Genomic DNA, 115343 nt, shown 5'->3' on the forward strand with positions numbered 1-115343 from the left:
GGGTGTCTGAGGCGGTGCGGACCGACTCGGGGTCGGGCGGTGAGCTGCCTGCTGGGGTGTCTGATGCGGTAGGGACCGACTCGGGGTCGGGCGGTGAGCCGCCTGCTGGGGTGTCTGAGGCGGTATCGACCGACCCGCAGTCCGCTGCCGGACCGCCCGCCGCCGTCACGGCCCTCGAGCCCGAGACCGCCGCCCCGCGCCCCGCCGACCCGCCCTCGGACGTCGACGCCCTGGCCGCCCACATCGCCACCGCCGCCGGCCGGCACCTGCCCGGTGGACACCTCTCTGCCGACGCCGACTTCTTCGACGCCGGCGGCAGCTCCGTGAACGCCGTGGAACTCGTCGCGGAGTTGGAGGACCAGCTGGGCCTGGAGATCGACCTGGACGAGGTGTTCGCGGACGCCCGCCCGCGCAGCCTCGCCCAGCGCTGGCTCAGGGCGGCCCCCGCAGCGGGCCTCCGCATACCCACGACGCCAGAGCCCCTCCGTACACCCCCGGCAGCGCCCGCACCACCCACCACCGTCACCACGATCGGTACGGCACCGGTCCCGGCCTGCGCACCCGTCGAAGTAATGCCCCCCGCCGCCCACGCCCCCCACCCCACCGCCCGCCGCGAGGACCTCGACCAGATCCTTGCCGACCTCGCCCTCGCCGACCGCCTGCCCTTCACCGGTTCCCCCGAGCCGCTGCCGCCCCGCCGCATCCTCCTGACCGGCGCGACCGGCTTCCTCGGCAGCCACATGCTGCTCGATCTGCTGCGCCACAGCGACGCACACGTCTACTGCCTGGTCCGCGCGGCCGACGAGGACGCGGCAGTCACCCGGCTCGGCGAGGCGCTCAGGAGCTACCACCTGCCCTGGTCCTCGGAGGTGCGCCGCCGGATCACCGTGCTGCCAGGCGACATCCGCCGCCCGCACCTGGGCCTGTCCGACGACCTCTGGAACACCCTCGCCCACGAACTGGACAGCGTCGTGGGCGTTGCCGCCGCCGTAGACTTCCTGCGCGGCTACCAGTCACTGCGGCAGAGCAACGTCCTCGGCACCCTGACCCTGGCCGAACTCGCCACGACCGGCCGCCCCAAGCCGCTGCACCACATCTCCTCCATCGCCGTCTTCAACGAGGTCGGCATCACCGCAATGGGGGAGGACGACCCGCTCGCCCACGTCGACCGTCTGATCGCGGGCTACGACCAGACGAAGTGGGCCGCCGAGGTCGCCCTGCGCCGCGCCCGCGACCACGGTCTGGTCGTCACCGCCCTGCGCCCCGGCGGCATCGGCGGCCACACGAAGACCGGCGCCTACAACCCGCAGGACCTCAGCAGCGGCCTGTTCTCGGCCTTCGCCCGCTTCCGGACCGTACCGGCCTTCCGCCACCTGAACGCCGCCCCGGTGGACTGGGTGAGCCGCGCCGCGGTCGCGGCCGTCTGCGAACCCGACGCCTGGGGCTACGACTACAACCTGACCGGTGTCCCCAACACCCTCGACGACGTCGTGAGAGACATGGCCCTCGGCGGTATGCACGTACGCGTCCAGGACTGGGAGGAATGGCGCACGGACACCCTCGCCCACCTCCAGGCCGACCCCGTGCCCGAACTGACCTTCCTGACAAGGGTGTTGCAGAGCCCCACCGCTCTCAAACTGTGCGAGGCGACCCTCACGGGCCCGGCCGCCACCATGGACCGCACCGCCGACCTCGTCGAGGCACTCGGGCTCGCACCCGCCGCCCGCTACGACGCACGGGCCCAGCTGAAGACGTTCGAACGGCTCGCCGGCGACGGCCTGGCCCGGCTGCCGCACAAGGACGACCAGCCCTACCTGTGGTTCAAGGAGACGGCCGAGGGCGCCGTACGCCCCATCGGCACGTCGGCGCCCGCCACCCCCTGCTCGACGGCGCTCACCCTCTCCATCGCGAGCATGCACCAACTGGTCACCGAGCGCCGGGTGGACGTGCGAGGCGAGATCCGCTGCACCGCCATGCACCCCGAACCGCTCGTCGTGGAACGCGGCGACATCTGGATCCGCCCCGAGGAGGGCATCCCGCACCAGCACGGCATGCGCCACCAACTCCTGTGCTACCGGATGCGGTTGCGGGACACCGACGGCGTCCGCTGGTGGCTGGAGGGCCGCAAGTACGCCCGCGCCCGCCGCGACGTGTGGCGCCAGACCCGAGCCCTGAGCGTCGAGATCGGCCGGGAGGGCGAGGCGGCCCACCTGGCGGGCGAGATCGTCGTCCCCGCCGACAGCTACGTACGCGACCAGATCGACGGCATCAAGGTCGACCCGCGCCTGACCGGCCAGGAGAAGCGGGCCGCCAAGCTGACCTGGCTGGCCTGGTTCGGCCTGGAGATGGGCCGCGGCCTGCTCGGTCCCTTCGCCCGGGCCGCCGCCGACCTGCTCGACCTGCGCCGCACCCAGACCCCCACGGAGCACAACCGATGATGTTCAAGGCGACCAGCCCCAGGACCAGGCCCGCGCTCCGCAAGGTCCGCACCACCACGGCCCTGCGCCCGCTCCGCCACCGCCTCGAACCGGCGAGGGTCGAGGAGATCCCCTTCCGCGCGGCCGACGGCGTCCGCCTCGGCCTGACCCGCGTCGACAGCGGCGAGGCCGGCCGTCCCGCCGTGCTGCTCCTGCACGGCCACACCGCCTCCGCGGACATGTTCCTGCTGCCGGAGACGCGAAACCTCGTCGACGTCCTCCTCGACGACGGCTACGAGCCGTGGCTGCTGGACTGGCGCGGCAGCTGCCGGCTGCCGTACAACGAGACCGGCCAGAAGTACACCTACGACGACGTCGCCCTGTACGACATCCCCGAAGCGGTCGCCCACATCCGCGCCCGCATCGGCGACCGGCCCCTGTTCGTCGTCGCCCACTGCATCGGCTCGCTCACCCTCTCGCTGAGCATGACGGCCGGCCTGGTTCCGGGCCTGGCCGGTGTCGTGTCCCAGGGCGTGTTCCTCACGCCGAAGCTCGCCGGCCGCACCTCCCTGCGGATGAGCCTGGCGGGAGAGCTGCTGAAGTCCCGCATCGACCACATACCCGTCGACATCCGCAAGGTCGGCCTGTGGTCGAAGTACACCCCCCTGTTCGCGCTGGCCTCCCGCAAGGCGAGCTGCCCCGACCCGACCTGCCAGATCCTGCACAACTCGGCCTGGGGCACGGGCGCCTCGCTCTTCGTCCACGAACACCTCACCGCGACCACCCACGACCGCCTCGCCGAACTCCTCGGCCCCGCACCCCTGTGGATCCTGCCGCACCTGCGCCGCATCGAGCTGGCCCGCACGGTGGTCCGCTGGCACGACACCGACCTGCGCTACCGGTCCCTGCCCCAGAACGCCCTGGACGCGGCCGCCCGCATCGACACGCCCGTCCTGCTGCTGTCCGGCAGCGAGAACGGCCTGTGGCAGGACTCCCAGAAGCTCTGCCACGACGTCCTCGCCCACCGGCAGCCCCAACTGGACGTCACCTACACCGAGATCCCCGGCTACGGCCACCTCGACACGTTCCTCGGCCGGGGCGCCGCCCTCGACGTGTTCGGTCACATCCTGGATTTCCTCGGGCGGCGACGGTGACGGCGGCCCCCACGCCCATTACCGTACTCGGCAGTAACTCCATCGACACCGCAGGAGGCCAGGCCCCATGCCACAGCTCGCCCTCGACGCCGCCACACTGACGTACGACGACGAGGGCCCCCGTGACGGTGAGGCCACCCCGTTGGTGTTCATCCACGGCTGGACGGCCAACCGTCACCGCTGGGACCACCAGATGGCCCACTTCGCCCCGGGGCGCCGGGTGATCCGCCTCGACCTGCGCGGCCACGGCGAGAGCACCGGATCGGGCGCCCGCACCATCGACGACCTGGCCGGTGACGTCCTGGCCCTGCTCGACCACCTCAAGGTCGACCGGTTCATCCCCGTCGGCCACTCGATGGGCGGCATGATCGCCCAGACCCTCGCCCTCGCCCACCCCGACCGGGTCGAACGCATGGTGCTGGTGAACTCCATCAGCAAGATGGCCTACAGCAGAGGGAGAGGCCTGCTGATGGCGGCCTCCACCCTGGTCCCGTTCAAGCTCTTCGTCGCCGCCAACATCCAGCGCGCCTTCGCCCCCGGCTACCCGCGCGAGGAGATCCGCTCCTACATCGGCGCCTCGGCGGCCACCCCGCGCGAGGTGGTGATGACGCTCTACTCGGCGATGCGCGCCTTCGACGTCCTCGACCGCGTCGGCGAGATCGGCACCCCCACCCTGCTGGTGCACGGCTACTACGACGTCCAGCTGCCCGTCGCCCAGATGCTGCGCATGGCGAAGGCCTACCCGGACGCGGTCATCCGCATCCTGGACGCCGGGCACGAACTCCCGGTGGAGAAGCCCGCGGAACTCACCTCGGCACTCGACCGGTTCGTGGCCGACCGGGGCTGAGCGGCACGGCCGGCAAGCCACTGCATCCGCCACCGGCCCGCGGGGGTCCACCGCACGACGACAGGGAGTGCCACACCCAGGAGGATCACGTCCTGGTGACACCCACCGACACCGCCCAGACTCGATCCCGTACGACGAGACCGAGCGCTGAGAGGTTTGCCATGACCGCGGATTCGACGGAAACCGAGCCCATCGACGTCACCGGCATGTGGGTCACCGCCGATGGACACATCCGTCAGGAACTACGCGCGGACGGCCGCTACGACGAGGCCCGCGGCCGGCGCGCCCATGCGTACACCGGCCGGTACGCCGTCACGGGCAGCCACATCGACTACGTCGACGACACCGGCTTCACCGCCACGGGCGACGTCCGCGACGGCGTGCTCCACCACGAACACCTCGTGCTGTACCGCGAACGCCCCGGCGGCTGACCGCCGGCCCGTCCACGTCCGGGTTCCGCGACGGGTACCACCGGACCACAACGGGGGATCACATGAACATCATTCACCGCGCGCACGGGCGCGCGGGCGACACCGGACCCGAGGGAAGCCCCCGGGGGCCGCCCGGCCGCCGTTCCCTTGGGCCGTATGCAGCAGCACGAGGAGCAGGCGGTCTCCGCTCCCGGACAGGCTGGATCCGCACCAAAGCTCACCCTCAGGAGCCGCCATGTCTCTGCGCCCCGCGCTGCCGCGCCGCGCCACCGTCCGCCGCTCACGTCTGCGGGCGGTGTCCGTCATCGCCGTCTGTCTCGCCGGACTGGTTCCGGCCGCAGTCAGCACCGCCGCCGACGCCACCCCGCGTCCGCCGGACGACCGCACGCTGCAACATCAGCTCGACCAGTTCGTACGTACCCCGGGCGGCCCGCCCGGCATCATCGCAGTCCTCCGCCGCGGCCACGGGAAGCACATCCTCCGGGCCGGCGTCGCCGACCTCGCCACGGGCCGCCCGCCCCGCCCGCACGATCACATGCGCATCGCGAGCACGGCCAAGGCCTTCAGCGGGGCGGTGGCGCTCACCCTGGTCGACCGCCGCGCCCTGCGCCTGGACGACACCCTCCGCAAACGCCTGCCCCGGCTCCCCGGCGCCTGGGGCTCCGTGACGCTGCGGCAGCTCCTGAACCACACCAGCGGCCTGCCGGACTACACGGAGGACCCTGCCTTCCTCGAGGAGCTGCGCGCCGACCCGCGGCACCGCTTCGACTCCCGCCGCCTCCTCGACTACGTGGCGGACGAGCCTCTGCGGTTCCGGCCGGGCACCCGGTACCACTACTCCAACTCCGACAACATCGCCGTGGCCCTGATGGCGGAAGCCGTCACCGGTACGCCGTACGAACGACTGCTGCGCGAGCTGGTCTACGAGCCGCTGGGCCTGCGCGACACCAGCCTTCCGCAGGGCTACCGGTTCCCCGAGCCCTACCTGCACGGGTACGACGTGACGCCGCCCGGGCCCCCGGAGGACGTCAGCGAGATCCTCAGCGCCTCCGGCGTATGGGCGTCCGGAGGCATCGTGTCCACGCCCGCGGACATGACCCGCTTCATCCGCGGCTACGCCGGCGGCGCGCTCTACGGCAAGGGCGTCGTACGGGAGCAGCGGCGCTGGATCGCCGGCGCGTCCGAACCCGCGGGACCGGGACGGAACACCGCGGGCCTCGGAATCTTCCGCTACGCGACGCGCTGCGGTGTCGTGCTCGGGCACACCGGCAACTTCCCCGGCTACACACAGCTGATCGCCGCCACCCCGGACGGCAGCCGCTCGCTGACGTTCTCCGTCACCACCCAGATCAACCGCACCATGGCCCCCGACCGTTTGCGCCAAATGCGCGCCATCCAGGAGAACTTCGTCTGTGCGCTGCTGCGCCGTGACCACTGAGGCCGCACAAACTCCGGGACTCCCTCGATCTTCACGCCGTCCCTGAGGTACAGGTTGTCGACCCGGGCGATGTCACTTGGGGTCGGGTCGGGGGAGAACGGGCTCACGGTCCGCTCGCCGTGCTCGGGCAGCGCGCTGCCCGGGGCTCCGGGCCCCGGCCTGCCGGAACAGGCCGGTTCCCGGTCCTGCCAGGACCGGGAACCGAGCCGTAGCCTGAACCGTCCGGCACCGGGTAGGCGCAGCGACGAGGGAGCGAAACCCGCCGACCGGAGGAGAGACGACCATGCCGAGCGTCATCCAGCGCATCAAGCAGTACGCCAGGAGTCCTCAGGGGCGCCGCACCGTGGAGCAGGCGCGACGCGCCGCATCCGACCCGCGCCGCCGCGCCCAGGCGAAGCGGCTGCTGAGCAAGTGGCGCACCCGCCGGTGACCGGATGGCCGTGACGGTTCGTCAGCCGTGGAAGCTGATGTAACCGTTGCGGTCGGGGTCGGAGCCGCTCTTGGTGTACGAGTGCACGTCCGCCCGGCTTCCGGTCGGCTTGTACAGGTAGATCGTGTCCTTGTCGTTGTTCCAGATGAAGTTGCAGTTCTGGCGGTAGACGACGTTGTTCGCGTCCGAGTCGGTGCCCTTGCCGCCGCGCAGCTTCACATAGTCGCCGGGCTGCAGATAGTGGTTGGCGGTGAAGTCGAAGCGGTTGCCGGTGGCGTCCTTGACGACGTAACCCTTGAGGTTGACGGTCTTCGAGGCCGAGTAGTTCTTGATCGTCAGGTACTCGTTCTTGGTGTTGCCGGTGGAGCAGCTGTTGGAGTCCGAGCCGGGCGCGTCGTACTGAACACCCTTGAGCTTCAAGGCAGATGTGTACTCGGCGGCCTGTGCCGGCGTGGCCGACATGGCGGCTATCGACCCCGCGGCAGCGGTCATGGCGAGGACATGGCGTATACGCATGAGGAATCCCCCTGTGGTGCGAATGGAGCGCCAGGAGCTTATCCCGTCGATGAACGTGACGTGATGGGAATGTGGGGGAAATGTGAAGCACGCGGTGTCGAGGCGGCCCTGCCGTCGGCGATAGGGTCCCGGCATGGTTCATACCGACGTGGGGATCGTGCACCCGGGTGCGATGGGTGCGCAGGTGGCCGCACAGGCGAGGGCCGCGGGCAGCAGGGTCTGGTGGCTGCCGCAGGAGCGGTCCGCCGCAACCCGGGCGCGGGCTGCCGAGTTGGGGCTGCGGCCTGCCGCGAGCATGGCGGAGCTGAGCGCCGAGTGCACCCTGCTCCTCAGTGTGTGCCCTCCGGCCGCCGCCCTCGACGTCGCCCGCCAGGCGGCGACAGCCGGTTTCGACGGCGTCTACGTCGATGCCAACGCGGTCAGCCCCCAGCGCATGGCGCAGATCGCCGAGGCGCTGCAGGGCACCGGGGCGACACTGGTCGACGGAGGCATCACCGGACCGCCACCCCGTGCGTCGGGAACCACGCGGCTGTACCTGTCGGGTGACGACACGGCCGTGTCAGGGGTCCGGACCTTGTTCGACGACACCCTGTTGACCCCGCTCGTCCTGCCCGGCCCGGTCGGCCGGGCCTCGGCGCTCAAGCTGGCCTTCGCCGCCTACAACAAGATCTCGTACGCGCTCGCCGCCGAGGCCTGCGCCCTGGCCGAGGGGCACGGCGTCCTGGACGACCTCCTCGACGTCGCCGCGCACCTGCTGCCGGACACCCCACTGGCCCGTCCGGAACAACTGGCGAGCGCGGGCGCCAGAGCCTGGCGCTGGGAGCCGGAGATGAGGGAGATCGCCGAGGCGTGGCGGGGGAGCGGCCTGCCGGGCTCCTTCGCCGACGCCGCGGCGGACACCTTCGAGCGGTGGCACGCCCACAAGGACGACCCCACCGTGACCAGCGCCCAGTTGCTCGCCGACCTCATCGGGCGAGGCCCGGACGAGGTCGGGTGAAGCCCGGCGGATCGTCCGGTCGGGGCACCGTTCAGTTCCACAGCGAGTACGTCACCGTGCGCGCCATCCGCTCCGGCCTGTCGCCGGTGAAGGTGAGCGTCATCCGGGAGTAGTGCTGCTGCTGCGGATCCTTCTTCCAGGCCTTCGGCTTGTCGAGCCGGACGACGACGCGATACGAGTGGAAGGTCCCCGCCGCACAGTACGGATCGCAGTCGTTCACCGAGTTGACGCCCTTCGCCTTCGCCGACGCGGCGTCCCAGCGCACCCACCGGAGCGAGGTCAGGCGACTGTTGCCGTCACCGCAGGCCAGGATGAAGTCGGCCGGACGCACCTGCGGATGCGACAAGCAGTCGACGAGCACGGTGGCCCTGACCGGCCGCGCCACGTCCTGCGCCGTCGACGACGGCGCCGCCGCGGGAGAGGCGGAGGCCGGGCCCATGGCCGCCACGAACGCCACCGCGGCACAGAGCGCCGCCGCCTTGGTCACCGCGAGTCTGTGCATGTCCGCTCCCGGCCGTCCGCACCCGTACCTGTCTCGACGCTACGACCGTGGCCGGCGATGCACCACTCGAACGGCGCAACGTCGGCTCTCGCGGGCCACCAGGCGATCGTCCTGCCCGGCGCGGCTCAGCGTGGCCCGCAGCCGTGATCTTGCGTTCATGGTGTTCACCCGAACCGCTTATGGACCACTGGACCCCGCATGCTTTGGATCTGTCGGCCGGGCCATGACCGCGACAGGGTGAGACGACAACGAACCCTGCGGAGGCCCTCCTTGAGCATCGCGTTCCTACTGACCAGCCTCGTCGTGGTGGTCACCCCCGGCACCGGCGTGGTCTACACCCTCGCCGCCGGACTGTCCCACGGCCGCCGCGCGAGCCTCATCGCCGCATTCGGCTGCACCCTCGGCACCGTGCCGCACCTGATCGCGACGATCACCGGCCTCGCCGCACTGCTGCACACCAGCGCCGTCGCCTACGAGACGGTGAAGTATCTTGGCGTCGGATATCTCCTGTACATGGCGTGGGCGACGCTGCGCGACAAGGACGCGCTGACGGTCGAGACGGCATCCGAGCCACGACCGGCGTCCCGCGTGATCGTCTCCGCGGTGCTGCTCAACCTGCTCAACCCCAAGCTCACGATGTTCTTCGTCGCGTTCCTTCCGCAGTTCGTCCCCGCCGGAGAGTCCGGCTCCCTCGGCGCGATGCTCCGGCTCGGCACCGTCTTCATGGCCCTCACCTTCGTCGTCTTCGCCGCCTACGGCCTGTGCGCCGCGGCCGTACGCCACCATGTGCTGGCCCGGCCCCAGGTGATGACCGGCATCCGCCGGGTGTTCGCCGTCTGCTTCGTGGGCCTGAGTGCACGACTGGCGGTGGCGTGAGCATGCGCTTCCGGCACGCGGACACCCTCTGGTCCGACTATCCCGAACTCGCCGCCGGCGCCCTCTACGCCACCGGCATCGACACCACCGCCGACGTCGCCCCACGCGTCGCCGAGTACACCTCCCGCGCCACGACCCGGCTGGGCGGCGCCTCCGAGAGCACGTTCCCCGAAGTGCTGGCCTGGCGGCGGGCCTTCTCCCGGATGGGGCTCAAGCCGACGCAGTACCGGTGCGCCTCGGAATCGCTGCTGCGGCGGCTGCGCAAGGAGGGCGAACTGCCCCGCATCCACCCGGTGGTCGACCTGTGCAACGCACTCTCGGTCGCCTACGGCGTACCGGTCGCGGTCCTCGACGTCGACCGCATCTGCGGCCCCCTGCTCGAGGTGCGCCACGCCGTCGGCGACGAGCACTACACGACCTTCGGCGGCGGCACCGAGCACCCCGCACCCGGCGAGGTGACCTTCGCCGACTCCGCCGGCCGGGCACACGCCCGCCGTTGGACCAACCGCCAGAGCGGCCACTCCGCGGTCGGCGAGCACACCACCCGCATCCTCGTGGTCACGGAAGCCATGCACGAGGGCGGTGCGGAGGCCGTACCGGAGCTGCTGAAGACCGCCGCCGAGGAACTGGCCGCGCACTGGCCGACCACCACGGCGTCGGCCGTCCTCACCCGCTCCGCGCCGGAGTTCGTCTTCAGCGACCAGATTCCGGCCGAGGTGCGCAGGGGCGCATGACACCATGAGCCCGATGAACGAGGGGGACCGGACAGCGCACGGACGGAGCGCCGCCGAGCCCGCGCCGGCGGCCGGCGGCGCTCCTGCTCGGGGTTCCGGCCCGGCCGGGCCGGAGGACGGCGGCTCCCCGGCGTACGGGTCCGACTTCCTCCAGCTCGACGCCGATGACGCCTCCGGTTCCGGAAAGGCCGACTGGCTGGCCCGGCGGCTGCGCCAGGCCATAGCCGACGGCCGCCTCGCGGTGGGCAGCAGGCTGCCGCCCACCCGGGTCCTCGCCGGCGAGTTGCGTGTCTCCCGCGGAGTGGTCACCGAGGCATACCGACGGCTCACCGAGGACGGCCATGTCGAGGGACGCCGGCGCGGCGGGACGGTGGTGGTCGCGGCCCCCGCCGTGCCACCGCCCGCGTCCCCCACCGGCCGCGCCGGTGCGGTCGACGACGCCGTCACGGGCACGCTCTTCGTGGGCGAACCCGGCCCCGAGGTCTTCGACGCCCTGCGTGCCGTCCGCGCCCGCGTCGACTTCACCCCCGGCCAGCCCGACCTCGCCGCGTTCCCCCGTACCGCCTGGCTGCGCGCGGAACGGGCCGTGCTCACCGACCTGTCCGCCGAGCACCTCGGCTACGGCGACCCCCGCGGCGCCCCGCAGCTGCGCCACGCCGTCGCCCGGTGGCTGGCGCGCAGCCGGGGCATCCGCGTGGAACCGGACGAGGTGCTGATCGTCGCCGGCACCGCACAGGCGCTCACCCTGCTGCACCCCGTGCTGCGGGCGGCAGGCATCGACAGCGTCGCGGTGGAGGACCCGGGCTCGCTCGGCACCCGCCAGCACCTTTTGAACGGAGCCCTGGCCACCCCGCCGGTACCGGTCGACGACGACGGTGTCCGCGTGGACGCACTGCGCGCCACCGGCGCCCGCGCGGCGCTGCTCACCCCCGCCCACCAGTTCCCCACCGGCGTGGTCATGAGCGGCGAACGCCGCCGCGAACTCCTGCGCTGGGCCGAGGACGGCGGCCTGATCGTGGAGGACGACTACGACGCGGAACACCGCTACGACCGGCCGCCGGTACCGGCACTGCGTGCCCTGCTCGCCGACCACGTGTGCTACGCGGGCAGCGTCTCCAAACTCCTCGCACCCGCCCTGCGGATCGGCTGGCTGGTGCCACCGCCCCGCTATCGCGACGCGCTGACCGAAGCGAAACGCTTCACGGACCTGGGCAACGCCGTCCTGCCGCAGCTGGTGCTCGCCCGCCTCATGGACTCCGGCGACCTGGAACGCCACCTGCGCCTGCTGCGCGGCCGCCACCGACGCCGCCGCGACGCGATGATCGACGCCATCGCCCGTCATCTGCCGGGCGCGACCGTGCACGGCGCCGCGGCCGGCCTTCACCTGACCGTCACGTACGAGCCGCAGGTACCCGACACCGAACTGGCCGCCGCCGCGCTCGCCCGGGGCGTGAAGTGCCAGCCCCTGTCCTGGCACCGCCAGCTCCCCGGCCGCCCCGGCCTCGTCCTCGGCTACGCGGCCGCGCCGCCCGGTGCCACCGCCGAAGGGGTGGCGGCACTGGGCGAGGCACTGCGCACCCTGAGCCGAACCACACCGCGCACCCCGCGCCGGCCTTCGCGAGTGTGACGCAGCGATCTCTCGCGGCTTGCGTTACACGGCGTGATCCCGGGCGTGTATGGGGGCGTTTTGACGGTCCCCGCGAGGGGTGATGGACCGCGATCAGCACCCCCGCCACATCGCCCGCCCCGCCCCCACCGCCCCGGTGCCTGCCCGCTGATCGGCCACGCCCACCGGCTCGCCCGCGACCCGCCGCCACCGACAACGATGACCATGACGTACCACCGGAACCCCGCCACGGTGACCGAAACAGAGAGGTATTAGCATATGAGCGCCACCTAGCTCGAAAGAGAAAACTGTGACTGTCAACGAGGACTCGTTCACCAACTGGAAGAACCGCGAGGAGATCGCGGAGTCGATGATCCCGATCATCGGGAGGCTGCACCGGGAGCAGGACGTCACCGTGCTGCTGCACAGCCGTTCCCTGGTGAACAAGTCAGTGGTCAGCATTCTCAAGACCCACCGGTTCGCCCGGCAGATCGCCGGGGAGGAACTGTCGGTCACCGAGACTTGGCCGTTCCTCCAGGCCCTCACCACGCTCGACCTCGGCCCGTCCCAGATCGACATCGGCATGCTGGCCGCGACGTACCGGACCGACGACCGCGGCCTGTCGGTGGAGGCCTTCACGGCCGAGGCCGTCGCCGGTGCCACGGGCGCCAACAAGATCGAGCGCCGTGAGGGGCGCGACGTCGTCCTGTACGGCTTCGGCCGCATCGGCCGCCTCGTCGCCCGCCTGCTGATCGAGAAGTCCGGCTCCGGCAACGGCCTCAGGCTGCGCGCCATCGTCGTCCGCGGCGGTGGCCGGGCCGCCGAGGATCTCGTCAAGCGTGCCTCGCTGCTGCGCCGTGACTCCATCCACGGCCAGTTCCAGGGCACGATCACCGTCGACGAGGCGAACAGCGCGATCATCGCCAACGGCAACGAGATCAAGGTGATCTACGCCAACGACCCGTCGGAGGTCGACTACACGGCGTACGGCATCAAGGACGCCATCCTCATCGACAACACCGGCAAGTGGCGCGACCGCGAGGGTCTGTCGCAGCACCTGCGCCCCGGCGTCGACAAGGTCGTCCTGACCGCGCCGGGCAAGGGCGACGTCCCCAACATCGTGCACGGCGTCAACCACGACACCATCAAGCCGGACGAGCAGGTCATCTCCTGCGCCTCCTGCACCACCAACGCGATCGTTCCGCCGCTGAAGGCGATGGCGGACGAGTACGGAGTCCTGCGCGGCCACGTGGAGACCGTCCACTCGTTCACCAACGACCAGAACCTGCTGGACAACTACCACAAGGCCGACCGCCGAGGCCGCTCGGCGCCGCTCAACATGGTCATCACCGAGACCGGTGCCGCCTCCGCCGTCGCCAAGGCACTGCCCGACCTCAAGGCGCCGATCACCGGCAGCTCGATCCGCGTCCCCGTGCCGGACGTCTCGATCGCGATCCTCAACCTCCAGCTCGCTCGCGCAACGACCCGCGAAGAGGTACTCGACCACCTCCGCGACGTGTCCCTGACCTCGCCGCTCAAGCGCCAGATCGACTTCACCACCGCCCCCGACGCGGTCTCCAGCGACTTCATCGGCTCGCGCCACGCGTCGATCGTCGACGCCGGCGCCACCAAGGTCGAGGGCGACAACGCGATCCTCTACCTCTGGTACGACAACGAGTTCGGCTACTCCTGCCAGGTCATCCGAGTCGTCCAGTACGTCTCCGGAGTGGAGTACCCCACCTACCCGGCCCCGCAGGTCTGATCCCGGAGGCGGCGCGCTCCGACGAACGGATCCGCGCCGCCTCAAGGCCACGGCGGCGACTTGGGCGCCAGATGTCCTCCCAGCGGCATCGTTGATCACTACGAAGTGGTAACAGGACGCAACCATAAGGGGAGTTGGCATGGTCTAGTCCGCCATGAAGATCTCTTTCCTGCTCCACAACGCCTACGGAATCGGAGGCACGATCACCACCACCTTCAACCTGGCGCACGCACTGGCCGAGCGGCACGAGGTGGAGATCGTCTCCGTCCTGCGCCACCGGGAGCACCCGAACTTCACCCTGGACCCGAAGGTGTCGCTGCGGCCCCTGGTGGATCTCAGGCAGGAGAAGGAGCATCCCTTACACCTGAGACCGGCGAGGGTGTTCCCGCGGGCCGAGTACCGGTACGGGCAGTACAGCGAGTTGACCGACCAGCGGATCGGCGAGTGCCTCGCCACGATCGACGCCGACGTGGTGATAGGCACCAGACCGGGGCTCAACGTCCATCTCGCGCTCCAGACACCGAGCCACGTCGGACGCATCGGGCAGGAGCACCTCACCCTGGACAACCATCCGCCACGGCTTCGGAACACGCTGCGCCGGGCCTACCGCCGCCTCGACGTACTCACCACCGTGACCGAGGCGGACGCCGCCGCCTACCGACGCAAGATGAGGCTGCCCGGCGTACGGGTGGAGGCGCTCCCGAACAGCGTGCCGGATCCCACGCTCCCGGCCGCGGACAGCACCGCGAAGGTGGTCGTCGCGGCCGGCCGGCTGGTCCAGGTGAAACGATACGACCTGCTCATAGAGGCCTTCGCCGCGGTCGCCGCCGAGTACCCGGACTGGCAGCTGCGCATCTACGGCAAGGGTGAGGAGCACGATCGGCTGCGACAGCTCATCGTGGACCTGGGTCTGTGGAACAACGTCTTCCTGATGGGTGCCGCGGCGCCCATGGAGGCGGAGTGGGTGAAGGGTTCGATCGGCGCGGCCGCCTCCAACTTCGAGCCGTTCGGCATGACGATCGTCGAGGCGATGCGCTGCGGACTGCCGGTGGTGAGCACCGACTGCCCCTACGGACCCGGTGAAATCATCGACGACGGGGTCGACGGCAGGCTGGTACCCGTAGGGGACCGTGACGCGCTGGGCGCGGCCCTGCTGGAACTGGTCCGTGACGACGACCGCCGCCGCCGTATGGGCAGCGCGGCCCTCGAGAACGCGCGGCGGTTCGCTCCCGGCCCCGTGGTCGAGCAGGCCGAACAGCTCCTCGCAGAGGCGGTCGCGGCGCGACAGGCGGGCCGACCGGCCGCACAAGAACGCCTCGGCGCGGGTCGTGTCCTGGTCAGCCAGGGCTTCGCCGCCCGCGACGCCGCGTTCACCGCGGCCAGCGGTGCGCTGCGCATGGTACGGAAGGAACAGCGGTGAGCATGGAGCAGGACACTGCGCCCCCACGCGTTGCCTGCGTGGTGGATACGGACGGCCGGATCACCTTCGACGTGCCGCTGGACTCGGCCGAAGGGAAGCAGCAGTTGCTGCTGCGGCTGCGCCCGAAGAAGGGACAGCCCGAAGAGACTCTCCACGTCCTCGACCTGGAGCCCGTCGACGACAGGCGCCAACGCGTCGTCCTCGGCCCGCAACCGGCCCTCACGGAGGGCCGGTGGGACGTGTACCTCCTCCGGGAAGCGGGTTCCGGGCGACAGCGTCTGCGTCCGGGCCTGCGCGACCTGCGGGCGCTCGTCGACGGACACCAGAGCGACCGGCAGACCCCACTGGCCGTACGGATTCCCTACGCGACCAAGGACGGCTATCTCGCCGTACGGGCCTGGCTGCGCCCTGCTCACGCGGAGGTCGGCGCCATCGACCTCACCGACCGGTCGACGACCGTCGGAGCACGCCTGCACGGCGCCACGCTCCAGGAGGGGGCCGTAGTGCGCCTGCGCCGACGGGGCGGCAGTGGCACCGTCCTCACCCTGGAACCGCGGGCCGGAGAGGACGGCCGAAGCTTCTCCTTCACGGTCGACCACGGCGAGTTGGCCGTGGCGACGGGCGCCGGGAGCGGCGTCTGGGACGCCTTCGTCGGGCCCGGCGCGGGGGCGCCTGCCATCCGGATCGCCCGTCTTCTGGACGACGTGGCGGACCGCAAGGAGGTGTTCGTCTACCCGGCGGCCAGGGTCGATGGTGCCGTCCTGCGTCCCTACTACACAGTCGACAACGACCTCTCCGTGGAGGTGACGAAGGCCGCGGTGTGACGGGGCGGTGTGACGGGGCGGTGTGACGGGGCGGTGTGACGGCGCGGTGAGCCGTGCCGCAAAGGAGGCCGTCAGACGCGTGCTGGGGCACGGGACGCGAGGGACCGCGCAGACGCGCAGCCGCTCGACGCCCCGGCCCACGGGCCGGGAGCCCGCAAGCGCCCCCGGACTACGTGAGGATCCGCCTGGGTCCGCGTCTCATCTGTGTCTGACGGCGCGGTCGTGGAGGGACCCGGAAGCCGTGTCCCGCCGAAACGCCCACGCCATCTTCGGCTCCATCACGCATCGGAACACCCGACGGACGGGCGGCGTGCACAGCGCCGTCACGACCGCGCCGGCAACGAGGGTGACGGTGATCTCGCCGAGCGGCCGGTGGGTCCAGTCGAGACGGGACCAGTGCCAGTGATTGGCGGCCTGGACGACGAATCCGTGCAGCAGATAGCCGTACAGCGTGCCCGCGCCCAGTGCGGAGAACCACGTCCGTCGTCCTGGCACCCATGCGAGGAAACAGGCGACCAGGGTCAGGGAGCAGCCGAACAGGGCCAGTGTCATGACGGGCCCGTACCACGCGGGCACGCCGAGTTCCTCGGCGGCGCGGCGATGGAAGAACCAGGCGTAGTCCATCCGCGGCACCGCCCAGTACGCCACGGCGAGCGCACACGCGAAGACCGGCACGGCCAGGACGCGCGCCTCGCGGCGCCGCACCAGCCGGAAGTGCTCCGGCTTCAGGCACAGGCCGAGCACGAAGTAGGGCAGGAACTGCAGAGCGCGCTGCAGGTCGAGGTCGCTGCCGATGGACGGTGACAGCGTCGCCAGCGCCGCGATGCCGAGCGCGAGCGGCAGCGGATGGCGCACGCTCTTCCAGAGGGGAGTGGTCAGCCGCCAGATGAACAGCGCCGCCAGGAACCACGTCAGATAGAGCGGATCCAGCAGGCTGACCGGCCGGTCCGGAACGTTGTCGGTCCACCTGGTGAAGAGGGTGTACGCCGTCTCGAAGACGACGTAAGGGACGACCACACCGGTGATCAGTCGCTTGAGCTTCTGCGGGCTCGCGTCGAAGCCGCGCGAGAAGTACCCGGAGATGACGATGAACGCCGGCATGTGGAAGGCGTAGACGATCGTGTAAAGCGCGGTGACGGTACGGCTTTCGGAGCGCAGCGGCTCCCAGACGTGTCCCATGGCCACCAGCACGATCGCCAGGTACTTGGCGTTGTCGAAGAAGGCGTCGCGCTGCTTCGTCCGCTCGGGTGCGGTCCGGGCCGCGGACGTCGTCCCCCGCGCCACCCCGCCGTCGGCGGCCGTCCCTGCCGACCCCGGCGCCATCGCACGGTCGGGCAGGGCGTGCGTGGTTTCGCTCACCACACCCCCCGCGCGTCATATGGGGAACGCGCACGGGGGAATACGCGTCTTACTGAAGTGGCAACTGTGGGGGGAGAGCACGGCATCCCCCGCGCCTCACCACTTCTGCGGGATGTAAACCCACCTTCCGCGCCACCGAGTGGGACGCCCGGGTATGTGTGACTTCCGGAAGTCGTCCCTATACCTCATACCGCTGACCTCATACCTCTGACCTCATACCGCTGACCTCTGACCTCTGACCTCATACCTCTGACCTCATACCGCTGACCTCAGACCTCAGACCTCAGGAGTGAGGCGCACCAGCACAACGGCGGGCGTGCGCGGCAGCGACACCCGAAGCCCGTCGCCCTCCCAGACCGCCGCGCCGGCCACCGCGGCGGACGGGTGCAGGATGTCCGCACGGACCTCCCGGCCGGCCAAGTGCTCCAGAGGCAGGTGGAGTTCGCTCGCTCCGCCACGGCGCCACACCGAGACGTACGACGAACCGCCCGGCACCCGCATCCCCAGGGCCAGCCACTCGTCCGTCCACCCCGGCAGACCCAGCGGCCAGAACGGCAGGGCTCGGGCGAGATCCTCGCGGATCGTCCGGTACGCACCCACCGCGTCCCGCACGAGCTCGAGTTGGTGCGCCGACATGCGGTCCAGATGGCCGGACAGATGGATCCGCCCGAGCAGCGCACCGCCCAGGGTGAAGGTGATCAGGTCGTCGTCGAACCCGGGCTGCGGGTAGGCCCAGACAGCGCCCTGCTCGGGCGGGACCGCCGTCGGGGCCGCCGCGGCGATCGCCGGGTAGCGCAGCGGATCCTGCTGGTCGCTGGTGGACTGGAGCTGGGCGACCGCGAGCGTGGCGCCGTCCATGCGCATGCCGCCCGAGGCGCAGTTCTCGACGACCAGCCCGGGATGACGGTCCAGGACGTCGGACAGCCAGTCCAGGTAGGCCTGGGCATGCCCGAGCAGTCCGGCTCCCGGTGCGATGTCCCCGGCGGCGCACGTTCCCGGTTCGATCACGATGTTGTAGTCCAGCTTGAGGTAGCCCACGCCCCAGTCGCCGACGATCCGGTCCACCGTCTTGTCGAGGTGTGCGCGGGCGGCCGGGTGCCGCAGATCGAGCTGGTGGCGGCCCTGTTCGGCGAGGCGCACGCCGTCCCGCTGGAAGAAGGCCTCCGGAGGGAGCGCGGACGCGACGGGGCTGCGCACGCCGACGACCTCCGGCTCCAGCCACAGCCCGGGCACCATGCCCCGCTCCCGGATCCGGTCCAGGACCGCCACGATCCCGCCGCCGGGGAAACGGCGGGGCGAGGCCAGCCATTCGCCGACGCTGTCCCACCAGCCCCGGGTGTCGTCGTCGTACCAGCCGGAGTCGATGCAGAAGTACTCCGCGCCGGCCTCGGCCGCCGCGTCGATCAGGGGCAGCAGCTTCTCGGTCGTCGGGTCGCCCATCAGCGTGTTCATGTAGTCGTTGAAGACGACCGGGAGCGTGGTGTGGTCCGGGTGCGGGCGGCGGGCGGCACGGCGGTACGAGGTCAGCGCGCCCATCGCCTCGTCGAACCCGGCACCGAGGGCCAGCGCCCCCGGCACGGTGGTGAGTTCCGCACCCGGCGCGAGCCTGACCCGCCACTGGTGCTCCGCGTCGGTGGGACCGTTCAGCGCCAGATATGTGCCGTGCGCGTGTTCGCCCAGGTCCCAGCGCCAGCCGGCCGGGGACTCGGTCTGCCACAGCCAGGTCCGGCCGCCGTCCCGCTGCGTCAGTGCGCCCATCGGCAGATGGCCGTCCGTGGGCCAGCTGCCGCGTCCGGCGAGGACGAGGGCGGCCCGGCTGTCGTGCTGGTGGGCGTCGACGCTGATGTCCGCGACGGTGTCACGCAGCGGCTCGGCGTACCAACGGCACTCGGCGAGCCAGTCGTTGCGGGCCCGGTGCACGTCCAGGTCGTCCGGGGAGGGCAGGCCGCCGAGCAGCAGGCTGCTGACGGACTGGACGACCAGGGGCTGCGCACCCGCGTTGCGCAGCCGGACGCGGGAGCGGAGCACCGGAAGCCCGACGGGGGAGGTCAGCTCGACGAACGCCGTCAACCCGCTCCCGGGGTCGTGGAGTTCGACGGTGAGCCACTCCCAGTCGGCACGTCTGCCGCTGCGGTGGTCCCGGTACCGCAAGCGCGTACCGAAGGCCGTGCCGGTGAAGCGCGGCCCGGACCAGCCGCTGCCGTGGCCGAGGGCGGTCAACTCGACGAGGGGGAGGGCGGACTCGGGGTCCCCCGGCCCAAGGTCCCTGACGTCCCCGGGGAGGGTCAGCCGGACCAGCCGGAGGGTGCCGTCGGCCGTGGTCGCGAACTCGGCCTCCAGCGACGAGTGGCCCCAAGTGAACGCCACTCGCGGGGAGTCGGGGCCCTGCGTCGTCCCGTCCGCCGTACCGGTCAAGGTGCTTCCCCCTCCTGGGCCCGCCTGGTCCGAACGTCGTTCGTACGCCGAGGGCGGTCGCGTCAGTCGCGTGAATCCATCGTTACGGTCTCTTGACGACCATGTTGTGACCGGTCACAATCCTGGCATGAATGTGACCGGTCACACAAGGCGCCCGCCGAGCATCCGGGATGTCGCGACCGCCGCCGGGGTCTCCTACCAGACCGTCTCCCGGGTGATCAACGGCCATCCCAGCGTCAAACCGGCCACCCGGGAGCGGGTGCTCGCCGCCATCGACGAGCTCGGCTTCCGGCGCAACGCCACCGCGCTCGCCCTGGCCAGCGGCCGCACCAGGGCCGTGACCGTGCTCACCGCCAACACCACCCACTACGGCTACGCCTCCATCCTCCAGGGCATCGAGGAGGCCGCCCGCGCCGCGTCCTACGCGGTGGGGATCGGCGTGCTCGAATCGGCGGACGAACCCGCCGTCGCCGCCGAGGTGCAGCGGGCGGCGGACGCGGGCGGCGGACTGATCGTGATCGCCTACGATCCGGCCGGTGTACGGGCCCTGGCCGCCGTTCCCGCCGAACTGCCGGTCGTCGGCGTGGTCGAGACCCCCACGAGCCCGCCCTCGGGCGACCGCCCCTGGGTGTGGGCCGACGACCGCGAGGCCGCCTACGCGGCGACCCGCCACCTTCTCTCCCTCGGCCACGAGACCGTCCACTACGTCGCCATCCCGTCCAGCACCCGCCGCACCAGCGCCCGCACCACCGGATGGCGACAGGCGCTCAAGGAGGCCGGAGCGCCGGAACCCCGCCCTGTGCAGGGCAGTTGGGGCCCGGCGGGCGGTCACGCGGCCGGTCTGCGACTGGCGAAGGACCCGGCCGTCACCGCGATCCTCTGCGGCAACGACGACCTGGCCCTCGGGGTACTGCGCGCCCTGCACGAGTCCGGCCGGTCCGTCCCCGGCGAGGTCAGCGTGGCCGGGTTCGACGACGCTCCGCACTCCGCCTATCTGACCCCGTCACTGACGACCGTACGCCTGGACTTCACCGGCCTCGGACGGTCCGCGTTCGCCCTGCTGCACGGGGTGCTGGAGGAGTCCGCACACATCGCCCCGCACCCCGTCTCCGTACCGGAGCTGGTGGTGCGGGAGAGCTCGGGGGCGCCCGCCGGCGACTGAACACCTCGTACGAGCACCGCTGTTCTGAGTCCTGCTTCCTGAACCACCCGTTCTCGAAAGGCACGTGATGAAGACAAGAGCTCTCCCCGCCCTGGCCCTGATATGCGCCGTCGGCCTGGCCGGCACCGCGTGCAGCGACCCCACCGCAGGCGACTCCGACGACTCCGGTTCGGACGCGAAGCAGACGGCGGTCGACCCGACCGCCCGTCTGGACGGCGTGAAACTGACCATGTGGACCGCGCAGAACACGGTCAACGCACCCAAGCAGGTCATCGACGCCTTCGAGAAGGCCACCGGCGCCGAAGTGGAGACCCAGGCGATCCCGGACCTCTACGAGCAGAACGTGCCGACCAAACTCGCCTCCGGCGACCGGCCGGACCTGATGTTCTGGCAGCCGTCCATCTCCACGCTGCCCTTCATCCAGCCACAGCAGAACCTCCTCACCCTCGACGGCGAGGACTGGGTCTCCAAGCTGGGCGACACCGAGAGGTCGCTCGGCGTCATCGACGGCAAGCGGTACGCGGCGATCGTCACAAGCCCCGCCATGCTCGGCGTCTACTACAACAAGGACGTCTTCCGGCAGGCCGGCCTCGGCGAGAAGGACTTCCCGAAGTCGTACGACGAACTGCTGGCCCTCGGCCACACCGTCACCGACAAGACCGACGCGGCCGCCTTCTACGAGGCCGGCGGCGACCAGTGGCCCCTGCAGTGGCAGATGCAGGTCCAGCTCACCGACCTCGACAAGCAGTGGTGGGCGGATCTGAACCAGAACAAGAAGAAGTGGACCGACCCGGTCGTCGTCGGCGCGATCAAGAAGTACAAGGAGAAGCTGCTCGCCGCCGGGCTGGCCCAGAAGAACTACAAGACCGGCACCTTCACCGGACAGGCCGACGCGCTGTGGAAGGGCGAGGCCGGCATGGTCCTCAACGTCACCTCCTTCCAGAGCCAGTTGCAGGCCAAGTACTCGACCGCCGAGATCGACAAGAAGATCGGCTGGTTCCCGATCGCCAACTCCTCGGCCACCGGCATGTACTCGCCCGACCAGACCAACGGTGTGGTCGCCTTCAAGACCGGCGACGAGAAACGGCAGAACGCGGCCCGGCAGTTCCTGGCCTTCTGGCTCGGCCCCGACTACCCCGACTACATCAAGGCGATGAAGATCCCGTCGGTGCAGCCGTCCGTGCCCACCCCCGAGGGACTCCCGCAGGCCTCCAAGGACCAGGTCGCGGCCCTGCCCAAGGCCATGGGGGTCTTCCAGGCCAAGGCGATCGTCGCCCCGGACACGCACCTCTACCTCGCCGACATGATCTACGGCAAGAAGAGCCCGCAGCAGGTCGCCCAGGCGATCCAGGACCAGTTCGCGCAGGTGGCCAAGGCCCAGGGCGCGCCCGGCTTCTAGACCACACGGGGCTTTTGATGGCGGACACGGCCATACGTACGCGTAAGCAGGCATCCACGAAAGGCGAACCCCGGCAGGTGGGACGGCTGCCCCGCGCCGCCGTCCACCACCCCTGGTGGTTCGCGCTCCCCGCCGTCGTCGTCTTCGCGGGCTTCTTCCTGGTGCCGAACCTGCTCAACTTCTACTACCCGTTCACCAACTGGTCCTCGTACCACGCGGACATCGCCTTCACCGGGCTCGACAACTTCCGGACCATCGCCGACGACGGCTCCCTTCTGCGCGCGATCCGCACGACCCTGCTCTACGCCCTGCTGGCCGCACTGTTCCAGAACGGCTTCGGCCTCGTGCTCGCCCTCCTGCTGGAGGCCGACACCCGCTTCAACCGGTTCTTCCGCGCCGTCTTCTTCCTGCCGGTCCTCATCTCCGCGCTCGCCACGGGCTACGTCTTCCAGGCCCTGCTCGACCAGGACGGCGCAGTCAACTCCGTGCTCGGCACCGACATTCCGTGGCTGGGCTCGACGACCTGGACGCTGGTCCTGGTCACTCTCATCCACGGCTGGAAGTGGATGGGCCTGTCGATGCTGATCTACCTGGCCGGACTCAAGGGCATCCCCGGCGAGATGCTGGAAGCCGCGAAGTGCGACGGCGCCGGCCCCTGGCGGACCTTCTGGTCGGTGCGTTGGCCGATGCTCGCACCGGCCGTCACCTTCAACGTCACCACGGCGCTGATCGGCTCGATGAACACCTTCGACATCGTGCAGGCCACCACCGGCGGCGGGCCCGCGGCCTCCACGGAGGTCTTCAACATCTACATGTTCCGCGTATTCGGACAAGGGCTGTACGCCCAAGCCTCCACGATGAGTTTGGTGCTCTTCCTCATCGTGGTGGCCTTGGCGATTCCGCTTGTCTTCGGCTTGCGTCGAAGGGAGCAACTGCTTTGAACCCTCCTCCTCGCGGGCGAGCAGGATTCCTGGCTCACACTGCTCTGTCGCTCAACGAGCGACCGAGACTCACACGATCAGCACCAGCCGGGTTGGAGCCAGCCCGGTCCCTGAAAGAAGGGAGGTTGATGTGCTGGCTTGGTTCTCGCGCAACACGTCGATAAGCCTACCAACTGTCGGCCCACGTCTGTGGCGCATCGGTCGCCCCACTCTGATCGTGGCCATCGCTGCCCTGGCCGTCGGCGTACCGCTGTGGCTGGTCGCCGTCACCTCCGCCAAGCCGCAGGCGGAGGCCATCAAACCGAACCTGGACCTGCCGCGGCACTGGCAGCCCGGCAGCAACTACGCGGACGCCGTCAGCCAGGGCGAGATGCTGCGCGGCTTCTTCAACTCGCTGCTCGTCGTGGTGCCTTCCGTGGCCCTCGTCCTGATCCTCGGCGCGGGCGCCGCCTGGGTGTTCGCCCGCCGCAAGTCCAAGCTGGTCTCGGCCGCGTACGCGCTGTGCATCAGCGGACTGCTGCTGCCACCCGCCGTCATCACCATCGTGATGGAACTGCGGCAGCTCGGGCTGGCGGGCACCCGCCCCGGGATGATCGCCGTCTACACCGGGATGTACCTCTCCACATCGATCTTCTTCATGACGGGCTTCGTCCGCACCATCCCCGTGGAGTTGGAGGAGGCGGCGCGGATCGACGGAGCGAAGCCGTCACGGGTCTTCGTGCGGATCGTCCTGCCGCTGCTCCGGCCGGTGATCGCCACCGCGACGATCATGGTGATGCTCTACGCCTGGAGTGACATCTTCTACGCGTTCTTCGTCCTAGGCGGCGGAGAGCGGGCGACTCTCCCGCTGAACCTCTACCAGGTCGCCAGCGCCCAGCTCTACCTCAACAACTGGCATCTCGTCTTCGCGTACGTCGTGGTGATGAGCCTGCCCATGGTCGCCGTGTTCCTCGTCGGCCAGCGAAAGATCGTGTCCGGAATCACCAGTGGAGCCGTCAAATGACTGGAGGTCCAACCGCGTGATCACCCCCACCCGCACAAGGTCCCGTATGAGAACCGCCCTCTTCACCACCGCCCTCGGAGTCGCCGCCATGGCAGGCACCCTCCCCGCAGCAGGGCCCGCGGCAGCAGCCGCCGACCCACAGCGCCTCACCGTCGACCTCGCCGCCTCCGAGGGCCCGGTGACGCTCGGCGCCAACGGCGCACTGTACGGACTCAGCGACGACGGGGTGCCCAGCGACGCGGCCCTGGAACCCCTGAAGATCACCAGCATCTCGCAGAAGCCGGAGGGCGGCGCCCAGCACCCCAACGGCGACGCGCTCTCCGTCTCCAAGTCGTTCTTCCGCAACGGCGGCGGCGAGATCAACGTCATGATGCAGGACATCTACGCCAAGTGGCCGTACGAGGACCTCGGCATCGACGACTACCTCCCCAAGGTCGACAAGATCGTCAAGGAGGTCTCGGCCGACCCGAACAGCGACCGCTTCGTCTACATCCCGTTCAACGAACCCGACTGGATCTGGTACAACATCGGCGTCGCGGACCAGGCGCAGTACGAGGCAAACCGCGACCGGTTCTTCAAGGACTGGAAGACGGTGTACCAGCGCATCCGGGCGATCGACCCCGATGCGAGGATCGCCGGCCCCAACGAGACGGGGTACCACACCCGGCTGATGACCGACTTCCTCGCCTTCGCCAAGCGGGAGAACGTCCTGCCCCAGGTGCTGACCTGGCACGAGTTGAGCTCCGGCTCGCTGCGAGACTTCCAGGGACACTACGACAACTACCGTTCCATCGAGCGTGAGTTGGGCATCGCCCCGCTGAAGATCAGCATCGACGAGTACGCCAACCGCCGCGACCTGTCCGTACCGGGCCAACTCGTGCAGTGGGTCTCGATGTTCGAGCGGAACAAGGTGTACGCCAACCAGGCCTACTGGGACGCCGCAGGCAACCTGGACGGCAATGTCGTCCGGTCCAACATCCCCAACGGCGGCTGGTGGTTCTTCCGTTGGTACGCGGGCCTGACCGGCGACACCGTCAAGGTGACCCCGCCGCAGGCCAATGCCATCGACACCCTCCAGGGACTCGCCTCCCTCGACACCTCGCGCCGCCAGGCCCAGGTCCTGCTCGGCGGCTCCGCGGGTGACTCCGACGTCGTCGTCCAGAACGTCTCGCGGTCCGTCTTCGGCCGTACGGTCACCGCGACCGTCGCCGAGGCCGCCTGGTCGGGCTACGAAGGACAGCACGCGACGCCGCGCGTCCTCGCCCGGACGAAGGTGCAGGTGGCGGCCGACGGCTCGGTGACCGTCCCGCTGCGGGACATGCACAAGATGTCGGCGTACCGGGTCGTCCTCACCCCCGGCGGCTCCGGAGCCCCGACCGCCGCCTCCGTGCCGTGGACGGCTTCGTACGAGGCCGAGGACGCCGCCATCACCGGCGGCCAGGTCTACACCCAGGGCACGGTCAGCAACGCCAACGGCTACGCGGCTTCCGGCACGAAGGACGTCGGCTCCCTCAACACGGCTGCCAGCAAGGTCGACTTCACGGTGACGGTGCCGAAGGACGGTACGTACGACCTGGCGATTCTGTACGGCAACCAGTCCGGGGCGCCGGCCACCCAGAAGCTGTCGGTCGACGGAGCGGAGCCTGTCACGGTCACCTACCCCTCCACCGAGAACTGGACCTACCGCGCCAAGAAGGACGTCGGCGTGGAGCTGTCGGCCGGAACCCACGTGCTGACGCTGGCGAAGGGCGACGCCGAGGTGACCCTCGACCGCATCGACCTGACCGCGCGCACCGGCGTGCCCTCCGCCTCGTACGAGGCCACCCTGGCGGACATCAGCGGCAGGCCGTCGTACGACTACTCCTCGTCGGCCGGGGTGGGCACGGGCGCCCTCGTCCTGCGCAAGGGCGACAAGGCCGTCTTCGACGTGTACGCCCCGCGCGACGGCTACTACACGGTGGTGCCGCGGGCCTCGGCGGCGGTACGGCTCACCCTGCACGGTGAGACGGTGTCGGCGATGCCCGGCCGGCCCCTGCGGTTGTACCTGGTCGCGGGCAACAACCGCATCGCGACGGCGGCCGCGAACGCCTCGGTACGTTCCCTCGATGTCTCGGGAGAGGGGTCGACCACCGGCACCCTCTCCTACGAGGCCGCCTCGGCCACCCTCTCGGGCGGCGCGAAGGTCGTCGATTCCGCTCACGCATCCGCCGGTTCCTACATCGGTCTGCTCGGCAACAGCCCTGCCAGCACCGCCCAGTTCACGGTGAATGTCCCCCGGTCGGGCCGCTATCTGCTGGTCGTCCACTACGCGCACAACGACCGGCGCGACAACGGCCACGCCTACAACACGGACATCATGTCCCGTACGGCGGACATCACGGTGGGAAGCGGCGCACCCAGGAAGGTCACCTTCAAGAACACCTGGAGCTCGGACGACTACTGGACGGTGGGCGTCCCCGTCGACCTGAAGCAGGGCTCCAACAGCGTGACCTTCGGGAACGCGAGCGCCTGGGCCCCGAACATCGACCGCATCGAACTGGGCCGAGTCGTCGGCCGGTCGTAGTCCGGCCGTTCGTAGTCCGGCCGTTCCGCCCGTCCTGCCCGTCCGGGTGGGACGGGCGGAACCGCGCAGTGGCTCCGCTGTTGCCGTCTGTTCGCCAGGAACGGCGCCGGACCGAGGCCGTCCTACTCCTCCGGCTCCCACTCGCGGAGCAGGTCGAACAGATGCCCGTCTCCGTCGATCTGCAGGGAGTCCATCGGAATACGGTCGTACATGAAGAGGACCAGCTCACTGGCCGTGCCCCGGACAGAGGCGCCGACCGCGTCCGGGCCCCCGTCGACGTCGGTGGCGGGCATCGTGCCGGGCGTGGTGAGACGGGTGGATCGTGCGCCGTCGCCGTTGAGCGTGAGGCGCCAGGAGCGGCCCTCGGTGGCGTGGAAGTCGAGGGCAGCGGCCTTGTGCGGCCAAGCGCTCGGCGTTGCGCAGCAGGTGGACAGGAAGTCCTCGACACCGTCGAGGGCCGCCTCGTCCGGCAGCGGCTGCGGGGCACCGACGGTGATCTGGGCGTCGTAGGTGTGCACCGCGACCTCCTGGAGCTGGTGCCGGGCGACGGCACCGCAGGTCTGCGGCGACTGTGACGCACCCCACCACGTCCAGCAACCGCGATCCGGGCCGGCCTCCCGCAGTGCGTCCAGTAGCTCCTGCGTCGATGCGGCCAACCAGGCCAGCAGTGCCTCGCGCTCCCGAGGCCCTACCGGGGCGCCTTCCGCTGTGGACTTGGCCGGGGCGGCAGGCCCTGCGGCGATGGTGGCGGCCCAGGAGCGGCGCCCCTGGCCCAGGTGCTGCACCAGATCGAACAGCGTCCACTCGGGGCAGGTCGGCACCTGTACGTCGAGGCTGGGTGCGGAGGCGACCGCGGCGCGGAAGGCGGTCGACCGTTCGTCGATCATCCGCAGCAGGTCGGGGAACTCCAGAGTATTTTCCACTCCGGTTGTCTATCACCGGGGTTCGGCCACCGGACAGCGATTTTCGCAGGTGGCGCGGCGGGCGCGCGGCCCGGCCGCGCCACCTCGGATGACGCGGTGTCTCCTCGGAGGCCCTCGCCCACCCGCCCGGCACGGACGTCTCGGCCGAGCCCGGCGGTTCAGCCGTGCAGGAGTGCGCGTCCGAGCCAGTCGGACCGGTCGCGGACGCCGGGGAGGGCGAAGAAGTAGCCGCCGCCGGTGGGAGTGATGTAGTCGACCAGGGGCTCGTCGACGAGGCGTTCCTGAGTGGCCTCGAACTGGCGGACCACGTCCTGCTGGTAGCAGCAGAACGCCAGCCCCATGTCGAGGTCGCCGACCTGGTCGATGCCGCGGTCGTAGTTGTAGCCGCGGCGCAGGATGCGCGAGGAGTCCGTCTTGGCGGTGCGCGGGTTGGCCAGGCGGATGTGGGCGTCGAGCGGGATCGCCCGGCCGTGCGGGTCCTTGGCGTAATGGGGAGTGTCGGTTTCCCGGGCGCCGTCGAGCGGGGCGCCGCTGTCCCGTCGCCGGCCGATCATCTGCTCCTGCTCGGTGAGCGAGACCCGGTCCCAGAACTCGACGCGCATACGGATGATCCGGATCACCTGGTAGCTGCCGCCGACTGCCCAGGACGGCTCACCGTCGGCCTCGGTGACCCAGACCAGCTTGTTCATCTCGCGGGCGGAGGAGGTGTCGGGGTTGGCGATGCCGTCCTTGAAGCCGAGGAGGTTGCGCTGGGCGCCGGACGGGCGGGAGGGGTTCTGGAAGCCGTCGACACGCCACTTGACCTGCATGGCACCGCGGGTGTGCCGGGCCAGGTCGCGCAGGGCGTGCAGCACGGTGTCGGAGTGGCCTGCGCAGATCTGGAGGGACAGGTCGCCGTGGCACTCGGCCGCGTCGAGGTCGTCGTTCGGGAAGGTGCGCATCGGCGTGAGGTGCCGTGGCTTGGCGGAGGCGAGGCCGTACCGGTCGTCGAAGAGCGAGGAGCCCAGGCCCACGGTGACGGTCAGACCGTCGGCCGGGATGTCCGGGCCGAGGATGCCGCTGTCGGACGGCGGCGCGCCGACGCCCAGGTCTTCGGGGGCGCCGCCGGTGGTCAGGAAGAGGGCCCGGGCGGTGAGGGTGCGCAGCAGGTCGGTGAGTTCGGCAGGGCCGTCGGCGATGACGTCGAAGGAGACGAAGGTGGCGGAGGTCGGCTGAGGGGTGGTGATCCCGGCCTGGTGGAGGCCGTGGAACGGGACCTTTCCGCCGTCCGTGGTGGAGCCTTCCGCCGCGTCGGCGCGCCCGCCGGTGAGCTCCGCGCCGGCGAATCCGGCTCCGGCCAGCGCCGCTCCGGCCGCGCCGATACCGAGGGCGGTCCTGACGAACGTACGACGGCCCGCGGGGCGGACACCCTCGGGGCCTGCGTCGGGGCCCGGCGGCTGCTGGGGCGTCATCGGGATGGTCCTTTCCTGGCGGTGCGGTGCGGTGCTGCGGCGGCGCGGCGGCGCGGCGGTGGTGAGGCGCAAGGGTGTTCAGGCCGACTTGCGGACCTCCAACAGGTCCGGAATCGGGGCGAGTTCCTCCAGCAGTTGGCCCATGGCGCCGTCGAGCCGCTGACGGGTGGCGGCGGGGAGCTTGTCGGCCGGCGTCCAACTGCCGTTCTCGCGGCGGGCGGAGAGCACCAGTTGGTCGGTGCGCCGCAGCCAGCTGTCCACCGCTGCGGGAAGCTCGGGGGCGCGTCTGTGGATCAACGGGCGCAGGAGGCCGAGCAGTTCCCGAGTGCTCTTGATGTCGGACTCGGCGGTCGCCAGATCGGTGCCGCTCCCGTAGTCCGTGGCGCCGGTCAGCTCGTGCTGGAGGGTGCCCTCCGGGATCTCGTGGGTGCGCAGCGGCAGGTCGGCCGGATCGAAGTCCTGGTGGGGGAAGTCCTTCTGCAGGGCGGCGACTTCGGCGGTGAGCTGCCGGGCGGCGCGGGCGAGCGAGCCGGCCGACTCGCCGTGCCACAGCCCGTACTCGACACGGTGGAAACCGGTGAAGCCGGAGTCCTTCACCCCGTCGGGCAGTCCGGCCGTCGTTCCGTTGATCTTCGCGTCGAAGTCCCCGAACGTGCCGTAGGCGGCGCCGAGCGAGGCGTACTGCTCATGTGCGGGCAGCCAGTCCCTGCGCGCCTGGTCGAGCTGATCGGCCTCAACGTCGTGTTGCAGCGTCCGGGTTCTGGTCAGCAGGAGTGCCAGACCCTTTTGTACGTAGGCGCGGTAGGAGGCGAGCGGTGCGGCGAGGTCCCGCTCGGTGACGGGCAGCACGGCTCTCACCGTGCCGCCGCCGGTGACCCGGACCGCGACGGAGGTGACGGCCGCACCGCTGGTCGGCACGCAGCGCCAGGCGTAACTCCCGCCGCCGATCGTGGCGATCAGCGTGCGGGTCGTTCCGGGCGCGATGCCCTCGGCCTCGCCGTAGACGGCCGCCGTGGCCGGGTCGATCAGATACGCCTCGACGGTACGGCTGCCGCTGTTGCGCACCTGGAAGGACTGGCGCCCGGGCTTCGGCGCGGTGAATCCCCGGCCGCAGTGCGCGGGGGAGACGGCGATGGTGGCGGCGGAAGCGGGCTTGGAGCCGCCGACCGCTATCAGCACTCCCGCGAGCAGGGAAGGGGCGGCGAGCGCGGCCACCGGCAGGACCCACCGGGGCAGGAGCCGCCCGGGGGCGACGGCGGGGCGTGGGGCGGCCGCTTCGGTGATGGCCGGAGGCGGGGCCGGCGCTTCGGCGACGGGCGTGGAGCGGGGTGCTGCCGCTGCGGACGAGGCGGCGCCGGACGCGTCCGCGCCGCGCACTCCGCGTACGAACAGCGTCATCACGACGGCGAGATACACGCCGTAGGCCGCGATCTGAAGCCACGTCATCTGCGGCGTCAGGTTGAGCGTGCCGCTGAGCAGGGTGGCGTACCAGGAGCCGGAATCGACGCTCCCCGACAGGTCGAAGGCGTACGCCGCCGCCCCCGGCAGCACACCTCCCTCCTGCAGATCGCGCAACCCGTAGCCGAGCACTCCGGACGCGATCACGATCAGCGCGGCACCGGTGATGGTGAAGAACCGGGTCAGGTTGAGGTGCAGCACCCTCCGGTACAGCGCCCAGCAGACGGCGGCGGCCAGCAGCAGACCCGCCCCCGCACCGACGAGCGGCCCGGCGGACTCGCCGGCCGTCTGCCCCGTGGTCCACAGGAACAAGGCGGTCTCGAGCCCCTCACGCCCGACGGCGAGGAACGAGGTGATGATCAAGACGCCCGAGCCAATGTTCAGTGCCGCGGTGACCTTCTCCTTGATCTCACCGGAGAAACTCCGCGCCGACCGGCGCATCCAGAACACCATGGCGGTGACGAAGGCGACCGCGACCACGCTGAGCGCACCGCCGAACGCCTCCTGCGCCTGACCGGACAGGCCGGCCGAGGTGAACGTCAGCACCGCGCCGAACCCCATCGACACCCCCACCGCCGCGAGCACCCCGGTCCACACGTGCGGCAGCCGGGAGCGGTGTCCGGAGCGGACGAGTGTGGCCACCAGAACCGAAACGATCAGGCCGGCTTCCAGGCCCTCACGCAGGCCGATCAGGAAGCTCGGGAGCGCGTTGTCCCACACCGGGGAACTCCTCTCGGGCACGCCCGGCAGGGTCGCCTTCCTGCCAGGGCGGGCTGAGTGTAGGCAAACCTAAGTAGCCGTGACGATGGCCCCCGGAGGGATCTTGCGGCGCCCGGGTCTCGGTGGTCGGCCAAATCGGCTGCCCGGGAGGGGAGTTGGCGGAGGAGTAAGAGTCCGGTAGGAAGCCGTGCTGTGCCACGCACAACGGGATATTTCGGCACGCGGGTCGGCTCCGCCGTCCGACTTGTTCAGCGGCGTCACGCAGCCCTTGGGCTCGGTCGCCACGTGCCAGTACTGGGTGTCCGGGTTCGGGAGCGGCCCTGCATCGATGGGGCGACGGGGGCGTCCGGAGGGGGCGGGGGCGTGACCGGTCGAGCGGCTCGTCCTGGGGTCACGCACCGGCCGTGAGCTCTTGCTGTCCGGGCTTACCGGTGTTGTTCAGTCGTGGGTGGACGGGCCTCCGTTCCGGAGCGGCGGACTGTGCGTGGCTCCTCGGGGACGGGAGGCGGTACGCCGCCCGCGGGCCGGGGTCGTCCGGCTCGGCGGGGGCGCGGTCGAGGCGCGGATGACGAGGTCGACCGGTGGGCCGCTCGTCGGCAGGGGGTCTGCGTCCGGGTTCTCGATGGCGTGCACCAGGCGCTTGAGCCCTTCCTGCGCCACGGCGTCGAACGGCTGCCGCACCGTGGTGAGGGGAGGAGTCACATAGGCGGCGACGGGAACGTCGTCGAAGCCGACGACGCTCACGTCCTCCGGGACCCGCCGGCCGGCCTCCGTCAGCGCGCGGATCAGGCCGATCGCCATGTCGTCGTTGGCGGCGAAGACCGCGGTGACGTCATCGTCCTCGGCCAGTGCGCGTCCCGCCCGGTACCCGGACGCGGCCGACCAGTCGCCCTCGACGACCGGAGGCACGTCCCTGCCCCGCGCGGTCAGTGCCGACCGCCATCCTTCGAGGCGGTCCCGGGCGGCGAACCACCGCTGCGGACCGGCCAGGTGATGGACCGTCGTATGGCCGAGGTCCAACAGGTGCTCGGTGGCGGTGCGTGCCATCAGGTCGGCACCGTCCCCCGCGGTCAGGACCGTGGGCGCGGTGGCAGATGGTGGCGCACCGAGAACGAGGACCGGCACGTCGATGCGGAGGGACACGTCATTGTCGTCTTCCTCCTCGTCGATCGGCTCGGAGATGACGATGCCGTCCACGCCCTGGTCGAGGAGCGAGTCCACGGCGCCGGCGATGCCCGCCGGGTCGCCTTCCATCGTGTTGACCACGCGGAGCGCGTAGCCCGTGTCCCGGACGACTCGCTCGACACCCATGAGCAGTGAGGCGGGGCCGTACAGGGCGGTGCCCAGCGTGACCACGCCGATGGACCGGGTCCGCCCGGAAGCCAGTGCCCGGGCGGCGTTGTTGCGTCGGTAGCCGAGCTGTTCGGCGGCTTCGAGAACGCGTCGGCGCACCTCGGCGGAGACATACGGCTCGTCGTTGAAGACCCTCGACACCGTCTTCTGCGAGACCCCGGCCTGACGGGCCACGTCCACGCTGCGCGGCGCGGCGGAGCTGCCGCCCCGTCCCGTTCCTCGCGTCATGGTGTCTCCCGGTGACCGCACGATCGAAGCCAATGATGCCAGACGTCGTCCGACTGACTATGTAGTCATGTCTGCGCTGTCATGTCTGCGCAGACATGACGCGGCCGTCGTCCGGAGTTCGGAGCGCATCCGTAACAGCGAGCCGGGCGTCACGCGGCCGATGGGGGAGTGGAGGCGTGCGAGTGTCCATGGCGAGCGCGGTGCCGGATGGCGGGGACGAGGATCCGTGGCACAACGGCATCGGAGCCACGGTTCGGCTCGACGCCTACCGGATCCGCTCCTCAGCCGTCATACCCGGGCACGGCCCTGCCGCGACCCGCTCGACGCCTGCCGTGAGGGGCCCTGTCGCACCCCGGAACACCGCTCCCCTGCACAGCATGGCCTGCCATGCGACCGGCCCGTCCAGCAGGCTGGGGTGCACTGAAGATCCCTTTGCCTTCGCGTCGGACGCATACGCCGTCCTCGCCCCGCGAGCCGGCCGCGGAGCGGAACCATGAAACACATCAAGCTGTGCGAGTTGGACGTCTCGCGCATCGGTCTGGGCGCGATGTCGATGTCCCACGCCTACACCGGGGCGGGCACCGACGACGCCGACCCTCCCAAGGGCGACAGGAGCCACCCGTGCAGCCATCATCCGACCAGAGAGCCCGCGAGGAGATCACCGCGGCTCACCGTGCCTTTCTGGAGGCCATGAACGAGGGCGACACCGAGGCGCTCGACGCCATGCTCGACGACGGCTTCACCCTCACCCACATGACCGGCTACGTGCAGCCGAAGACCGAGTGGCTGTCGCAGATGCGAGACGGCCGGTTCGTCTACCACGCGATCGACGAGAAGAACACGGCCCTCGACATCGAGGGCGACACGGTCCGCCTCGTCACCCGGACCGTCACCGATGCGACGGTGTACGGCACCCGCGCGAACTGGCGACTGCAACTGACCACCGACTACGCCCGCACAGGCAACACCTGGGCCATGATCCGTACTGTGGCGACGACTTGGTGATGCCATACCTGTGACCGCCCATGAGGACCAGACCGGCCGGCAGGCAGGGGAAGGGCAGGACGGGGGCGCTGTGGGGATGAGATGGACAGCTGGACGCCGTCGGCCCCGACGTTGTCCTCCAGGTGGGCCACGCACGGGGTGCCGAGTACCGGGGCGATGTCGTCGCCCATGTGATCTCCGGCTTCTTTCAGAGTGAGGGTCCCGAGCGTCCGGTGGCAGGCCGCACTGTGCCGGGGAGCGGCGTTCCGGGGCATGGCAGGGCCCCCACGCGCCTCCCGCACAGGTCACGGGCCACACAGGCTGGACGGTATGAAGAGAGCAGAACAGCGGCATCGGCCTCCGGACCGATGTCCCCGAGCGTCACCCGGGCCCCGTGGGCACGGTACGGCGTGCGCCCGGGCTGCGCCGCGAGGAGCCGGCCACCACGGAGGCGGCCTCGTACCCGTCAGAGGGTTTCTCGGCCCGATCCTGGAGGCAGTGGAGTCGGTCGGCCCTCAAAGCCCCGGCCGGCCTGCGTTGTCAGCCCCGCAGCGGGTTGGTACGTGCCGCTGCCAGCAGGTACCAGGCGGTGGCACCCGTGTGCCGGTACGGGTAGTAGCCGAACCCGAAACCGGTGTCGAGCGGGCTGCTCGCCGAGACGATTCCGGAGCCCTCGGCAACCGCCTTGCTCCCGATGGTCTGGCCGCTGCCCAATAGGTCCTGCGCCCGCTCGATGGAGGCGATCAGCCGTCGGGCGCGTGCCTCGTCCCCGCGTGCATGCCGGTTCCGCAGGGCGAGTGCGAGGTGGGCCGTTCCCTCGAACCACACACCGTTGCGGTTCGGCTTGGGCTGGCCCTCGGCGATCGGGGCGTCCTCGTTCGCCAGCAGGCCGGCGGAGCTGAAAGTGACCCCTTCGTAGGACTGGCCCGCGGGTACGGAGCTGTTGGTTCGGTCGGCCGTGTCCAGGACCGCCAGTTCGGTCGTGGCCCAGTCCAGCGAGACCCAGTGGGCGGGGGAGGAGAGGGCGAGCTGGGTCCAGGTCTGGGTGTCTTCGGGGATCGGTGACTTGTTGATCGTCACGCCGTCGTTGGTGCCGGTGTAGAAGAAGCCCCCGGACGGCTCCCACATCTTCTTGACGAAAGCCTCGGCACGCGTACGCCGCTCCAGCCACACCCGGTCCCCCGTGAGCCGGGCGAGCCGGCCGAAGAGGCCGATGAGGTCGGTGTTGTGCTCCGTCGAGGTGAAGGGCAGTTTCTCGTCGGCCCCGTCGACCCCGAACTTGTAGCCGCCGAGGGGTTCGTCGGTGTGCCCGACGCGCACGATCCACTCTCCGATCCGCACGGCACCCGTGAGGAAGCGGCGCTTTCCGGTCCGGCCCGCAAGTGCGCTCAGCGCGATGCCGGCCCAGGCCATGTCTCCCACGGCCGTGCCGGTGAAGCCGAACTGCGTTCCGACGTTTGCCGTGCCGTCCGCTCGCACGAAGCCGTCCGGCTGCGGCGCACCGTCGTAGAACGTGTACGGCCCGACGTTGTAGGCCTGGCGCAGCCTGCCGTCGTCGTACACGGGGTCATGGGCCTGGGCGTAGAGGAGCGCGTCTGCGAGGACCACGGCTCTGGAACGGCCCTCAGCCGTACGGGAGGCGAGGTTGGCCAGGATCGCGAGGGCGTTGTCGTAGGTGAACGCCGTGCTGAACAGGCCGGCCTGGTCGGTGTAGCTCTGCGCGAGCCGGATGGTTCCGTGGTCCGGATAGGCGTCCATGGCGGCGGCGAGGAAGGCGTACGCCCGGCGCTGCGCGGAGCCCCTGCCGTCGGACGAGCGTTCCGCGGCCTGGGCCGCGCCGGAGCCGGCCGTGGTGAAGGCCGCGGCGCCGACACCGAGTCCGGCCCCGACGAGGGCACGGCGGCTGAGTCCAGGGCCTGGGCTGCCGGTCATTGGTCTCCTCGGAGGTGTGGGGCGAGGCACGGAACATGGCGGAACGGCACGACTGAGAGCGCTCTCAAGCGTGCGCGCTCATTGTGCTGTTGCGCAGGAGTCCGGTCAACGCCTGTGACACACGCGCAAATTGGGGACGGAGGAGGGAGGGAGTCTCACTCGAAGCGGCCCGGTGCGGTGGCGCGGCTTCGCATACTGAGAGACATGGCCATCTACGACACCCTCGGTGCCACGTACGGCCGGACCCGTCGGCCGGATCCGAGGATCGCCGCGCAGATTCACACCGCGCTCGGGAACGCCGCCGACGTGGTCAACGTCGGAGCGGGCACGGGCTCCTACGAACCACCGCGGACGCTCCTCGCGATCGAGCCCAGCGACGTCATGCTCGCCCAGCGTCCACCCCGTTCCGCACCCGCCGTACGCGCTGTCGCCGAACACCTGCCGCTGCGCGACAACGCCGCCGACGCCGTCATGGCGCTGCTGACCATCCACCACTGGACCGACCTGGCGTCGGGAATCGCCGAACTCCGCCGGGTCGCCCGCCGCCGCATCGTCATCCTGACCTGGAACCAGCGGATATTCAGCGAGCAGTTCTGGCTCGTACGCGACTACCTTCCGCAGGCCGCCGCCTTCGACGACACCCGCGCCGTCCCGATCGAACAGCTGGTCGCCCTGCTCGGCGGGGCGCGCCAGGAACCCGTCCCCATCCCGTACGACTGCACGGACGGGTTCGGTGCAGCGTACTGGCGACGCCCCCACGCCTATCTCGACCCACAGGTCCGCGCCGGCATCTCCATGCTCGCCCAGACCCCGGCGGACGCTCTCGCTCCCGGGCTGGCAGCACTCACCGACGACCTGGCCACGGGCCGCTGGCACCACCACCACGCCGACCTGCTCGCCCTCGACTCCATCGACGTCGGCTACCGGCTCCTCGTGACCGACCTCTGACCCGTGTCACCGGCCCGGAAGCGGTGACCAAGGTCGAGGCGACTCGGTGCACGGGTCAGGCGGTCTGCCGGGCGCGTCGGGCTTCCAGCGGCGTGCCGGCGGACGCACGCAGATTCCGGCCACGCCGTGTCAGGCCCCACGGCTTGAGGATCGAGATCACCGTCATGAACAGGTAGGCGGACAGCGAGACGATCGGCCCGAACAGGACGTCGCCGGCATCGGGCAGCGGTCCGCCCGCGGCGACGGCGGAGACCGCAGAGTCCACCCCCGGGCGCAGAGCGAAGACCGTGGCGGTGGTCGTGGCCAGGGTGAGCCAGAACTTCGTGTAGACCCACCGGTGCCTTGCCAGCCCCCACGGGGTGCCCAGGGAGAGCGTCAGGCCGCTGAGGAGTGTGAGGAAGGCGAGAGGGAGCACGAGCCAGTCGGCGAAGAGCTTCATGGCCCTGACGGAGGCTTCCACGGTCACCGCGGAGCCGGTGGTGGTCGCGGTGATCCCGAGTGCGAGCAGCCCGAGCGTGAGCCCGAGCCAGCCTGCGGAGGCGGCGACATGGACGACGAGGGAGGCCCGGCGTGCGGGGCGGCTGAGTTTCACCTGAAACACAGTGCCGGGCGGGAGCTGCGAGGACGTCCGGCAGCGGGAGTAACCCCGCGTACTCGCCTCGGCGTACCGGGCGAGAGACCATCTCCGCAATCGGCGCCTCCCGGTCCGCGAGTAGTCGTCAGGAGTCGGGATCGGGCGGGCCACGCCCGACGGTGCCGGGCGTGGCCGTCCCACTGAATCGAGGCTCGCCGGCGGTCCGCGGGTCCCGCGTCCGCGAGCCCGAGTTCCACATCCGCGGGCGGGTGAAAGCGGTCGCAGCGAGGCTCGGGGCGCTGCTAGCTTGCGGCCGTGGATCTCTTCTCGCGCTCTTGGACAGCGTTGCGCACAGCGGTCGCCGAACTCCCGGACGAGGACTTCGAGCGGCCGTCCGGCTGCACCGGCTGGCTTGTGCGGGACCTGGTGTGCCACCTGATCATCGACGCTCAGGACGTCCTGATCACCCTCGTCACCCCAGCCGAATCACAGCCGACCCGGGACGCGGTGACCTACTGGGACATCGTCGAACCTCCGGCCGGCGACGACCCGCTCGACGCGCTGATCGTCCGTCTGGCCGCCGCGTACGAAGAGCCGTGGCTGCTCAAGTTCCACTTGGACGACGTCGGTTCCGCCGCCGGTCGCGCCGCCGAACTCGCGGATCCCTCGGTCCGGGTCGGCACTCGCGACCAGGTACTCACCGCGGGCGACTACCTCTGCGCGTACGTCCTGGAATGGACACTGCACCACCTCGACCTGATCGCGCACCTCCCGGACGCGGCGGAACCGCCCGCCGAGGGACTCACCCGGTCACGCGAGCTGCTGGAGGAGATCGCCGGTGCGGCGTTTCCCCCGTCGTTCTCCGACAGGGACGTGCTGCTGATCGGCACCGGACGGCGTGCCCCGGCCGAGGCGGAGAAGGCCGAACTGGGTGAGTTGGCCGGGAAACTCCCGCTCGTCCTCGGCTGATCGGTCCGCTGGGCGACGGGGCACATCGCCGCGACGGTTGTCGACCCGCGGGACCCTGGCCCCGGCCCTGACCCTGACCTGGACCGGACCGACTGTCCGCCGTCACCTCTCGCGCCCGTTGACAGCCGTTGTGATCCACCGAACGGCGGCCGGTCCGTCGCGCTGGTCGGCCAACTCGGCGATGGGGCCGTTGACTACTACGACGAGCACGGGCGTGCCTTCCCGGCCGGCGTGGCAAAGCAGGCCTACTCGGTGGCCTTCAGTCGATCACTCGGTCGATCCGCGCTGGTCACCGGTGGCGGCCGGTGCAGGTGACACCTGGATCGGTGACTGACGCTGGTTCCCGCCGCCTACGGCCCCCCCCGATGCCGCTGTTCAAGCCTGGCCTAGAGAGCGATCAGACCCGCCGCCGTCGCTTTGAAGCCGCAGGCGTCGAAGTAGAAGGAGCGCAGGTGCTCCTCGAAGTCGACATGGAGCCAATGGCACTTCGCGGCGTGGGCTCCTTGGGCTGCGGTTTCGATCATGGCGGCGCCGATCCCCTCGGACCGGCGATGCGGAGCCACCACCGTGTCCAGGATGAAAGCATGAGCCCCGCCATCCCAGGCAACGTTGACGAAGCCGATGAGGGCACTGTTTTCCCACGCGCAGACCCAGCCGAGACTGTGACGCCGAAGTCGTGTCCGCCAGTCGGTGGTGTCGGGCGAATGACCAAATCCCTCGGCATGCAACGAGTTGAGGGCAGCGTTGTCGAAGTCGCCTCGCCACTCGTACCGGGTCGTCATGCCCCGATCGTAGAGCCCGCGAGTTTGCCCGGTACCGCACAGCAGGCCGTCGGTGATGGTCAGCTCCGTCACGGACTGGCGCAGCAAGTCTCGTCAGCGGCCGCCGACCGTACGATCACGTGGCCGTCACCCTAATAGGTCAAATAGGATTTTATACTCAAATGGACGCTAACTTCCGGAGTGGTCCATGTCCCGCAAGCGCTCGACCGACGACGGTGACGAACTGCTGGCCCGGCTCGGGACGCTGTCCGCCCAGGCGCGTGAGCGAGCCGAGCTCCAGCGTTCCCTGGTCGAGCTGGCCGTCGCCCTGCAACGCGGCATGCTTCCCGGGGACCTGCCTGTCGCTCCCGGATTCCATCTGGCCGTGCAGTACTCACCTGCCTTTCACGGTCTCAACGTGGGAGGCGACTGGTACGACGCCTTCAGGATGCCCGACGGCTGCATCGGACTCTCCATCGGCGATGTGCAGGGCCACAACATCGAGGCCGCCGCATTCATGGGACAGGTCCGGGTCGGCCTGCGCGCGCTCGCGTCTGTCACGAGCGAGCCGGGCGAACTCCTCTCCAGAACGAACGATCTGCTTCTGTCCCTCGGTACCGACCTGTTCGCGACCTGCACTTTCATGCGGCTCGACCCGTCCACCGGAGTGCTGGAAAGCGCCCGGGCGGGCCATATCCCCTGCGTCTGGGCCACCGCGAACGGGAAGTCCGGCATCGCCGAGGACGAAGGGGGACCGCCGCTGGGCGTCCAGAAGGGGCAGGAGTACCCGGTGACCCGGTACCGGCTCAGCACGGGCGGGGTCTTCGTGCTGCTGACGGACGGCGTGGTGGAGGGGCCCTCACTGAGCGTCGACGAGGGGCTCGACCAGGTGGTGAGACTTGCGGGCATCGCCGCCGTCGCGGGCATGGACGCAGGCTCGCTCGCCGCAGCCGTGATCAAGGGTGCCGAGCAGGTGGGACACGAGGACGACGCTGCCGTACTGGTCGTCGGTCACGACGGACCCGACGTACGGCGGTAGGCGGGCACCACGCCTCTCGGCTCGCCGACAGGACGGCATCGGTATCTGATGGCTGCTGTGGTGGGTATCCAGGATCTGCGTCGGCCGGCCCTCTACGCCGTCCAGACGCTGGCAGTAGCCGCCTGCTACTTCGCGGCGGGACGGCTGGGCCTCATGCGCCGGCTCGTCGTCCAGGGTGCCGTGGTCACACCCATTTGGCCGCCTACGGGCGTCGCGGTGGCCTGTCTGCTGATCTTCGGGTTGCGCTCCCTGCCCGGCATCATTCTGGGCGTCCTGTTCGTGGTCATGTCCATCACCTCACTGCAGCCCGCCGTGATCGGGACGCTGGCGGGCAACACCGCGGGTCCGGTCTGTGCGTACCTCATGCTGCGCAGGGTGGGATTCAGGACGGACCTCGGCCGCTTGCGGGACGGTGTTGCGCTGGTGTTCCTGGGGGCCCTGGCCGGCATGCTGATCAGCGCGACTGTCGGCGTGGGAGTCCTCGTCCTCCTGGACGAACTCGATGCGCCCGGTTTCCTGCCCGTCTGGCTGGCATGGTGGGTGGGCGACGCGATGGGCGTCCTGATCGTCACCCCCATCCTGCTTCTGCTCCACGCGGCACGCCGGCCTCCGAGCCTGTCCCGATGGAGGGAGGCCTTGGGGCTGGCCCTCATCGCCTGTGGTCTCGTACCGCTGGCCGCGTACAGCAGCATCAGCCTGCTGTTCCTCGTCTACCCGCTGCTGATCCTGGCCGCCCTGCGCTTCCAGTTGGCAGGCAGCATGCTGTGTGCCCTCTTCGCCTCCACCGCGGCCACCGTCGCGGCGACGGATCAGAGCGGTCCGTTCGAACGGCTGTCCCGTATCGAGGTGATGATCAAGCTCCAGGCGTTCAACGGCTCCATGGCCCTGACAGCGCTGCTCCTGTCAGCCGTCGTCACCGAGCAGCGCAACACCAGACGCTCGGTGGAACGGGCCTGCCAGGACCTGGTGGAGGTCCTGGAACACCTCACCGCCGGCGACTCTCCCCGCAACCGGCAACCGAGAGACGCCGACCGCCTGCCCCATCGGCAGTGAGGTCCGCGACCCGCTCCTTCGGGGACGGCGGCGCGGGCCTCGTGTCACCCGGGCCGGCGGCCGAGCGCAACGTAGCGTGACCCGCACAGCAAGGCGGATACACACGACGATCGACCCCATGGTGGCGTGATGTGTTGGAGTGCGACGGCCGATCTCGTAGCGGGCGTCGGTGTCGCGGCCGCCGGTGTGGTCTGTGTGGCGCGGGTGCGCAGCAGCAGGGACCTGCCGCTCGCCGCACTGCCGCTGCTGCTCGGGACTCACCAGATCGTCGAGTCGGTGGTCTGGTCCTCGGGCGGCGGCGACGGACCGGCAACCGTCCTCTGGGCGATCATCGCGCTGCCACTGTTGGCGGTGTGGGTGCCCGCGGGAGTCCTGTGCGCCGCCCCACCGCATGCCCGGTCCCGGCTGGTCCCCCTGCTCGCAGCGGGAGTCGTGACCGCCGCGATGCTCGCATACGGCATCGCCGCCGGCCCGGTGACGGCCGAGATCCGCGGCCGCACGGTCGGCTATGCACTGGACCTGTCCCATTCACGTCTTCTTGTCGCGGGTTACCTCCTGGCCACCGTGGGCTCCCTGCTGCTGTCCGGAGACCGACGGCTGCTGGTGCTGGGGATTCTGGTCGCCGTGGGCGCCTTGGCCTGCTGGGCTCTGTGGCAGCTGGAGTTCGTTTCGACCTGGTGTGCGTTCGCGGCACTGTGCTCGGTGGTACTGCTCGGTTGGATTCGCGCACGGCCGGGCGCCTCGAAGATGCCCAGTGGCCCGGCCGGAGGGAATTGACGCCGCACACGTGCGTACCGACCCCTCCGACGGCACCCCGAAAGCGGCCCGTGCCGGAGACCGCCGTGGCGGGGGTGCCGAGGGGGCGCTCCACTTCGCGTCGATCGCGGCCGCGAACGTCGGCCGACATCAGCTGTCCGGCCGATGGTCAGTGCGGTCGGTGTAGTCCGGCGATGAGGAGCTCGACCAGTCGACGTGCGTCGTAGCGGGGATCGCTGTCCGCGCCGATGCAGAGGTTTCCGACGCCGCGCATGAGCTCGTAGGCCTCCAGGTCGGAGCGGATCTCACCGGCGCCGGCCGCGGCTTCGAGCAGCCGGGCGCATACGGGCACGAGCCGGTCGAGGAAGTAGGCGTGGAGGGCGTCGAAGCCGGCGTCGTCGGAGTGCAGCACGGCGGCGAGTCCGTGTTTGGTCACCAGGAAATCGACGAAGAGGTTGATCCACTGTCCCAGGGCCGCGTGAGGAGTTGCGCTGGTCTCCAGCAGGGCTGGACCGGCCTCCGCGCAGGCATCCACCTGGTGCCGGTAGACGGCGATGATGAGATCCGCGCGAGTCGGGAAGTGGCGGTAGATCGTGCCCAGTCCGACGCCGGCCTTGGCCGCGATGTCGCGTACCGGCGCTTCCACGCCTGACGTGACGAAGACCGCGGCGGCCGCGTCGAGCAGAGATTCCTTGTTGCGCCGGGCGTCCGCCCGCTTGGACTGGGCTGCACGCCCTGCGCCCTCGTCGCCGTCCTGCACCGCGCCGCTCCCTCCATCGTCGAGCTTGCCAAACGGAACAACGTTCCGTATGTTTCCGGAACAACGTTCCGTTTGCTCATGATGCCAGAGCAGAGGGCCGTCACCAAGCCACGCATGCCTTACGCATGTCCCCGCGCAATGCCACCACGCTTCATCCGCAATGGAGGAACACGGTCATGCAGTACCGCACCTTGGGCCGCACCGGTGTACAGGTCAGCTCCCTCGCGCTCGGCGCGATGAACTTCGGCGAGATCGGGCGCACCACCCAGGACGAGGCCACCGCCATCGTCGATGCCGCTCTGGAGAGCGGGATCAACATCATCGACACCGCCGACATGTACAGCGGTGGTGAGTCGGAGCAGATGGTCGGCAAAGCCATCGCCGGCCGCCGCGACGACATCGTGCTGGCCACGAAGGCGAACATGCCCATGGGCGACGAGCGCAACCACCAGGGCAGTTCGCGCCGTTGGCTCGTCACCGCGCTGGATGACAGCCTGCGCCGTCTCGGTGTCGACCACGTCGATCTCTACCAGATCCACCGGTGGGACCCGCGCACCGGCGACGAGGAGACCCTGTCGGCGCTGACCGACCTGCAACGCGCGGGAAAGATCCGCTACTTCGGCTCCTCGACCTTCCCCGCATACCGCATCGTGCAAGCCCAGTGGGCCGCCCGCGAACATCGCCTGAGCCGTTACGTCACCGAACAGCCCAGCTACTCGATCCTGCAACGCGGTATCGAAACCCACGTGTTGCCCGTGACCGAGGAGTACGGGCTCGGTGTGCTGGCGTGGAGTCCGCTGGCTTCGGGCTGGCTGTCCGGCGCGATCCGCGCGGGCCGGGAAGTCACCACCAGCCGCTCGACGTTCATGCCGCAACGCTTCGACACCGCCATCCCCTCCAACCGGGCCAGGCTCGACGCCGTCGAGCAGCTGGCCAAGGTCGCCGACGAAGCGGGCCTGACCATGATCCAGCTCGCGCTCGGATTCGTGACCGCGCATCCCGCCGTGACCAGCGCGCTCATCGGCCCCCGCACACTGGACCACCTGCACTCGCAACTCGCCGCCGCCGACACCGTGCTCTCCGCCGACCTGCTCGACGAGATCGACGCCATCGTCGCTCCCGGCACCGACCTGGCCGCACACGAGAAGTACGACACGCCGCCCGCGCTGCTCGACCCGTCACTGCGGCGCCGCTGATCGTCCGAGGGACGGCCTCCACTTCCTCTCCGGCAGCCCCGGGCCCGCGGGAATCGCGCCGGCGCACACGACCCCCGACCGCCTCACCCGTCGCCGGCCGAACGAGACCGGCAGCAGAGGCCATTGAAAGGGCATACGCATCATGAGTGAATCGACCTACCCGGCCGATGCCTTCGGCTCGCCCACTCCCGTCCTCTCGGTCAGTCCGGTAGCGCTGTCAGCTCCCGACCGAGCCGTGGACCTGGAGGTGCGGGTCTCCGCGCCCATGAGCGGGGGCGACCTGCCGGTCATCCTCCTCTCGCACGGTCAGGGCTACTCCAACCACCTCTCCTCACTGAACGGCTACGCACCCCTCGCCGACTTCTGGGCTGCGCACGGCTTCGTCGTGATCCAGCCCACCCATCTGAGCTCGAGGACGCTGAGCCTGGATCCCGACACCCCCGGCGCGCCTCTGTACTGGCGATCGAGGGCCGAGGACATGACGCGCATCCTGGACCAGCTCGACGTGATCGAGGCAGCCGTCCCACAGCTCCTCGGGCGCCTGGACCGAAGCAAGATCGCCGTAGCCGGACACTCGATGGGCGGGCACACCGTGAGCCTGCTGCTGGGCGCACGGCTCACCGATCCGCACGACGGAACGGAAGCGAACCTGGCCGAGCCCCGGATCAGGGCGGGTGTCCTGCTTGCCGCACCCGGCAGAGGCGGCGATGCCCTCACCGCGTCCGCAGCCGAGAATCTCTCATTCTTCTTGACCACGGACTTCTCCAAGATGACGACGCCCGCGCTCGTGGTCGCCGGCGACAAGGACGACTCCGCCCACCTGACGGTTCTTGGTTCGGACTGGCACGCCGATCCGTACCACCTTTCCCCGGGCCCGAAGTCCCTGTTCACCCTGTATGACGCGGAGCACGGGCTCGGCGGGGTCGCTGGATACGACGTCGCCGAGACCACGGACGAGAACCCCGAGCGTGTGTCTGCCGTCCAGCGGCTCACCTGGGCCTACCTCCGCACCGAGCTCTACCCCGGGGATGCCGCCTGGCAGGCGGCGCGTGACGCGCTGACGGCCGCACCCACCCCACTCGGACGGGTCGAATCCAAGTAGGCCCGGAAGAGGCACCCCAGGGCGCCGCCGGAAGGTGGCCGATCGTCAGGAGCGGGTCAGAACCGGGGGGCGGGAACAGGTTCTTCCAGGCGGCTGCGGAGGGTGGCGGCGAACTCTTCCGCGCGGGCCAGTTGGAGGCGCAGTCTCTCGACCTGTTCCGTGACGGCCTGCTCGTACGTCCGCACGTGTTCCAGCACGGCTTCGCGCTCACCGATGTCCAGTGCGCCGGCATCGAGACGGTCGGTGGCCTCCAGCAGATCGCGCATCTGCCCCAGGGTGAAGCCGAGCGGCTTCATGCGGCGGATGACCATCAGGCGGGCGACGTCGGTCTCGGTGTAGAGGCGGAACCCGCCCCGGGAACGGGCGGAGGGGACGACCAGGCCGGTCTCCTCGTAGTGGCGGATGGTGCGCAGGGACAGCCCGGTCCGCGTGGCGACCTCGCCGATCTGCATGTGCTTGCTGTCCACGCCCGTGACCCTGACCCTTCTCGTCCGGGTGCTGCCGCGTCCCGACGGCCCGACCGATCTCTACCCTAACGTTAGGGTAGAGTCGCCGATGTTGAGGGTCGGCCCGGTGCCTCACCTCAGCCGTGCGGGCCTGGGGTCTGCGTACTGCTGTGTCGGGGCCGATGTCGCCCCCGGCGAAGACCCGAGCGCTGCAGGAGAAGAGCGTGCGCGTGTCCGTGGTGCCCGGCGGTGCACTGCCTGCCCGCCGTGCTGCTCCGCCCCTGACACCGGACCGGTCGCGTTTTCGCGCCCGGTCTTGTCCGCTGTGAAGACTTCCGGCCCGCCGAGTGGGCCGTACGCGGGATGCCGGCCCGGCCTTCCGCGCCCTTTCCGCACGCCCCGGCCTGCCGATGGCGGTGTGCCCGAGCACGACAGGTTCCTGTTCCTCTTGTCTTCTTCCGTTGTGTCCTCCGTCGTGCGGCTGCGCGGTCTGCGTCCGGACTGGTCGGCCGATCCGAAGGTGTGGCGTACCGAGGTGCTGGCCGGCCTCGTGGTCGCACTTGCGCTGATCCCTGAGGCGATCTCGTTCTCGATCATTGCCGGTGTCGACCCTGCGATCGGCCTGTTCGCCTCGTTCACGATGGCCGTGACCATCTCCGTCGTCGGCGGACGCCGCGCGATGATCTCGGCAGCGACCGGAGCCGTCGCCCTCGTCATCGGCCCCCTCAACCGGGAGCACGGTTTCGGATACCTGGTCGCCGCCGTCATCCTGGCCGGCGTCATTCAGATCGTGCTCGGCGTGCTCGGCGTGGCCAAGCTGATGCGGTTCGTCCCACGCTCGGTCATGGTCGGCTTCGTCAACGCCCTCGCCATCCTGATCTTCATGGCCCAGGTCCCGGAGATGCACGACGTGCCGTGGGCCGTGTACCCGCTGATCATCGGTGGTTTGGCCCTGATGGTGTTCTTCCCCAGGGTCACCACCGTCGTCCCGGCCCCGCTGGTCTCGATCGTCATCCTGACCGTCATCACCGTCGCCGCCGGAATCGCCGTGCCCACGGTCGGCGACAAGGGCGCCCTGCCGTCCTCGCTGCCGGTGCCGGGCCTGCCGGACGTGCCGTTCACCGTGGGCACCCTGACCACCATCGCCCCGTACGCCCTGGCGATGGCGCTGGTCGGCCTGATGGAGTCGCTGATGACCGCCAAGCTCGTCGACGAGATCACCGACACCCACTCGTCCAAGACCCGCGAGTCCGTCGGCCAGGGCATCGCCAACATCGTGACCGGCTTCTTCGGCGGCATGGGCGGCTGCGCCATGATCGGCCAGACCATGATCAACGTGAAGGTCTCCGGCGCTCGTACCCGCCTCTCCACGTTCCTGGCGGGCGCATTCCTGATGGTGCTGTGCATCGTCTTCGGTCCGGTCGTCTCGGACATCCCGATGGCCGCTCTGGTCGCCGTCATGGTCATGGTGTCGTTCGCGACGTTCGACTGGCACTCCGTCGCGCCGAAGACGCTCAGGCGGATGCCGGCCGGGGAGATCACCGTCATGGCCGTCACCGTCGCGGTCGTGGTCGCCACGTCCAACCTCGCCATCGGCGTCGTCGTCGGCTCCATCACCGCGATGGTCATCTTCGCCAAGCGCGTTGCCCATCTGGCCGATGTCGCCGCCGTCGCCGACCCCGACGGCACCCGGGTCGTCTACTCGGTGACCGGCGAACTGTTCTTCGCCTCGTCCAACGACCTCGTCGGTCGGTTCAACTACGCCGACGACCCCGACACGGTCGTCATCGACCTGTCGGCCGCGCACATCTGGGACGCCTCCTCCGTCGCCGCCCTGGATGCCATCGAGACGAAGTACGCCCAGCGCGGCAAGACGGTCGAGATCATCGGCCTGAACGACTCCAGCGCCGACCTCCACGGCAAGCTCACCGGCGAACTCGCCAGCCACTGACCCCCAGTCGCTCCGCACCGGGCTGCGGCGACGATCTCAGGAACGGGTCAGCAGTCCGGCGGCCCGACCTCCCGAAGGCGGGGAAGCAAGCCGCCCCCAACGCCCCCGACGTCGCAGTGGCGGCCTTTCCGCTACTGATGCAGTTCGAGGGAGAAGTGCGCGGACAGCGCCCGGAGAAAGTCGGGCGCATCGAAGATCTCCCCGGCGGAGGCGACGCCGACCGTCCTGGTCTGCCCCGTGAGGATGCGGTGAACCGCTTCCACCGCGAGCGGCGCGCTGACAGCGTAAATGTCCTGGCCCCGCGCCACAGCGCGCCGTTCGGCACCGCCCGAGCGCACGACGACGTCGACCAGGAAAGTTTGCACGGACCGCCCACGCTCGTCGGTCGCGGCCGGCGTCGGCGAGTCCGGGGCCGACAGGTCCCTGGCCGCCTCGACCGTCATGTATGAGCGCACCTCGGGGATGGACAGGTGGCTGGGGATGGTGACGGCGTCGGCCATCGTGAACTCCCCGATGACGGCGCGGGTGCCCATCGGGTCCGGAAAGGGCCACTCCAGGATCGGCGGGGTGTCGGTGTGGTAGTCCAGCCGCCCGTTCGTGTAGCGGACGCGCCGGCCGTTCCGCCGCGACTGGGAGACCTTGCCCGCGGCGCGCGTCCCGGCGGTGGGATGCCAACTGTTCAGCCCGTACGCGATGTGCGCCTCGTCGGCCGTCGTCCAGTCACCCATCGCCGCGGTGGCCAGAAGGTCGCCGAGGCCGCCGTAGAAGGCCATCGCGGGGACGATCACCCCTCCCGCTGCGCGGGCGCGGTCCGTGAAGTGTTCGAACGTGTCGACGTTGGCCTCGATCTCGGCCGCCACGTCCACATACGGGATCCCGGCGCGCAGTGCCGCCTCGATCACCGGTGCGGCCGTCGTGGCGAAGGGCCCCGCGCAGTTGATCACAGCCGCCGTGCCGGCCAGTGCGCGGTCGAGTGAGATCGCGTCGCCGACCGACGCCGGCCGGGCGTCGAGCCCGGGAGCAGACGCCGCCAGAGCCTGCAGCTTGGCCGTGTCGCGACCTGAGAGCACCGGGACGAACCCGCGATCCCGCAACTGTGCGACAACGAACCTCCCCGTGTGCCCGTACGCACCGAATACCGCCACCGACTGCCGCGATCCCATGAGTTCTCCCCGTGCTCGAATGATCCACTACGGACATCCTGACGAGGGCGGGCCTCCCACCGTGAGTGTCCGGAACGCCATGCCCCGTACAATTCCGGACATGGGCACTGTCGCGCTGGCCGTCACCGACGGGATGCTGCACTTCGAACTGTCCGTGGCGTACGAGGTGTTCGGCGCCGCGCCCGTCGGCGTGACGGACCCCTGGTACGACGTCGCCCTCTGCGGGCCGGACGCCGTGCAGGTCGGCCGGTTCCGGCTGGAGCCCGACCACGGGCTCGACCGGCTCCGACGCGCCGACACCGTGATCGTCCCCGCCTGGGCGGACGTCGACGAGGACCCGCCCGCCGACCTGGTCGACGCGGTGCGCGCGGCCCACGACGCAGGCGCGCGCGTGGCCTCCCTCTGCACGGGCGCGTTCGTGCTGGCCGCCGCCGGTCTGCTGGACGGGAAGCGTGCGACCACGCACTGGGCACACACCGGGGTCCTGGCTGCCCGCTACCCCCGGGTGGAGGTCGATCCGGACGTGCTCTACGTGGACAACGGCAGCGTGCTCAGCTCCGCCGGCAAGGCCGCCGCACTGGACCTGTGCCTGCACCTGGTTCGCCTCGACCACGGCTCGTCGACCGCCAACGCCGTCGCCCGCCGCCTGGTCGTGCCGCCGCACCGGGCAGGCGGCCAGGCCCAGTTCGTCACCGCCCCGGTGCCCGCCCGGGACGACCATCCGCTCGCCGCACTGTTCCCCTGGGTGCTCGAACGCCTCGACCACCCGCTGACCGTGGAGGACCTGGCACGCCGGGCACGCATGAGCTCGCGCACCCTGGGTCGCCACTTCAGGGCCGCGACCGGCACCACCCCACTGCAATGGCTGCTGACCCAACGGATCCGCCGCGCACAGGAGTTGCTGGAGACCACCGACGACAGTGTCGACGCCATCGCGACGGCGACCGGCATGGGCACCTCCACGACGCTGCGCCGACACTTCAACCGCACTGTCGGCGTGCCTCCGGACACCTACCGCCGCACCTTCCGCGCGCGGTCCCGCACCGCCTCGAACGACACCCGGCCACCCCAGCGCCACTGAGCCGAGAAGAGCGCGACGGGCGGATCTGCGAGGACTGCTAGAATGAGCGCGTTGGCCTTCGGCGCCCCCAAGTGGACGTGCCCGAAGGCTTTTTTCATGCCATCCGACACGTCTGCGCCGACCGCGCCATCGCCTACCAGCTACCGCGCCCTGCTCAGCAACAGAGAGTTCACCGGCTTGTACGTCAGCTTCACGCTGACGGTTGCCGCCGCCACCTTGTCGGGCTTCGCGCTCGGCACACTGGTCAACCACCAGACCGGTTCCCCGTTTCTGACAGCCGTGAGCATGTACGGCGCCACGTTCGCGACGGTGCTCGGCGCACTGACGCTGATGTCGGTTGCGGACGGGCGCCGTCCCCGCCGGACTCTCGTCGTACTCCAGTGCGTCTCGCTGGCGGGCCTTGCCGCGCAGGCGATTCCGGGGCTGCCGTTGGGCGCCCGGTTCGGCCTGCTCCTGATACTGGGGTTCTTCCAGTCCCTGGGGACCGGCACGCGGATGGGGCTGCTCGCCGAAGTCGTGCCGACCTCCACGTACGCGCCGGCACGTTCGCTCATGAACATCACCTCGGGGGGCATGGCGATCCTCGGCTATGCCATCGGTGCCGTGCTGCTGCGCCACTTGGCCCCGCAAGAAGTCTTCACCATCGCCGCGGCCCTGACCGGACTCGGGCTGGTCGTAGTGGCGGCGACCGTCCGGGAGCACTCGATCCGTCCGACCCGTCGCCCCGGACTGCGTCAGACCTGGACGACGAATGTCGCGCTCTTCTCTCACTCCGGCCGGCGGGCGCTGCTGCTGAACCTGTGGGTCCCCAACGGCTTGATCGTCGGCTGCGCGGCCCTGTTCATCTCCTACGCCCCGGGGCACGCCGGCGCTCTCCTGGCCGCCGGATCGGCAGGCATGCTCCTCGGGGACCTGATCGTCGGACGACTGCTCACCGCCGACCAGCGACGCCGTTGCGCGTTCGCCCTGCGGCTGCTCCTCGCTGCCCCTCACCTGCTGTTCGCACTCCATCCGCCCGCGCCGGTGGTCACGGTCGCGGTGTTCGTCGCCGGTGCCGGGTACGCCGCCACCCTGCCCCTGCAGGAGCAACTTCTCGCGCTGACCCCGGATTCGGTCCGCGGCCAGGTGCAGGGCGTCGAGTCCGCCGGGCGGATGACCTGGCAGGGTATCGGCGCCGGGATCGCCGGCATCCTCGCCCAGTACCTCACTCCGGGCACTGCGATCACCACTGTTGCCGCAGTCTCCGTTGCCGTCACGGTCGGCTCCCGGCCCTTCGTGGTCCGGGCCCGAGCCGTCCGTGTCGGGAAGGCAGAGACATGAACGGGCGCCGGCTGCTCCGGGGTTCCGGTTCGGCTCACGGCACGGAGCTACTGGCCCAGTGCCTCGCGGGCGGCGGTGCGGGCTGCCACCGCCCGGGGGAAGCCGGCGTAGCCCGAAGCGTGGTAGAGGACCTCGCCGAGCTCGTCCTCGGTCAGGCCGTTGGTCAGGGCGATCCGGACGTGGGTCTGCAACTCGGACTCTGCGCCGAGGGCGATGAGGATGCCCAACGTGACCAGGCTGCGGTCACGGCGGCTGAGCCCGTCGCGCGCCCACAGGGCACCGAACACACTGGTTACGCCGATCTCGACGAGCTCTTCTCCGAAGCGACCGTCCCGAAGGTCGATGTCGTCACCCTCGGGGAACACGCCCGGCAACAACTCGCGCAGGGCCTTGAGACCTGCGGCCCGCAGATCGGATTCGCTGCCGGGCGCGGCAGACGGAGCGGCGGGCTGTGCACCACCGGACTCTGATTCGGCTGCGGGGGATCCCTTGACCGCCTTGGCTCTCACGCGTGACTCCTGTCCCAAAAGCATCTGGCATGGTCGCGAGCGCGCGCGGCATCGGGCTCTTGCTCGGCACCGAGTCGATGTTCCGGGGGCTCTGTTGCGATGTGGACGTGGGTACTTCCGGGCCCGCACCACCCGGTCATGACAGTCGTCCGGCGACCTTGTCGGACGTGGAGCACGACGTGGTCGGCCGGCTCGTCGGCGACCACGGTCTGTCCGAACTCGGCCTGGCCCCCATGGACTTCGCGGCATCTGCCCGGGTCCATGAGGGCGACCGGCCCGGAGCGAACTCGCTCCGGGCCGGGGCCCGCGGCTCGGTCGCGGGTCAGGCGTCCTCGGACACCGGGGCGAGCTTCTTGCTCTTGTCGAAGTTCACGACGTCGGCCAGCGTGCCGCCCAGGATGGCAGCGCGGTCCTCGTCGGACACCGTGTCGTCGAAGTTGTACGCGATGCAGTCGGCGCTGCTGCGGAAGGTGCCCTCGGCATGGGGGTAGTCGTTGCCCCACATGATCGTCGACACGCCTGTGATGTGGCGGGCCTTGACGGCGGTGGGGTCGTCCGCGAACTGGACGTGGATCTGGCGCTGGATGTACTCGCTGGGCTTGAGGGGGTAGGGCCACTTCTCGTTGACGGTGAACAGCCGCCCCATGGCCGGCTGCTCCTTCGGCGAGCGGTTGTCGTCCCAGAAGCCGAGCCACCAGTCGGGGTCCTGGCCGATACCGGTCCTGAAGGACTTGTCCATGAAGCCCATGTAGGAGACCAGCCAGCCGGCGCTGAACTCGATCAGGTTGAAGTGAAGGTTCGGGTACCGCTCGCAGACACCGCCACCGACGAGGTCGGCGATGATGCGCTGCGGGTTCGCGAACCCGGCCGCGGAATTCTGCAGCCGGCCCGACACCATGTCGTCGGTCAACTGGCCCTTGCCCATGTTGACGGCCGTCATCATGCTCCGGACGGTCATCGCCGTCTCCGAAGTGTCTTCCTTGGTCTTCACCCCGCCGGTGGCGACGTGGATGAACACCGGCATCCCGTTCGCCTGGGCGGCCGCCCACACCGGGTCGTACATGCGAGAGGCATACGGCACGGGCGGGGTCTCCGGAATCAGGATCGCTCCCAGCCCGAGGCGCGCGCACCGCTCGATCTCGGCGACGGCTTCGGGGATGTCCGTGACGGGGATCGCCGCTGTCGGGCGCAGCCGGTCCTTGTACTGGAGGAACCGTTCGGCGATGTAGTCGTTCCACACGCGTGCGTGTGCCATCGACAATTCGTGGTCGTCGGTGAAGAGCACGAACAGTGACAGGTTGGGGAACATCACCGAGGCGTCGACGCCGTCGAGGTTCATGTCCCGGATGATGTGCTCCGGTTCGCCGTCCGGGGTCTCCCCGCCGAACTGCCGGTACTTGGAGATTGTCCAGCCGTCGTACCCGATCGTGTGCAGCTTCTTGAACTCGGTGTGCCCGCCCTCCACGATCGGCTCCTCGAGTGTGAACTCCTCTTCCCAGAGGGCCCGCTCGCGAAGCTGCTTGGGCAGCCGGGTCTTGAAGAGATCGACAGGCTCGATGATGTGTGAATCGCCTGATACGACAAACTCTTTGAACACAGGGAGTACCTCTTTCCGAACCTCGTCGTTCGTTCCAGAACCCGCCCCCGGGTGATTGGTGAAGTTACCTGTACCGCGCGGTCTAGTCAACGATTCAGTGCATCCAATCCCTCAAGTGCCCCAGGTGACAGCTCGGTGCGGCCGGTCCGGTTCGACTCGCCCGGCGGGTCGCTGGTAGGCGGGTTCTCGGAGTCGTACGGGATGTGATCCTGGCCGACGTGGCCTCTGAAGTCGCCCCTGTGTAAGGGGCATCCTGTTTGTGGATGTCGACGGGGGAGTGCGTTGATCGCGCGCGCCCGCACGCTCGATCGGCGCCCGGAGCTGACGTCGAGGGCAACGTGGCGGTGCTGCCAGATCATTCCGCCTCTAGTGAATCAGTGCACTGAAAGTCGCGCCTCGGTCAGGCCGACACTCGGATGCCGCATCGGCAGGAACGCCGCGATGCCGGTGCGGGAAATTCGGTGATCGGCCGGCTGTCCAGGCATGCGGCAGCATGAGGGAGCGTCGATTACCGATGCCCCCCTTGACTTCGGCAGGATGGGATCATGACCGAGATCCGCACCCCCCGCCTCATCCTCCGTCGCTGGCATGACGACGACCTGGCGCCCATGGCGGAGATCAACGCGGACCCGCGGGTCATGCACTGGGTCGACGACGGCTCGGTCTGCGACTTGGAGGCCACGGCCGAGGCCATCGAGCAGTGGGAGGAGGAGTGGGACGAGGAAGGCTTCGGCCTCTTTGCCGTCGAGTTGCTGGCCTCGGGTGAACTGGCCGGCTTCACCGGCCTGTCCGTCCCCGACTTCCTGCCGGAGGTGGCGCCGTACGCCGTGGCGATCAGCTGGCGACTCGGCTCACAGTTCTGGGGCCAGGGGTACGCCTCCGAAGCAGCCCACGCCACGCTTGAGTTCGCGCTCCAGGACCGTGGCCTCGACCGCGTCATCAGTATCAGCCGGGTGGGTGACGACGCCTCCGAGAATGTCATCCGCAAGCTCGGCATGGTGCTGGAGCGCGAGACCGAACATCCGGTGTTCGGCTTTCCGCTGCGAGTTCACACCATTGATCTCACGGAGTTTCATGGGTGATATCGGCCGTGCATCCTGAAGCCGGTGTCGAGTCTCGGTTGAGGTGCGGATTTCCTCTACTCGCCCTGGGCGCGGTTCGGTCGCGCGCCGGGTCCGGAGGCGTACTGCCTGAACGCCCACTGCATTTTCGGTTCCATGACGAACCGGAAGACCTGCTGGACTGGGGGAGTGCACAGGACGGTCGCGATGACGGCGGCGACGGCGGTGGCGGTGATCTCACCGAGTGGCCCGTGGACCCAGTCGGGCTCGTACCAGCCCCAGAACTTCGCCCCCTGGGCGAAGAAGCCGTGCAACAGGTAGGCGTACAGCGTGCCCGCGCCCAGCGCGGTGAACCACATCCGCCGCCGGGGGACCCAGGCGAGGAAACAGGCGGTCAGGAGCAGCGAGCAGGCGAAGAGGGTCAGGGTCATCACGGGCCCGTACCAACCGGGTGCGCCGAGTTCCTCGGCGCCGTCGCGGTGGAAGAACCAGTCGCCGCTCCTTCGCGGAACGGCCCAGTACGCCACGGCCAGTGCGCAGGCGAACACGGGCACGGCCAGGATGCGCACCTCTCGGCGGCGCAGCAGCTGGAAGTGCTCCGGCTTCAGGTACAGGCCCAGCACGAAGAACGGCAGATACTGCAGGGTCCGCTGCAGGGCGAGATCGTTGCCGATGGACGGCGTGACCGTCGCCGGCACCGCGAGAGCAAGCGCGAGCAGCATCGGCCACCGCACGAACCGCCACAGCGGGGTGGTCAGCCGCCAGATGAACAGCGCCGCCAAGAACCACGTCAGGTACAGGGGACCCAGCAGGCTGATGGGGCGCTCCGGCACCTGGTCGGTCCACCGGGTGTAGAGGGTGTACGCCGTTTCGAAGACGACGTAGGGCACGGCCACCCCGGTCACCAGGCGTTTGAGTCGTTCGGCACTCCAGTCGAAACCGCGCGAGAAGTAACCGGAGACGACGATGAACGTCGGCATGTGGAAGGCGTAGACGATCATGTAAAGCGCGGTGACGGCCCGGCTGCCGGAACGCAGCGGCTCCCAGGCGTGACCCACCGCCACCAGCACGATCGCCAGGTACTTTGCGTTGTCGAAGAAGGCGTCGCGTTCCCTCGTGCGCCCGGGTGCGGTCCGTACCGCAGACGCCGTCCCGGGCGCCGCCCCGCTGTCGGCCGTCGTCTCCGTCTGTGACTGCGCCGTCGCATGGGCGTGTGCGGCTTGCGTGGTTTCGCTCACCACACCGCCCGCACATCACATGTGGAACGCGCACGGAAAGGTACGCGTCTTACTGAAGTGATGGATGTGGCGTGGGCCTGAGACATCCCGGCCGCCTCACCACTTCCGGGCGACGCAAACCCCTTCGGTCGAAGGTGTTGCGCGATTCGCAGGGAACGGACGAGTCAAGCTCGCCCGTGTGCCTCCTGCGAGCGTCGTGACAGGGAGTCGATGACCACTGCGGCGAAGAGCACTCCGCCGGTGATGATGAACTGGACGGCGGTGGGGGTGTCCGTGATCGCCATGCCTGAGGCGATCGACTGGATGACCAGGATGCCCAGCACCGCGTTCCAGGTCGTACCGCGTCCTCCGAACAGGCTGGCGCCACCGATGACCGCTGCGGCGATGGCATTGAGCAGCAGGACGCCGGAGCCCGAGTTCTGGCTCACCGAGGTGATGCGTGAGGCCAGGAACAGACCCCCGACCGCGGCCATGGTGCCCGAGACCGCAAGCACCGCGGTCTGCACCCGCGTCACACTGAGGCTGGCGCGACGGGCCGCCTCGACCCCGCTGCCCAGGGCGTAGACCTGCCGCCCGTAGTGCGTGCGGCGCAGAACGATGTCGAGGCCGGCCACGAGCACGAGGAAGATCAGGAGGGCGAGCGGCAGACCCTGGAAGCGGTTGAGCAGATACGCGGCGGTGAACGCGATCACCGCGAGAGCTCCCGTGCGCAACAAGATCCCCCGGAGTGAGCGGTGCGGTATGCCGACGGCCTGCCGCCGGCGTCTGTCCTGGTATGACACGACGAAGACCACGCCCGCTGCGACCGCCGCCAGGCCGTAGGCGGCGGCGTCATTGGTGAGGTAATAGCTGGTCAGCTTCGCTACGAGCCCGTTCTCGTCGAGGTTGATGGTGCCGCTGGTACCGAGGATGGCGAGCATGATGCCGTTCCAGGCGAGCAGCCCCGCGAGCGTGACGACGAACGCCGGCACCCGGGTCCTGGCGAAGGAGAAGCCCTGGACGGCTCCCGTCACGGTGCCCGCGAGCACCGCGACGACGAGGGCGAGCCATTCCGGCACGCCGTTCTTCACGTTCAGCACGGCAAAGACAGCCGCCGCGAGGCCGCTGATCGAGCCGACCGACAGATCGAGTTCACCGAGCAGCAGTACGAAGACGATGCCGACCGCGATCAGCCCCGTGCCCACGATGTCCACGCTGAGATTGGACAGGTTCCGGGGCGAGAGGAAGTTCTCGTTGAGGGCCTGGAAGATCACCCAGACCGTGGCGAGGACGAGGACGACAGGGAGGGAGCCCAGTTCGCCGGCGCTCAGCTTGCGCCGGAAGGCGGCGACCCAGCCTTCCATCGCATGGACGACGGTCTGCCCGCGGCGCTGCTGAGGGGGCTTGGCGGTGGGCGCGGCGGGTTGGGGCTGGGGTTTGTCCGCCATGTTGTGCATCCGTTTCACCATCCCGCCTCCCGGTGGGCCATCCGGCGAGGCACGTTCTCGGCGGCGCCGGTGATGGAGGAGATGATCTGTTCCTGAGAGACGGTGTTCACGTCGAAGAAGCCGTTGTTGCGGCCGAGCCGCAGGACGGCGGCGCGGTCCGCGAGAGCTTTGACGTCGCCCATGTTGTGGCTGATGAGCAGTACCCCCAGGCCGCGGTCGCGCAACCGGTCGACCAGGTCCAGGACCTCGGTGGTCTGGTCGAATCCCAGCGCTGCGGTCGGCTCGTCCAGGAGGAGGAGCCGCGGGTCACCGAGGAGCGAGCGAGCGATGGCGACCGTCTGTCGCTGACCGCTGGACAGTGAGACGACGGGGACGCGGAGATCGGGGATTCCCCTGGTCAGGCGCTCCAGCAGATGCCTGGTGCGGCGCTCCATCTCCACCTCGTCGAGGAACCCGAACCTGCGGATCTCCCGTCCGAGGTACAGGTTGCCGACGACATCGAGGTTTCCGCAGAGGGCGAGGTCCTGGTAGACGGTGGCGATGCCGAGGTCCCGGGCGTTGTGGGGTCGCTTGATGTGTACCGTCCGGCCCTCCCACTTCATGACCCCCTTGTCCGCGGGGGTCACTCCGGAGATCGCCTTGACCAGGGTGGATTTGCCGGCCCCGTTGTCGCCCAGAAGAGCGACGACCTCCCCGGCGCGAATCTCCAGCTCGATGTCCGTGAGCACGTCGACGACGCCGAAGCGTTTGCACACACCGTGCAGCGCCAGCAGGGGGGGAGTCGGCACGGAGAACATCTCCTTCCCGGAGCCTGAAGTCCAGGGCCTGAAGTGCAGGGCCTGAAGTGCAGGGCCTGAAGTCCGGAGCCCGGAGCTCCGGAGTCCGGAGCCCGGACCCGGTGGGAGCCGGACTGTCAGGTCAGCCCGGCCTTGTCGCAGGCGGCCTTGAGGGGGGAGGTACAGATCTGTTGGACCGTGTACACGCCGTCCTTCACCAGGGTGTCCTTGATGGAGTCGACGGTCACGGACACGGGGGTGAGCATGACGGCCGGAACCGTCTCACCACTGCGGGTCCTCACCTTGTCCGCGGCAACCCGGTCGAAGTTCTCGCCGCGAACCGCGGCCACGGCCAGGGCGGCTCCGGCGGACGCCTCGGGTGCGAAGGGCTTGTACACGGTCATGTACTGATCGCCGCCGACGATGCGCCGTACTGCTCCGAGTTCGGCGTCCTGCCCGGTGACCGGGGGCAGTGGGTCGACCTTGTTGGCTTTGAGGGCAGTGATGCTGCCGGCGGCGAGACCGTCGTTGGCGGCGTAGACCCCGTCGATGTTGTCGACGCCGAGGGCCGCGATGGCGCCGGACATGTTCATGTTCGCGGCCTCCGTCCTCCACTGGAGCGTGGCGTACTCTTTGCCGATCTTCACTCTCCCCTTGAGCACGGACAGTGCGCCCTTCTTGAACGAGGCCGCGTTGGGGTCGCTGGGATCGCCGTTCATCATGACGATCTGGGCGCCGCGCGCACCGTCACCCATGGCGTTGAGGAGTGCCCTGCCCTGGAGCCTGCCGACTTCCTCGCCGTCGTAGGACACGTACGCCGAGATCGGGCCCTCGGCGAGACGGTCGTAGGAGATGACCGGGATGTCTGCCTCGGCGGCCTTCCTGACCGCGGCGCCGAGTGACTTGGCGTCAACGGCCACGAGCACGATGGCGTCGACACCCTTGGTGATCATCGAGTCCATCTGTTCCTGTTGGATGGCCACATCGCCCTTGGCGTTGGTGTGCTCGACCGTGCACTCGTCGCACAGTTCCTCGATCTTCTTTTCGAGCAGAGGTCTGTCCTGCGTCTCCCACCGGGCCGTGGTGGCGTCCGGCAGCAGCAGTCCGATGCTCGGTGCGTCGCCCCCGTCGGCGTCCTTTTCGGCGCCGGGCCCGCAGGCCGCGAGGGCGACGGCTGTGGACACGGCGGTCATGGCGAGGGCAGCGTCCCGTGTGCAGGCCTTCATGCCGGGGACCTCCTTTGTCGGCTACCCGTGACCGGTCTTCGCCGGGCGTGAGGTCCAACGGCTGTGCCAACCCGCCTTCGCCGGGTGGTTGGCGGCCGGTTCACGGAGGACCGGCGGTGCCGTGCGCGCGTGACGCGGCGTGAAGGATCCGGGTGAGGTCGGCCGGGCCGTACCGGCAGTCGCGAAGCCGGGCGCACCGGCGTGGCGGGGCCTCCGCCCGACCGCTCCGGCATCGGCGGTCGGCGGGCTTTCGCGATGCCACAGCCGAACGTCGGCCTGGAACGCACCGCGTGGAAGTAGCAAGTCGACCACGTCGTCAGTGTGGCACCGGGGGCGCTGATCTGCGAACGCGCCGACTCCGACCAGGGTTCGGGCCGGGCTCCCCGCGCTCGTCATCGTGCAATGGACCCGGTCGCCCCTCGGCCGGCCTGTCACCGTGCCGCGGCCGGGCGGTCCGCGGCGTTGCCGTCCGATTCGCCGTCGGCAGCCGCAGAAGTGGATCTGTCCGTTTGGTTCGCATATGAGATTCTAGTGAGTGGGTGCTTGGCTCCCCCCAGCGCGTCGGCACCTGCGGCAGGGACGGGAGGTACGTTGCGGACATGCCTCACGACGGCCGGGCTCGGGCCGGAGTTACGGAGCTGCGGGCATCCGAGGCCAGCACGGCAGGCACGGGGCCCTCTGCGCCTCCGATGCCGGATGCCGCCGTGAGTGATCGGGCCCTGACGTTCGCCGGAGCGGACCTGGCAGCGGTCTATGTGCTCGATGCCGGGAACGGAGAGCTGCGGTTGGCGGAGGCGGCCGGATGTGCCACTTCCCAGTACGAGGTGCCGAGGCGTCTGCCTCTGTCCGGTGGCTCGCCCGCGGCGCACGCCTTGGGCGCCGACCGGCCCATATGGCTCACTCCCGCCGCACTCACCTCCTACGCCGAGGGTGTGCCGACGCCGTCGCGACCGGGGATGTCGCTCGCCACCCTGCCACTCGCGTCCGGAGGCAGGCGCTTGGGCTGCCTCCTCGTCATGGGCGACTCCGTGGACGGCTTCGAGCCTGAGCAACGGCGGTTCCTCGGGCGGTACGCCGACGCGATCGCCGACACCCTCCAGGCCGGTACCGGCCGGCCCGAGCCTTCGGCGCTGCTGTACCCCGCGCTGCGGAGTCTGCACGTGGGCACGTTCGTCCTGATGCCGGACACCGGCCTGATCGAGGCGGACGACACGATGCTCGAACTGGTCGGCATCACGCCGGACGACTTCGACGGCAAGGCCGACACCCTGCTCGCGCATGCCTTCCCGGAGGACATGCACGCGCTGATGTCGGTCTTGGAGCCGACCAGTCAGGCGTACGGTCGGCGGGAGCTGGAGTTCCGTGTCCGGCGCCCCACCGGTGAAATGCGCTGGCTGAGCCTGAGCTGCCGGGTGGCGGCGGGCACGGACGTCCGGCCGGAGCAGGTGCTGGGCGTGGTGACGGCAACCTCGGTCCTGAGCCGGAGCGCCGATGACGTTTCCAGGATCCAGTGGCTGACCGCCGCGCTCGATGCGGCCGCGACGGTCCGTGATGTCGGCCGGGTGGCGGTCACCGCGCTGCGTGAGCCGCTGAGCGCCGACCGCGTGGCTCTCGCCGAGTTGCGGGACGACCGGCTCATGGTCACCGTGCTGGATCCGCCGCAGCCCACGGCCTGGCCGGAGATATGGCGTTCACAGTGGCGTTCGGAGTGGCCCGACGCGCCGGTCAGCGCTCTGCCCACTCTGCAACTGGCCTTGCAGGACGGACGTATGGACCTGTGGCCCGCCGGTTCGGTCCTCGAATCCGGGCTGGCAGGGATCGGCGGCGGAGGCCTGGCCGTGCTGCCGCTCCCCGCCAAGGGGCGGGTCGGCGGCGTGTGTCTGGTCGGCTGGGACCAGCCGCATGAGTTCGTTCCCGAGGAACGGACGCTGCTGACCGCCACCGCCGCGCTGGTCGGACAAGCCCTCAAGCGTGCGCACGCGCACGACGCGGAGCAGGAACTCGCGACGATGCTGCAGCGCAGTCTGCTGCCCCGACGTCTTCCCGAGCTGCCCGGGTGCACGGCTGTCGCCCGTTATCTGCCCGCCCGGCGGGGGTTGCAGGTGGGCGGTGACTGGTACGACGTCATCGCTCTCTCCGAGGATCGGGTGGCGCTGGTCATCGGTGACGTGCAGGGGCACAGTGCCGGGGCCGCGACGATCATGGGTCAGATGCGTACGGCGGTCAGGGCGTACGCGGTGGAGGGCCACCCGCCCGACGTGGTCGTCTCCCACGCCAACCGACTCCTCGTCGGTATGGAGACCGATCTGTTCGCCACCTGTTGTTATGCCGAACTGGACCTGGAACAGGGCAACACCCTGTTCGTCCGGGCGGGCCACCTCTCGCCACTGGTTCGCCGTCCTGACGGACGTACCGAGGAGGTGCAGGTCGAGGGCGGGCTTCCGCTCGGCATCCTCGCGGAGGCCGAGTTCCCCATGACCGCGGTCACGCTGGAGCCCGGCACGGTGCTCGCCCTGGTCACCGACGGTCTGGTCGAGGCCTCCGACCTGCCCCTGGACGAGGGGATGCGCCGGACGCGCAGCGCACTCGCCGCGGCCGATCCGGCGGATCCGGGCCGCATGGCCGACGAACTGCTCGGCGACGTCGGCCGCCGTGAGGACGACGTGGCGCTGTTGCTGCTGCGATACGACGGCATGAAGACCCGGCCGATCCGGGCCGACTGGGTGGTGTGGCGGCTGCCCGACGCCGTCATGCACGCCCGCCGTTTCACCGCGCGCATTCTGCGCCGGTGGAAGGCCGAGGAAGCCGCCGACGCGGTGCTGCTGGTCGTGTCCGAGCTGGTGACCAACGCGCTGGTGCACACCCAGGGTCCGGTTCGCGTGGACCTGACACTGCGCGGTGACCGGGTGCGCGTCAGTGTGACCGACTCCTCGCCGCGGGCGCCCGCCAAGCCGGTGATCGTGGACTGGGAGTCGACCGGCGGCCGGGGCCTGCTTCTGGTCGAGGCGATGTCGGAGTCCTTCGGCTCGATGCCCGTGGCCGGCGGCAAGCAGGTGTGGAGCGAGATCGCTGTGCCGCGCCGACGGCCGGCGCCAGGGGACTCGGAGCCCCTGCCGGAACGAGGGGCCCCGCTGTGAAGGCACGTACCTGGCTTGCCGTCGCGGCGCTCGTCGCGGCCATCATGACGATGTTCCTGGCCGGCTGCGCGGGAGACGACGACGCGGGCACGGACCGCTTCACCGTCGGCCTGCTGCTGCCCAGCCGAGCGCTCCCGCGCTGGGAGCAGTCCGACAAGCCCCTCATCGAGCAGCACCTGAAGAAGCTCTGTCCGGGCTGCACGATGGAGTACGCCAACGCCGAGAACGACGCGACGACCCAGCGCCAACAGATGGCCTCCATGATCACCAACGGCGCGAGGGTCCTGATCCTCGACGCCGCCGACACCAGGGCGCTGCGCTCCTCGATCCGGGAGGCACGCAAGGAGGGCGTCCCGGTCGTCGCCTACGACCGGCTCGCCGAAGGGCCGATCTCGGGCTACGTCAGTTTCGACGGCGTGCAGGTCGGCAGGCTCCAGGGCGAGGCGCTCCTGAAGGCCATGGGCGACAGGGCACGCGACGAGAACGTCGTGATGATGAACGGCGATCCGACCAGCCCCAACGCGGCGTCGTACCGCAAGGGCGCGCTGTCCGTCCTCGCCGGCAAGACGAAGATCGTGAGGTCTTACGACACCCCGGGCTGGAGCACGGCGAACGCCCACGCCAACATGGCCGCCGCCATGGCGGCACTTGGCCCGGACCGAGTCGGCGGAGTCCTCGCCGCCAACGACGCCATGGCCGCGGGCGTCATCTCCGCACTCAAGGGGGCCGGCGTCAGGGAGCTTCCTCCCGTCACCGGTCAGGACGCCGATCTCGAAGCCGTGCAGCGCATCATCAAGGGCGAGCAGTACATGACGGTCTACAAACCGTTCAGGGCGGAAGCGGCCGAAGCCGCCGCCATGGCCGTCGCCCTGGGGCGCGGCGAGGGTCTGCGAGACGTGGCCACGACGACAACCGACAGTCCAACGACCAAGCGGATCCCGTCCGTTCTGCTCACTCCGACCGCGGTGACGGCCGGCAACATCGAGCAGACACTCGTCAAGGACGGCGTGTACACCATCGACCAGATCTGCGCCCGGAAACTGAGGCCCGCCTGCGACGAGGCCGGCCTCACCCGCTGACGGGGCCGTCCGGTGCTCAGCGGACGGGCAGACGTGCCCGGCAGGGGCCGGCACATGAAATTGCACGGCCCGAGGTGTTGACGGGCTCCGGTCGCGGTGCCATCGTTTCCGGCACATAGACATCAGATGTCTGACGTCAGATGTCGCGACGAAGGAAGATTCGCCACCATGTCTCTCTCGGACGACCTCGCGGAGCAGCTCCTCACCGCGATCATCGACGGCCAGTACCCGCCCGACTCCGCTCTGCCTCCCGAGGGCGAGCTGTCCGAGCAGGGCGGGGTCAGCCGGCTGACCGTGCGCGAGGCGGTCAAGCAGCTGCGGGCACAGAACGTCGTCCGGGTGGTGCGCGGCCGAGGTACCTACGTCAATCCGCCGGACCGGTGGACCGCGCTGGAGCCGGTGGTGCGGGCGGCGTCGCGCACGGCGAGCGGAGCCCTTTCGGAGCGACTGATCGAGGCGCGTCGGCTGATCGAGAACGGCGCCTGCGAACTCGCCGCGGCTCGCCGCACCGAGGACGACCTGGATGCCCTGCGTCAGCAGCTGGCAGTCATGCGGGAGGCCGCCGATGCCGGGGACACCGAGCAGTTCGTGCAGGCGGACATCGACTTCCACGACACGGTGATGCGGGCCACGGGCAACCTGTTCGTGCCGCTGCTCTTCGAGCCGTTCGGCCCGCTGCTCGTCGAGGGCCGCCGCGAGACCTCGGCCGTTCCCGAGATCCGCACCAACGCCATCGCGCATCACGAGGCCGTGCTGGCCGCCCTGGAGTCCGGCACCCCCGAGACGGCGCGCGAGGCGATGAACGCCCACATGAACCAGACCGCGGACGACCTGCGCACCCACGTCATCAAGCCGCTCGCCGACTGACCCGCTCCCTCGCCCCCAGACCCCCGCCCCCTTCGCACAGTTCAGGAAGTCGCCATGTCCCTACCCCTCCATGCCCGGACGCGGCCCGGTGCTCCGGTACCCGAGCATCAGGTGCTGGACGGGTTGCCGCCCGTCCGTGTGGTGACCGCCGAGGAGGTGATGACCCGCATCACCGGCGGGCCGTGTCTGGTCGTGCTCGACGACGACCCGACCGGCACCCAGACCGTCGCCGACGTCCCGGTCCTGACCTCCTGGTCGGTGGACGACCTGCGCTGGGCGCTGCGCCAGGGCACCGCGGCCTTCTTCGTGCTCACCAACACCCGCAGCCTGTCGCCCGAGGACGCCGCCGCCCGCAATCGCGAGGTGGTGCGCGCCCTGCAGGAGGCCTCGGCAGCCGAAGGCACCGGTTATGTCCTGGCGAGCCGGGGCGACTCGACCCTGCGCGGCCACTTCCCGCTGGAGACCGATGTCCTCGCCGAGGAGCTCGCCGCGTTGGGCGTGGGCGCTCCGGACGGTGTGGTATTGGTGCCCGCCTACATCGAGGCGGGGCGGCTGACCGTCGACTCGCGCCACTGGATGCGCACGACCGACGGGCTGCTCCCGGTCGGCGAGAGCGAGTTCGCGCGCGACGCCACCTTCGGGTACCGCAGTTCCTCGCTGCCGGAATGGGTCGAGGAGAAGACGGCCGGACGCACCAGCGCGGACGAGGTCCTGCGCATCACCCTCGACGACCTGCGGGGCGGGGGACCGGCCCACGTGACACGGCTGCTCTCCTCCCTGCGCGACCGGCGCACGGCGGTGGTCGACGCGGTGTGCGACGACGATCTGCGCGTACTGGCCCTCGCGCTCGCCGAAGCCGAGCAGAACGGCGCCCGGCTGGTGTACCGGGTCGGCCCGTCCTTCGTGCGGGCCCGCGCCGGGCAGCGCGGGCGGGCACCGCTCACCCCCGCCGAACTGCGTCCGCTGCGCGGCGACGCCCCCCACGGCCTCGTCGTCGTGGGTTCCCATGTCTCCTTGACGACACGGCAGTTGGACCGGCTGCGGGAGCGCGGGGGGATCGCCGAGTACGAACTCGACGTGGCCCTGCTGCTCGACGATCGGCGCGACGCGCACCTCGCCGAGGTCGCCGCGGCCGCCGCCGACGCGCTGGACTCCACCGACGTGGTGATCCGCACCTCCCGCACGCTCGTCACGGGGGCCGACGCGGACGACAGTCTGGCCGTCTCCCGCCGGATCTCCGCCGCGCTCGTGGAGACCGTCCGCCGCGTCAACGCGTCCCGCCGGCCCGCTTTCGTCGTCGCCAAGGGCGGCATCACCTCCAGTGACATCGCGACCCACGGCCTGGAGATCCGCCGTGCCTGGGCGCGGGGCACGCTACTGCCGGGGATCGTCTCGCTGTGGCAGCCGGTGGACGGCCCCGCCGCGGGGATCCCGTACGTCGTCTTCGCCGGGAACGTCGGCGGTGCCGACGCCCTCGCCGACGCCCTCGACCTGCTCAGGAGCGCATGATGCTGCTGCACGGAACCGACGCCCTCAAGCAGGCGGCCGCGGCCGGACGGGCGCTGCCCGGGTTCGTCGTCTACAACCTGGAGACGGTCCAGGGCATCACGGCCGCCGCCGAGGCGGCCGGACGGCCCGTTCTGATCCAGGCGGGCTCCAGCCCCTTCAAGCACGCCGGCCGACAGGCGCTGATGCGGCTGGCGTTGGACGCCGCCGAGCATTCGTCCGTCCCGTTGGGAGTGCATCTCGACCACAGCCGGGACCTGGACGAGATCACGGCCTGCCTGGAGGCGGGCTACACCTCGGTCATGGTGGACGGCTCCCACCTGCCTTTCGCCGACAACATCGCCCTGACCACGGAGGCGGTGCGCCGGGCACGCGGCTTCGGCGCCTGGGTGGAGGCCGAACTCGGAGCGCTGCCCGGTGACGAGGACGTCTCCACGGGCGCCACCGCACAGCAGTCGACGATGACCGACCCCGGGCAGGCGGCGGAGTTCGTGACGGCCACGGGCGTGGACGCCCTCGCGGTCGCGGTCGGCAACGTCCACGGTTTCACCAAGGACCCGGTCCGCCTCGACCTGGAGCGCCTGGCCGCGATCCATGACGCCGTAACCGTCCCCCTGGTCCTGCACGGAGCCAGCGGTCTGCCCGTCGAGCAGCTACACGGCGCCCTGGCGCGCGGCGTGGCCAAGGTCAACGTCAACGCCGAGCTGCGCCGCGCCTACCTCGAGGCCGTGCGCGGCCGTCTCCCGGACGCCCTGCCCGGCTCCGACGTCGTCGCCGTCTGGACCGCAGGCCGCGACGCGGTCAGGGACGCCGCCCTGGAAGTCATCGGCCGCCTCAGCCCATCGTCCGCCGCCTGATCCGGCACGGCCCACCCGCCCCGTACCGGCCTGTTCACCGCGCGCCGGAGAACCGGGTCCGCGTCCCACCGGCGTCGCCTCCCGAGCCACCGCTCGGACGACGCCCCCCCCAGCCGTCAGCGACGGCACCCCCTCTCGCCAGGGCCTCCCCACCCCTGGCGTCCTTCCCCGCTCATCCCTCGCGTCCCCTGGAGGACAAAGATGTCTCCCCGTCCCCACACCGCCGTCATAGGCCTCGGTGCCATGGGTTTGCCCATGGCCCGGCGCCTGGCCGGCCATCTCCCCGTCACCGTGTACGACATCGCGGCCGACCGGCGCGCCACCCTGGCGGCCGCAGGCGCCCGCGGCGCGACCTCCCCGGCCGAGGCCGCCCGGGACGCCGATGTCGTCGTCCTCGCCGTCCGCGACCAGGCCCAGGTCGAGGGAGCGCTGTTCGGGGAACACGGAGCCGCCGAAGCGCTCCGCCCCGGCACAGTGGTCGTCCTCACCAGCACCGTCGGCCCCGAGGCGGCCCGCGCCACCGCCGAACGGCTCGCCGAACGTGGCGTGCTGACCGTGGACGCGCCCGTCAGCGGCGGCCCGGTGCGGGCCGGCGACGGTGACCTGCTGATCGTCGTCGGCGCCGACGACGTCGCGCTCAAGACGGCGCGACCGGTACTGGACCTGCTCGCCTCCACCCTTACGGTGGTCGGCCCCCGCCCGGGCGACGGCCAGGCACTCAAGGCCATCAACCAGTTGCTGGCCGGAGTGCACATCGCCGCCGCCGCCGAGGCGATCGCGCTCGCCCGCGGCCTCGGTCTCGACCCCACCACCGTCGTGGACAGCCTCAAGCACGGTGCCGCCGGTTCGTTCATGTTCGCCGACCGTGGGCCGCGCATGGTGCAGTCGTACGAGGAGGGGCCCGAGCCGGCGGTCAAGTCGAGGCTGGACATCTTCGTCAAGGACATGGGCATCGTCACCGGCATCGCCAAGGACGCCCATGTGCCCGTTCCGCTGGCCGCCGCCGCCGAGCAGCTCTACCTGCTCGGCGAACGGGCCGGGCTCGGTGCGCGCGACGACTCCTCCGTCGTCACCGTGCTGTCCCCCAAGTCCTCGAAGGGAGAGGGACGATGAGCCACACCACCCTGCTGCTGATCGCGGTCGCCGGCGTCGCGGTCCTCCTCCTGCTCATCCTCAAGGGCAAGGTCCAGCCCTTCGTCGCCCTCGTCGTCGTCAGTATCGGCGTCGCCCTGGTCGCGGGTGTGCCCGCCGCCGACCTGGTCAAGACCATCGAGGACGGCATGGGCGCCACCCTCGGGCACATCGCCACCATCATCGCCCTCGGCGCGATGATCGGCCGGATCATCGAACTCTCCGGCGGCGCCCACGCCTTCGCCCACTCCCTCATCGAGAAGTTCGGCAGCCGCCGCACCCCGCTCGCCCTGACCGTCGCCGGGTTCGTCCTCGGCATCCCGGTCTTCTTCGAGGTCGGCCTGATCATCCTGATGCCGATCGCGTACGGCGTCGCCCGCGCGGCCCGCAAGCCGCTGCTGGTCTACGCGCTGCCGATGGGCGCCGCGATGCTCACCGTGCACGCGTTCCTGCCCCCGCACCCCGGCGCGGTCGCGGTCATCGAGGCGATCGGCGCGAGCCAGGGTCTGGTGCTGCTGATGGGCATCCCGGTCACGGCCGTCGTGGTCCTGCTCGGCTACCTGGTGTCCCGCCGTCTCACCCGCCGCGAGTACCCGATGGACCCGGTGGTGCGGGCCGAGGTCTACGGCGAACCGGTCACCGACGGGCCCTCTCCGACCCCGGCCGCCGCAGCCCCCGGCACGCCCGACGGGGGCGGCCACGCCACCGCCGTCCTGACCAAGCCCGTCACGCCCCGCACTGACGTCCGACCACCCTCGTTCGGCATGGTCCTCACACTCATCGTGACGCCGATCCTGCTCATCCTCCTCGGCACCCTCGGCCAGAACCTCCTCGCCGAGGGTTCCGCCCTGCGGGCCGTCCTCACCGTCCTCGGTGCCCCGATGGTCGCCCTGCTCATCGACGTCACCCTGTGCGGCTACTTCCTGGGTGCCCGCCGCGGCTGGAGTCGCGTACGCATCGCCGAGGTGATGGGGTCGGCGCTGCCGCCGGTCGCCATGGTCATCCTGGTCGCGGGAGCGGGCGGCGTCTTCGGCAAGGTGCTGGTCGCCAGCGGCATCGGCAACGCCGTCGCCGACGTCCTGGAGCGCACCGGGTTCCCGGTCCTGCTGCTGGCCTTCCTCACGTCGCTCGCGCTGCGCGCGGCACAGGGATCCGCGACCGTCGCCCTCATCACCACCGCCGGCATCCTCACTCCGTTGCTCCACCGGGCGGACCTTTCGACCGGTCAACTGTCCCTCGTGGCGCTGGCAATGGGCGCGGGAGCGCTCGCGCTGTCACACATCAACGACGCGGGCTACTGGATGTTCACCAAGCTCACCGGCCTTGATGTGGCCGCCGGCCTGCGCACCTGGACGGTCCTGACGACCGTCATGGGCCTGTCAGGGTTCGCCCTCACCGCGTGCATGTGGCCATTGGTCTGACGTGCCGTCATCACGACCCGATGCCCGCCCCGGCCGTCACAGGCCGGGGCGGGCATCTTCACCGATGCGCCCGCTCCGCCCGGGCCCGCGAGGGGCAAGGCTTGGAGCGTGTGCCGAACGGGCCCGGAGCCGGTCCGGACCTTGAGGGACCGCACTCACCTTGCTCACGCCGTACGGCTGACGCACGCTTGTCGTATGGGTGCGGACGACGGGCCTACGCTCATCATGTCCGTCCAGCGGGCCTTGCGTCTGCTGGAGGCGGTGAGCGCGCACGAGAACGGCGCGCCGGCGAAGCAGCTGGCACGCGAGACGGGTCTGCCCCTGGCCACCGCCTATCACCTGCTGCGGACGCTGGTCCACGACGGATACGTGCGGAAGCTGGACGACGGCGGGTTCATCCTGGGCGACAAGCTGCAGACGCTGCAGACCACGGGCCGTGGACAGGCCCTGCTCAGCCGCGTCCGTCCCACGCTCGCAGCGCTGCGAGACGAGCTCACGACCGCCGCCTACCTCACCTTCTACGAGGAGGGCGAGATCAGGGTCGCCGAGATCGTCGACGGCCCCCGGGCGCCCCGGGTCGACCTCTGGGTGGGGTTCGAGGACGCGGGGCACGCCACCGCGCTGGGCAAGTCCGTGCTGCGAGAAATGGACGAGGCGGCCCGCAAGGACTACCTCTCCCGTCACCACCTAGCCGACCTCACCCCACGGACGATCACCAGCCTGCCGGAACTGCTCCGGAGACTGGACTCCTCACCCGTGGCCCCGGCCGTCACGGACCTGGAGGAGTACGCCCTCGGTACGGTCTGCGTCGCCGTCCCCGTCTACAGCGGGGACATACTCGGCTCGCTCGGCGTGTCACTGCCGGCGGACCGGCTCGCCCGGCTGCCGGAGATCCGGGCACGTCTGATCCCCACCGCGAGCCGCGTGACCAGGAGCCTCTCGCTCACTATCTGAAAACCCTCTCCTTGTGGCGCCCGAGCCGACCCCGTTTCCTGGATGAAACAGGCATTTCGGTAGTACGCCCCGTACACAGGTGAGGACTGCGGACGAAAACATGAGTCAGCTCCGAGACCATGGTGGTGACCATCGGCCGACACGGCTGTTCAGGAACCGAATGGCAGGCCCCGGGACCTCGGCCTGCAGGCGCGCCGTCGCGCGGTTGGCCGCCGGCACGCCCGTTCTGCCCGTGCTGATCGTCTCCGTCGTCGTGCTCGCCGACCTGGCCGGCGGAGCGGGGATGATCTGGCTGCCCCTGCTCGCGGCCGGGCCCGCGCTGGCCGCCACCACCAACGGGCCGCGTGGGGTCTTCTGCGTGGGTTTCCTCGCCGTGGTGCTCGGCGCGACGCTCGGAGTCCGGGACGGTGTTCCGGGCGGCGAACTGGCGGCCGTAATGTCCGCCCTGGGCGCCGTCACCCTTGCGGGCGGCCTGGCCAGTGCGCTGCGCGGCCGCCGTGAACGGGTGCTCGCGGCCGTCCGCTCGGTCGCGGAGACCGCTCAGCACGCGCTGCTCAAGCCCGTTCCGGCGACTGTCGGCCCGTTCCAGGCGGCCGTCCGCTACAGCGCCGCGGCGGCCGAGGCCCGTATCGGCGGGGATCTCTATGCACTGATACCCACCCCGTACGGGGTGCGGCTGATCGTCGGTGATGTGCGGGGCAAGGGGCTGCCGGCCGTGGGGACCGCCGCGCTGGTGCTCGGTGTCTTCCGTGAGGCCGCCTATGACGAGCCCGATCTCCTTGCCGTCGTCGACAGGATCGAGCGGAGTCTGGCGCGCAATCTCGGGCACGACGACTTCGTCACCGCCGTGGTCGCCGGGTACCCCCAGGCCGGGAAGCTGGAGGTGGTGAACTGCGGACACGCGCCTCCGCTGCTGGTCCGCGAGTCCGAAGGCGTCGTGGAGGTGGAGCCCACGCATCCGGCCCCACCCCTCGGGCTGAGGGCCCTCACGGGTCACGCCCCCGGCCTTCAGGTGCTGCCCTTCGCGGACGGGGACCAACTGCTGCTCTACACCGACGGGGTGACCGAGGCCCGCGACCGCGGACGGGCGTTCTATCCGCTCGCCGAAGGGCTGGCGCGCCACGTGTCCGACGAGCCGGCACGCACCCTCGGCGCGCTCCATGACGAACTGCTCGCACATGTGGGCGGTCGACTGCACGACGACGCGGCGCTGCTCCTGATCCGCAAGCCGGCCCTTACCGATCAGGGGGTTCCCGAAGCGACCGTTCCCCGGAAGAACCCTCCCGAGCCGGCGTCCGAGGCCGCTCGTGACATCGGAGCCCCGGCCGCCGAGGCTGTGTGACTCCAGCTACGACCTGGGTCCCCGGCACCGGGGACAGGACCGCCTGGAAGACGTCCGCCGCGCCACGGCAAGTGCATGCCGGTGCGTCGGATTCCACCTCGACGCGGCCCACGGCTTCGGCCGTGAACGGGGGCGTCATGCGATGACCACCTCGCCCCCGCGCTCCGGCAGAGGTCAAGGGTGTGCGGGTCGGCGCCTCTGTCGCCGAACGGATTCTGACGGAGCCCTGCGAGCCGGCCCGCGCCTGCGGGGCCGACGGGACGGCGTTCAAGGGAATCCTCGCCCGCAATCTCGGCGAACTCGACGCCCTGCTGCCCGGCCGTCCCTACCGGGCCCTCTCCTCACCCAGGCCCGCTCCGCCTACCGGTACGACCGCAACAGCTCCGACCAGTACGGGGTGAGCTGGTCCGGCCCGTTCGGCCAGGCGAGCATCGGCAGGCAGGAGTCCGCCGTGTCGCTGCTGGTCTCCGTCCTCTGATCCAGGTCCTCGGATCCCTCGCACAGGGGTGAGCCGCGCGGTCGGTGTTCTGCCGCGCGGCTCACTTCCCGCGAATCAGAAGACGCGGACGGAGGGGCTGCAATCCACACCCGAGTTGACATGAGCGCGCCATTCTCGATTCGTCCCCACCCACCGACGGGAGCCCCATGTCCGACAACACCACTCCCCTTTCCTCCCCCACGCTCACCCGCCCCTGCCGTGCCCGGCTGACGTTCGGCCGTTGAACGACGCCGTGCCCTCAGGTGTCGCTCACTCGCGAAGCCGGGAGTCGCCGGCCGGAAGGTGGATCATCCGCCGACGGCCGGGAGCCCTGACGGCGTCCGCTTCGAGGAACCGGGTGATCGCCTGCAGGGCGTGGCCGAGGGTTGCGCCGAGCGGCGGTCCGGTCGTCTCGTGGGGCTGCAGGGCCCAGTGCTCGACCGCGACGCGTAGCGCGGTGTTCATCATGCCCGCTTCCAGGCGGACGGCCAGGCCGTCCTCGGAGCGATCGGTGCCTTCGGCGATCAAGCCGGCGAGGATGCCTTCGGCGTCGAAGTGAGCCTCCAGCCAGACGGCACGCAGGCCGGGCTCGTCACGGCTCAGGCGGACGAGGCCACGCAGGGTCTCCAGGGGCGTACGCGTACCTCAAGGACACGGTGATCCTGGGACCGCAGGGGGCTCGCCCACGAGGTCGTGCCCATGCCCGAGCCGATCGGCTGACCGTACGACACAGCGACGGCCCGCCCCTGGCGCAGGGGGCGGGCCGTCGCCGCGCGACCTTGCGGCGAGCCGGTGCTTTCCGGCTGGGGCCGTCGTCGTCAGCTTGTGAGGACGACGAGTTGCCGGGTCGCCCGGGTCATCGCGACATAGTGGTCGACCGCTCCTTCGATGCCCTTGCCGAACGCCTCCGGGTCGACGAGGACGACCAGGTCGAACTCGAGCCCCTTCGACAGCTCCGGGGTCAGCGACCGGACGCGGGACGTCGTCCGGAAGGTGGGATCGCCGATCACGCAGGCGATCCCGTCGGCATGTGCGGCGAGCCAGGTGTCGAGGATCGAGCTCAGATCCGAAACAGATCCGTGGACGACGGGCACGCCGCCGCTGCGGATCGAGGTCGGCACGTTGGCGTCCGGGAGCACGGCCCGGATGACCGGCTCGGCTTCCGCCATGATTTCTTCCGGCGTCCGGTAGTTGATGCTCAGGGAGGCCAGGTTGATCCGGTCGAACCCTATCCGCTCGAGCCGTTCCTGCCACGACTCCGTGAACCCGTGCCTGGCCTGGGCACGATCCCCGACGATGGTGAAGCTCCGTGACGGGCACCGGAGCAGCAGCATCTGCCACTCCGCGTCGGTCAGCTCCTGAGCCTCGTCCACGACGATGTGCGCGAACGGGCCGGCGAGCAGGTCCGGTTCGGCGCTGGGCAGTGCGGTCTCGTCGACCAGGGCGTCCTGGATGTCCTGCCCGTGCAGCATCGTCACGGCGCCTTCGCCGTCGTCATCGGCCGCGAGCAGGGTGTCGACGACCTTGGCCATCTGCTCCCGTTCGGCGGCGACAGAGGCCTTGCGCCGACGCTCACGCAGTGCCGCCTGCGGGTCGCCGAGCCGCTGCCGTGCAGCGTCCAGGATCGGCAGGTCGGACACCGTCCACTCCTGGGCGTTCTCGCGCTGCAGCTTCCGAACGTCGTCGCGGCCGAGCCAGGGAGCGCACATCCGCAGGTAGGCGGGTACCGACCACAGGTCTCCGACGAGGTCGGCCGCCTCGAGCAGCGGCCACGCGCGGTTGAAGGCCGTGAGCAGTTCCCTGTTCTGCCGCAGCGACTTGCGGAGCAGGTCGGCCGAGGCGTCGCCCTCGTGCTTGTCCACCAGGATCGTGAGCAGTTCCTCCCAGACCTGGTCGCGCGCCTCGTTGTGCGGAGTTCCGGGTTCTGCCGCTTCGAACGCCACGGCCCAGTCGTCGGCGCTCAGCCAGATGTCGGACCAGTGGGTCGTGACCGTCATCCCCTTGGTGGGCGGCTCCTCGTAGAACCTGACGGCCCTCTCGATCGCCTGCACCAGGTCCGCGGACGACTTGAGGAGGGCCACGTCCGGGTCGGGCTCGACCGCTGCCGCGCCTCCCTCGGCGACGAGGTCCCGCAGGGTGCAGGTCTGCACACCCTCCTCGCCGAGGCTGGGGAGGACGTCGGCGACGTAGGCCAGGTAGGGCCGGTGCGGACCGACGAACAGCACGCCGCCCCGGCGGTGACCGAGGCGAGGGTCGGAGTAGAGGAGATAGGCGGAGCGGTGCAGGGCGACGACGGTCTTCCCGGTACCCGGACCGCCGTCGACGACGAGTGCGCCGCGGGATCCCGCGCGGATGATGGCGTCCTGGTCGGCCTGGATGGTGCCGAGCACGTCTCGCATCCGTGGCGACCGGTTGCTGCCCAGGCTGGCGATGAAGGCGGACTGGTCGTCGAGCGCGGCGTGTCCGGCGAACCCGTCCGAGGTGAACACCTCGTCCCAGTAGTCGCCGATCCGTCCGCGGGTCCAGCGATACCTGCGTCGGCTCGCCAGACCCATCGGGTTGGCGTGGGTGGCTCCGAAGAACGGCTCGGCCGCGGGGGAGCGCCAGTCGAGCAGCAGCCGACGACCCGTGCTGTCGGTGAGGCCAAGTCGTCCCACGTAGACCGGCTCGGGGTTGTCCGCGCTGACCATGTGTCCGAGACACAGGTCCAAACCGAAGCGACGCAGTGCGCGCAGACGAGCGGTCAGCCGGTGGATCTCCGTGTCCCGGTCCATGGCCTGCCGCCCCACACCGCCGGGCGCCCTGCGCTCGGCATCGAGGTGGTCGGACAGTTCGGCGATCGCCTGCTCGAGGCTCTGCGCGATGGCCGCGAAGTGCTGCTCGTCATCGGCGATCAGCGTCGGGTCGGCCTTGGGGGAAAGGCGGTCGGGAAGGTCAAACACGCTGGTGGTCAGCGGGTTCACGTCATGGGCTCCGATCTGAGGTCGCTCGCGACCATTGCGCGCGGCAAAGCGTCTGGACTGGCGTGACGAACCTGGTGGCCATGGCGAGCAACGCTCCGCCTGACGTGGCCCCCGTGGCCGTTGTCGGTTGAGGTCGCCAGGGCTCTCAAGGGTTCTCGTGTTCTGGGTCCTGGTTCGACGATCCCGTGGGTTCACGTGGACACTGGCGGCCTTTCTCGGCTTGCGGTGTCGAGCAGCAGTTTCGCGGCCACCGTCGCCCCGTCGGTGCGGATCGCGCCGGCCACGGCCCTCGCTCGTGCGCGGGTCTCGGGGGTCAGGGCCGTCCTGAGCGCGGTCGACAGGGACTCGAAGGTCGGAGTCGGACCGTCGTGTGCCGCGCCGATGCCCAGGTCGGCCACCCGGCCGGCCCAGTATGGCTGGTCCACCATCTGGGGTACCACCACCTGGGGCGCGCCGGCCCGGGCCGCCGTCGTGGTGGTGCCCGCGCCGCCGTGGTGCACGACGGCGGCCACCCGGCCGAACAGTGCCTGGTGGTTGACATCGCCGACGGCGAAGCAGTCGTCCCGGTCGTCGATCAGGGACAGGTCGGCCCAGCCGCGTCCGACGAGGACGCGGCGGCCCTGCGCGCGGACCGCCTCCACGGCCACCCGGGCGACGTCCTTCGAGGCGCCCATGGGCATGCTGCCGAAGCCCACGTACACCGGAGGTGCGCCGGCGTCCAGGTACGCCACCAACTCGGCCGGGAGCGGGCGCTCGTCCGGGAGGATCCAGGCGCCGGTCTGTACGACGTCGAGGTCCATCAGCTTCTGCCACGGGCCCAGGGTCGGGTCCGCCGCCAGCCACGGCCGGTCGGTGAAGACGTGGTCGCGGACGTTGTCCACCGGCGACAGGCCGATCGACGCCCGGTGGCTGTTGAGCGCCTCGCCGTACAGCGCGTTCACCTTCTCGGCGTCCAGGCCCCACAGCACACGGTTGTCGGTCACGTCCGGCGGGAACGGCCGGCCCGGCCGCGGTGACGGCGGGTAGTGCGGCGACGGCAGTTCGAACGGATGGAAGCACGCGTACACGTAGTGGATGCCCAGCTTCTCGGCCACCGACCGTGTGCCGGCCGGCATCAAACCGGTCGCCACCACCACATCACATCCCTCGGCCGCCGCGCCGACCGTGTCGAACCGCGCGGCGACCAACTCGGCCGCGATCCGGGGCGCGTCCGCCGCCGACAACGGCGTCGCCCCGGTCACCAGCTCTCGCACCGACTGGCCGAACGGCACCAGCGGCACGCCGACACCGGCCAGTAACTCCGCGAACTCCTTGTCCGGCGGCGCGCACACCCGCACCTCCGCGCCGAGTTCCCGCAACCGCGCAGCGAGTCCTCCCAGCGGTGCGACGTCCCCCCGCGACCCATACGTCGACAACAACACACGCACTTCGCGACTCCCGTTCGGCGGATTCCGGCTCAGGCCGGTGATTCTGCGGCACGACCGGGGTCTTGCCGCAAGCCCCCTGGTGCGCTATACGTTGAGAGTGGAAAGGAGTGGGTACTCCCCTTTCCCCTCATCCCCCTCATCGTCCGGTGCGGACGAACAACCTCCTCGCGAAGCGGCACGCGCCGCGTACGGCCCGTCGGTGCCGTCGGCTCAGGAGGGTCTCCCATGGGCCCACGGAGCCTGGCAACTGCTGCCGCCCGAGCTGGGGTTCGGCTCCGGACGGACATGCCGACGCCGCCTCGAGCGATGGCGGCCGGCGGGGGTGACGTCGTGGCGGCGGCCACCCGCCTTCGACCGCCAGGCGTCAAGCAACGCGAACGCGATGTCGGTCAGGTCCGCCGACAGATGCTTCGTCCTTCGGCCGTCACCGCCCTTGCGGGTGTGCTCTCCCCGATGTCCCGTCCCGGCGGCCGCCGACCGGCCGCCGTACAGGAGCCGACCTCACGGTCGGCCGCTCCGACGCTCTCGGGATTCCGTACTTGCGGTAATTGTGATCTTTATCTGCTTAGCATTCGGAAGTCTGCTTCCTGATGCTTTGTCGAATGTGGTGCAGAGGTCGTTCGTGCAGTCAACCGCGAGAGGAGGCCCAATGGCCTCGACAGGCCGTCGTAGATCGCTACTGCAAGACACCTCTTCACGACACGACCCCGAATTGCGCGCCGTGGCACGGCACTTCGGGCGGCGCAGCTTCTTCACCGTCACCGCAGCGGCCGTCGCCCTCGCCTTCAGCACCAACCTGCCGGCCCGGGGAGCGGCAGGCTCCGCCGAGCTCGACTCGGCAAGGATCCCCACCGATCCGTTCACGCTCGGCGTCGCCTCCGGAGACCCGCTTCCCGACTCCGTGCTGCTGTGGACCAGGCTCGCCCCCGCCCCGTACGAGCCGGACGGCGGTCTGCCCCAGAAGTACGTCGTCGTCCGGTGGGAAGTGGCCCTCGACGAGCGCTTCGCCCTGACCGTCCGCAGTGGCGTCGCCATCGCCTATCCCGAGTACAACCACACCCTTCACGTCGACGTCGAGGGACTCAAGTCCGACCGGGTCTACTACTACCGGTTCAAGACCGGAGCCTGGATCAGCGAGACGGGCCGTACGCGCACGGCGCCCGCCGCCACTGCCGCCACCGCGACGTTCTCGTACGCCGCCGTCGCCTGCCAGGCCTACCACGACGGGTTCTACACGGTGCACCGCCATCTGGCCCAGGACGACGTCGACGTGGTCTTCCATCTCGGCGACTACCTGTACGAGTACGCCGTGGACTCCGCGGGCGGCGCGCGCAACTACACGGACCGACAGCTGCCCGACCTTTTCAACCGTGAAGCCAGGACCCTGGAGGACTACCGGCTGCGCTACGCGCTCTACAAGAGCGATCCGGACCTGCGGGCGGTCCATGCCGCGCACCCCTTCGTCATCACGTGGGACGACCACGAGACGGAGAACAACCGCGCGGGCGCCATCAGCGAGAACAACGACCCGCCGGAGGTGTTCCTGCTGCGTCGCGCGGCCGCCTACCGGGCGCACTGGGAGAACCAGCCGCTGCGCAGCGCGCAGCTGCCCGCTGGTCCGGACATGCGGCTCTACCGTCGGCTCCAGTGGGGCACGCTCGCCCAGTTCGACGTCCTCGACACCCGGCAGTACCGCTCCGACCAGGCGTACGGCGACACCAAACACGCTCCCGGCCGCGTGCCGGACGACCCGACGCGCACCATCACCGGGGCGGCGCAGGAAGCATGGCTGATCGACGGCTGGCGTGCCTCGCAGGCCCTGTGGAACGTGATGCCGCAACAAGTGTGCTTCTCGCAGCGCAAACTCGGCCTCAGCCCGGACGCGAAGATGTCCATGGATGCCTGGGACGGCTACCGGGCCTCGCGCCGACGGATCCTCGACGGCGCGAAGTCGGCCGGCGTCGAGAACCTGGTGGTGATGACCGGGGACGTGCACGTCGGGTACGCCTTCGACATCAAGGACGACTTCGACGACCCGGCGTCAGCGACTCTGGGCACGGAGATCGTCGCCACATCCGTCGCGAGCGGCAGGGACGGCGCCGAGAAGCCCCCGAACCGGGACACCTACCTCAAGGCCAACCCGCATCTCAAGTTCTACAACGGGCAGCGCGGCTATGTGAGGGTCGAACTGGACCGTCAGGCGGCGCGGGCCGACTTCAGGACCGTGTCCGCCGTGACGACACCGGGCGCGCCGATCACGACCGCCGCGTCCTTTGTGACCGAGGCCGGCAACCCCGGCCTCGAGCCCGTGTGACGAGCGCTGTTCTCCTCGCCGACGCTCACTCTCCGGTGTGCTCCCGGGCACCGGTACCTGGTGTGTCGGCCCGTCAGCACCCGGTGATCCGCCGGGCGGGCCCTTCATGTCGTCCAATGCGCGGAACAGGCAGGAAACGGACATTTTCTGAGCGGTTTTCGGCAAAACCTAGGGTTTCGAGGCCCTTCTGCCACCGAAGACCTAGGAGACACCTGATGGTCCACAGACATGCCGGAGCCGGCTGTGCAGCCTTGGCGGTACTGGGCGCACTCGTGCTCACGGGGCTGCCCGAGGCGGCGGCCGTCGAGCCTCCCGCGCCGGCAGCACCGCCCTCCGTCGCCGCGACGCTCGGTGCCGACAACCCGGCGCCGGCCGTCCTGCGCGCGTTGGAGCGCGATCTGGGCCTGACGGCAACACAGGCCAAGACGCGTCTGGTGAACGAGGCGGAGGCCGGCACGCGCGCCGGTCGGCTCCAGAACACGCTGGGCGGGCGCTTCGCGGGAGCATGGGTGCGCGGCGCGACCTCCGCCGACCTGACCGTCGCGACCACCGAGGCCGCGGACGTCCCCGCCATCAGGGCCGGCGGAGCGCGGGCAGCGGTCGTCAAGACCGCGCTGGGGGACCTGAAGACCGCCAAGGCGAAGTTGGACGGCGCCGTGACCGGCAAGGCCCTCGACACGCCGGTTCGGTACATCGACGTACGGACCAACCGGGTGACGGTGCAGGCGACTAGCCGTGCCGCCGCGGACGCGCTCATCGCGGCCTCCGGCGTCGACCGGAAGGTCGTGGACATCAGGGTGTCCGCCGACCAGCCTCGCGCCCTGTACGACGTCCGAGGCGGTGACGCCTACTACATCGACGACACCGCCCGCTGCTCCGTGGGATTCGCCGTCACCAAGGGCGCGCAGCAGGGGTTCGCCACGGCCGGCCACTGCGGGAAGGCCGGGGCCAAGACCGCCGGCTTCAACAACGTCGCCCAGGGCACCTTCCAGGCCTCCGTCTTCCCCGGCCGGGACATGGCGTGGGTGGGCGTCAACAGCGACTGGACCGCAACGCCCTACGTCAAGGGGGAGGGTGACCAGAACGTTCAGACCGCCGGATCGGTCCAGGCCCTGGCGGGCGCCGCGATCTGCCGGTCCGGCTCCACCACGGGCTGGCACTGCGGCACGATCCAGCAGCACGACACCAGCGTCAACTACGCGGAGGGCACCGTCGACGGCGTGACCCGCACGACGGTGTGCGCGGAGCCGGGCGACTCCGGCGGCTCCTACATCTCGGGAACCCAGGCTCAGGGCGTCACCTCGGGAGGCTCCGGCGACTGCACGAGCGGCGGCACCACCTTCTACCAGCCGATCAACCCGCTGCTCAGCACCTACGGCCTCACCCTCAAGACCAGCACGGGCGAGAGCGGTACGTCCGCTCCCCAGGACGGTCAGGCGGGCGGTTGGGCCGCGGGTCAGGTCTACGAGGTCGGAGTGCGGGTGACCTACGACGGTGTCTCGTACCAGTGCCTGCAGGCGCATCAGGCGCAGGGTGCGTGGCAGCCCGCTCTCACCCCTGCGCTGTGGCAGCGCGCTTGACGACCACGATCACGCCGCGGCGCGAGGTCTTCGGACCTGGACCTCGGGCCGCGCCATGTGTCGGCCACGCCCGGCTCGTCCCGCTACGCCTAGGCCGGCAGGGCGTACGCGGTCGGTACGAACGCGTCGCGGGCGCGGAGGCGGCGGGGCACATGGCGGCCAACGCCGTTCCGGTGCCGGGCCGGAAGCCCGGGAAGGCCTCAAGCCGAGAGGGGTCCCGCTCCGAGGAGCGGAGAACGCCGAACACCCAGCTCGGTTCGGGATGTGACGGCCAATCAAGTGGACAGGTGTGTCGGGTTCGCCGAGTCCGTACCGGCTCACGTCCTTGCCGGTACCGGACGCCGGAGGAGGTAGACGGCCGCGGTCGAGACCAGGACGGCCATGCACGCGATGAACACCAGCCCTGCGGCCTCCAGACCGATCGGACCCACCAACACCCCCACACCGATCACCGGCACAGAGATACCCGCGTAAGCCACCACGAACAGCGTCGAGATCACAGCCGCACGCTGGTCCGCGGGAGACGCTTCGGCCAGCGCGGCCAGCGCCCCGCGAAACGCCAGCCCCTGCCCGCCCCCGCCCACCACCGCGCTCAGCACCACCAGCGCAAGCAGATCCCACCGCAGCGCGCCGGCGAGCAGCGCCAGCCCGGCGAGGAGTGCGGCGCAACCCAGCGGCAGCGATCGCCCCATCCCGACGCGGCCGACCGCCAACTGCCCGGCAGTCGAGGCGAAGAAGGCCAGCGCGACGACCAGTCCGCTCACGGCATGGTTGTCCACGTCCAGGGACTGTGCGAGAAACGCCGGGCTGACCGACGTGAACACCCCGAACAGTGCGAACCCCACGAACGAGGCGATCGCCGCAGGCACGAACACCGCCCGCACCTGCGTGGGCAGACCGGGCCGCTGCGGCCGTACGGTGCTCAGCGGCCGCGGCTGCCCCACGGTCTCCGGAAGCCGCAGCAGGACGGCGGCCGAGCAGGCGACCAGGGCGAGGTGTACGGCGAACGGCAGGTGCAGCGGCCAGGCGGCGTACTGGGCGAGCACTCCGGCGAGCAGGGGGCCGCAGCCCAGCCCGCCCATATTGGCGGCCGTCGCCACGAACGTGGCCTGTGAGGTGCCGCCGTACGGTGCCAACTCCATCACGTAAGCCGTGGCAGCCCCGGTGAACAGACCGGCGGACAGCCCCGACAGCAGCCGCCCGGCATACAGCCAGCCCAGCCCGGCCGCGCACAGGAAACAGAGGGCACTCGCCGCCCCGAATCCCAGCCCCCACAGCAGCACGGGCCGTCTGCCCACGGCGTCAGAGGCGTTGCCCGCCAGCAGCAGCACACCGATGACCCCGAAGGCGTACACGGCGTACACGACGGTCACCGTCAGCTCGGAGAACCCGAACTTCTCCTGGTAGAGGCCGTAGAGCGGAGTCGGCAGCGTGGTGCCGGCCATGCACACGGCGAACACCGCCCCGCTGAGCAAACACTGGCGCCACCCTCGGCGATCACCTTCCACGCCGCCGACGGTAACCCCGTAGGCCGCCCCGGTCCCGCCCGGCGTGCCCGGCGAGTCGCCGGTACGGGAGCCGTCGATGGGGCGTTCGAACAGGTCGGTCGCAGTTGCTGAGGCAAGGGGGAACCCGGGGGCGAGGGTGGTGAGGGCGCGGGTGCCGCGGGGTTCGTAGAGCGGTCTGCGTGCCGATTCATCACCGGTCCGGACTGATCATCACCGGTCCGGAAGCGGGTGCGGCTCTCTCGCGATCAAGGTGTCGCTCAGCAGATCCCGCAGTGTGAGTGCCGCCGGTAGCGGGGCGGCTGGCAACGCCACATGTACGGTCCGGCGCAGGGCCGGGTCGGTGAGGCGGCGCAGGACGAGTTCGCCGGGGACTGCCCAGGCGGCAAGCGAAGGGACCACTGCCACCCCCAGCCCGGCGGCCGCGTAGCCGAACTTTCCGGTCCACTCCGCGATTCGGATGATCTTCCTGGGGATGAAGCCCGCCCGCGCGCAGGCGTCGGCGAGCATCGTGGGACGGTCGCCGTACGCGTTCTGGAGCCAGGCCTCGTCGCGCAGTTCACGCAGGTCGACCGGTTCGGTTCCCGCCAAGCGGTGCCCGCGCGGGAGCGCGACGAGGAGCTCGTCCTCGCACAGCACCGTCGTCGTGACACCGTCGGCCGACGGCAGGCCGTACGGGTAGTCGCTGACGACGGCGAGGTCCAGTGTCCCGTCAGCGAGGCGCTCCATCAGCGTGTCCGTCGGGCCCTCCACCGCCACGACCTCGACATCCGGCCTGGCGTTCCGGAGCGCCCGCAGGGCGGTGGGCACCAGTGAGATGTTGGCGGTGGCGAACGCGCCCACGTGCAGCAGCCCGCCGTGCCCCGCGTGCAGCACGGCCAGCTCCCGCTCCGCCCGCGACAGCCGGTCGAGTACCTCCATGGCGTGCCGGTGCAGCGTACGGCCGGCGGAATTGAGCCGTACACCCCGAGGGAGCCGCTCGAACAGCGGCCCGCCCGCCTGCTGTTCCAGTGTGGCGATCCGGCGGGACACCGCGGACTGCGTGTAGTTGAGCCGCGCCGCCGCCTTCGTGAACGATCCGGTCTCGGCCACGGCCACGAGCAGCCGCAGCGCGTCGATCTCGAACATGTTCCCCGACTCCTCACGCTTCCAAGATCGTCCTCCGGTCATCACCATCTTCCCCCAAGGTATTCCTCGGGCGCATAGATCCCATGCAATCCAGTCGCTGGTGGAATGCCTTGCCTCGTCCTAACGTCGTTCACGCGGCGGGGCTCCGGAGGGGGAGCGAGCCCCGCCGCTCCCGATGGCCATGAGATCCGAGGGGGAAGTGTGTTGTCGCGACGGGGAGTTGAGACGGGGCGGGACCGGTGACCCGGCCGGCCGCGCTCGTGTTGCCGGCGATGCTGGCCGATCTGGAGGAACTCGTGCTCTGCGAGTCCTTCTCGGCCGACCACGCGTCAGTGGCGCGCAGTGCCGAGGTGGTCGGCGCCCTCGGGACGAGGCTGCTGGGGGCCGGGCCGGAGACGATCGTGATCGACGGCGTGACCCATCTGCGGTGGACCTTCGGCACCCCGCGGGTCCTGCTGGTGGGACACCACGACACGGTCTGGCCCACAGGCTCGCTCCGGAACCACCCCTGGTCGGTGGCCGACGGGATCGCCCGCGGACCCGGAGTCCTGGACATGAAGGCGGGACTGGTGCAGATGTTCCACGCGCTGGCCTCCCTGCCCTCCCCGGACGGGGTGTGCGTACTGGTCAACGGGGACGAGGAAGTCGGCTCCGTGACCTCCCGGCAGCTGATCGAGGAATCCGCGCGGGGGTGCGCGGCGGCCTTTGTGCTGGAGGCGTCCGCTGACGAGGAGGGTGCGCTCAAGACCGCCCGCAAGGGCACTTCGCGGTACGAGGTCGTGGTACACGGCCGGGCCGCGCACGCGGGTCTGGAACCGCACAAGGGGGTCAACGCCGCGGTGGAGGCCGCTCACCAGGTGCTGTCCATCGCCGGCTTCGGGGACTCGATGGGGGCCGTCGGAGCCGCACACTCCGGCCCGGGCTTCGCGACCGTCACGCCCACCCTGCTGTCGGCCGGCAGCGCGCGCAATACGGTGCCCGCCCTGGCGCGGGTGTCGGTGGACGTGCGCGTGCCGACCCCGGCGGCGCAGGACTGGATCGACGAGTGCATGCGGGGCCTCGCCGCCCGGACGCCCGGAGCCCGGCTGGAGGTGCTGGGTGGCAGGCAACGGCCGCCCATGGAACCGGAGTCGTCAGCCGAGCTGTTCGCCCTCGCCTCCCGGCTCGCCGCGGAACTGGGACAGGAGCCGCTGCGTGGGCTCGCCGTCGGCGGTGCCTCGGACGGCAACTACACCGCGGCGGCGGGCTGTCCGACGCTGGACGGCCTGGGCGCCGTGGGCGGCGGCGCGCACGCGGACACCGAGTACGTCGCTGTCGCACAGATGGTCCCGCGCACCCGTCTGCTCGCTCGACTCATTGCTCGCACGACTGGCTGAAGCGGCCTCGACGAGGACCGCTCCGATACGAAACCGAGGCTCCTGCATGAGCGTGCCGGGTTCCCCGTCCCCTGAAGTCGCCCGACTGGCCTCCCGGAGGGGCTTCGGCCGACTCGAACACACCTTCCTGCCAAGGAAGGAGGTCAACGTGCAGGAGAAGTACCGGGGACTGTTCATCGCCGCTTCCCTGACCGCCACCGTCTGCCTGGCGACCGGAGGCGTCCTGCTGTGGGTCTTGGTGGCCTGGTGGCTCGCGGCGTATCCCCTGATATTCAGCGCGCTGGCCATCGGTGGCCTGCTCAACAGCCCGAACTTCCGGAAGAAACTCGGCGCCCAACGCCTGCACCTCTTCGAGAGGGGGCTGCTCTTGGACAGGGGCGCCGGGCGACTGTTCGCGGTCCGCTGGGACCAGGCGGTCCATTACCAGGAAACCGTCCAGCAAGTGATCAACTACAAGGGTACGAAGACCCCTTTCAACAGCGCGCACAACTCCACCCTGGTGGCGCCCAACGGCACCAGAGTGGAGATCTCGTCCTTCTTCGCCGACTACGGGACCTGGCTGCCCCTGATCGCCGAGGCCATCGCCCGCGCCCAGGCCCAGCAGGTGTGGGAGGCGGTCCGGGAGGGGCAGAAAGTGGGTTACGGCCCGTTCAGCCTGGACGCCACCGGAATCTCCGCCGAACGCAACGGGATTCTGCCCTGGTCGGCCGTCGAGACGATCGATGTCCGCGAGGGCTTCGTGGTCGTCCGGCAGCACGGACAGCCCAGAGCCTGGGCGCTCGCCGAGGTCAAGACCGTGCCGAACCTCCTCGTCTTCCTGACCGTCGCCTCGAACCTCTACGGCGGGTGACGCACACGCCGCCGGCCGGCCGTGCGTGGACCAATCGGGAGTCCCTGTACCTGAGTTCGGAGCGGGCAGCGCAGGACACGGACCTCCTCGACGGCCGATCTCGGGCTGCCGTCGACGGCTGGGCACGTGGCGACGGGCCCAGGCGCGGCAGCATGCGCCCGCACGCGGCCGTGACCGCGTGCGGGACGCCGGGTCAGCTGAACGGATCCAGTGTGAGGTAGGCCTGCCGAGGATTTCCGTCGTGGACGAGCGACTCGTGGTGGCCGACGTCGTCGAAGGCGAATGCGTACGCCTTCCCGTCGGCCATCTGCGCATGGATGATCCGCGCGTAGTGATTGGTGACGGCGTCCTGGTAGAAGGCGGCCGCCGAGGCGTCGGGCTGATTGGGGTTGACCAGCAGCGTGGAGCGGTTGAAGCCTGCGCACAGAGTGCGCGAAATCGGCCCACGCACCGCGTCGTTGGGCGCGTCAAGGAGCTTGTGGCAGCCGAAGATGCTGTCCGCGTCCGGTTTCTGGAAGCTGGTGACGACCGCGCCGGAACTGTTCGTGAAGTTCATGACGTTGCCCGAGACCCGGCCGTAGTACTTGGTGTTCGGCTGGTCGGCGAACGGTGTGACCGTCAAGGTCGTCGTCGCGTACTTCTGCCAGACACGGTTGACGTAGTCGTCCATCACGGAGGCGGACAGGGCCCCGGTCTCCAACCCGTACCCGGGCGAGAGCGCGCGCAGAACCGTCCCGTCGGACCGCGTCTGGATCAGGTTTCCCCACCCGCCGGACTGCCCCCGCAGGGTGTTGAGGACCGCGTTGAATCCGCCCGCCTTGAGATGACCGGTGCTGATGGTGCCGGCGTCGGCGCGCTGCACACCCACTGCGTACGGCGCGGAGAGCATGTCCACCTGGGTGCTGTTGAGCCACAGCCCGGCATCGTTGAGCGTGTACTCCGACCAGTTGAACAGGATGTTCCGGTTGGGGTCGCCGGGGTTCTGCACAGCGGGCTGCACCAGGCCGCCGGTGGTCAGCTTGAAGACGAGCTTCTGCCCGTAGGAGAAGTAGATCCGACCCGAGAACTTGGGTATCTGGATCGTCGCCGACTGCCCTGCTGCCGGCCCGGGGATGGATGCGTCCGGTGCCGGTGTGGGCGGGTTGCCGCCGGCGGGCCAGGGATGGAACGTGCCGCCTGCGTCGGCCCAGCCCTGCCGACCGGTCGCGAGCAGGGTGCCGAGGTTGTAGATGTAGACCGGTTCGCTGCGGCCCGAGTTGTTGGTGATCTTCAGGGGGATCGTGGCGGGCACCGCTTGCGCGGGCGACGGCGCCGCGAAGACGAGCAACGCGCCCAGCAGGGCGGCCACCGCGGCCAGGGACGCGAGCGGATGTTTGGTTTTGGGGAGCACTCTTGACCTCCGTGCGAGTGGGGGATCGAGTGGAGGGGGCGGAGATTGGTCCGTACCTTTCTGAGAGCGCTCTCAGCGTCGCGCTAGGGCGAGGACATGTCAATGAGTGACGCACAGGGAACGCGCGGGCGCGGTACGTACGGTCAACAGTCCAGCGCAACGGCCGACTCGGCATTTAGTGTCGTCGGCATGACCGAAAACTCCCTGCGCTCCGTCACCGTCGAGCGAACCAGCACCGGCCACTTCACCGCTACGAACGCTCGCGGCGGCACGATCAGCTTCGGCACCGGTTCCGATCCGCACGGGGATGCCGAGTTCACCCCGGTCGAGTTGTTGCTCGCCGCGATCGGCGGCTGCACGGCGGTGGATGTCGATGCCGCCACCAGCCGGCACGCGGAACCCACCACGTTCTCCGTCGCGGTGACCGGCAACAAGATCAGCGACGAGCTCGGCAACCGGATGACCGACCTCGCGGTCACCTTCTCCGTCGCCTTCCCGGACGTCGAAGGCGCGGACCGGGCCCGGGCGATCCTTCCCCGAGCGGTCAGGACCTCCCACGACCGGCTCTGCACGGTCAGCCGTACGGTCGAGATCGGCACGCCCGTCACCGCGACGGTCGAGGACGCCTGACGTCACCCCCGAGTCGCCCCGCCCTTCACGTGCAGGACCCGCCGACCGCCCCCGCCGACCGACCCCTCTCGCATACCTGCGCCCCGACGAGGAAAGATGGGACGTCGAGCGACGGACCAACCCATGCGGAGGAACGGACCATGCAGCATGAACGAGCGGGTCAGGTGGCCGGTCCCGGGGACCTCGTAGACGTTGCCCGGCTGGTGACCACGTACTACGCGCTGCACCCCGACCCGGCCGACCCCGCGCAGCGGGTGGCGTTCGGTACGTCGGGGCACCGCGGATCGTCCCTGAACACGGCGTTCAACGAAGACCACATCGCCGCGACCAGCCAGGCCATCTGCGAGTACCGCAATGCGCAGGGCACCGACGGGCCGCTCTTCCTCGGCGCCGACACCCACGCCCTGTCCGAGCCCGCCCGGGTCACCGCGCTGGAGGTGTTCGCCGCCAACGACGTGACCGTGCTCATCGACAGCGCGGACGGCTACACGCCCACCCCGGCCGTCTCGCACGCCATCCTCGCCCACAACCGCGGCCGCACCACCGGCCTCGCGGACGGGGTGGTCGTCACCCCCTCGCACAACCCGCCCGCCGACGGCGGCTTCAAGTACAACCCGCCCAGCGGCGGCCCGGCCGGCTCCGAGGCGACCTCCTGGATCCAGGACCGCGCCAACGAGATCATCGCGGCCGGCCTCAAGGACGTACGCCGTGTCCCGTACGCCCGGGCGCTCACGGCTCCCGGCACCGGACGCTACGACTTCCTCGGCAGCTACGTCGTCGACCTGCCCGCCGTCCTGGACCTGGACGCGATCCGCGCCGCGGGCGTCCGTATCGGCGCCGACCCGCTCGGCGGGGCCTCCGTCGCCTACTGGGGCCGCATCGCCGAGGAGCACCGGCTCGACCTGACCGTGGTCAACCCGATCGCCGATCCCACCTGGCGCTTCATGACGCTGGACTGGGACGGCAAGATCCGCATGGACTGCTCGTCGCCGTACGCGATGGCCTCGCTCATCGAGCAGCGGGACCGTTTCCAGATCGCCACGGGCAACGACGCCGACGCCGACCGGCACGGCATCGTCACCCCGGACGCGGGCCTGATGAACCCCAACCACTACCTGGCCGCCGCCATCGCCTACCTGTACGCCCACCGCGAGCAGTGGCCGGACGGCACCGGGATCGGCAAGACCCTGGTGTCGTCCTCGATGATCGACCGTGTCGCCGCCGACCTCGGCCGCCGACTCGTCGAAGTGCCCGTCGGCTTCAAGTGGTTCGTGGACGGCCTGGTCGACGGTTCGCTCGGGTTCGGCGGGGAGGAGTCGGCCGGCGCGTCGTTCCTGCGCCGCGACGGCTCGGTGTGGACCACCGACAAGGACGGCATCATCCTGGCGCTGCTCGCCTCCGAGATCACCGCCATCACCGGGAAGACCCCCTCGGAGCACTACGCCGCCCTGACGGCCCGCTTCGGCGAGCCCGCCTACGCCCGCATCGACGCCCCGGCGACCCGCGAGGAGAAGGCACTGCTCGCCAAGCTCTCGCCCGCGCAGGTCACGGCGGACACCCTGGCCGGGGAGGCCGTCACCGGCGTACTCACCGAGGCACCCGGCAACGGCGCGGGTATCGGCGGCATCAAGGTGACCACCGAGAACGCATGGTTCGCCGCCCGCCCCTCGGGCACCGAGGACGTCTACAAGATCTACGCCGAGTCGTTCCAGGGACCCGACCACCTGCGCCGCGTCCAGGAGGAGGCCAAGGACGTGGTGATGGCCGCCCTCGGCGGCTGACCGCCTGGTCGCGGGGCGGGATTCGGGCGACGGCGAAGCGGAACGCGCCGGCGCCCCCGCCCGGCGAGGCGGGACGGTCTGCGATGCGGCGTCCTTCGTCGACGGTTCCGGGAGGCGCCTTCGCTTCGGCGGATCGGGTGTCGACGGGTGCGGAAGCCCCGCGGGAGCCGCGCCGGATCCTGGACTCGTTCTTTCCGCCGCTCGGTGATCAAGGTGTGGGAGTGACCGTGCAGTTCGTGGCTTGCGTGGCCGCGGTGGCTGGCTCATAGTCCGAGGTATGGACGCGCGCGAGAGGGCGCTCCGACAGGCCTACGGCCATGCCGTCCGCTGGCTGGAGAGCCTGTCGGACCGCCGGGTTCCCGCCGGCGCCTCGGTCGACGAGATCGTGCGCGCGCTCGGTGCCGAACTGCCCGACGGTCCCAGCACGCCCGCCGACGTCGTCGACCTGCTGGCCACGGCCTGTGAACCGGGGCTCACCGGGTTTCCCGGTGGCCGCTTCTACGGGTTCGTGGTCGGCGGCACCGAACCAGCCGCGCTGGCCGCGGACTGGCTGGTCAGTGCCTGGGATCAGAACTGCGTGATGCGCGCAGTCTCGCCCGCATACACGGCGGCGGAGGACATCGCGAGCGCGTGGTTGCTCGATCTGCTCGGCCTGCCGAGTGACAGCGCCGTCGGCTTCACCACCGGAGCCACGATGGCGAACTTCACCTGCCTCGCCGCCGGACGCGACGCGGTACTGCGGCGCGCCGGCTGGGATGTCGGTGACGGACTCGCAGGGGGGCCGGCTGTACGCGTCATCGCCGGCGCGGACCGCCACATGGCCATCGACCTGGCGCTGCGCTACCTGGGGCTCGGCAGACCCGAACTGGTCAAGGCGGACGATCAAGGGCGCATCGAGCCCGAGGCCCTGCGCCACACCCTGGCGACCGGCGGTCGGAGGCCCACGATCGTGATCCTTCAGGCCGGAGACATCCACTCCGGCGCCTTCGATCCCTTCGTCGAGGCGATCCGTGCCGCTCGCGAGGCGGATGCTTGGGTGCACGTCGACGGCGCCTTCGGACTGTGGGCGGCTGCCTCCCCGCAATACGCCCACCTGACGGCGGGCTGCACACATGCCGACTCCTGGGCGACGGATGCCCACAAGACCCTGAACGTCCCCTACGACAGCGGCCTCGCCATCGTGCGCGACCCGTTGGCGGTCCGGGCGGCGATGGGCCTGCACGGCGACTACCTCATCCAGGACGAACACGGCGACCCCATCGACAAGGTCCCCGAGCTCTCCCGGCGCGGCAGGGCCTTCACCGTGTGGGCCGCGCTCAGGTCCCTCGGCCGTTCAGGTGTGGCCGACCTGGTCGAGCGACTGTGCCGACACGCCTGCGCGTTCGCCACCGGCATCGCCGGGATCGACGGCGCGACGGTCCTCAACGAGGTGGTGTTCACCCAGGTCTGCGCCGAGTTCGGCAACGACGAACGCACGGAACGGGTGCTCGCCCGGCTGCTCGAGGACGGCACGGCGTGGATCAGCGGCTCCACCTGGCACGGCCGGCGCGTCATGCGGATCTCGGTGAGCAACTGGTCGACGACCGACGACGACGTGACGCGCGCGCTCGACGCGATCCGGCGCGCATCCCTCAGCGCCTGATACGTCGCGTGCCATGTGCGGTTCACTCCCGATGGACGTGCGACGTTTGATGTTTGACGTTTGTCGTGTCCGGCGTGGCAAGTGAGGGCGGAGCCCGGCGAGTTCGGCGTACGTCACGCCTTCCGCGCGGATGTCGGTGCGCAGAACGGGGCCCGGTCGTAGAGGCATCTCGGCTCGCCAGTGGCGATGTACCCCAGTCCGTCCGGCGTCAGCGGGCCTTGCGTACCCGGGCCGCCGCGCGGGCTTCCGCGGTCTTGCGGGCCTCGGCGGCCTTGCGGGACTCCTTCGCGGGGCGGCCCGCACGGGTGCCCAGGCCGCGGAAGGGGGCGTTTCCGCTGCTGGTCTTCGCGCCGGTCGGCGGGCGTTTCGCCCCGGTGATGGTGGTCAGCTTCTCCTCGCCGGAGCGCACTTGGGTGACCGTCGGCCGGATCCCGGCATCGGACATCATGCGGTTCACATCGCGCCGCTGGTTGGGCGTGACCAGGGTGACCACGCTCCCGGACTCCCCGGCGCGCGCGGTGCGCCCGCCACGGTGCAGGTAGTCCTTGGCGTCGGCGGGCGGGTCGACATTGACGACGAGGTCGAGTGCCTCGATGTGAATGCCCCGCGCCGCGACATTGGTGGCCACCAGCACGGTGATCTCACCGTCCTTGAACTGGCCCAGCGTGTGCGTGCGCTGCGGCTGCGACTTCCCGCTGTGCAGGGCGGCCGCCCGTACGCCGCTCGCCCGCAGGTGACGGGTGAACTGGTCCACACCGGCCTTCGTGTCCAGGAACATCAGTACCCGGCCGTCCCGCGCGGCGATCTCGGTCGCGGTCGCGTACTTGTCGGCGGCGTGGATGTTCAGCACGTGGTGTTCCATCGTGGTGACCGAGCCCGCCATCCGGTCGACCGATGCGAGAACCGGCTCGTGCAGGTAACTCCGTACCAGCTGGTCGACGTTGCGGTCGAGCGTGGCCGAAAACAGCAGCCGCTGCCCGTCGGAGCGGACCTGGTCCAGGATCTCCGAGACCTGCGGCAGGAACCCCAAGTCGCACATCTGGTCCGCCTCGTCCAAGACCGTGATCCGCACCTGATTCAGGTGGCAGTCCCGGCGCGACACCAGATCGGCCAGCCGCCCCGGCGTCGCGATGACCACTTCGGCGCCGGTTCGCAGCAGCGCCGACTGCCGGTTGATCGACAGCCCGCCGACCACCGTCGCAAGTCGCACGTTCAGTGTCTGCGCGTACGGCGCCAGCGCGTCGCTCACCTGCTGCGCGAGCTCTCGGGTCGGCACCAGGACCAGCGCGAGCGGCCGCTTCGACTCCGCCCGCAGGCCTGCCGTCCGGACGAGCAGCGCCAGCCCGAAAGCGAGCGTCTTGCCGGAGCCGGTCCGTGCGCGGCCGAGGACATCGCGGCCGGCCAGCGCGTTGGGCAGGGTCGCCGCCTGGATCGGGAAAGGCTCCGTCACCCCGAGGCCGAGCATCGTCGTCAACAGTTCCGACGGCAGCCCGAGTGCGTCGAATGACTCGGCCGGCGGCAGCCCCGGGGACAGTGCCTGCGGCGTCGAGAGTTCGCCCAGCGGCGCTGTCGCCCGCTGTGGCTTGCCGGCACGGGAGTGTCCAGGGACCGACGGCTTCGCGTTCATGGGGAACCTTCCTGATCTGGCGCCCGGAACGCGCCGGGGCCCGTACCCCTTGGTACGGGCCCCGGCGGTGTCGAAGCGTGCCCCCATTTTACCAGCGGGCGCTCGTGCGCCCGCCGGTCCGGTCGGCCCGCGCACCTGACGCCGGGCCCCGGCCGCCTCACGAACGGCAGGCACCTGATCCCCGGCTCACCGGCAAGCCGCCGTGTGGAAGCTGCCGTAGCCGACCTGTCAGGACGGCAGGCCCGTACGACGTCACAAGGCGACGACGCGGTCGTGGTGGTCGTGGGGGACCAGGACCTCGTAGCGGACCTCGTGCGCACGCAGCCATACCTCCGTTCGCTCGCGATGCTCCTCGCCGCGCCCGCGGAGCAGGACGATGACATCGCCGGGCCGGCCCGGGAGGCGACCGGTACGGCACGCCGTTCCAGACGTCATGCGTCGGCTTGCGCCGGCTGTTCCTCGGTCTGCGCCGGTGCAGCCTGCTCCGGGCCGTCGGGGGCGGTATAGAAGACGGATGTGCCCTGCTTGGTGCGCTGAGCCTGGTTCCTGGCCACCAGGCCCTCGAGGGTGGTGCGCACCACGGTCGTCTTGACGTTGCGCTCGGGATGGACCTGACCGAGCGCTGTGGCGATCTCCGCCGCCGAACGGGGCTCACTCTGGTCGGCGAGATGGCGGCGGACCAGTTCGACGAGCGTCGGCTGTGCCGCGCTGGTGGTCTCGGCCCGGGGCGCACGCTTTTCGGCGGCGGGCTTCTTGGCTGCAGCGCGGCGGGGAACGGCGGCCGTCTTCTTCGTCCGCGGCCGTTTGCCCGCGCCGGAAGCGCTGGGCGTCTCCTTGCGCGGGGTGGGAACCGTGACGCTTTCGGCGTTGGACGGAGCGGCAATCTCTGCGGAAACCGGTGCTGTGCCGATCGCCTGCTGAATGCCGACGAGCATCGTGTGGTCGCGCTCAAGAGCCGCCAACTGCTCCTGCAGGGCGGCGATTTCGCCGCTGATCCGTTGTTGTTCCTTGGCGTTGTTCTCGAGGTCGGCAGTTACTTGAGCGGTGTACTGCGATGTCAATCCGATAGCGGAAGTGTTCTCAGACACGGGACGCACAACCTTTCCTCGGCCCGAGGCCGGAGTTGAGGGCTGCCACACATGTGAGCATTGCCGGGCCGATGCCTGTGTGGCGGCAACAACAACCCTTGCACAATGTCCTGCCGTAGCGATGGTACGGAGAACCGGACCAGGTTGTTCCCCACAGACATCGCTCAGCACCGTCAAGCTGTATGGCCTGCCCCTCGGTGGCAGCGGCCTCACATGAAGGCCCCTCTCGGTGTCGGCGTCGAGGCGTCGAGGGTGATCTGACCGAACCCGTCGGCCTGGTACCGGAGTTGGAGGGCGTCACCGGCCTTCATCTGATCACTTTCGGTGGGGCCTGTTTCGCTCCGCTGGAGACCGGTCCGCGGATCCTGGAGCCGGCCCGCGCGGCCGGAGTGCGCCGGGTCACCGTGCTGCAACGGCGGCGGGCCGGCCGCAATCCGGTCTCGGTCAGCGGTTGCGTGGGGCGACCAGGCCCGATTCGTAGGCGAGGACCACGAGTTGGGCGCGGTCACGGGCATGGAGCTTGGTCATGGCCCGGTTGATGTGGGTCTTCGCGGTCAGCGGGCTGATCACCATGCGGTCGGCGATCTGGTCGTTGCACAGGCCCTGCGCGACCAGGGCGACGGCCTCGCGTTCGCGGTTGGTCAGCTCCTCCAGCCCCGTGCCGACACCGGTGGGGGGCGGCTGGGCAACGTACCGGTTGATCAGCCTGCGGGTGATCGACGGGGCGAGCAGTGCGTCACCCCGCGCGGCGACACGTACGGCGTGAAGGAGGTCCTCCGGCAGGATGTCCTTGACGAGGAATCCGGCTGCGCCGGCACGCAGCGCGTTGAAGACGTATTCGTCGAAGCCGTAGTTGGTGAGGATGACGACGTGTACCCCGGCCAGGGTCGGTTCGGCGGCGATGCGTCGGGTCGCCTCGATGCCGTCGACCACCGGCATCCGGATGTCGATGAGCACGATGTCGGGCAGGTGTTCCCTGGTGAGGGCCAGGCCCTCCAGCCCGTCGCCGGCCTCGGCCACCACCTCGATGTCGTCTTCGAGGTCGAGGAGCGCGCGGAATCCGCTGCGCAGGAGCGGCTGGTCGTCCACCAGCAGTACACGGATCATCGTGCCTGCTCCACAGGGAGTTCGGCCTCGACGGTGAAGCCTCCCTCGCCGCGCGGCTCCGCCCGCAGCCGACCACCGAGGGCGGTGACGCGTTCGCGCATCCCGAGCAGCCCGACGCCGGGCACCGGGGCGGTGTCCGCAGTGGCCTTGCCGTCGTCGTCGACGCGTATCGCGAGGGCGTCCGGACGGCGGTCGATCCGGACGGACGCCGTAGTGGCGGCGGCATGCCGGGCGATGTTGGTGAGTGACTCCTGAACGATCCGGTAGGCGGTCCGGTCCACCGCGGCCGGTAGGTCGTGCCGTTGCCCCTCGATCGTCAGCGTCGCGTCCAGGCCGATCGCACAGGCCCGAGCCACCAGTTCCGGGACGTTGTCGAGGCCGCGCGGCGGGGTCGTGTCGTCGTCGCGCAGCGCCTCCAGGGTCGCGCGCAGCTCCCGGGTCGCCTCACGTCCGGCCGCCTGGATCGCCAGCAGGGCCTGCGACACCTGTTCGCCTCGCTTGCGGGCCACATGCACGGCGACTTCGGCCTGCACCTTGATGATCGAGATCTGGTGGGTGAGCGAGTCGTGCAACTCCCGTGCGATGTGCAGCCGTTCCTCGTCAGCGCGGCGCCGTGCGGTCTCCTCCCGGGTGCGCTCGGCTTCGTCGGCCCGCCGCTCGGCCTGCCGCAGCGCTTCTCCCGCGGCACCGGCCGCGATCAGCCAGGCCAGCTCCAGTGCGCCTCGGGCCTGTGCGAACGCCTCGCCCGTGTCGTGCAGCCCCGAGGCCAGGGCGGCGAGGGGAAGAGTGACCAGCATGGCCACGGACGCCGCCACCGTAGCGGTGCGGTGTCCCGCCCGTACGGTTGCGTACACCGCGAAGAGATACGCGACGGCAGGCACGTCGAAGCCGGCCGCCTGGTAACCCACCGCGCACAGCCCGGTTGCGACCAGGACGGTGACCGGAGCCCGGCGGCGTACGGCCAGCGCAAGGCCACCGGACACCAGGAGAGCCTGGCCGAGCAGGTCGAGGTGGGTGCCGGAGCGCTGCCCGGACAGTCCGGTGACCAGCAGCGTCGCCGCCACGCAGACGGCGACCGCCCAGTCTCTGACACCGGCCCCGACACCCCACCGCCCTGTGCTCATGCGCGCACCCTAATCGGATGCCGCTGCGGGCGAGTCCCGCTCGCGGATGAGCAGCCGCCTACCGCGCACGCAGTAGTTTCGCGGCGCCTGCCACGTCTGCGGCATCCGGATGCGCCGTCGGCGGCAGCGCGAAGTGTCTCCGTCCGCAGGACGACCGGAAGTGCGCCCGGCGACATGATCGGGCGACATCCGAAACCGCGGAAAACCAGACGCACGGAAGAGGAGAGGGACATGAGCGCATCCGGAGCCTTGATGTCAGTTCGACTTGTGGCGGCGGAGGCCACGCAGGTCTCGGTCCAGCCGACCGCCGCCGGTGTGTACGCCATGAGCGCCGGGCGACTCGGGGCCGGTGCGGCCGCCGTGCTGGGCCTGATCGGCGTGGTCGTGGGTGGGATGGCTCTGGCCCGCCCCAGCGGTCGTTTCGGCACCGGCTCCGGGCGCCTGGGAGTCGTGGTGGCTCTGACTGCGGGGCTGATCGCCATGGCGCTCGGCGGGTTGGTCGTGGCAACCTCCGACGGAGGTGTCGGTACCGGCAACGGGCTCGGCGGGGCCATCGTGGCCCTGGTCGTGGGGCTGATCGCCCTGGCCCTGGGTGGGCTGGCTCTTGCCCGTTCCCGCCGCACCGGCGTTCCCGCGTGACCAGGACGTGCCTTGAGGTGCATCCACCGGATCGGTGTGGCCATCGGCTCCGACCAGGGTTTTGGCTGGGTGCCCGGAGCAGCGGCAGCACCGGCGGACGTCGACCGTCGGCCAGGCATGCGCATGCGCATGCTCTTGGTCGCGGTGGTGACGTCCACGGCCCGAACCGTTCGGGCAGGTCCCGCCACCGCACCCGGGCCCAGGATTCGCGACGTCGGCGGCAGGCTTGGCCGAGTGGCGGTCAGTGGACCAGGTCGCTCGGGTCGGTGTTGGCGCCGCAGAGCACGACGGCGACCTTCTCGCCGGGGGCGGCCCGGTAGGGGGCCTCGGCGGCCGTGAGGGCGGCGAGGGCGGTGCCGGCGCCGTGCTCCACCGCCACCCTCCGGTGGTCCCACAGCGCCTGGCGGGCGCGGATGATCTCGCTGTCCGGCACGAGGGTGGAGCGCACGCCGTCCTGTTGGGCCGCATGGAGCGCCATCGTGGAGGTGCGGCGGGCGCCGAGGGAGTCGGCGGCCACGGAATCCACGGTGACGTCGACAGGGTGACCGGCCTCCAGGGCGGCGTTCAGGGCGCGGCAGTTCTGCGGCTCGACGGCGACGGTTCGGATGCCGTGGTACCTGGCGGCGGTGGCCACGCCGGTGAACAGTCCGCCGCCTCCGACGGCGACCACGACCGTGTCCAGGCCGGGGAGCCGGTCGCGGATCTCCTCCAGCAGGGTGCCCGCTCCGGCGGCTGTCAGCGGATGGTCGTAGGCATGGGAGGCGAGCGCGCCGGTGTCGGCGGCGAACTCCTCACAGGCGGCCAGGGCTTCGGCGTACTCCGTGCCGACGAGGCGGACATCGGCACCGTATGACCGCAGCTTGGCCACCTTCACCGCGGGCGCCGTGGTGGGTACGAAGACGGTGGCGGCGATGCCCTGCTGCCGAGCCGCCCACGCACACGCCAGTCCGGCGTTGCCGCCCGAGGCGATGGTCACCCCGGCATCGGGCAGGGTGCCGGCGTCGCGGTGGGCCTGGATGAAGTTCTGCGCTCCGCGGGCCTTGAACGATCCTGTGTGCTGCATGAACTCCAGGGCCAGCCACATCTCGCACGGCCCCGGCACGCTCCCGGCGTCGACCGGGGCGAGGGTGACGGGGCGGACGCGGCCGGTGATCCGTTCGGTGGCGGCCTTGATGTCGTCGTAGGTGAGCCGGCGCATGGTGTTGCTCCTGGTGAGGGGGCGACCGCTGGCGGTGGGTCGGCCGTCGGTGGCCCGACGGTGGCGCCGTGGCAGCGAGTACTCGACTGGGTTTTCGATACGACGTATCGTACAGTGACTCGCATGCCGCGCCACTCACCTTCCCTGGACCGTGCGACCCCGGGCCGTATCGCCGAGAGCGCCCTTCTCCTGGTCGACGAGGGCGGTCCCGAGGCGTTGACCTTCCGTGCGCTGGCCGCGCGGCTGGACATCTCCCTCGCCTCTCTCCAACGCCGCTGCACCGACCTGGCCGGACTTCTGGACCTGTGCACCGACCATCTGGCCGCCCGCCTGCCCGCGATCGAGCCCGGCACCGACTGGGCGACGGCCACCGAGACGCGGTTCGTCGCGCTGTTCCGGCTGCTCGCGGCTCACCCGGGGCTGCTCGCCCTGCGCGGGACGCGCCCATGGCTCGGGCCGAACCTGCTGGCCCGCCTGGTGGAGCCGCAGCTGGCCGACAGCCTCGCGGCCGGCATGAACCCGGTGGAGGCGATCACCGCGTACCGGCGGATGTACCTGCTCACCCTCGGCAGCGCGAGCTTCGTCGACCACCGCGACCCCAAGGCCGCCCAGGCCGCCACGCGCATCGCACTGGCTGCGCTCGACCCGGAGGAGTTCCCGGCGCTGACCGGCCACCTCGCCGCGATCGTGCCCGCCGTGACCGACGACGAGGTCTACTACGGGGCATTGCGTCAGCTGATCCGCGCCGCCGATCCGAGGCGGGCGGCGGCCGAGGAGAGCCGACGGTGATCGCGGTTCCTCGTCTGTGCCGCAGCGCCGTCGCCCCGGGAATCCTGGCGCCCGCCAACACGCGTAGGGGAAGCGCGAGGACGACGTAAGGATTCCGTCATCTCCTGCGGGGTTATGGGGCGGCCGCACTCTTCCGTTGAATGGGACGGACAGGCAACCTGCAAGAGATGAGGCGGGGATGGGGCGCGTGCGGAGGGTACTGACCAGGCCGTGGGTCATCGGAGCGCTGGTGGTGGTCGTCGTCGGAGCCGGCTTCGGGCTGTACTGGTTCCAGCCGTGGAAGCTGTGGCAGGACGAGACCGTCGAGGAGGCCCTGCCCGGTGGCATCGTGCAGACCTCCGGGCCTGTGGCTGCGCCCTCGAAAGCACCCTCCGAGCCGTCCTCTTCGGCTGCCGGGCCGCGGGCCCTCGCGAGCGGTGAGCTGATCAGCCACGAGCACGCGACGTCGGGCACGGTGAAGCTCGTACGGCTGGCCGACGGCTCCCACGTCGTCCGGCTGGAGGACCTCGACACCAGCAACGGGCCGGACCTGCGCGTGTGGTTGACCGACGCACCGGTGAAGGAGGGGAAGGCGGGGTGGCACGTCTTCGACGACGGGGAGTACGTCAGCCTCGGCAGACTCAAGGGCAACAAGGGCAGTCAGAACTACCCCCTGCCCGACGGCATCGACCCCGCCCGCTACACCAGCGTCAGTATCTGGTGCGACCGCTTCGACGTTTCCTTCGGAGCTGCCGAACTCGCCCGCGCCTGACGCCGGTGCGCAGCACGGCCGGTCAACGGTGCTCGGCGCAGGGTGCCGAGGGCGGTGGTGATGCCGGCCGGTTCGGCGCGGGTGGTGTCGTCGGTGTCGACGAAGGCCCAACGGATCGCTGAGCACTCCGCACAGTCATGAGACGGCGCGTGATCGCCCGGACAGGTGCTAATCGATCGGCTGCCGGACTGGCAGGATCACCGCGGACGGGTGCGCGGGCTCGTGGAACACCTCCTGATCGGCGGCGCGGAGAGTGGTGGCGGTTGCCCTGGGTTCGCCGGTGCCCGGATTGCGGTTGTAGCGGGGGAAGGCGCCGCTGGAGACCTGGACCCGGATGCGGTGACCGTGCCGGAAGCGGTACGCCGTCGGCCACAGGCGCACCGTCGCACACGAAGTCCGGTCGGCTTCGGTCAGGCTGATCAGGCCGTCGCACACATTGGTCGAGCGACCCTCCTCGTCCACGTCGCACAGTCGGACGAACACGTCCGCGCAGGGCAGGCTGGAGCGGAACCAGATCTCGGCAGTGACCTCGCCGATCACCTCGACGTCCGTGTCGAGTGTGGCGGTGGTGTAGGTCAGCACGTCCGGCCGGGCTTCGAGTGCGGTGTTGTCGACGCGGCCCGCCTTGACGCCGGGGGCCAAGCGCACCCCGCCGACGGCCGGGGTCGGGTCGGCCGGGTCGTAGTGGTAGTCGTCCGGCGCGGACTCACCCGGCGGGGTGGCGGTCAGGGTGCCGGCCGGGTGCAGGTGGAAGCGCTGCGGAGCGTATCCGGGCGGCGGCCAGGAGGGGAAGTCGCGCCAGTTGTCCTCGCCCATGACGAAAAGGCGCACCGGGGCACGCTCGGGCGGCTGTTCGCCGCGGGCGTGGGCCAGCCCGAAGTCGAGGGCCTCGGCGGTCGCCGTGACCCCCAGGTCCCTGGAGATGTGCGACCAGGGGCCGACGGTGAGCCGGGCCTGCTGTCCGGCCGCCTGCACGGCCTGGAAGTCGCGGAGTTGGCCGGGCAGGAAGATGTCGTACCAGCCGCCGACCGAACTCACCGGTGCCGTGAGGCCGGCTATCCGGTGACTGTGGTCGAGCTCCGCCCATCGCGGCGTGTCGGCGTCGTGGGCGAGGACGTCCTGGATGTAGTCGGAGCGGTGACCCAAGGCGGCGGCATCGGCCTGGTCGAGCGGCAACGTGTCCATGGCGCGCCGCACCCGTTTCGCCCCCAGCAGTTGACGCGGCATCGCCCAACGGCGTTCCTGGCCGGCGACCATGACACCCCAGCCGAACGGTGTCTCCAGGGAGAATCCGTCCTTGCGGAGGAACTCCAGGGAGAGGGCCGATTCCGACACCGAAAGGACCATCGCCTTGACCTGTGGTGGCAGCCGGTCGGCCACCGCCCACTGGACGTAGCCGAGGTAGCTGGTCCCGAACAGCACCATCGACTCGCCGAACCAGGGCTGCTTGATCACCCACTCCAGGGTGTCCAGCCCGTCCTCGCGCTCGTGCCGGAACGGGTCGAAGACGCCGCCGGAGCCGAACGTCCCGCGGGTGCTCTGGATCAGCACCTGGAAGCCGCGCTCGGCCAGCGGCCTGACCATCGGCCCTGCCGCCATGCCCGCCCTGCCGTACGGAATGCGAAGGAGCGCGGTCGCCAAGCCGTCGCCGCCGGACTTCGGGGCCCAGCGGTCGGCCAGCAGAACGGCCCCGTCGCGCATCGGCACCCGCAGGTCACGATGGACGACCAGATCCCTGGTGGGCGGCGGGGGAAGGCGCAGTAGGCGCTGAGTGAAATGGCTGCCCAGGTTCATCGGCGGAGTCCTCTGCCTGCTCGTACGTGGTGACTTGCGCCTGACAACGACCCGAGACGGAGCATACGGGCCCACCGGGGTTGGCGGCGAAGACGGCCGACGGAGAGCATGAGTGGTCGGGCCCTTGGGTGCCCCCACGGCTGCGATTCCGTCGCCGGTGCCGCGCACGGACAGCAGGGCGAGCCGGGTGCCGGTGAACGTGAAGGTCGGGTGTTGCCGGCCTGGTCGCTCCAGTGGTCGTCGCCCCGGAAGCACTGGGCGGCGCAGCCGGTGCCGGAACTCCAGTCGGCGCCGTACCTGTCGGCGCGGCGAGGGCGGGTCGGACGCGATGGGAGGGGCGACCACGACGCGGATCGGCGCTGGCCGGCTTCGGTCAGGGTCGCACCCGCCTGCCGCTGTCCGGCGCCCCCACCTGACTCGTGAGCGGGCGGTACCGGCTGGTCAGGGCTTGATGCCCACCCCGGTCCACAGGCTGACGGTGGCGTCCGTGGGCGCTTGTGCGGACTCGTCCCCGTTCGACGCGTCGGGCCGCCAGCGGTGGCCGACGGTGACGCCGGGGTCGAGCAGGTCGAGTCCGTCGAAGAAGCGCGCCACGTCCTTCTGGGAGCGGAACTGCACCGGCGTCCCGGCGGCGGTGTAGATGTCGGTGACCTTCTGCCAGGTGGGCGGGTCGAAGTCGGGCGTGCAGTGGCTGAGGGCCAGCGCGCTGCCCGACGGGAGGGCGCCGAGCAGGCGGTCGAGGATTCCGTACGGGTCCTGGGCGTCCGTGACGAAGTGCATGAGGGCGTTCAGCGACAACGCCACGGGCCGGTCCAGGTCCAGGACCTCGGCCAGTTCGGGGGCGTTGAGCAGCGCCTCCGGGTCGTTGACGTCCGCTTCGATGTACGTGGTGCGGCCCTGGGGAGTGCTGCGCATGAGGCGTTCGGCGTACTTGAGGACCAGGGGGTCGTTGTCGGCGTACACCACGCGCGCTTCGGGGACCACGCTCTGGGCCACCTGGTGCAGGTTCGGCTCGGTGGGAATACCGGTGCCGATGTCGAGCCACTGACGGATGCCGTGCTCCTGGGCGAGCACACGGGTGGCCCGGTGCATGAAGGCCCGGTTCTCGCGGGCGCACACGAAGATGCCGGGGTAGGCCGCGGCGACGGTCTCGGCGGCCTGCTTGTCGACGTCGAAGTGGTCCTTGCCGCCGAGGTAGTAGTCGTACATGCGGGCGGAGTGCGGCCTGCTGGTGTCTATGCCCCGTGCGGCGCGGGTGTTGCTCATCCTGTTCCCTTCGGTGGTGTGCGTGGTGTGCCGGGCGGGTCACGGCCGGGGCCGGCTCGGATCCTTCCCGCTTGCGGTTCGGTTCAGCCGACCGCCAGGTGATCGGCGAGGCCCTTCTTGATCCCCTGGACGAAGGCGGCGATCTCCTGCGGTGTGTAGATCAGCGCGGGACCGGTGGGATCGGTCGACTGCCGCAACGCGATGCGGCCGTCGGCGAGTTGCTTGGTTTCCACGCACTGGCCCCCGTTGGGTCCGCTCCAGGGGCATTCCCAGCCCTGCTCGCCGAGGTCGGAGGCGGGCATGCCGTTGTAGACACCGCCGTCGACGATGGTCATGAATACTCCTTTCGCATGCGGTTCAGGAGCGCCCTGCTGTCCGCGGAAGAGGTCAGCAGCGACATCCGGTTGTGCGCCTCGAGATGGGCCGCGACATCGGAGCGCTGGTCCAGGTAGACGGAGGCGGACAGGATTTCGCTGTAGACGATGTCGGGCAGCTCCGGTTCCTCGAACCGGAAGTACGTGAAGGGGGCACAAGCTCCGACGTGTGCCCCTGCGGTGAACGGCACGATGTCGACGCTGACATGGTCCAGCTCCGAGACCTCCAGGAGCCGGTCGATCTGCTCCCGCATGATCTCCGCGCTGCCCGCCACCCGGTGCAGGACCGCCTCTTCCATCACCACCCAGAGCGTGGGGGCGTCGGCCTTTTCCAAGAGGCTCTGGCGGCGCAGCCGCAGAGAGACCCGGCGCTCCAGGTCCTCCTCGCTGTCGTTGGGGAAACCCCCGCGTAAGACGGCGCGCGCGTACCCGTACGTCTGCAGCAGCCCGGTGACATAGTGGGGCTCATAGGTGCGCAGGGTCTTGGCCCCGCTCTCCAGGCTCACGTAACCGGTGAACCAGCTCGGCACCACGTCGCGGTAGGCGTGCCACCAGCCGGGCTCGTTGGCCCGGTCGGCGAGGTCGACGAACTCGTCGATCTCCTGCTGGCCGGCCCCGTAGGTCTGCAGCAGTTTCTCCACGTACAGGGGCTTGAGGCCGACCTCCGCCTTCTCCAGACGGCGGATGGTCAACGACGTCACCCGCAGGGCCTTTGCCGCATCATCCAGCGACACGCCCGCGCCGAGCCGCCTGTCCTGAAGCCGCCGGCCGAGGATCATGCGCAGGACGGTCGGTGCGCTGGTGCCCCCACCTGAACGAGCCTCGCTCACTGCGCCACCTCCTGATGGGTCATCACCAGCGCAAGTCTGACAGCGACTTGATGATGCTGCCAAGCGGATACCATCGCGGTGAAATTATCAGGGAGACGGTTGCAGTGTGAACTTGCCTACGAGCATAGTTACTTGTGTGAGCGATCTCGTCGGCCTCGATGGCATCGTTGTCAACAACCGTGCCATCATGCGGAGTTGGCGTGCGCCGAAGCCTCGATTTCACGCGGCCGTTCCTGCCGGGACCACCCCCTCTCCCGGCGGGACCGTTGCCCGGTCCTGTCTCCCCACTGCGCCCCTCCAGATGGAAGGCGACAAGCGTGTCCCCCCACACGACTTCCTCCCCCCAGCTCTTAGATGTCATGAGCCCGGAACGTACGCACTGGATCGAGTTGCCCGCGCACAGGTCCAACATCAGAATCGCCCGCCACTCGATGCAGGCACGCCTGGCCGCCTGGCGCCTGCCCTGTGAGATGTCTGCGGACACGGTGCTGCTCGTGTCGGAGCTGGCCACCAACGCCGTGTGCCACACACCCGGCATGCGCGTCCTGTGCGGCATCGGGTTCGTCGCGGACAACTGCCTCCGCGTGGAAGTGCACGACCACGGCTGTCCGGGCAGCACCCTGCCCCCGTGCGAGGCGGGGCCCGAGGACGAGAACGGCCGAGGCCTGTTCCTGGTACAGGAGATCGCCCACGCCTGGGGAGTCGACCGATCGCGGCTCACCGGCGGAAACGCGGTCTGGGCGACCTTGATCAGGTCTGCCTGAAGGCTCGGGTCACACGGCGCGCATCTTCCGCTTCGTGGTGGAGCCGGAGCTGGACCGGGCTGTTGGGTGCGGGGCCGTTCATCGGGGGCGCATCAGGTCGAGGTCTTTGCCCCACGCGTCCAGAACCGCTCCGTGTCCGGCCGGCCGGACCGCCGCCTCGACGCGGGCGAAGAGCTGTCGTTGCAGGGGGACGTCACCTGTCTGTGAAATGCCGTCCACGGTGCTGAGCAGCAGGTCGGTGTCCCAGCCGGGCAGCGGGTGTCGAGCGAGTTCCCACTCCAGGTACTTGTTGTAGGGACGCGGGCGCCGGTCGAGGGCGAAGAGCAACTCCAGCAGGAACCGCATGCTGTCGGCGGCGTCGAGGCGGGCGGCGAGCAGATGACCGTCGCGTGCGTTCTTGACGGACCGGAAGAGGGAGTTGGCATATGCGTCGAGCCATCCACCGGAGTCCTGGAATGCCTCGTCGACTCCGAGGTGTGCCTTGGCGGCCAGGATCCGGGCGATGCCTCCGTCAAGCCGGTCGAGCACGATCCGGGCGCGGGCAAGGGCGTAGCGCTCGAAGCCTGGCATGCCGGCCGTGCGGAACGCGGTGAGGGACACGACGACGAGGTCGAGCCCGGGGGTGCGATGGCCCCGGAACCGGGTGAGATGCGTGGTCGCGTCATCGGCGAGGACGACGTACAGGTCGTGGTCGGAGTGCTCGGTGACCATGCCCTCATGGGCGTGGGAGCCCTTGAGCACGAGGCCGACGACGGCGGTGTCGGCGACGGCCAGCTCGATGAAGGCGTCGTAGGTGAGGGGTTGCCGAGCAGTCATGGGCGATCTCCGGTGGAAGGTGACGGGCATGTCTGTCAGGCAGCCCCGGGTGCCGGGCACTGCTACGGCCGGATCGCCCGGTTCACCCGGGGCCGACGATGTCGGCCGGTGCTGAGGCTGGATGCCGTCGGTGGCCCGCGCTGCCAGGCGTCCATGACTGCTTCGGCGTGGTGGGGGTCGGTGCTTTTCGAAGGGTGAGTCCTCCGGCTCCCGCTATGGGCTCCTGCTGAGGCAGGGCTCTCGGCAATGCCTCAGCAGTCCCCCGCCCGCGCGTGCTGCGGTGGCTCGTCCGGATCACTCCGGATGAGCCACCGCCTCCTTCTGCAGTTGCACCGCCGCCAGCAGGCTCAGCTTCGGCTCCGCCTTGCGCAACGCCTTCACCGCCGCGACCGAGGCGATGTCCCCCGTGAAGCCGACTGCGGCCAGCCGGGAGCGGACCCAGCGGGCGCGCAGCTGCGTTTCGGAGGTGGTGGCGGTGGACTCGACGAGTGCGGCGGCGCGCTCCAGACCCGGCCGCTCCTCGGGAGAGGCTTCGGCCAGCGCCTGACGCAGGGCCGCCGCGACCAGGTCCGTGTCTCGGATGAGCAACACGAAGTTGTGCTCTTTGTTCAGTCCCGCGAATCCTGTCATGTGGATCATCGTGGCTGTCATGTTCCTTGCTTGCCAAGCGACTTGATGCGTCGCAGTGGCTCAGGCCGGCCGAACCTGGCCCACGACGGGCACGGACGGCAAGGCCACGGTCACCCGGCTCGGCCACCGCCGCGCGTGGCGGCTCTGAGCGGAAGTTGGTGGTCGACCACCTGTCGGGGCCTGCTGGTGTCGTCGGCTTCAGCCGGCGCTTCCATGGGCCCGACGCCTGCCGGCCCGCGCACAAGCGGAGCCCGGTCACTCCGGCTCCCAAGAGGTGCCTATTCGACGGGTGCGGCCAGTCGTTCCACCTCCTGCTCGGCCTCGCGCGCCTCCTGTTCGGCAGCGTCCAAGGCATCAGCAGCCGCCTGACGCCGGTCCTTGGCCTCCTGCTCCTGATCTGCGGTTCGCTGGAGTTCCTCGCGCGCCTGCTGCAGCTGCTGCTCGGCAGCGGCCACCTGCCGACGGGCCTGCTCGTGCTGGTCACGTGCCTGCTGCAGCACCGTGTCCGCCTCCGCCTGCGCTGCGCGCTGTTTCCCAAGACTCCGTGCGGCCGCCTTGGCCGTCCTCTTGGCCTGGGTGAGTTCCACCTGTCGGCGGCGCCGGGACTCGGCGAGTTCGTCCTTCGCCCGCGGTCGCGATGACGGAGGTGCCGCCGCGGGCCTGGGCGGCTTGCGGGCTGGACCGGCCGCCGGGGCGGTGCCGGACGGAAACGCCGACGGCGGGTCGAGGCCGGACTCCAGCCTGCCGGTGGCCCACTGGTCGGCCGCGTCCTGATCGGCGAGCACGGCGCGCAGGGTGGCTGCGACGTCCTGCTGGGCCGTGTCGGACAGCCGATGGCCGGCTTCGCCAGCCAGTCGGGCGGCCTGCAGGGTCAGGACGGAGACGATGCTGCGGCGCTGCTCGGACAGTCCCTTGATGCCGTCCGAGTCCAGAGTCCGATAGGCCTCGCGCAGCGCTCGCCCCAGCTCCAGGAAGCTCTTGCGCTCCTCGGGCTGGGCGCGCAGCAGCAGGTTCGCTGCCCAGGCCGCGAGGGTCGGGCGGCGGGCGGCATGGATCCGGCGGGCCTCGTCCACGAGGTCGGCCGCCCTGGCCTCGGCAGCCAGCTCTTCCCGGCGGGCGACGAAGTCGGAAGGCGGTGTGGTGTAGAGCTCGTCGAGAACTGTCTCCACGTCGTGCCCTGCGCCGCCCGTTCCACCCTTACGCTGCATGATCCTCAGATTCCACCGAGCCGGACCGTCGCGCACCCCGGGGAGGAGAGGGGAACATGCGCCGGGGGAGTGTGGTGCCAGGAGGCCGTGGTGGTCAAGGGGACCTGTCGATATGCGGCAGCTGCGGCGAGGGGTGAGTCCACTGCCGGAACCTTCGCAGCCGGACGGCCCGGGTCAGTCGACGGGCCATGTGTGGACCGGGGCGTTGAGATGCATGTAGTCGCTGTACATCTGCGTCATCCGCCGCAGGGCCTCGTGGCGGCTGGAACGGGTGGAGGCGGCCAGATGATGGAGCATCTCCTTCTGCCAGACTGCTCCGTTGCGGCCGGTGACGCACCGCTGCTCGATGATGCCGAGCAGCGGCTCGCGCCAGGCCGCGTCCATGCCGGAGTGCTCCAGCCCCTGGTGCGCCAGAGGCAGCAGACGCCGAAGGACCAGCTCGGGCACCGGCACCTCGCCCATGCCCGGCCAGTACAGTGACGCTTCGATACCGTGCCGCGCCGCCGTGTGCAGGTTCTCCTCGGCGGCCGAGAAGGACATCCGCGACCACACCGGTCGTTCCTCGTCCACCAGGGCGCGGGTGAGGCCGTAGTAGAACGCGCCGTTGGCAAGGGTGTCGGCGACGGTCGGGCCGGCGGGCAGCACCCGGTTCTCCACTCGCACGTGCGGCAGATCGTGGGCGACCGCGTAGACAGGGCGGTTCCATCGGTAGATGGTCCCGTTGTGCAGGGTGAGCTCGCCCAGCTCGGGGATGTCGCCCTGGTCCAGCGTCTCCGCGGGCTCCTGTTCGTCGCAGACGGGCAGGAGCGCCGGGAAGTAGCGCAGGTTCTCCTCGAAAAGATCGAAGACGCTGTTGATCCACCGCTCCCCGAACCACACCCGGGGCCGCACGCCCTGCACCTTGATCTCCTGCGGCCGGGTGTCGGTTGCCTGCTCGAACAGCGGGATACGGGTTTCGTGCCACAGTTCCCTGCCGAACAGAAAGGGCGCATTCGCCGCCAGCGCGACCTGGACCCCGGCGATCGCCTGCGCCGCGTTCCAGTAGTCGGGGAACTCCTCCGGGGAGACCTGGAGGTGGAACTGGGTGCTGGTGCACGCGGCCTCCGGGGTGATCGTGTCGGCGTAGATCCGCAGCCGGTCCACGCCGTCCACCTCGATCCGCAGGTCCTCGCCCCGCGCCGCGAAGACCTGGTCGTTGAGCAGTCGGTAGCGGGGGTTCTCCGAGAGCGCTGCCTCACCGATGTCCTTCTGCCGCAACGTAGGAAGGATTCCGATCATGATCAGGTGCGCGCCGACCGCCCTGGCGCGTTCTTCGGCGTGATTCAGCGCGGCGCGGATCTCGGACTCCCACGCATCGGGGCCGCCCTCTGTCAGACGACGGGGCGGAACATTGATCTCGAGGTTGAACCGGCCCAGCTCGGTGGACCAGGCGGGGTCCGCGATCGCCTCGAGCACATCGCTGTTCCGCATCGCCGGCTCAGCCCGGTCGTCGACCAGGTTCAGCTCGATCTCCAGCCCGACCTGCGGCCGCTCGGACTCGAACCGCGACTCGCGCAGCATCTGTGCGAACGCGTCGAGGCAATCCTGCATCTTGATCCGATACCGGCGGCGGTCCTCGCGAGTGAAGACCAGCGCCGGGACGTCGCGTCCCATCGGTCCTCCTGGGCGTCCCTCCTCGGGCACCGTTCCACTCCAGCGTCGCACCACGGGCCGACCCTGACCATGTGGGACGGGTGTCACCCAGGGGCGTCGAAGCTGGTGCCCACGCGAGGCGCCATGGAAGTCCGCCGTCGGGATCCACGCGATCCGACGGTGGCCGGTCCATCCTCGAGCACACACTTCACCGACCGCGCCGCGGCGGTCGACCGGGCGTCAGTGCCAGCCGAAACGCCGGTCCACCACCGCCGCGAACTCCTCCAGGGTCACCACGGCGTCCCCGTTCTGGTCAGCGGCATCGAACAGCGCGGAGGAGGCCTCGGTGTCTCCCAGTCCCCAGAACGGCAGAACCCCCGATGCGGCCAGAGACGGGCCCTTCGTCCGCAAGGCGATGATCACCTCTTCACGGCTCAGGGTCCCGTTGTGGTCGAGGTCGAGCGCGTCGAACAGCTCCCGGGCCTTGTCGCTCATGTGTCTTCCCGTTCCCTTCACGGAGGGGCAGGTCGGTCCACTCCGCTCCCAGACGACAACGCCTCCGTCCCCGCCCAGGTTCCCCGCTCCGAGCACCTCATCCGCGGGATCGCATCGGTATCGCTGCGCGGCATCGCGTCGGTACCGCTGCACGGCATCGCATCGGTACCGTTGCGCGGCCTGAGGCCGGGACGCGACGGCTCAAGACGGCCCCCAGGCTCATCCGCCATCAGAGCCGATCCATCCCATTGTGTCAGCCATTGTTGTAGCCGAACGGCGTCCCGGGCGCCGGGAGGACGAGCTGATCAGAGCTCCTGGCGAGCTGCGGCCGGTTTGGAGGGCGGGCAGCGCCCTGGCCGCTTGCAAGGCTGCGCGGGCCGCTGTGACCTGGCCACTGCGTGAGGCAGCAATGGCTGCGGCAGCACCACCCGTGCTGCGCGTTCAGGCTCCGATTCCACCCGCTCGTGAGCTGAGCGTAGGAGTACTTGAACCGAAGCCGAGTTCGTCGGGCAGCCACTCCGACCGGACGGGCTTGCGCACCATGAACACGTCCACCGGATCCTCGGTGTCGAGAGTGAACCCGTTCCGCTCGTACAGCCGTCTGGCCGGACTGCCCTGCAGCACGTTCAACCGGACAAGAACGTCGTCGCGGTCGCACCGCTCCAACAGTCCGCGCAGCACGCCCGAACCGATACCGCTGCCCTGCAGATGCGGGGCCAGGTAGAAGTGCTCCAGCCAGTGAGCGTCCTTGGCCGGTCGCAGCGCCACACAGCCGGCCAACGCGCCACTCACCTCTATCACCCAGGTGTACGACGGATCGAACCCCTCGCGCAGCCGTTGCCGCACTCGCTGTTCGTCGTACCGCCCGAGTCGTTCCAGGTCCGCCCGTAGCACCACGGCACGCAACTCGGCGACTGCCTCGATGTCCGCCACCGACGCCGGCCGCATCTCCCAATCCACCTCCACCATGATCGCCACGCTACCGCGCAGGACTCGCACCTCCCCCGGGGCCTGCGCACTCGTGGAGTCGCGTGCATGTCGCCGGATTGTCAGAAGCCGATGTCGGGCTGTCGGTAGGTCGGCGGTCGGCGGACGCGGCCGGCTTGTTCGTAGGCGTAGGCATAGGCGTATGCGAGGCGGAGCAGGATCGGTTCGCTCCATGACATCGGCCGGACCACGCACAATGCGCGGATGGACAACGACATCACTATTCGTCCGGCCGTCCCGCATGAACTCGACGTCGTCGCTGAGCTTCGATGGCAGTGGATCCTCGAAAGCGAAGACGTTCCCGTCACCGGGCATGAAGAGTTCGTGCAGCACTTCGTCACGTGGGCGAGGGAGAACACGTCATCACATCGCTGTATGGTCCTGGTCCGCGGTCAGGTGATCATCGGCATGGCCTGGCTTGCGGTCCTTGCGCGGGTGCCGAGCCCACGCGCCCTGCAGCGGGCCTCAGGCGATCTGCAGTGCGTATACGTCGTTCCCGGCGAACGAGACGGCGGCCTGGGCGGCCAACTCATCGACGCGGTCCTGGCCCGTGCCCGGGAACTCGGACTCGAACGGGTCACCGTGCACTCCAGTTCCCGCGCGATCCCGGCCTACTCCCGCCACGGTTTCGAAGCTTCTCCCCGTCTGCTTCACGCCCGCGTCGCCCGCATCACGTCCTATCCCTGATGGCCGGCGACCCGCTGTCCTGCCCCGATCTTTCCCGGGGGCGTGGCTTCACCATCACCATCACCACCGCCGCACCGCACCGCCCCACACCGCGACCGGCGGGAGCGGCACGATCACTTCCAACCGTATGCGTACGCAGCGACCCAAGTGACGTCGAGCTGTGCGGTGCTGCCTGGAGCGGCCCCGGGTCCCTCCAGGGCGCTTTCGTTCTGCAGCACCCAGGACAATGGGTGATCCGGTACGTCGCGGGTGTCGTGCCCTGTCTGTCGGCCATCGACGAAGAACCGCACGTTGCCCGGCGTCCACTCCGTGGACACGGTGTGCCACTCGGTCCAGTCGTCACTGCCCGGGAAGTAGCCTTGCTCGCCGCCGCCGCACGGATGGTGAAAGGCAGTCAGCGAGCCGGTCCATTCGCCTTCTGGATGGTCCATCTCGCAGCCACCGCCGTAGTGCAGCCAGGCGGACTTGTATCCGGGTGCCAGTGTCGTCACCTTGATGCGTGCGCTGTACTTGCCGTACTTCATCTGCATGACCGCACGAGGCACCAACGCCGCCGCATGCACGGGGCCTCCGTCGCCGGGTCGCCACATCCGTATGGACATCCGCCCGTCGCCGTCCGCCGCGGGACCGATGCTCACGGTGTCCTCCGGATGGTAGACGCCGACCACGTCCCGGCCCCGGCTGTCGGCGGTGTCAGGCCAACCGGTCGGATATGCCCACCAGTTGTCGCGGTACTTCCCACTCAGGCCCCCGCAGTAAGCGGCGGATGTGTCGACGTAGTGATCGCAGTCGCTGAACGCGCCCAGCGGCACCCGGTCGCCGTTGAAGTCCTCCGCAAGGACCTGCCAGAAGGGTCCGCAGTCACCGCGGGGCAGATTCACGCCCGTGGTGTGGCAGGCGTCGGCCGAAGCGGGTGCCCCGTCGGCCCGGGGAAGCCCCAGGACTGTGGCCACGAGCATCAGGCCCACGGACATCAACAGAACTCGCCTGCTGTGATGGTGCGGCGCTGCGTGTGAACCCATCCCAAGGCTCCCTCGAGGTTCAACTGCCGGCCTCGTCTGTGCTCCCCGCACATGGCCCGGGGAACGGACCGGAACCGCGCGGCGGACCTACTCCGCGAAGGAGCATCCTCGCGCGCGGACCGGTGCGACGCCATCCCCATAACGAGCCGTGAACCGGACGGCGATGCTCCGCCACCGTCGTCGGCCGCCGACCGGCGATGCGGAAGCCTGGGAGCTCTCACGCCGTAGGGATGGACGCGAACCTCTCGAAACGGTGCACGTCCTGCCGCGGATCAACGTGTCATGGATCAACGTGCCGTGGATCCACGAAGGAACCGCGCCTCAGAACTCGCGGTCGATGCCGGTCACGATCGCCGCGCCCAACGGAGCGTCCTCCTCGGCGAAGCCACTGTCCCGCAGGGCGCGGGAGACCAGGCGCACCGCTTCGGCCTCGGCCCCCGACTGATCACCGGCCTCGACCTCGACCCGGGCGGCGAACATGCCCTCCTCGTCCACCGTGAGCAGACTCAACTCCTCGCTCTCCCCGAGATCCGTGTTCTTGGGGTCCTGGGGCCGAAGCCTGCGCTCGATGTCCGAGCACACGCCGTCGGGCACTCCTCGGAGGAACGTGCCGGGGACGGTGATGACGTACGTGGTCACTGGGACTCCTTTCGAAGGCTGCACTCGCCGGCAGGCCCTCCTGACTCTCGTGCACTCACAAGCGACTCGCCCTGGATCCGCGTCTTCCCTCTCCGCGGCGGTGAATGCACGGAATCGAAACCGCCGCTGTGATGCGATCCGGCGCAGGTCGGGCCGGCTTCGGCCGAAGCGTGCAGCGATGGACGTCGGCGCGCAGTGGCTAAACGCGAGGACGGGCGCGAGACGAACTCCCGCAGGAGAAACCCGGTCAGGCGCCTCCCGGTAGCCGATACGTCTCAGTGGTGTTCCATGCCTCGGCCCGCGCCCTACTCCGGACCGTGGGGACGCGCCGTGACCGCCCCTGCCACTCAGAAAGCCGCCGGACGGCCCTCGTTATGGAGGGACGGCGCCTCCGCGCGACTTCGCCCGGGCCGGGACAACGACTGTCGTCGCGTCCCTGCGACCGGGCAGGGGGAGCCGGCAGCCTTCGGGGTTCGCGTGCCCACCGGCGGCCTCGACCGCCGCAGCAGAACCACAACCGGGCGACGGAATCCTGCGGCACTGCACGCCTGGGACCGGAGTGAAGACGGCGAACCCGTCAAAACCGGGACCGGCCATCACGTGAGCTGCCAGAATGGCCCGGCCGTGACCATAACGGGGGCGCGGTGGAGGGGGTTCGTGTGCCCGCAGAACATGGGACTGAGCGATGAAGCCATTGCGGGCGGGTGACCCGTCGGCGCTGGGCGGGTTCCGGCTGATGGGTCGGCTGGGTTCCGGCGGAATGGGCCAGGTGTTCCTGGCCCGGGCCGAGGACGGGCGGGCCGTCGCCGTGAAGCTGATCCATCCGCATCTGGCGGAGGAGCCCGAGTTCCGCCGCCGCTTCCGCCGCGAGGTCGCTGCCGTACGACGAGTCTCGGGCGCCGGGACGGCGCCGGTGCTGGACTCCGACACGGAGGGCGAAACCCCTTGGTTCGCGACCGAGTTCGTGCCCGGCCCGCCCCTGCACCGGGTCGTGGACGAATGGTCCGGGCCCCTGCCGGCGGACTCGGTGTGGCACCTGGCCCGGGGCCTCGCCGCCACCCTGTCGGCGATCCACGGCCTCGGCGTTCTGCATCGGGACCTCAAACCCTCCAACGTACTCATCACCCTGGACGGCCCCCGGGTCATCGACTTCGGGATCGCGCGGGCCACCGACTCCAGCGTGGCCACCCGCACGGGCGCGATCATCGGATCGCCGGGGTTCATGTCGCCCGAGCAGGTGCGCGGAGAACACGTCGGAGAAAAGAGCGACGTCTTCGGCCTCGGCGCCGTCCTGGTCTACGCCGCCACCGGCCGCAGCCCGTTCGAGTGGAGCGACGACGACGCCCCGCACGTGGTGCTGATGCGGGTGATCAGCGAACCGCCCCGGCTGGACGGCCTGGACGGCCCTCTGCGCGGCCTTGTCGAGCGCTGCCTTGACCGCGACCCTGCGAACCGGCCCTCGACGCAGGAGATCGAGGCCGAGACGACCCGCGTCCTCGGCCCTGGCGCCCCGGACGTCTGGCTGCCGCCGACGCTCACCGCCCGGCTGGGACAGGAAGCGGCGCGGCTACTCACCCTCGAAGGGCCGGTGCCCACCCAGGTGGACGGCGGCCCGGGCCTGCACCACGCGCCCACCGTCACCGGCGCCGGACCGCTCCGACCCCATGCGACCACCGTCCCGCAGCCAGTCGGGACACCACCTGCGCCGCGCCGTCCGGTGGCCAGGATGCAGCTGCTGGCCGGACTGGGCACCGCCCTGGCCGCGGTGCTGGCCGTGACCCTCGCCCTGGTCCTGCGCGACGGCGCCGGTGACAAGGCCGACGCGGCCGCCGTGCCGCAGCTGTCGAGCACGGCCGCCGCCGACGACCGTTCGCCCACGGACACACCCACTCCGTCCGAGGAAACCCGGCCGAGCACCTCGAAGACACCGACACCGACGCCGAAAGCGTCCTCGGCCGAGGCCCAGCAGTTCGACTTCGTCGGCACTTGGCGGGGCACCGTGAACCAGGGCGACGGGGCCAGCGTCTACGACGTCCGGATCCGCTACACCGGAGGGAAGGCCGGAGAGCGGGTCGCCGAGGTGGACTACCCGCAGCTCTCCTGCGGCGGGTATTGGACCCTGCGCCACCGCACGGCATATCGCGTGGACGCCCTCGAACACATCACCTACGGCACCGGGGGCTGCCTCGACGAGGTGGAGATCTCGCTGACCAGCCTGGACACCGACACTGTCCGCTACTCCTTCGACGACTCCGACGGGGGCCTCTTCAGTTCCTCCGACCTGGTGGGGGAGGGCGAGTTGAAACGTGAGTAGGGCAGAGGGGACTGGACGGCGGCCGTCGGCGCACTGATCACGTCCGTATCGTGCGGGTTCGCCGAGCACCGCCGAGGGGCCCGCGTCCCGCACCAGGCAGTGACGGCGCCCTGGGGGACCGGATGTTGCTCGGGACGGTCTCGCAATCGTCGCCGACGTGACTGCGTCCGGTCCGACCACCGTGCGCGTCCGCCGCGATGCCTGCCCGGCGGCGATCGCGTGCGCGATGTCGGCGTCACGGATTCGGCGACGTGCGGGGCGGAAGAGCCTTCGGTGGTCCCGAATGACGGATTGGGGGCTGCGAGGGATGGGCAGTGAGCTTGACGGTGTGTGACATGAGCATGCCTACCTCACCCCCCACAGGAGGTCGACCATGTACCGGCGCACGTTCGTCCATGGTTTCACTGCTGCCGTCACGGTGGCTCTCACCCTGGCCGGTGGCCAGGCGTACGCGGCTGCTCCGGGCTCCGGCGATCAGCTGCTTGCAGCCCGCGTCGTCACCTATGACGCCGGCGCGTCGGCGGAGTTCAAGACCGCAGTCGATCGGGGCGCGGCGATCTGGAACGAGAGCGTGGACGCCGTCGAGCTGCGCCCGGCGGCCGCCGGGCAGCGCGCCAACATCCGGATCCTCGCCGACGACGGGTGGCCCCGGGCGCTGACCACCTCGCTCGGCAACGGAACGGTCTACATCGGACGACAGGCCGTCAACGAGGGCTACGACACGGTCCGGATCTCGGCGCACGAACTCGGCCACATCCTCGGCCTGCCGGACCGCAAACCCGGGCCCTGCACCAGCCTGATGTCGGGCTCCAGCGCCGGCGTCTCGTGCACGAACCCGTACCCGGACGCGGCCGAGAAGGCGGAGGTCGAGGGCAACTTCGGTGCTGCGCTTGCCCGCCCGGCACCGGCTGCCCGCAGCGTGGTGATCGTGGACTGATCCACGGGCGTGCGCGGGGACGTCCCGTCGCCGCGCACGCCGGTCAGCCGGCTGCGGGTTGCTGCCGAAGACGCGGGCAGGAGTCGCGTTGTCGTCCGGATCGCCCGCGAGCGATCGGGCCGCTTTCGCCGGGGCGTCGATCGGGCCAACTCCTGCTATGGCGTGCCGGTGGCCGGTGGCCGGTGGCCGGTGGCCGGTGGTCGGTGTGTGGACGCCGGCCGTCGTGAGGGCGGTGGCCGGCCCCGGCGCCCGTACGCCGTTCATCGCGCCCGGCGGGACAGCCAGGCGGCGGCCAGGGCACCGGAGATGTTGTGCCAGACGGAGAAGACCGCGGCCGGCAGGGCGGCCAGCGGACTGAAGTGAGCGGTGGCCAGCGAGGCCGCGAGCCCGGAGTTCTGCATGCCGACTTCGAAGGCCATGGCACGGCTCCCCGGCTCGCCCAGCCGGGCGATCCGTCCCGCGCCGTACC

99 protein-coding genes and 2 pseudogenes (1 of these 101 running past the window's edge) are annotated in these 115343 nt (G+C 70.3%); 55 read left to right on the top strand and 46 right to left on the bottom strand.

What is annotated here, in order from left to right; genetic code table 11:
* Positions 1–110 precede the first annotated feature (110 nt).
* The 6 genes from ADK57_RS08820 (at position 111) to ADK57_RS50415 (ending at position 6717) form a co-directional block, all read left to right on the top strand.
* Entirely contained in the window at positions 111–2438 is a 2328-nt protein-coding gene (locus ADK57_RS08820) for a thioester reductase domain-containing protein (protein WP_234390049.1), read from the top strand.
* A complete protein-coding gene (locus tag ADK57_RS08825; protein WP_053748810.1) occupies positions 2435–3571 on the top strand; it encodes an alpha/beta hydrolase in 1137 nt (378 codons plus the stop codon). Before ADK57_RS08820 ends, ADK57_RS08825 begins: the two co-directional genes overlap by 4 nt.
* A 67-nt stretch (positions 3572–3638) precedes the next feature.
* Complete coding sequence (locus ADK57_RS08830; RefSeq protein WP_053748811.1) at positions 3639–4418, top strand: alpha/beta fold hydrolase; 780 nt, start codon at positions 3639–3641, stop codon at positions 4416–4418.
* Between the two features lie 161 nt (positions 4419–4579).
* Positions 4580–4849 (top strand): Atu4866 domain-containing protein, encoded by a 270-nt coding sequence (locus tag ADK57_RS08835; protein WP_053748812.1) that lies wholly within the window; start codon positions 4580–4582, stop codon positions 4847–4849.
* Positions 4850–5084: 235 nt separating this feature from the next.
* On the top strand, positions 5085–6287 hold the full coding sequence (locus ADK57_RS08840; protein WP_053748813.1) for a serine hydrolase domain-containing protein: 1203 nt from the start codon (positions 5085–5087) through the stop codon (positions 6285–6287).
* Positions 6288–6570: 283 nt separating this feature from the next.
* Complete coding sequence (locus ADK57_RS50415; RefSeq protein WP_199830513.1) at positions 6571–6717, top strand: hypothetical protein; 147 nt, start codon at positions 6571–6573, stop codon at positions 6715–6717.
* Positions 6718–6738: 21 nt separating this feature from the next.
* Here the strand turns inward: ADK57_RS50415 and ADK57_RS08845 are convergent, their stop codons facing one another.
* Positions 6739–7233, bottom strand: a complete 495-nt coding sequence (locus tag ADK57_RS08845; protein WP_053748814.1) for a lamin tail domain-containing protein — start codon at positions 7231–7233, stop codon at positions 6739–6741.
* Positions 7234–7366: 133 nt separating this feature from the next.
* On the opposite strand from ADK57_RS08845, the gene ADK57_RS08850 reads away from it, so the two are divergent.
* Positions 7367–8230: an NAD(P)-dependent oxidoreductase gene (locus tag ADK57_RS08850; protein ID WP_063785938.1), complete on the top strand. Its 864-nt coding sequence runs from the start codon at positions 7367–7369 to the stop codon at positions 8228–8230.
* Positions 8231–8261: 31 nt separating this feature from the next.
* Here ADK57_RS08850 and ADK57_RS08855 read toward each other — a convergent pair whose 3' ends face one another.
* A complete protein-coding gene (locus ADK57_RS08855) occupies positions 8262–8732 on the bottom strand; it encodes a hypothetical protein (protein ID WP_053748816.1) in 471 nt (156 codons plus the stop codon).
* Positions 8733–9002: 270 nt separating this feature from the next.
* Here ADK57_RS08855 and ADK57_RS08860 point away from each other — a divergent pair, with 270 nt between their 5' ends.
* The 6 genes from ADK57_RS08860 (at position 9003) to ADK57_RS08885 (ending at position 15954) form a co-directional block, all read left to right on the top strand.
* Positions 9003–9608, top strand: coding sequence for a LysE family translocator (locus ADK57_RS08860; protein WP_053748817.1), 606 nt, complete (start codon positions 9003–9005; stop codon positions 9606–9608).
* Between the two features lie 2 nt (positions 9609–9610).
* Positions 9611–10342, top strand: a complete 732-nt coding sequence (locus ADK57_RS08865) for a B3/4 domain-containing protein (protein WP_053748818.1) — start codon at positions 9611–9613, stop codon at positions 10340–10342.
* A 13-nt stretch (positions 10343–10355) separates the two neighbouring features.
* The gene (locus tag ADK57_RS08870) at positions 10356–11969 is read left to right on the top strand and encodes a PLP-dependent aminotransferase family protein (RefSeq protein ID WP_053748819.1); all 1614 of its coding nucleotides are present in this window, start codon (positions 10356–10358) and stop codon (positions 11967–11969) included.
* Positions 11970–12258: 289 nt separating this feature from the next.
* Positions 12259–13710 carry a glyceraldehyde-3-phosphate dehydrogenase gene (locus tag ADK57_RS08875; RefSeq protein WP_053748820.1) on the top strand — a complete coding sequence of 484 codons (1452 nt, stop codon included), beginning with the start codon at positions 12259–12261 and terminating at the stop codon, positions 13708–13710.
* A gap of 154 nt (positions 13711–13864) precedes the next feature.
* Positions 13865–15130 carry a glycosyltransferase family 4 protein gene (locus ADK57_RS08880; protein ID WP_053748821.1) on the top strand — a complete coding sequence of 422 codons (1266 nt, stop codon included), beginning with the start codon at positions 13865–13867 and terminating at the stop codon, positions 15128–15130.
* Positions 15131–15132: 2 nt separating this feature from the next.
* Positions 15133–15954 carry a hypothetical protein gene (locus tag ADK57_RS08885; protein ID WP_053748822.1) on the top strand — a complete coding sequence of 274 codons (822 nt, stop codon included), beginning with the start codon at positions 15133–15135 and terminating at the stop codon, positions 15952–15954.
* A gap of 198 nt (positions 15955–16152) precedes the next feature.
* Here the strand turns inward: ADK57_RS08885 and ADK57_RS08890 are convergent, their stop codons facing one another.
* Positions 16153–17277 (bottom strand): acyltransferase family protein, encoded by a 1125-nt coding sequence (locus ADK57_RS08890; RefSeq protein WP_053748905.1) that lies wholly within the window; start codon positions 17275–17277, stop codon positions 16153–16155.
* Between the two features lie 312 nt (positions 17278–17589).
* Positions 17590–19728, bottom strand: a complete 2139-nt coding sequence (locus ADK57_RS08895; RefSeq protein WP_053748823.1) for an alpha-galactosidase — start codon at positions 19726–19728, stop codon at positions 17590–17592.
* Between the two features lie 127 nt (positions 19729–19855).
* On the opposite strand from ADK57_RS08895, the gene ADK57_RS08900 reads away from it, so the two are divergent.
* The 5 genes from ADK57_RS08900 (at position 19856) to ADK57_RS08920 (ending at position 26796) form a co-directional block, all read left to right on the top strand.
* On the top strand, positions 19856–20890 hold the full coding sequence (locus ADK57_RS08900; RefSeq protein ID WP_053748824.1) for a LacI family DNA-binding transcriptional regulator: 1035 nt from the start codon (positions 19856–19858) through the stop codon (positions 20888–20890).
* A 67-nt stretch (positions 20891–20957) separates the two neighbouring features.
* Positions 20958–22289, top strand: a complete 1332-nt coding sequence (locus ADK57_RS08905) for an ABC transporter substrate-binding protein (RefSeq protein WP_053748825.1) — start codon at positions 20958–20960, stop codon at positions 22287–22289.
* A 17-nt stretch (positions 22290–22306) separates the two neighbouring features.
* On the top strand, positions 22307–23230 hold the full coding sequence (locus ADK57_RS08910) for a carbohydrate ABC transporter permease (RefSeq protein ID WP_053748826.1): 924 nt from the start codon (positions 22307–22309) through the stop codon (positions 23228–23230).
* 217 nt (positions 23231–23447) lie between these two features.
* The gene (locus tag ADK57_RS08915; protein ID WP_234390051.1) at positions 23448–24233 is read left to right on the top strand and encodes a carbohydrate ABC transporter permease; all 786 of its coding nucleotides are present in this window, start codon (positions 23448–23450) and stop codon (positions 24231–24233) included.
* Positions 24234–24321: 88 nt separating this feature from the next.
* Positions 24322–26796 (top strand): CBM35 domain-containing protein, encoded by a 2475-nt coding sequence (locus ADK57_RS08920; protein WP_053748907.1) that lies wholly within the window; start codon positions 24322–24324, stop codon positions 26794–26796.
* Positions 26797–26918: 122 nt separating this feature from the next.
* Here ADK57_RS08920 and ADK57_RS08925 read toward each other — a convergent pair whose 3' ends face one another.
* The 4 genes from ADK57_RS08925 to ADK57_RS08940 form a co-directional block, all read right to left on the bottom strand.
* Positions 26919–27719 carry a maleylpyruvate isomerase family mycothiol-dependent enzyme gene (locus ADK57_RS08925; RefSeq protein WP_053748827.1) on the bottom strand — a complete coding sequence of 267 codons (801 nt, stop codon included), beginning with the start codon at positions 27717–27719 and terminating at the stop codon, positions 26919–26921.
* Positions 27720–27877: 158 nt separating this feature from the next.
* Positions 27878–29170, bottom strand: a complete 1293-nt coding sequence (gene efeB, locus ADK57_RS08930) for an iron uptake transporter deferrochelatase/peroxidase subunit (protein ID WP_053748828.1) — start codon at positions 29168–29170, stop codon at positions 27878–27880.
* A 78-nt stretch (positions 29171–29248) separates the two neighbouring features.
* Positions 29249–31348 (bottom strand): iron uptake transporter permease EfeU, encoded by a 2100-nt coding sequence (efeU, locus tag ADK57_RS08935; RefSeq protein ID WP_053748829.1) that lies wholly within the window; start codon positions 31346–31348, stop codon positions 29249–29251.
* A 438-nt stretch (positions 31349–31786) separates the two neighbouring features.
* Positions 31787–32929, bottom strand: coding sequence for a LacI family DNA-binding transcriptional regulator (locus ADK57_RS08940; protein WP_078973023.1), 1143 nt, complete (start codon positions 32927–32929; stop codon positions 31787–31789).
* 493 nt (positions 32930–33422) lie between these two features.
* On the opposite strand from ADK57_RS08940, the pseudogene ADK57_RS50975 reads away from it, so the two are divergent.
* Positions 33423–33524: pseudogene (locus ADK57_RS50975) on the top strand (aldo/keto reductase); the annotation flags it as partial.
* A gap of 26 nt (positions 33525–33550) precedes the next feature.
* Entirely contained in the window at positions 33551–33934 is a 384-nt protein-coding gene (locus tag ADK57_RS08945) for a nuclear transport factor 2 family protein (protein ID WP_053748830.1), read from the top strand.
* Positions 33935–34453: 519 nt separating this feature from the next.
* Here the strand turns inward: ADK57_RS08945 and ADK57_RS08950 are convergent.
* Complete coding sequence (locus tag ADK57_RS08950; RefSeq protein ID WP_053748831.1) at positions 34454–35845, bottom strand: hypothetical protein; 1392 nt, start codon at positions 35843–35845, stop codon at positions 34454–34456.
* 204 nt (positions 35846–36049) lie between these two features.
* On the opposite strand from ADK57_RS08950, the gene ADK57_RS08955 reads away from it, so the two are divergent.
* Positions 36050–36793, top strand: a complete 744-nt coding sequence (locus tag ADK57_RS08955; RefSeq protein WP_053748832.1) for a methyltransferase domain-containing protein — start codon at positions 36050–36052, stop codon at positions 36791–36793.
* A 55-nt stretch (positions 36794–36848) separates the two neighbouring features.
* Here the strand turns inward: ADK57_RS08955 and ADK57_RS08960 are convergent, their stop codons facing one another.
* The gene (locus ADK57_RS08960; RefSeq protein ID WP_053748833.1) at positions 36849–37385 is read right to left on the bottom strand and encodes a hypothetical protein; all 537 of its coding nucleotides are present in this window, start codon (positions 37383–37385) and stop codon (positions 36849–36851) included.
* 297 nt (positions 37386–37682) lie between these two features.
* Here ADK57_RS08960 and ADK57_RS08965 point away from each other — a divergent pair, with 297 nt between their 5' ends.
* Positions 37683–38336: a maleylpyruvate isomerase N-terminal domain-containing protein gene (locus ADK57_RS08965; RefSeq protein ID WP_053748834.1), complete on the top strand. Its 654-nt coding sequence runs from the start codon at positions 37683–37685 to the stop codon at positions 38334–38336.
* A 386-nt stretch (positions 38337–38722) separates the two neighbouring features.
* Here the strand turns inward: ADK57_RS08965 and ADK57_RS08970 are convergent, their stop codons facing one another.
* Complete coding sequence (locus tag ADK57_RS08970) at positions 38723–39118, bottom strand: GNAT family N-acetyltransferase (protein ID WP_053748909.1); 396 nt, start codon at positions 39116–39118, stop codon at positions 38723–38725.
* A 187-nt stretch (positions 39119–39305) separates the two neighbouring features.
* Here ADK57_RS08970 and ADK57_RS08975 point away from each other — a divergent pair, with 187 nt between their 5' ends.
* The 3 genes from ADK57_RS08975 to ADK57_RS08985 all read left to right on the top strand — a co-directional run bounded on the left by ADK57_RS08975 (position 39306) and on the right by ADK57_RS08985 (position 41966).
* Positions 39306–40136: a PP2C family protein-serine/threonine phosphatase gene (locus tag ADK57_RS08975; RefSeq protein ID WP_053748835.1), complete on the top strand. Its 831-nt coding sequence runs from the start codon at positions 39306–39308 to the stop codon at positions 40134–40136.
* 48 nt (positions 40137–40184) lie between these two features.
* Positions 40185–41189: an MASE1 domain-containing protein gene (locus ADK57_RS08980; protein WP_420711848.1), complete on the top strand. Its 1005-nt coding sequence runs from the start codon at positions 40185–40187 to the stop codon at positions 41187–41189.
* Between the two features lie 129 nt (positions 41190–41318).
* Positions 41319–41966, top strand: a complete 648-nt coding sequence (locus ADK57_RS08985) for a DUF6629 family protein (protein ID WP_053748837.1) — start codon at positions 41319–41321, stop codon at positions 41964–41966.
* Positions 41967–42114: 148 nt separating this feature from the next.
* On the opposite strand, the gene ADK57_RS08990 is transcribed toward ADK57_RS08985, so the two are convergent.
* Positions 42115–42705, bottom strand: coding sequence for a TetR/AcrR family transcriptional regulator (locus ADK57_RS08990; RefSeq protein ID WP_053748838.1), 591 nt, complete (start codon positions 42703–42705; stop codon positions 42115–42117).
* Between the two features lie 176 nt (positions 42706–42881).
* On the opposite strand from ADK57_RS08990, the gene ADK57_RS08995 reads away from it, so the two are divergent.
* Both ADK57_RS08995 and ADK57_RS09000 read left to right on the top strand, forming a co-directional pair.
* Positions 42882–43901, top strand: coding sequence for an aldo/keto reductase (locus ADK57_RS08995; protein WP_053748839.1), 1020 nt, complete (start codon positions 42882–42884; stop codon positions 43899–43901).
* Positions 43902–44043: 142 nt separating this feature from the next.
* Positions 44044–45003, top strand: coding sequence for an alpha/beta hydrolase family protein (locus tag ADK57_RS09000; RefSeq protein WP_053748840.1), 960 nt, complete (start codon positions 44044–44046; stop codon positions 45001–45003).
* Between the two features lie 56 nt (positions 45004–45059).
* Here the strand turns inward: ADK57_RS09000 and ADK57_RS09005 are convergent, their stop codons facing one another.
* Positions 45060–45470 (bottom strand): MerR family transcriptional regulator, encoded by a 411-nt coding sequence (locus ADK57_RS09005; RefSeq protein WP_199830514.1) that lies wholly within the window; start codon positions 45468–45470, stop codon positions 45060–45062.
* Positions 45471–45912: 442 nt separating this feature from the next.
* Here ADK57_RS09005 and ADK57_RS09010 point away from each other — a divergent pair, with 442 nt between their 5' ends.
* A complete protein-coding gene (locus tag ADK57_RS09010; RefSeq protein WP_053748841.1) occupies positions 45913–47400 on the top strand; it encodes a SulP family inorganic anion transporter in 1488 nt (495 codons plus the stop codon).
* A 131-nt stretch (positions 47401–47531) separates the two neighbouring features.
* Here ADK57_RS09010 and ADK57_RS09015 read toward each other — a convergent pair whose 3' ends face one another.
* Positions 47532–48563: a saccharopine dehydrogenase family protein gene (locus tag ADK57_RS09015; protein WP_053748842.1), complete on the bottom strand. Its 1032-nt coding sequence runs from the start codon at positions 48561–48563 to the stop codon at positions 47532–47534.
* Between the two features lie 100 nt (positions 48564–48663).
* Between ADK57_RS09015 and ADK57_RS09020 the strand changes: the two genes are divergently transcribed.
* Both ADK57_RS09020 and ADK57_RS09025 read left to right on the top strand, forming a co-directional pair.
* Complete coding sequence (locus tag ADK57_RS09020) at positions 48664–49644, top strand: helix-turn-helix domain-containing protein (RefSeq protein ID WP_053748843.1); 981 nt, start codon at positions 48664–48666, stop codon at positions 49642–49644.
* A gap of 96 nt (positions 49645–49740) precedes the next feature.
* A complete protein-coding gene (locus ADK57_RS09025; RefSeq protein ID WP_053748911.1) occupies positions 49741–50964 on the top strand; it encodes an MFS transporter in 1224 nt (407 codons plus the stop codon).
* Between the two features lie 47 nt (positions 50965–51011).
* Here the strand turns inward: ADK57_RS09025 and ADK57_RS09030 are convergent, their stop codons facing one another.
* Positions 51012–51473, bottom strand: a complete 462-nt coding sequence (locus tag ADK57_RS09030) for a carboxymuconolactone decarboxylase family protein (RefSeq protein ID WP_234390052.1) — start codon at positions 51471–51473, stop codon at positions 51012–51014.
* 322 nt (positions 51474–51795) lie between these two features.
* Positions 51796–53070 carry an amidohydrolase family protein gene (locus ADK57_RS09035; protein WP_053748844.1) on the bottom strand — a complete coding sequence of 425 codons (1275 nt, stop codon included), beginning with the start codon at positions 53068–53070 and terminating at the stop codon, positions 51796–51798.
* A gap of 545 nt (positions 53071–53615) precedes the next feature.
* Here ADK57_RS09035 and ADK57_RS09040 point away from each other — a divergent pair.
* Positions 53616–54152 (top strand): GNAT family N-acetyltransferase, encoded by a 537-nt coding sequence (locus ADK57_RS09040; RefSeq protein ID WP_053748845.1) that lies wholly within the window; start codon positions 53616–53618, stop codon positions 54150–54152.
* Between the two features lie 56 nt (positions 54153–54208).
* On the opposite strand, the gene ADK57_RS09045 is transcribed toward ADK57_RS09040, so the two are convergent.
* From ADK57_RS09045 to ADK57_RS09060, 4 genes are all read right to left on the bottom strand, one after another.
* Entirely contained in the window at positions 54209–55369 is a 1161-nt protein-coding gene (locus ADK57_RS09045) for an acyltransferase family protein (RefSeq protein WP_078973030.1), read from the bottom strand.
* A 164-nt stretch (positions 55370–55533) separates the two neighbouring features.
* On the bottom strand, positions 55534–56805 hold the full coding sequence (locus ADK57_RS09050) for a sugar ABC transporter permease (RefSeq protein ID WP_053748913.1): 1272 nt from the start codon (positions 56803–56805) through the stop codon (positions 55534–55536).
* 5 nt (positions 56806–56810) lie between these two features.
* Positions 56811–57593, bottom strand: coding sequence for an ATP-binding cassette domain-containing protein (locus tag ADK57_RS09055; RefSeq protein ID WP_053748846.1), 783 nt, complete (start codon positions 57591–57593; stop codon positions 56811–56813).
* A 116-nt stretch (positions 57594–57709) separates the two neighbouring features.
* The gene (locus ADK57_RS09060) at positions 57710–58798 is read right to left on the bottom strand and encodes a sugar ABC transporter substrate-binding protein (protein ID WP_053748847.1); all 1089 of its coding nucleotides are present in this window, start codon (positions 58796–58798) and stop codon (positions 57710–57712) included.
* A 599-nt stretch (positions 58799–59397) separates the two neighbouring features.
* Between ADK57_RS09060 and ADK57_RS09065 the strand changes: the two genes are divergently transcribed.
* From ADK57_RS09065 to ADK57_RS09105, 9 genes are all read left to right on the top strand, one after another.
* Positions 59398–61935 carry a SpoIIE family protein phosphatase gene (locus ADK57_RS09065; protein ID WP_053748848.1) on the top strand — a complete coding sequence of 846 codons (2538 nt, stop codon included), beginning with the start codon at positions 59398–59400 and terminating at the stop codon, positions 61933–61935.
* A complete protein-coding gene (locus ADK57_RS09070; RefSeq protein WP_234390056.1) occupies positions 61932–63014 on the top strand; it encodes a sugar ABC transporter substrate-binding protein in 1083 nt (360 codons plus the stop codon). Before ADK57_RS09065 ends, ADK57_RS09070 begins: the two co-directional genes overlap by 4 nt.
* Positions 63015–63182: 168 nt before the next feature.
* The gene (locus ADK57_RS09075) at positions 63183–63881 is read left to right on the top strand and encodes a FadR/GntR family transcriptional regulator (RefSeq protein WP_053748849.1); all 699 of its coding nucleotides are present in this window, start codon (positions 63183–63185) and stop codon (positions 63879–63881) included.
* 54 nt (positions 63882–63935) lie between these two features.
* Positions 63936–65390, top strand: a complete 1455-nt coding sequence (locus ADK57_RS09080) for a four-carbon acid sugar kinase family protein (protein WP_234390058.1) — start codon at positions 63936–63938, stop codon at positions 65388–65390.
* Complete coding sequence (locus tag ADK57_RS09085; RefSeq protein WP_234390059.1) at positions 65387–66244, top strand: class II fructose-bisphosphate aldolase; 858 nt, start codon at positions 65387–65389, stop codon at positions 66242–66244. The genes ADK57_RS09080 and ADK57_RS09085 overlap by 4 nt, the downstream gene beginning before the upstream one ends.
* 201 nt (positions 66245–66445) lie before the next feature.
* Positions 66446–67357, top strand: coding sequence for an NAD(P)-dependent oxidoreductase (locus ADK57_RS09090; RefSeq protein WP_053748851.1), 912 nt, complete (start codon positions 66446–66448; stop codon positions 67355–67357).
* Positions 67354–68796, top strand: a complete 1443-nt coding sequence (locus ADK57_RS09095) for an SLC13 family permease (RefSeq protein ID WP_053748852.1) — start codon at positions 67354–67356, stop codon at positions 68794–68796. The genes ADK57_RS09090 and ADK57_RS09095 overlap by 4 nt, the downstream gene beginning before the upstream one ends.
* Before the next feature lie 195 nt (positions 68797–68991).
* Positions 68992–69750: an IclR family transcriptional regulator gene (locus tag ADK57_RS09100; RefSeq protein ID WP_053748853.1), complete on the top strand. Its 759-nt coding sequence runs from the start codon at positions 68992–68994 to the stop codon at positions 69748–69750.
* 160 nt (positions 69751–69910) lie between these two features.
* Positions 69911–71092 carry a PP2C family protein-serine/threonine phosphatase gene (locus tag ADK57_RS09105; RefSeq protein ID WP_199830515.1) on the top strand — a complete coding sequence of 394 codons (1182 nt, stop codon included), beginning with the start codon at positions 69911–69913 and terminating at the stop codon, positions 71090–71092.
* 360 nt (positions 71093–71452) lie between these two features.
* On the opposite strand, the gene ADK57_RS09110 is transcribed toward ADK57_RS09105, so the two are convergent.
* The 4 genes from ADK57_RS09110 to ADK57_RS09125 form a co-directional block, all read right to left on the bottom strand.
* Positions 71453–71635, bottom strand: a complete 183-nt coding sequence (locus ADK57_RS09110) for a hypothetical protein (RefSeq protein ID WP_053748854.1) — start codon at positions 71633–71635, stop codon at positions 71453–71455.
* A 205-nt stretch (positions 71636–71840) separates the two neighbouring features.
* The gene (locus tag ADK57_RS09115; protein WP_159050033.1) at positions 71841–72200 is read right to left on the bottom strand and encodes a hypothetical protein; all 360 of its coding nucleotides are present in this window, start codon (positions 72198–72200) and stop codon (positions 71841–71843) included.
* Between the two features lie 188 nt (positions 72201–72388).
* Positions 72389–74533, bottom strand: a complete 2145-nt coding sequence (gene helR, locus ADK57_RS09120; RefSeq protein ID WP_053748856.1) for an RNA polymerase recycling motor ATPase HelR — start codon at positions 74531–74533, stop codon at positions 72389–72391.
* Between the two features lie 191 nt (positions 74534–74724).
* Positions 74725–75960, bottom strand: coding sequence for a glycosyltransferase (locus ADK57_RS09125; protein ID WP_053748857.1), 1236 nt, complete (start codon positions 75958–75960; stop codon positions 74725–74727).
* A 649-nt stretch (positions 75961–76609) separates the two neighbouring features.
* Between ADK57_RS09125 and ADK57_RS09130 the strand changes: the two genes are divergently transcribed.
* Together ADK57_RS09130 and ADK57_RS09135 are read left to right on the top strand one after the other, a co-directional pair.
* Entirely contained in the window at positions 76610–78274 is a 1665-nt protein-coding gene (locus tag ADK57_RS09130) for an alkaline phosphatase D family protein (RefSeq protein WP_053748858.1), read from the top strand.
* A gap of 215 nt (positions 78275–78489) precedes the next feature.
* Complete coding sequence (locus tag ADK57_RS09135; RefSeq protein WP_053748859.1) at positions 78490–79854, top strand: carbohydrate-binding protein; 1365 nt, start codon at positions 78490–78492, stop codon at positions 79852–79854.
* 317 nt (positions 79855–80171) lie between these two features.
* On the opposite strand, the gene ADK57_RS09140 is transcribed toward ADK57_RS09135, so the two are convergent.
* Both ADK57_RS09140 and ADK57_RS09145 read right to left on the bottom strand, forming a co-directional pair.
* Complete coding sequence (locus ADK57_RS09140) at positions 80172–81362, bottom strand: MFS transporter (protein ID WP_053748860.1); 1191 nt, start codon at positions 81360–81362, stop codon at positions 80172–80174.
* 210 nt (positions 81363–81572) lie between these two features.
* Positions 81573–82487: a LysR family transcriptional regulator gene (locus tag ADK57_RS09145; RefSeq protein WP_053748861.1), complete on the bottom strand. Its 915-nt coding sequence runs from the start codon at positions 82485–82487 to the stop codon at positions 81573–81575.
* Between the two features lie 272 nt (positions 82488–82759).
* On the opposite strand from ADK57_RS09145, the gene ADK57_RS09150 reads away from it, so the two are divergent.
* Both ADK57_RS09150 and ADK57_RS09155 read left to right on the top strand, forming a co-directional pair.
* Positions 82760–83863, top strand: a complete 1104-nt coding sequence (locus ADK57_RS09150) for a M20 family metallopeptidase (RefSeq protein WP_053748917.1) — start codon at positions 82760–82762, stop codon at positions 83861–83863.
* Between the two features lie 148 nt (positions 83864–84011).
* The gene (locus ADK57_RS09155) at positions 84012–84713 is read left to right on the top strand and encodes a DUF6585 family protein (RefSeq protein WP_053748862.1); all 702 of its coding nucleotides are present in this window, start codon (positions 84012–84014) and stop codon (positions 84711–84713) included.
* Positions 84714–84906: 193 nt separating this feature from the next.
* On the opposite strand, the gene ADK57_RS09160 is transcribed toward ADK57_RS09155, so the two are convergent.
* Positions 84907–86103 carry a glycoside hydrolase family 64 protein gene (locus tag ADK57_RS09160; protein WP_053748863.1) on the bottom strand — a complete coding sequence of 399 codons (1197 nt, stop codon included), beginning with the start codon at positions 86101–86103 and terminating at the stop codon, positions 84907–84909.
* A gap of 189 nt (positions 86104–86292) precedes the next feature.
* On the opposite strand from ADK57_RS09160, the gene ADK57_RS09165 reads away from it, so the two are divergent.
* The 3 genes from ADK57_RS09165 (at position 86293) to ADK57_RS09175 (ending at position 90156) form a co-directional block, all read left to right on the top strand.
* A complete protein-coding gene (locus ADK57_RS09165) occupies positions 86293–86733 on the top strand; it encodes an OsmC family protein (protein WP_053748864.1) in 441 nt (146 codons plus the stop codon).
* 140 nt (positions 86734–86873) lie between these two features.
* The gene (gene pgm / locus ADK57_RS09170) at positions 86874–88514 is read left to right on the top strand and encodes a phosphoglucomutase (alpha-D-glucose-1,6-bisphosphate-dependent) (RefSeq protein ID WP_053748865.1); all 1641 of its coding nucleotides are present in this window, start codon (positions 86874–86876) and stop codon (positions 88512–88514) included.
* Positions 88515–88791: 277 nt separating this feature from the next.
* Positions 88792–90156, top strand: coding sequence for a pyridoxal phosphate-dependent decarboxylase family protein (locus ADK57_RS09175; RefSeq protein ID WP_053748866.1), 1365 nt, complete (start codon positions 88792–88794; stop codon positions 90154–90156).
* Between the two features lie 208 nt (positions 90157–90364).
* Here the strand turns inward: ADK57_RS09175 and ADK57_RS09180 are convergent, their stop codons facing one another.
* From ADK57_RS09180 to ADK57_RS09190, 3 genes are all read right to left on the bottom strand, one after another.
* Entirely contained in the window at positions 90365–91783 is a 1419-nt protein-coding gene (locus tag ADK57_RS09180) for a DEAD/DEAH box helicase (protein ID WP_053748867.1), read from the bottom strand.
* Positions 91784–92035: 252 nt separating this feature from the next.
* On the bottom strand, positions 92036–92218 hold the full coding sequence (locus ADK57_RS09185) for a hypothetical protein (protein ID WP_053748868.1): 183 nt from the start codon (positions 92216–92218) through the stop codon (positions 92036–92038).
* On the bottom strand, positions 92215–92871 hold the full coding sequence (locus ADK57_RS09190; RefSeq protein WP_053748918.1) for a hypothetical protein: 657 nt from the start codon (positions 92869–92871) through the stop codon (positions 92215–92217). The genes ADK57_RS09185 and ADK57_RS09190 overlap by 4 nt, the downstream gene beginning before the upstream one ends.
* A 245-nt stretch (positions 92872–93116) precedes the next feature.
* Between ADK57_RS09190 and ADK57_RS50980 the strand changes: the two are divergent.
* Positions 93117–93330, top strand: a pseudogene (locus ADK57_RS50980) (hydroxylase); the annotation flags it as partial.
* Here ADK57_RS50980 and ADK57_RS09195 read toward each other — a convergent pair.
* Both ADK57_RS09195 and ADK57_RS09200 read right to left on the bottom strand, forming a co-directional pair.
* A complete protein-coding gene (locus ADK57_RS09195; protein WP_053748869.1) occupies positions 93316–93978 on the bottom strand; it encodes a response regulator in 663 nt (220 codons plus the stop codon). The pseudogene ADK57_RS50980 and the gene ADK57_RS09195 sit on opposite strands and share 15 nt — an antisense overlap.
* On the bottom strand, positions 93975–95102 hold the full coding sequence (locus ADK57_RS09200) for a sensor histidine kinase (protein WP_053748870.1): 1128 nt from the start codon (positions 95100–95102) through the stop codon (positions 93975–93977). The genes ADK57_RS09195 and ADK57_RS09200 overlap by 4 nt, the downstream gene beginning before the upstream one ends.
* Positions 95103–95333: 231 nt before the next feature.
* Here ADK57_RS09200 and ADK57_RS09205 point away from each other — a divergent pair, with 231 nt between their 5' ends.
* A complete protein-coding gene (locus tag ADK57_RS09205; RefSeq protein WP_053748871.1) occupies positions 95334–95741 on the top strand; it encodes a DUF6223 family protein in 408 nt (135 codons plus the stop codon).
* A 241-nt stretch (positions 95742–95982) separates the two neighbouring features.
* Here the strand turns inward: ADK57_RS09205 and ADK57_RS09210 are convergent, their stop codons facing one another.
* Entirely contained in the window at positions 95983–96939 is a 957-nt protein-coding gene (locus ADK57_RS09210) for a threonine/serine dehydratase (protein WP_053748872.1), read from the bottom strand.
* 123 nt (positions 96940–97062) lie between these two features.
* Between ADK57_RS09210 and ADK57_RS09215 the strand changes: the two genes are divergently transcribed.
* Together ADK57_RS09215 and ADK57_RS09220 are read left to right on the top strand one after the other, a co-directional pair.
* Entirely contained in the window at positions 97063–97728 is a 666-nt protein-coding gene (locus tag ADK57_RS09215) for a TetR/AcrR family transcriptional regulator C-terminal domain-containing protein (RefSeq protein WP_053748873.1), read from the top strand.
* Between the two features lie 178 nt (positions 97729–97906).
* The gene (locus ADK57_RS09220; protein ID WP_053748874.1) at positions 97907–98479 is read left to right on the top strand and encodes a DM13 domain-containing protein; all 573 of its coding nucleotides are present in this window, start codon (positions 97907–97909) and stop codon (positions 98477–98479) included.
* A 168-nt stretch (positions 98480–98647) separates the two neighbouring features.
* On the opposite strand, the gene ADK57_RS09225 is transcribed toward ADK57_RS09220, so the two are convergent.
* From ADK57_RS09225 to ADK57_RS09240, 4 genes are all read right to left on the bottom strand, one after another.
* Positions 98648–100273 (bottom strand): CocE/NonD family hydrolase, encoded by a 1626-nt coding sequence (locus tag ADK57_RS09225; RefSeq protein ID WP_053748875.1) that lies wholly within the window; start codon positions 100271–100273, stop codon positions 98648–98650.
* Between the two features lie 441 nt (positions 100274–100714).
* On the bottom strand, positions 100715–101539 hold the full coding sequence (locus ADK57_RS09230; RefSeq protein ID WP_053748876.1) for an SAM-dependent methyltransferase: 825 nt from the start codon (positions 101537–101539) through the stop codon (positions 100715–100717).
* Between the two features lie 83 nt (positions 101540–101622).
* Complete coding sequence (locus ADK57_RS09235) at positions 101623–101874, bottom strand: DUF397 domain-containing protein (RefSeq protein ID WP_053748877.1); 252 nt, start codon at positions 101872–101874, stop codon at positions 101623–101625.
* Entirely contained in the window at positions 101871–102743 is an 873-nt protein-coding gene (locus ADK57_RS09240) for a helix-turn-helix domain-containing protein (RefSeq protein WP_053748878.1), read from the bottom strand. Before ADK57_RS09240 ends, ADK57_RS09235 begins: the two co-directional genes overlap by 4 nt.
* A gap of 359 nt (positions 102744–103102) precedes the next feature.
* On the opposite strand from ADK57_RS09240, the gene ADK57_RS09245 reads away from it, so the two are divergent.
* Entirely contained in the window at positions 103103–103507 is a 405-nt protein-coding gene (locus tag ADK57_RS09245) for an ATP-binding protein (RefSeq protein ID WP_053748879.1), read from the top strand.
* 78 nt (positions 103508–103585) lie between these two features.
* Here the strand turns inward: ADK57_RS09245 and ADK57_RS09250 are convergent, their stop codons facing one another.
* The 6 genes from ADK57_RS09250 to ADK57_RS09275 all read right to left on the bottom strand — a co-directional run bounded on the left by ADK57_RS09250 (position 103586) and on the right by ADK57_RS09275 (position 109257).
* On the bottom strand, positions 103586–104323 hold the full coding sequence (locus ADK57_RS09250; protein WP_053748880.1) for a hypothetical protein: 738 nt from the start codon (positions 104321–104323) through the stop codon (positions 103586–103588).
* Between the two features lie 294 nt (positions 104324–104617).
* Positions 104618–104953 (bottom strand): hypothetical protein, encoded by a 336-nt coding sequence (locus ADK57_RS09255; protein WP_053748919.1) that lies wholly within the window; start codon positions 104951–104953, stop codon positions 104618–104620.
* 278 nt (positions 104954–105231) lie between these two features.
* Complete coding sequence (locus ADK57_RS09260; protein WP_053748881.1) at positions 105232–106161, bottom strand: hypothetical protein; 930 nt, start codon at positions 106159–106161, stop codon at positions 105232–105234.
* Positions 106162–106335: 174 nt separating this feature from the next.
* Entirely contained in the window at positions 106336–107814 is a 1479-nt protein-coding gene (locus tag ADK57_RS09265; protein WP_053748882.1) for a hypothetical protein, read from the bottom strand.
* 219 nt (positions 107815–108033) lie between these two features.
* Positions 108034–108288 (bottom strand): EF-hand domain-containing protein, encoded by a 255-nt coding sequence (locus tag ADK57_RS09270; RefSeq protein WP_053748883.1) that lies wholly within the window; start codon positions 108286–108288, stop codon positions 108034–108036.
* 441 nt (positions 108289–108729) lie between these two features.
* Positions 108730–109257, bottom strand: a complete 528-nt coding sequence (locus ADK57_RS09275; protein ID WP_078973032.1) for a GNAT family N-acetyltransferase — start codon at positions 109255–109257, stop codon at positions 108730–108732.
* A 222-nt stretch (positions 109258–109479) separates the two neighbouring features.
* On the opposite strand from ADK57_RS09275, the gene ADK57_RS09280 reads away from it, so the two are divergent.
* A complete protein-coding gene (locus tag ADK57_RS09280) occupies positions 109480–109962 on the top strand; it encodes a GNAT family N-acetyltransferase (RefSeq protein ID WP_053748884.1) in 483 nt (160 codons plus the stop codon).
* Positions 109963–110075: 113 nt separating this feature from the next.
* Here ADK57_RS09280 and ADK57_RS09285 read toward each other — a convergent pair whose 3' ends face one another.
* Positions 110076–110984, bottom strand: coding sequence for a glycoside hydrolase family 16 protein (locus ADK57_RS09285; protein ID WP_053748885.1), 909 nt, complete (start codon positions 110982–110984; stop codon positions 110076–110078).
* 321 nt (positions 110985–111305) lie between these two features.
* Entirely contained in the window at positions 111306–111623 is a 318-nt protein-coding gene (locus ADK57_RS09290) for a hypothetical protein (protein ID WP_053748886.1), read from the bottom strand.
* A gap of 685 nt (positions 111624–112308) precedes the next feature.
* Here ADK57_RS09290 and ADK57_RS09295 point away from each other — a divergent pair.
* Complete coding sequence (locus ADK57_RS09295) at positions 112309–113937, top strand: serine/threonine protein kinase (RefSeq protein WP_078973027.1); 1629 nt, start codon at positions 112309–112311, stop codon at positions 113935–113937.
* A 373-nt stretch (positions 113938–114310) separates the two neighbouring features.
* Positions 114311–114874, top strand: coding sequence for a snapalysin family zinc-dependent metalloprotease (locus tag ADK57_RS09300; RefSeq protein WP_053748888.1), 564 nt, complete (start codon positions 114311–114313; stop codon positions 114872–114874).
* Between the two features lie 260 nt (positions 114875–115134).
* Here ADK57_RS09300 and ADK57_RS09305 read toward each other — a convergent pair whose 3' ends face one another.
* Positions 115135–115343: the 3' end of a bile acid:sodium symporter family protein gene (locus ADK57_RS09305; RefSeq protein ID WP_234390062.1), read on the bottom strand. It continues 751 nt past the right edge of the window; only the last 209 of its 960 coding nucleotides appear in the window; its start codon lies off the right edge, out of view; its stop codon occupies positions 115135–115137.

It is taken from the genome of Streptomyces sp. MMG1533 (assembly GCF_001279775.1).
In the GTDB taxonomy this organism is placed as follows: Bacteria; Actinomycetota; Actinomycetes; order Streptomycetales; family Streptomycetaceae; genus Streptomyces.

Excerpts from the sequence above, each read along its gene's own strand:
- ADK57_RS08825 (WP_053748810.1), top strand. The coding sequence starts at position 2,435 with ATGATGTTCAAGGCGACCAGCCCCAGGACCAGGCCCGCGCTCCGCAAG.
- ADK57_RS08830 (WP_053748811.1), top strand. The coding sequence starts at position 3,639 with ATGCCACAGCTCGCCCTCGACGCCGCCACACTGACGTACGACGACGAG.
- ADK57_RS08835 (WP_053748812.1), top strand. The coding sequence starts at position 4,580 with ATGACCGCGGATTCGACGGAAACCGAGCCCATCGACGTCACCGGCATG.
- ADK57_RS08840 (WP_053748813.1), top strand. The coding sequence starts at position 5,085 with ATGTCTCTGCGCCCCGCGCTGCCGCGCCGCGCCACCGTCCGCCGCTCA.
- ADK57_RS50415 (WP_199830513.1), top strand. The coding sequence starts at position 6,571 with ATGCCGAGCGTCATCCAGCGCATCAAGCAGTACGCCAGGAGTCCTCAG.
- ADK57_RS08845 (WP_053748814.1), bottom strand. The coding sequence starts at position 7,233 with ATGCGTATACGCCATGTCCTCGCCATGACCGCTGCCGCGGGGTCGATA.
- ADK57_RS08850 (WP_063785938.1), top strand. The coding sequence starts at position 7,367 with ATGGTTCATACCGACGTGGGGATCGTGCACCCGGGTGCGATGGGTGCG.
- ADK57_RS08855 (WP_053748816.1), bottom strand. The coding sequence starts at position 8,732 with ATGCACAGACTCGCGGTGACCAAGGCGGCGGCGCTCTGTGCCGCGGTG.
- ADK57_RS08865 (WP_053748818.1), top strand. The coding sequence starts at position 9,611 with ATGCGCTTCCGGCACGCGGACACCCTCTGGTCCGACTATCCCGAACTC.
- ADK57_RS08870 (WP_053748819.1), top strand. The coding sequence starts at position 10,356 with ATGAACGAGGGGGACCGGACAGCGCACGGACGGAGCGCCGCCGAGCCC.
- ADK57_RS08880 (WP_053748821.1), top strand. The coding sequence starts at position 13,865 with ATGAAGATCTCTTTCCTGCTCCACAACGCCTACGGAATCGGAGGCACG.
- ADK57_RS08885 (WP_053748822.1), top strand. The coding sequence starts at position 15,133 with ATGGAGCAGGACACTGCGCCCCCACGCGTTGCCTGCGTGGTGGATACG.
- ADK57_RS08890 (WP_053748905.1), bottom strand. The coding sequence starts at position 17,277 with ATGGCGCCGGGGTCGGCAGGGACGGCCGCCGACGGCGGGGTGGCGCGG.
- ADK57_RS08900 (WP_053748824.1), top strand. The coding sequence starts at position 19,856 with ATGAATGTGACCGGTCACACAAGGCGCCCGCCGAGCATCCGGGATGTC.
- ADK57_RS08905 (WP_053748825.1), top strand. The coding sequence starts at position 20,958 with ATGAAGACAAGAGCTCTCCCCGCCCTGGCCCTGATATGCGCCGTCGGC.
- ADK57_RS08910 (WP_053748826.1), top strand. The coding sequence starts at position 22,307 with ATGGCGGACACGGCCATACGTACGCGTAAGCAGGCATCCACGAAAGGC.
- ADK57_RS08920 (WP_053748907.1), top strand. The coding sequence starts at position 24,322 with ATGGCAGGCACCCTCCCCGCAGCAGGGCCCGCGGCAGCAGCCGCCGAC.
- efeB (WP_053748828.1), bottom strand. The coding sequence starts at position 29,170 with ATGACGCCCCAGCAGCCGCCGGGCCCCGACGCAGGCCCCGAGGGTGTC.
- ADK57_RS08940 (WP_078973023.1), bottom strand. The coding sequence starts at position 32,929 with ATGACGCGAGGAACGGGACGGGGCGGCAGCTCCGCCGCGCCGCGCAGC.
- ADK57_RS08950 (WP_053748831.1), bottom strand. The coding sequence starts at position 35,845 with ATGACCGGCAGCCCAGGCCCTGGACTCAGCCGCCGTGCCCTCGTCGGG.
- ADK57_RS08955 (WP_053748832.1), top strand. The coding sequence starts at position 36,050 with ATGGCCATCTACGACACCCTCGGTGCCACGTACGGCCGGACCCGTCGG.
- ADK57_RS08970 (WP_053748909.1), bottom strand. The coding sequence starts at position 39,118 with ATGACGACCCGGTACGAGTGGCGAGGCGACTTCGACAACGCTGCCCTC.
- ADK57_RS08975 (WP_053748835.1), top strand. The coding sequence starts at position 39,306 with ATGTCCCGCAAGCGCTCGACCGACGACGGTGACGAACTGCTGGCCCGG.
- ADK57_RS08980 (WP_420711848.1), top strand. The coding sequence starts at position 40,185 with ATGGCTGCTGTGGTGGGTATCCAGGATCTGCGTCGGCCGGCCCTCTAC.
- ADK57_RS08985 (WP_053748837.1), top strand. The coding sequence starts at position 41,319 with ATGTGTTGGAGTGCGACGGCCGATCTCGTAGCGGGCGTCGGTGTCGCG.
- ADK57_RS08995 (WP_053748839.1), top strand. The coding sequence starts at position 42,882 with ATGCAGTACCGCACCTTGGGCCGCACCGGTGTACAGGTCAGCTCCCTC.
- ADK57_RS09000 (WP_053748840.1), top strand. The coding sequence starts at position 44,044 with ATGAGTGAATCGACCTACCCGGCCGATGCCTTCGGCTCGCCCACTCCC.
- ADK57_RS09015 (WP_053748842.1), bottom strand. The coding sequence starts at position 48,563 with ATGGGATCGCGGCAGTCGGTGGCGGTATTCGGTGCGTACGGGCACACG.
- ADK57_RS09020 (WP_053748843.1), top strand. The coding sequence starts at position 48,664 with ATGGGCACTGTCGCGCTGGCCGTCACCGACGGGATGCTGCACTTCGAA.
- ADK57_RS09025 (WP_053748911.1), top strand. The coding sequence starts at position 49,741 with ATGCCATCCGACACGTCTGCGCCGACCGCGCCATCGCCTACCAGCTAC.
- ADK57_RS09040 (WP_053748845.1), top strand. The coding sequence starts at position 53,616 with ATGACCGAGATCCGCACCCCCCGCCTCATCCTCCGTCGCTGGCATGAC.
- ADK57_RS09050 (WP_053748913.1), bottom strand. The coding sequence starts at position 56,805 with ATGCACAACATGGCGGACAAACCCCAGCCCCAACCCGCCGCGCCCACC.
- ADK57_RS09055 (WP_053748846.1), bottom strand. The coding sequence starts at position 57,593 with ATGTTCTCCGTGCCGACTCCCCCCCTGCTGGCGCTGCACGGTGTGTGC.
- ADK57_RS09060 (WP_053748847.1), bottom strand. The coding sequence starts at position 58,798 with ATGAAGGCCTGCACACGGGACGCTGCCCTCGCCATGACCGCCGTGTCC.
- ADK57_RS09065 (WP_053748848.1), top strand. The coding sequence starts at position 59,398 with ATGCCTCACGACGGCCGGGCTCGGGCCGGAGTTACGGAGCTGCGGGCA.
- ADK57_RS09075 (WP_053748849.1), top strand. The coding sequence starts at position 63,183 with ATGTCTCTCTCGGACGACCTCGCGGAGCAGCTCCTCACCGCGATCATC.
- ADK57_RS09080 (WP_234390058.1), top strand. The coding sequence starts at position 63,936 with ATGTCCCTACCCCTCCATGCCCGGACGCGGCCCGGTGCTCCGGTACCC.
- ADK57_RS09085 (WP_234390059.1), top strand. The coding sequence starts at position 65,387 with ATGATGCTGCTGCACGGAACCGACGCCCTCAAGCAGGCGGCCGCGGCC.
- ADK57_RS09090 (WP_053748851.1), top strand. The coding sequence starts at position 66,446 with ATGTCTCCCCGTCCCCACACCGCCGTCATAGGCCTCGGTGCCATGGGT.
- ADK57_RS09095 (WP_053748852.1), top strand. The coding sequence starts at position 67,354 with ATGAGCCACACCACCCTGCTGCTGATCGCGGTCGCCGGCGTCGCGGTC.
- ADK57_RS09100 (WP_053748853.1), top strand. The coding sequence starts at position 68,992 with ATGGGTGCGGACGACGGGCCTACGCTCATCATGTCCGTCCAGCGGGCC.
- ADK57_RS09105 (WP_199830515.1), top strand. The coding sequence starts at position 69,911 with ATGGCAGGCCCCGGGACCTCGGCCTGCAGGCGCGCCGTCGCGCGGTTG.
- ADK57_RS09130 (WP_053748858.1), top strand. The coding sequence starts at position 76,610 with ATGGCCTCGACAGGCCGTCGTAGATCGCTACTGCAAGACACCTCTTCA.
- ADK57_RS09135 (WP_053748859.1), top strand. The coding sequence starts at position 78,490 with ATGGTCCACAGACATGCCGGAGCCGGCTGTGCAGCCTTGGCGGTACTG.
- ADK57_RS09145 (WP_053748861.1), bottom strand. The coding sequence starts at position 82,487 with ATGTTCGAGATCGACGCGCTGCGGCTGCTCGTGGCCGTGGCCGAGACC.
- ADK57_RS09150 (WP_053748917.1), top strand. The coding sequence starts at position 82,760 with ATGCTGGCCGATCTGGAGGAACTCGTGCTCTGCGAGTCCTTCTCGGCC.
- ADK57_RS09165 (WP_053748864.1), top strand. The coding sequence starts at position 86,293 with ATGACCGAAAACTCCCTGCGCTCCGTCACCGTCGAGCGAACCAGCACC.
- pgm (WP_053748865.1), top strand. The coding sequence starts at position 86,874 with ATGCAGCATGAACGAGCGGGTCAGGTGGCCGGTCCCGGGGACCTCGTA.
- ADK57_RS09175 (WP_053748866.1), top strand. The coding sequence starts at position 88,792 with ATGGACGCGCGCGAGAGGGCGCTCCGACAGGCCTACGGCCATGCCGTC.
- ADK57_RS09180 (WP_053748867.1), bottom strand. The coding sequence starts at position 91,783 with ATGAACGCGAAGCCGTCGGTCCCTGGACACTCCCGTGCCGGCAAGCCA.
- ADK57_RS09185 (WP_053748868.1), bottom strand. The coding sequence starts at position 92,218 with ATGACGTCTGGAACGGCGTGCCGTACCGGTCGCCTCCCGGGCCGGCCC.
- ADK57_RS09195 (WP_053748869.1), bottom strand. The coding sequence starts at position 93,978 with ATGATCCGTGTACTGCTGGTGGACGACCAGCCGCTCCTGCGCAGCGGA.
- ADK57_RS09200 (WP_053748870.1), bottom strand. The coding sequence starts at position 95,102 with ATGAGCACAGGGCGGTGGGGTGTCGGGGCCGGTGTCAGAGACTGGGCG.
- ADK57_RS09205 (WP_053748871.1), top strand. The coding sequence starts at position 95,334 with ATGAGCGCATCCGGAGCCTTGATGTCAGTTCGACTTGTGGCGGCGGAG.
- ADK57_RS09210 (WP_053748872.1), bottom strand. The coding sequence starts at position 96,939 with ATGCGCCGGCTCACCTACGACGACATCAAGGCCGCCACCGAACGGATC.
- ADK57_RS09215 (WP_053748873.1), top strand. The coding sequence starts at position 97,063 with ATGCCGCGCCACTCACCTTCCCTGGACCGTGCGACCCCGGGCCGTATC.
- ADK57_RS09220 (WP_053748874.1), top strand. The coding sequence starts at position 97,907 with ATGGGGCGCGTGCGGAGGGTACTGACCAGGCCGTGGGTCATCGGAGCG.
- ADK57_RS09225 (WP_053748875.1), bottom strand. The coding sequence starts at position 100,273 with ATGAACCTGGGCAGCCATTTCACTCAGCGCCTACTGCGCCTTCCCCCG.
- ADK57_RS09230 (WP_053748876.1), bottom strand. The coding sequence starts at position 101,539 with ATGAGCAACACCCGCGCCGCACGGGGCATAGACACCAGCAGGCCGCAC.
- ADK57_RS09235 (WP_053748877.1), bottom strand. The coding sequence starts at position 101,874 with ATGACCATCGTCGACGGCGGTGTCTACAACGGCATGCCCGCCTCCGAC.
- ADK57_RS09245 (WP_053748879.1), top strand. The coding sequence starts at position 103,103 with ATGAGCCCGGAACGTACGCACTGGATCGAGTTGCCCGCGCACAGGTCC.
- ADK57_RS09250 (WP_053748880.1), bottom strand. The coding sequence starts at position 104,323 with ATGACTGCTCGGCAACCCCTCACCTACGACGCCTTCATCGAGCTGGCC.
- ADK57_RS09255 (WP_053748919.1), bottom strand. The coding sequence starts at position 104,953 with ATGACAGGATTCGCGGGACTGAACAAAGAGCACAACTTCGTGTTGCTC.
- ADK57_RS09260 (WP_053748881.1), bottom strand. The coding sequence starts at position 106,161 with ATGCAGCGTAAGGGTGGAACGGGCGGCGCAGGGCACGACGTGGAGACA.
- ADK57_RS09265 (WP_053748882.1), bottom strand. The coding sequence starts at position 107,814 with ATGGGACGCGACGTCCCGGCGCTGGTCTTCACTCGCGAGGACCGCCGC.
- ADK57_RS09270 (WP_053748883.1), bottom strand. The coding sequence starts at position 108,288 with ATGAGCGACAAGGCCCGGGAGCTGTTCGACGCGCTCGACCTCGACCAC.
- ADK57_RS09275 (WP_078973032.1), bottom strand. The coding sequence starts at position 109,257 with ATGGTGGAGGTGGATTGGGAGATGCGGCCGGCGTCGGTGGCGGACATC.
- ADK57_RS09280 (WP_053748884.1), top strand. The coding sequence starts at position 109,480 with ATGGACAACGACATCACTATTCGTCCGGCCGTCCCGCATGAACTCGAC.
- ADK57_RS09285 (WP_053748885.1), bottom strand. The coding sequence starts at position 110,984 with ATGGGTTCACACGCAGCGCCGCACCATCACAGCAGGCGAGTTCTGTTG.
- ADK57_RS09295 (WP_078973027.1), top strand. The coding sequence starts at position 112,309 with ATGAAGCCATTGCGGGCGGGTGACCCGTCGGCGCTGGGCGGGTTCCGG.
- ADK57_RS09300 (WP_053748888.1), top strand. The coding sequence starts at position 114,311 with ATGTACCGGCGCACGTTCGTCCATGGTTTCACTGCTGCCGTCACGGTG.